Annotated in this window: 117 protein-coding genes and 1 pseudogene (2 of these 118 cut by a window edge); 34 read left to right on the top strand and 84 right to left on the bottom strand. The window is 64.0% G+C overall.

From position 1 onward, the window contains the following. The 7 genes from ACSQ89_RS42725 to ACSQ89_RS42695 form a co-directional block, all read left to right on the top strand. Positions 1-140 carry the final stretch of a hypothetical protein gene (locus ACSQ89_RS42725; RefSeq protein ID WP_436298207.1) on the top strand. 160 nt of this gene lie to the left of the window's left edge, so only the last 140 of its 300 coding nucleotides appear in the window; its start codon lies beyond the left edge, outside the window; its stop codon occupies positions 138-140. Between the two features lie 23 nt (positions 141-163). Then, complete coding sequence (locus ACSQ89_RS42720; protein WP_436298206.1) at positions 164-820, top strand: hypothetical protein; 657 nt, start codon at positions 164-166, stop codon at positions 818-820. 46 nt (positions 821-866) lie between these two features. Next, positions 867-1,184: a hypothetical protein gene (locus tag ACSQ89_RS42715; protein WP_436298205.1), complete on the top strand. Its 318-nt coding sequence runs from the start codon at positions 867-869 to the stop codon at positions 1,182-1,184. Continuing rightward, positions 1,181-1,786, top strand: coding sequence for a VRR-NUC domain-containing protein (locus tag ACSQ89_RS42710; protein ID WP_436298204.1), 606 nt, complete (start codon positions 1,181-1,183; stop codon positions 1,784-1,786). The genes ACSQ89_RS42715 and ACSQ89_RS42710 overlap by 4 nt, the downstream gene beginning before the upstream one ends. Continuing rightward, positions 1,783-2,169: a hypothetical protein gene (locus ACSQ89_RS42705; protein WP_436298203.1), complete on the top strand. Its 387-nt coding sequence runs from the start codon at positions 1,783-1,785 to the stop codon at positions 2,167-2,169. The genes ACSQ89_RS42710 and ACSQ89_RS42705 overlap by 4 nt, the downstream gene beginning before the upstream one ends. Positions 2,170-2,183: 14 nt before the next feature. Continuing rightward, a complete protein-coding gene (locus ACSQ89_RS42700; protein WP_436298202.1) occupies positions 2,184-3,296 on the top strand; it encodes an ATP-dependent DNA ligase in 1,113 nt (370 codons plus the stop codon). Between the two features lie 105 nt (positions 3,297-3,401). Continuing rightward, positions 3,402-4,055, top strand: a complete 654-nt coding sequence (locus tag ACSQ89_RS42695; protein ID WP_436298201.1) for a hypothetical protein — start codon at positions 3,402-3,404, stop codon at positions 4,053-4,055. Between the two features lie 22 nt (positions 4,056-4,077). Here ACSQ89_RS42695 and ACSQ89_RS42690 read toward each other — a convergent pair whose 3' ends face one another. Beyond that, positions 4,078-4,812 (bottom strand): hypothetical protein, encoded by a 735-nt coding sequence (locus ACSQ89_RS42690; RefSeq protein ID WP_436298200.1) that lies wholly within the window; start codon positions 4,810-4,812, stop codon positions 4,078-4,080. A 4-nt stretch (positions 4,813-4,816) separates the two neighbouring features. Next, positions 4,817-5,188, bottom strand: a complete 372-nt coding sequence (locus ACSQ89_RS42685) for a hypothetical protein (RefSeq protein ID WP_436298199.1) — start codon at positions 5,186-5,188, stop codon at positions 4,817-4,819. A gap of 359 nt (positions 5,189-5,547) precedes the next feature. Between ACSQ89_RS42685 and ACSQ89_RS42680 the strand changes: the two genes are divergently transcribed. From ACSQ89_RS42680 to ACSQ89_RS42665, 4 genes are all read left to right on the top strand, one after another. Then, the gene (locus ACSQ89_RS42680) at positions 5,548-6,003 is read left to right on the top strand and encodes a hypothetical protein (RefSeq protein ID WP_436298198.1); all 456 of its coding nucleotides are present in this window, start codon (positions 5,548-5,550) and stop codon (positions 6,001-6,003) included. Continuing rightward, positions 6,003-6,893, top strand: coding sequence for a metallophosphoesterase (locus tag ACSQ89_RS42675; RefSeq protein WP_436298196.1), 891 nt, complete (start codon positions 6,003-6,005; stop codon positions 6,891-6,893). Before ACSQ89_RS42680 ends, ACSQ89_RS42675 begins: the two co-directional genes overlap by 1 nt. Before the next feature lie 298 nt (positions 6,894-7,191). Further along, positions 7,192-8,361, top strand: coding sequence for a CAP domain-containing protein (locus tag ACSQ89_RS42670; protein WP_436298195.1), 1,170 nt, complete (start codon positions 7,192-7,194; stop codon positions 8,359-8,361). A gap of 88 nt (positions 8,362-8,449) precedes the next feature. Beyond that, complete coding sequence (locus ACSQ89_RS42665; protein WP_436298194.1) at positions 8,450-9,067, top strand: LuxR C-terminal-related transcriptional regulator; 618 nt, start codon at positions 8,450-8,452, stop codon at positions 9,065-9,067. Positions 9,068-9,128: 61 nt separating this feature from the next. On the opposite strand, the gene ACSQ89_RS42660 is transcribed toward ACSQ89_RS42665, so the two are convergent. Further along, a complete protein-coding gene (locus ACSQ89_RS42660) occupies positions 9,129-9,569 on the bottom strand; it encodes a hypothetical protein (RefSeq protein ID WP_436298193.1) in 441 nt (146 codons plus the stop codon). 430 nt (positions 9,570-9,999) lie between these two features. Here ACSQ89_RS42660 and ACSQ89_RS42655 point away from each other — a divergent pair, with 430 nt between their 5' ends. Then, positions 10,000-10,539, top strand: coding sequence for a 2'-5' RNA ligase family protein (locus tag ACSQ89_RS42655; RefSeq protein WP_436298192.1), 540 nt, complete (start codon positions 10,000-10,002; stop codon positions 10,537-10,539). A 141-nt stretch (positions 10,540-10,680) separates the two neighbouring features. On the opposite strand, the gene ACSQ89_RS42650 is transcribed toward ACSQ89_RS42655, so the two are convergent. The 3 genes from ACSQ89_RS42650 to ACSQ89_RS42640 form a co-directional block, all read right to left on the bottom strand. Further along, positions 10,681-12,021: an amidohydrolase family protein gene (locus ACSQ89_RS42650; RefSeq protein ID WP_436298191.1), complete on the bottom strand. Its 1,341-nt coding sequence runs from the start codon at positions 12,019-12,021 to the stop codon at positions 10,681-10,683. A 61-nt stretch (positions 12,022-12,082) separates the two neighbouring features. Continuing rightward, a complete protein-coding gene (locus tag ACSQ89_RS42645; RefSeq protein WP_436298190.1) occupies positions 12,083-12,865 on the bottom strand; it encodes an alpha/beta fold hydrolase in 783 nt (260 codons plus the stop codon). 11 nt (positions 12,866-12,876) lie between these two features. After that, positions 12,877-13,746, bottom strand: coding sequence for a fumarylacetoacetate hydrolase family protein (locus ACSQ89_RS42640; protein ID WP_436298189.1), 870 nt, complete (start codon positions 13,744-13,746; stop codon positions 12,877-12,879). A gap of 437 nt (positions 13,747-14,183) precedes the next feature. Here ACSQ89_RS42640 and ACSQ89_RS42635 point away from each other — a divergent pair, with 437 nt between their 5' ends. Beyond that, positions 14,184-14,831 (top strand): helix-turn-helix domain-containing protein, encoded by a 648-nt coding sequence (locus ACSQ89_RS42635; RefSeq protein WP_436298188.1) that lies wholly within the window; start codon positions 14,184-14,186, stop codon positions 14,829-14,831. A 588-nt stretch (positions 14,832-15,419) separates the two neighbouring features. On the opposite strand, the gene ACSQ89_RS42630 is transcribed toward ACSQ89_RS42635, so the two are convergent. After that, on the bottom strand, positions 15,420-15,881 hold the full coding sequence (locus ACSQ89_RS42630; protein ID WP_436298187.1) for a hypothetical protein: 462 nt from the start codon (positions 15,879-15,881) through the stop codon (positions 15,420-15,422). 315 nt (positions 15,882-16,196) lie between these two features. Between ACSQ89_RS42630 and ACSQ89_RS42625 the strand changes: the two genes are divergently transcribed. After that, a complete protein-coding gene (locus tag ACSQ89_RS42625) occupies positions 16,197-16,568 on the top strand; it encodes a transposase (protein WP_436298186.1) in 372 nt (123 codons plus the stop codon). Between the two features lie 783 nt (positions 16,569-17,351). Here ACSQ89_RS42625 and ACSQ89_RS42620 read toward each other — a convergent pair. Beyond that, positions 17,352-17,627 (bottom strand): hypothetical protein, encoded by a 276-nt coding sequence (locus ACSQ89_RS42620; protein ID WP_436298185.1) that lies wholly within the window; start codon positions 17,625-17,627, stop codon positions 17,352-17,354. Between the two features lie 289 nt (positions 17,628-17,916). On the opposite strand from ACSQ89_RS42620, the gene ACSQ89_RS42615 reads away from it, so the two are divergent. From ACSQ89_RS42615 to ACSQ89_RS42605, 3 genes are all read left to right on the top strand, one after another. After that, entirely contained in the window at positions 17,917-18,429 is a 513-nt protein-coding gene (locus ACSQ89_RS42615; protein ID WP_436298184.1) for a hypothetical protein, read from the top strand. Between the two features lie 99 nt (positions 18,430-18,528). Then, the gene (locus ACSQ89_RS42610; protein ID WP_436298183.1) at positions 18,529-18,957 is read left to right on the top strand and encodes a hypothetical protein; all 429 of its coding nucleotides are present in this window, start codon (positions 18,529-18,531) and stop codon (positions 18,955-18,957) included. Positions 18,958-19,322: 365 nt separating this feature from the next. Further along, positions 19,323-19,535, top strand: coding sequence for a hypothetical protein (locus ACSQ89_RS42605; protein ID WP_436298182.1), 213 nt, complete (start codon positions 19,323-19,325; stop codon positions 19,533-19,535). Between the two features lie 615 nt (positions 19,536-20,150). On the opposite strand, the gene ACSQ89_RS42600 is transcribed toward ACSQ89_RS42605, so the two are convergent. The 11 genes from ACSQ89_RS42600 to ACSQ89_RS42550 form a co-directional block, all read right to left on the bottom strand. Beyond that, positions 20,151-21,566, bottom strand: coding sequence for an alginate export family protein (locus ACSQ89_RS42600; protein ID WP_436298181.1), 1,416 nt, complete (start codon positions 21,564-21,566; stop codon positions 20,151-20,153). A gap of 144 nt (positions 21,567-21,710) precedes the next feature. Beyond that, entirely contained in the window at positions 21,711-22,148 is a 438-nt protein-coding gene (locus tag ACSQ89_RS42595) for a hypothetical protein (protein ID WP_436298180.1), read from the bottom strand. Then, positions 22,145-22,294: a hypothetical protein gene (locus ACSQ89_RS42590; protein WP_436298179.1), complete on the bottom strand. Its 150-nt coding sequence runs from the start codon at positions 22,292-22,294 to the stop codon at positions 22,145-22,147. The genes ACSQ89_RS42595 and ACSQ89_RS42590 overlap by 4 nt, the downstream gene beginning before the upstream one ends. A 164-nt stretch (positions 22,295-22,458) precedes the next feature. Continuing rightward, the gene (locus ACSQ89_RS42585) at positions 22,459-23,280 is read right to left on the bottom strand and encodes an alpha/beta fold hydrolase (RefSeq protein ID WP_436298178.1); all 822 of its coding nucleotides are present in this window, start codon (positions 23,278-23,280) and stop codon (positions 22,459-22,461) included. Between the two features lie 44 nt (positions 23,281-23,324). After that, on the bottom strand, positions 23,325-23,852 hold the full coding sequence (locus ACSQ89_RS42580) for a Dps family protein (RefSeq protein ID WP_436298176.1): 528 nt from the start codon (positions 23,850-23,852) through the stop codon (positions 23,325-23,327). A gap of 25 nt (positions 23,853-23,877) precedes the next feature. Beyond that, positions 23,878-25,473 carry an MFS transporter gene (locus tag ACSQ89_RS42575; RefSeq protein ID WP_436298175.1) on the bottom strand — a complete coding sequence of 532 codons (1,596 nt, stop codon included), beginning with the start codon at positions 25,471-25,473 and terminating at the stop codon, positions 23,878-23,880. Beyond that, a complete protein-coding gene (locus tag ACSQ89_RS42570; protein WP_436298174.1) occupies positions 25,470-25,883 on the bottom strand; it encodes a DoxX family protein in 414 nt (137 codons plus the stop codon). Before ACSQ89_RS42570 ends, ACSQ89_RS42575 begins: the two co-directional genes overlap by 4 nt. Next, positions 25,883-27,772: an amidohydrolase gene (locus ACSQ89_RS42565; RefSeq protein WP_436298234.1), complete on the bottom strand. Its 1,890-nt coding sequence runs from the start codon at positions 27,770-27,772 to the stop codon at positions 25,883-25,885. Before ACSQ89_RS42565 ends, ACSQ89_RS42570 begins: the two co-directional genes overlap by 1 nt. A gap of 100 nt (positions 27,773-27,872) precedes the next feature. Then, positions 27,873-28,178, bottom strand: coding sequence for a XapX domain-containing protein (locus ACSQ89_RS42560; RefSeq protein WP_436298173.1), 306 nt, complete (start codon positions 28,176-28,178; stop codon positions 27,873-27,875). Positions 28,179-28,189: 11 nt separating this feature from the next. Further along, entirely contained in the window at positions 28,190-28,843 is a 654-nt protein-coding gene (locus ACSQ89_RS42555) for a hydrolase (protein WP_436298172.1), read from the bottom strand. Positions 28,844-28,972: 129 nt separating this feature from the next. Further along, positions 28,973-29,692, bottom strand: a complete 720-nt coding sequence (locus ACSQ89_RS42550; RefSeq protein WP_436298171.1) for a pirin family protein — start codon at positions 29,690-29,692, stop codon at positions 28,973-28,975. Between the two features lie 161 nt (positions 29,693-29,853). On the opposite strand from ACSQ89_RS42550, the gene ACSQ89_RS42545 reads away from it, so the two are divergent. Next, positions 29,854-30,771 carry a LysR family transcriptional regulator gene (locus ACSQ89_RS42545; protein ID WP_436298233.1) on the top strand — a complete coding sequence of 306 codons (918 nt, stop codon included), beginning with the start codon at positions 29,854-29,856 and terminating at the stop codon, positions 30,769-30,771. Positions 30,772-30,792: 21 nt separating this feature from the next. Here ACSQ89_RS42545 and ACSQ89_RS42540 read toward each other — a convergent pair whose 3' ends face one another. Both ACSQ89_RS42540 and ACSQ89_RS42535 read right to left on the bottom strand, forming a co-directional pair. Next, on the bottom strand, positions 30,793-31,080 hold the full coding sequence (locus ACSQ89_RS42540; RefSeq protein WP_436298170.1) for an AraC family transcriptional regulator: 288 nt from the start codon (positions 31,078-31,080) through the stop codon (positions 30,793-30,795). 488 nt (positions 31,081-31,568) lie between these two features. Continuing rightward, positions 31,569-32,450: a LysR substrate-binding domain-containing protein gene (locus tag ACSQ89_RS42535; protein ID WP_436298169.1), complete on the bottom strand. Its 882-nt coding sequence runs from the start codon at positions 32,448-32,450 to the stop codon at positions 31,569-31,571. A gap of 103 nt (positions 32,451-32,553) precedes the next feature. On the opposite strand from ACSQ89_RS42535, the gene ACSQ89_RS42530 reads away from it, so the two are divergent. The 3 genes and pseudogenes from ACSQ89_RS42530 to ACSQ89_RS42520 all read left to right on the top strand — a co-directional run bounded on the left by ACSQ89_RS42530 (position 32,554) and on the right by ACSQ89_RS42520 (position 35,787). Continuing rightward, entirely contained in the window at positions 32,554-33,756 is a 1,203-nt protein-coding gene (locus ACSQ89_RS42530; RefSeq protein ID WP_436298168.1) for an MFS transporter, read from the top strand. 25 nt (positions 33,757-33,781) lie between these two features. Continuing rightward, a pseudogene (dkgB, locus tag ACSQ89_RS42525) lies at positions 33,782-34,596 on the top strand (2,5-didehydrogluconate reductase DkgB). A 246-nt stretch (positions 34,597-34,842) separates the two neighbouring features. Then, a complete protein-coding gene (locus ACSQ89_RS42520; protein WP_436298167.1) occupies positions 34,843-35,787 on the top strand; it encodes a helix-turn-helix transcriptional regulator in 945 nt (314 codons plus the stop codon). A gap of 532 nt (positions 35,788-36,319) precedes the next feature. Here the strand turns inward: ACSQ89_RS42520 and ACSQ89_RS42515 are convergent. From ACSQ89_RS42515 to ACSQ89_RS42470, 10 genes are all read right to left on the bottom strand, one after another. After that, positions 36,320-37,933, bottom strand: a complete 1,614-nt coding sequence (locus ACSQ89_RS42515) for a type II secretion system protein (protein WP_436298166.1) — start codon at positions 37,931-37,933, stop codon at positions 36,320-36,322. A 75-nt stretch (positions 37,934-38,008) separates the two neighbouring features. Then, positions 38,009-38,602: a type 4 pilus major pilin gene (locus ACSQ89_RS42510; RefSeq protein ID WP_436298165.1), complete on the bottom strand. Its 594-nt coding sequence runs from the start codon at positions 38,600-38,602 to the stop codon at positions 38,009-38,011. A 140-nt stretch (positions 38,603-38,742) separates the two neighbouring features. Further along, the gene (locus ACSQ89_RS42505; RefSeq protein WP_436298164.1) at positions 38,743-40,017 is read right to left on the bottom strand and encodes an RNA-guided endonuclease InsQ/TnpB family protein; all 1,275 of its coding nucleotides are present in this window, start codon (positions 40,015-40,017) and stop codon (positions 38,743-38,745) included. 97 nt (positions 40,018-40,114) lie between these two features. Next, positions 40,115-41,224, bottom strand: a complete 1,110-nt coding sequence (locus tag ACSQ89_RS42500) for a hypothetical protein (RefSeq protein WP_436298163.1) — start codon at positions 41,222-41,224, stop codon at positions 40,115-40,117. Continuing rightward, positions 41,225-43,078 carry an ATPase, T2SS/T4P/T4SS family gene (locus tag ACSQ89_RS42495; protein WP_436298162.1) on the bottom strand — a complete coding sequence of 618 codons (1,854 nt, stop codon included), beginning with the start codon at positions 43,076-43,078 and terminating at the stop codon, positions 41,225-41,227. Positions 43,079-43,306: 228 nt separating this feature from the next. Beyond that, positions 43,307-44,068, bottom strand: coding sequence for a hypothetical protein (locus ACSQ89_RS42490; RefSeq protein WP_436298161.1), 762 nt, complete (start codon positions 44,066-44,068; stop codon positions 43,307-43,309). Positions 44,069-44,177: 109 nt separating this feature from the next. Next, a complete protein-coding gene (locus ACSQ89_RS42485) occupies positions 44,178-45,467 on the bottom strand; it encodes an RNA-guided endonuclease InsQ/TnpB family protein (RefSeq protein ID WP_436298160.1) in 1,290 nt (429 codons plus the stop codon). A gap of 5 nt (positions 45,468-45,472) precedes the next feature. After that, entirely contained in the window at positions 45,473-46,810 is a 1,338-nt protein-coding gene (locus tag ACSQ89_RS42480) for a hypothetical protein (protein WP_436298159.1), read from the bottom strand. Positions 46,811-46,983: 173 nt separating this feature from the next. Next, the gene (locus tag ACSQ89_RS42475; protein ID WP_436298158.1) at positions 46,984-48,558 is read right to left on the bottom strand and encodes a type II secretion system protein GspD; all 1,575 of its coding nucleotides are present in this window, start codon (positions 48,556-48,558) and stop codon (positions 46,984-46,986) included. A 53-nt stretch (positions 48,559-48,611) separates the two neighbouring features. Then, on the bottom strand, positions 48,612-49,205 hold the full coding sequence (locus tag ACSQ89_RS42470; protein WP_436298156.1) for a TcpQ domain-containing protein: 594 nt from the start codon (positions 49,203-49,205) through the stop codon (positions 48,612-48,614). 373 nt (positions 49,206-49,578) lie between these two features. On the opposite strand from ACSQ89_RS42470, the gene ACSQ89_RS42465 reads away from it, so the two are divergent. Continuing rightward, complete coding sequence (locus ACSQ89_RS42465) at positions 49,579-50,292, top strand: hypothetical protein (RefSeq protein ID WP_436298155.1); 714 nt, start codon at positions 49,579-49,581, stop codon at positions 50,290-50,292. Positions 50,293-50,320: 28 nt separating this feature from the next. Here ACSQ89_RS42465 and ACSQ89_RS42460 read toward each other — a convergent pair whose 3' ends face one another. The 18 genes from ACSQ89_RS42460 to ACSQ89_RS42375 all read right to left on the bottom strand — a co-directional run bounded on the left by ACSQ89_RS42460 (position 50,321) and on the right by ACSQ89_RS42375 (position 69,484). Then, entirely contained in the window at positions 50,321-50,674 is a 354-nt protein-coding gene (locus ACSQ89_RS42460) for a hypothetical protein (RefSeq protein ID WP_436298154.1), read from the bottom strand. Continuing rightward, on the bottom strand, positions 50,667-51,950 hold the full coding sequence (locus ACSQ89_RS42455; protein WP_436298153.1) for an RNA-guided endonuclease InsQ/TnpB family protein: 1,284 nt from the start codon (positions 51,948-51,950) through the stop codon (positions 50,667-50,669). The genes ACSQ89_RS42460 and ACSQ89_RS42455 overlap by 8 nt, the downstream gene beginning before the upstream one ends. 14 nt (positions 51,951-51,964) lie before the next feature. Beyond that, positions 51,965-52,318, bottom strand: coding sequence for a hypothetical protein (locus tag ACSQ89_RS42450; protein ID WP_436298152.1), 354 nt, complete (start codon positions 52,316-52,318; stop codon positions 51,965-51,967). 131 nt (positions 52,319-52,449) lie between these two features. After that, a complete protein-coding gene (locus tag ACSQ89_RS42445) occupies positions 52,450-54,753 on the bottom strand; it encodes a DotA/TraY family protein (protein WP_436298151.1) in 2,304 nt (767 codons plus the stop codon). Between the two features lie 684 nt (positions 54,754-55,437). Further along, complete coding sequence (locus ACSQ89_RS42440) at positions 55,438-55,785, bottom strand: hypothetical protein (protein WP_436298150.1); 348 nt, start codon at positions 55,783-55,785, stop codon at positions 55,438-55,440. Between the two features lie 75 nt (positions 55,786-55,860). Continuing rightward, positions 55,861-56,160, bottom strand: coding sequence for a hypothetical protein (locus ACSQ89_RS42435; RefSeq protein WP_436298148.1), 300 nt, complete (start codon positions 56,158-56,160; stop codon positions 55,861-55,863). 625 nt (positions 56,161-56,785) lie between these two features. Continuing rightward, the gene (locus ACSQ89_RS42430) at positions 56,786-57,277 is read right to left on the bottom strand and encodes a hypothetical protein (RefSeq protein WP_436298146.1); all 492 of its coding nucleotides are present in this window, start codon (positions 57,275-57,277) and stop codon (positions 56,786-56,788) included. 15 nt (positions 57,278-57,292) lie between these two features. Then, on the bottom strand, positions 57,293-57,976 hold the full coding sequence (locus ACSQ89_RS42425; protein WP_436298145.1) for a hypothetical protein: 684 nt from the start codon (positions 57,974-57,976) through the stop codon (positions 57,293-57,295). Positions 57,977-57,987: 11 nt separating this feature from the next. Then, a complete protein-coding gene (locus ACSQ89_RS42420; protein WP_436298144.1) occupies positions 57,988-59,022 on the bottom strand; it encodes a hypothetical protein in 1,035 nt (344 codons plus the stop codon). Then, positions 58,991-60,151, bottom strand: a complete 1,161-nt coding sequence (locus tag ACSQ89_RS42415; RefSeq protein WP_436298143.1) for a hypothetical protein — start codon at positions 60,149-60,151, stop codon at positions 58,991-58,993. Before ACSQ89_RS42415 ends, ACSQ89_RS42420 begins: the two co-directional genes overlap by 32 nt. Before the next feature lie 179 nt (positions 60,152-60,330). Continuing rightward, positions 60,331-63,540 (bottom strand): TraM recognition domain-containing protein, encoded by a 3,210-nt coding sequence (locus ACSQ89_RS42410; protein ID WP_436298141.1) that lies wholly within the window; start codon positions 63,538-63,540, stop codon positions 60,331-60,333. Positions 63,541-63,611: 71 nt separating this feature from the next. After that, positions 63,612-64,364: a hypothetical protein gene (locus ACSQ89_RS42405; RefSeq protein WP_436298140.1), complete on the bottom strand. Its 753-nt coding sequence runs from the start codon at positions 64,362-64,364 to the stop codon at positions 63,612-63,614. 32 nt (positions 64,365-64,396) lie between these two features. Continuing rightward, complete coding sequence (locus ACSQ89_RS42400) at positions 64,397-65,566, bottom strand: thioredoxin fold domain-containing protein (RefSeq protein WP_436298139.1); 1,170 nt, start codon at positions 65,564-65,566, stop codon at positions 64,397-64,399. After that, positions 65,535-67,169 (bottom strand): secretion/conjugation apparatus DotM-related subunit, encoded by a 1,635-nt coding sequence (locus ACSQ89_RS42395; RefSeq protein WP_436298137.1) that lies wholly within the window; start codon positions 67,167-67,169, stop codon positions 65,535-65,537. The genes ACSQ89_RS42400 and ACSQ89_RS42395 overlap by 32 nt, the downstream gene beginning before the upstream one ends. Next, positions 67,058-67,555: a lytic transglycosylase domain-containing protein gene (locus ACSQ89_RS42390; protein ID WP_436298135.1), complete on the bottom strand. Its 498-nt coding sequence runs from the start codon at positions 67,553-67,555 to the stop codon at positions 67,058-67,060. The genes ACSQ89_RS42395 and ACSQ89_RS42390 overlap by 112 nt, the downstream gene beginning before the upstream one ends. After that, entirely contained in the window at positions 67,540-68,121 is a 582-nt protein-coding gene (locus ACSQ89_RS42385) for a hypothetical protein (protein WP_436298134.1), read from the bottom strand. The genes ACSQ89_RS42390 and ACSQ89_RS42385 overlap by 16 nt, the downstream gene beginning before the upstream one ends. A 3-nt stretch (positions 68,122-68,124) precedes the next feature. Next, entirely contained in the window at positions 68,125-68,529 is a 405-nt protein-coding gene (locus ACSQ89_RS42380; protein ID WP_436298132.1) for a hypothetical protein, read from the bottom strand. Positions 68,530-68,743: 214 nt separating this feature from the next. Further along, positions 68,744-69,484 (bottom strand): bactofilin family protein, encoded by a 741-nt coding sequence (locus tag ACSQ89_RS42375; protein ID WP_436298131.1) that lies wholly within the window; start codon positions 69,482-69,484, stop codon positions 68,744-68,746. A gap of 383 nt (positions 69,485-69,867) precedes the next feature. Here ACSQ89_RS42375 and ACSQ89_RS42370 point away from each other — a divergent pair, with 383 nt between their 5' ends. From ACSQ89_RS42370 to ACSQ89_RS42355, 4 genes are all read left to right on the top strand, one after another. Continuing rightward, positions 69,868-70,575, top strand: coding sequence for a hypothetical protein (locus ACSQ89_RS42370; protein WP_436298129.1), 708 nt, complete (start codon positions 69,868-69,870; stop codon positions 70,573-70,575). 18 nt (positions 70,576-70,593) lie between these two features. Then, positions 70,594-71,097, top strand: a complete 504-nt coding sequence (locus ACSQ89_RS42365) for a hypothetical protein (protein WP_436298127.1) — start codon at positions 70,594-70,596, stop codon at positions 71,095-71,097. A 230-nt stretch (positions 71,098-71,327) separates the two neighbouring features. Further along, positions 71,328-71,981, top strand: coding sequence for a hypothetical protein (locus ACSQ89_RS42360; RefSeq protein ID WP_436298126.1), 654 nt, complete (start codon positions 71,328-71,330; stop codon positions 71,979-71,981). A 364-nt stretch (positions 71,982-72,345) separates the two neighbouring features. After that, positions 72,346-72,918 (top strand): hypothetical protein, encoded by a 573-nt coding sequence (locus ACSQ89_RS42355; RefSeq protein ID WP_436298125.1) that lies wholly within the window; start codon positions 72,346-72,348, stop codon positions 72,916-72,918. Between the two features lie 567 nt (positions 72,919-73,485). Here ACSQ89_RS42355 and ACSQ89_RS42350 read toward each other — a convergent pair. The 14 genes from ACSQ89_RS42350 to ACSQ89_RS42285 all read right to left on the bottom strand — a co-directional run bounded on the left by ACSQ89_RS42350 (position 73,486) and on the right by ACSQ89_RS42285 (position 87,323). Further along, positions 73,486-76,584 carry a hypothetical protein gene (locus tag ACSQ89_RS42350; protein WP_436298124.1) on the bottom strand — a complete coding sequence of 1,033 codons (3,099 nt, stop codon included), beginning with the start codon at positions 76,582-76,584 and terminating at the stop codon, positions 73,486-73,488. Positions 76,585-76,647: 63 nt separating this feature from the next. Further along, positions 76,648-77,475, bottom strand: a complete 828-nt coding sequence (locus ACSQ89_RS42345) for a hypothetical protein (RefSeq protein ID WP_436298123.1) — start codon at positions 77,473-77,475, stop codon at positions 76,648-76,650. Next, the gene (locus ACSQ89_RS42340; RefSeq protein ID WP_436298122.1) at positions 77,472-78,734 is read right to left on the bottom strand and encodes a hypothetical protein; all 1,263 of its coding nucleotides are present in this window, start codon (positions 78,732-78,734) and stop codon (positions 77,472-77,474) included. Before ACSQ89_RS42340 ends, ACSQ89_RS42345 begins: the two co-directional genes overlap by 4 nt. 20 nt (positions 78,735-78,754) lie before the next feature. Next, the gene (locus ACSQ89_RS42335) at positions 78,755-79,303 is read right to left on the bottom strand and encodes a hypothetical protein (protein WP_436298121.1); all 549 of its coding nucleotides are present in this window, start codon (positions 79,301-79,303) and stop codon (positions 78,755-78,757) included. Positions 79,304-79,627: 324 nt separating this feature from the next. Then, the gene (locus ACSQ89_RS42330) at positions 79,628-80,035 is read right to left on the bottom strand and encodes a DUF6750 family protein (protein WP_436298120.1); all 408 of its coding nucleotides are present in this window, start codon (positions 80,033-80,035) and stop codon (positions 79,628-79,630) included. A 76-nt stretch (positions 80,036-80,111) separates the two neighbouring features. Then, the gene (locus ACSQ89_RS42325) at positions 80,112-80,606 is read right to left on the bottom strand and encodes a hypothetical protein (RefSeq protein ID WP_436298119.1); all 495 of its coding nucleotides are present in this window, start codon (positions 80,604-80,606) and stop codon (positions 80,112-80,114) included. Between the two features lie 11 nt (positions 80,607-80,617). Then, positions 80,618-81,688: a hypothetical protein gene (locus ACSQ89_RS42320; protein ID WP_436298118.1), complete on the bottom strand. Its 1,071-nt coding sequence runs from the start codon at positions 81,686-81,688 to the stop codon at positions 80,618-80,620. Positions 81,689-81,777: 89 nt separating this feature from the next. After that, the gene (locus ACSQ89_RS42315) at positions 81,778-83,184 is read right to left on the bottom strand and encodes a DotG/IcmE/VirB10 family protein (protein WP_436298117.1); all 1,407 of its coding nucleotides are present in this window, start codon (positions 83,182-83,184) and stop codon (positions 81,778-81,780) included. Then, positions 83,181-84,023 carry a DotH/IcmK family type IV secretion protein gene (locus ACSQ89_RS42310; protein WP_436298116.1) on the bottom strand — a complete coding sequence of 281 codons (843 nt, stop codon included), beginning with the start codon at positions 84,021-84,023 and terminating at the stop codon, positions 83,181-83,183. The genes ACSQ89_RS42315 and ACSQ89_RS42310 overlap by 4 nt, the downstream gene beginning before the upstream one ends. 399 nt (positions 84,024-84,422) lie before the next feature. Continuing rightward, the gene (locus ACSQ89_RS42305) at positions 84,423-84,686 is read right to left on the bottom strand and encodes a hypothetical protein (protein WP_436298115.1); all 264 of its coding nucleotides are present in this window, start codon (positions 84,684-84,686) and stop codon (positions 84,423-84,425) included. An 83-nt stretch (positions 84,687-84,769) separates the two neighbouring features. After that, positions 84,770-85,429, bottom strand: coding sequence for a DotI/IcmL family type IV secretion protein (locus ACSQ89_RS42300; RefSeq protein WP_436298114.1), 660 nt, complete (start codon positions 85,427-85,429; stop codon positions 84,770-84,772). Between the two features lie 11 nt (positions 85,430-85,440). Further along, positions 85,441-85,806 carry a hypothetical protein gene (locus ACSQ89_RS42295; RefSeq protein ID WP_436298113.1) on the bottom strand — a complete coding sequence of 122 codons (366 nt, stop codon included), beginning with the start codon at positions 85,804-85,806 and terminating at the stop codon, positions 85,441-85,443. A 27-nt stretch (positions 85,807-85,833) separates the two neighbouring features. Beyond that, the gene (locus tag ACSQ89_RS42290; RefSeq protein ID WP_436298112.1) at positions 85,834-86,439 is read right to left on the bottom strand and encodes a hypothetical protein; all 606 of its coding nucleotides are present in this window, start codon (positions 86,437-86,439) and stop codon (positions 85,834-85,836) included. Then, entirely contained in the window at positions 86,436-87,323 is an 888-nt protein-coding gene (locus ACSQ89_RS42285; RefSeq protein ID WP_436298111.1) for a hypothetical protein, read from the bottom strand. The genes ACSQ89_RS42290 and ACSQ89_RS42285 overlap by 4 nt, the downstream gene beginning before the upstream one ends. Positions 87,324-87,585: 262 nt before the next feature. Here ACSQ89_RS42285 and ACSQ89_RS42280 point away from each other — a divergent pair, with 262 nt between their 5' ends. The 6 genes from ACSQ89_RS42280 to ACSQ89_RS42255 all read left to right on the top strand — a co-directional run bounded on the left by ACSQ89_RS42280 (position 87,586) and on the right by ACSQ89_RS42255 (position 91,374). Continuing rightward, on the top strand, positions 87,586-88,944 hold the full coding sequence (locus ACSQ89_RS42280) for a replicative DNA helicase (protein ID WP_436298110.1): 1,359 nt from the start codon (positions 87,586-87,588) through the stop codon (positions 88,942-88,944). Beyond that, the gene (locus ACSQ89_RS42275; protein ID WP_436298109.1) at positions 88,941-89,333 is read left to right on the top strand and encodes an HU family DNA-binding protein; all 393 of its coding nucleotides are present in this window, start codon (positions 88,941-88,943) and stop codon (positions 89,331-89,333) included. The genes ACSQ89_RS42280 and ACSQ89_RS42275 overlap by 4 nt, the downstream gene beginning before the upstream one ends. Then, positions 89,330-89,635: a hypothetical protein gene (locus ACSQ89_RS42270; RefSeq protein ID WP_436298108.1), complete on the top strand. Its 306-nt coding sequence runs from the start codon at positions 89,330-89,332 to the stop codon at positions 89,633-89,635. The genes ACSQ89_RS42275 and ACSQ89_RS42270 overlap by 4 nt, the downstream gene beginning before the upstream one ends. Before the next feature lie 51 nt (positions 89,636-89,686). Continuing rightward, positions 89,687-90,358: a hypothetical protein gene (locus ACSQ89_RS42265; protein WP_436298107.1), complete on the top strand. Its 672-nt coding sequence runs from the start codon at positions 89,687-89,689 to the stop codon at positions 90,356-90,358. A 196-nt stretch (positions 90,359-90,554) separates the two neighbouring features. Then, a complete protein-coding gene (locus tag ACSQ89_RS42260) occupies positions 90,555-91,040 on the top strand; it encodes a hypothetical protein (protein ID WP_436298106.1) in 486 nt (161 codons plus the stop codon). Positions 91,041-91,125: 85 nt separating this feature from the next. Further along, positions 91,126-91,374 (top strand): hypothetical protein, encoded by a 249-nt coding sequence (locus ACSQ89_RS42255; protein ID WP_436298105.1) that lies wholly within the window; start codon positions 91,126-91,128, stop codon positions 91,372-91,374. Between the two features lie 42 nt (positions 91,375-91,416). On the opposite strand, the gene ACSQ89_RS42250 is transcribed toward ACSQ89_RS42255, so the two are convergent. From ACSQ89_RS42250 to ACSQ89_RS42220, 7 genes are all read right to left on the bottom strand, one after another. Continuing rightward, positions 91,417-91,920, bottom strand: a complete 504-nt coding sequence (locus tag ACSQ89_RS42250) for a hypothetical protein (protein WP_436298104.1) — start codon at positions 91,918-91,920, stop codon at positions 91,417-91,419. Continuing rightward, positions 91,917-92,207: a GIY-YIG nuclease family protein gene (locus ACSQ89_RS42245; protein WP_436298103.1), complete on the bottom strand. Its 291-nt coding sequence runs from the start codon at positions 92,205-92,207 to the stop codon at positions 91,917-91,919. The genes ACSQ89_RS42250 and ACSQ89_RS42245 overlap by 4 nt, the downstream gene beginning before the upstream one ends. 268 nt (positions 92,208-92,475) lie before the next feature. Then, on the bottom strand, positions 92,476-93,162 hold the full coding sequence (locus tag ACSQ89_RS42240; protein WP_436298102.1) for a DNA/RNA non-specific endonuclease: 687 nt from the start codon (positions 93,160-93,162) through the stop codon (positions 92,476-92,478). 686 nt (positions 93,163-93,848) lie between these two features. Next, complete coding sequence (locus tag ACSQ89_RS42235) at positions 93,849-94,226, bottom strand: hypothetical protein (protein WP_436298101.1); 378 nt, start codon at positions 94,224-94,226, stop codon at positions 93,849-93,851. Between the two features lie 62 nt (positions 94,227-94,288). Next, positions 94,289-94,543, bottom strand: a complete 255-nt coding sequence (locus tag ACSQ89_RS42230) for a hypothetical protein (protein WP_436298100.1) — start codon at positions 94,541-94,543, stop codon at positions 94,289-94,291. A 21-nt stretch (positions 94,544-94,564) separates the two neighbouring features. Beyond that, entirely contained in the window at positions 94,565-95,413 is an 849-nt protein-coding gene (locus tag ACSQ89_RS42225; protein ID WP_436298099.1) for a methyltransferase domain-containing protein, read from the bottom strand. After that, positions 95,410-95,649 (bottom strand): hypothetical protein, encoded by a 240-nt coding sequence (locus ACSQ89_RS42220; protein ID WP_436298098.1) that lies wholly within the window; start codon positions 95,647-95,649, stop codon positions 95,410-95,412. Before ACSQ89_RS42220 ends, ACSQ89_RS42225 begins: the two co-directional genes overlap by 4 nt. Before the next feature lie 168 nt (positions 95,650-95,817). Here ACSQ89_RS42220 and ACSQ89_RS42215 point away from each other — a divergent pair, with 168 nt between their 5' ends. Then, positions 95,818-96,804, top strand: coding sequence for a hypothetical protein (locus ACSQ89_RS42215; protein ID WP_436298097.1), 987 nt, complete (start codon positions 95,818-95,820; stop codon positions 96,802-96,804). Positions 96,805-96,843: 39 nt separating this feature from the next. On the opposite strand, the gene ACSQ89_RS42210 is transcribed toward ACSQ89_RS42215, so the two are convergent. The 8 genes from ACSQ89_RS42210 to ACSQ89_RS42175 all read right to left on the bottom strand — a co-directional run bounded on the left by ACSQ89_RS42210 (position 96,844) and on the right by ACSQ89_RS42175 (position 105,789). After that, positions 96,844-98,739: a hypothetical protein gene (locus ACSQ89_RS42210; RefSeq protein WP_436298096.1), complete on the bottom strand. Its 1,896-nt coding sequence runs from the start codon at positions 98,737-98,739 to the stop codon at positions 96,844-96,846. A 122-nt stretch (positions 98,740-98,861) separates the two neighbouring features. Next, positions 98,862-99,458 carry a hypothetical protein gene (locus ACSQ89_RS42205; protein ID WP_436298095.1) on the bottom strand — a complete coding sequence of 199 codons (597 nt, stop codon included), beginning with the start codon at positions 99,456-99,458 and terminating at the stop codon, positions 98,862-98,864. Between the two features lie 44 nt (positions 99,459-99,502). Continuing rightward, positions 99,503-102,106 (bottom strand): DEAD/DEAH box helicase, encoded by a 2,604-nt coding sequence (locus ACSQ89_RS42200; protein WP_436298094.1) that lies wholly within the window; start codon positions 102,104-102,106, stop codon positions 99,503-99,505. Between the two features lie 111 nt (positions 102,107-102,217). After that, positions 102,218-102,856 carry a hypothetical protein gene (locus ACSQ89_RS42195; protein WP_436298093.1) on the bottom strand — a complete coding sequence of 213 codons (639 nt, stop codon included), beginning with the start codon at positions 102,854-102,856 and terminating at the stop codon, positions 102,218-102,220. 261 nt (positions 102,857-103,117) lie between these two features. Further along, positions 103,118-104,008, bottom strand: a complete 891-nt coding sequence (locus tag ACSQ89_RS42190) for a DUF6884 domain-containing protein (RefSeq protein ID WP_436298092.1) — start codon at positions 104,006-104,008, stop codon at positions 103,118-103,120. A 2-nt stretch (positions 104,009-104,010) separates the two neighbouring features. Continuing rightward, positions 104,011-105,198: a recombination-associated protein RdgC gene (gene rdgC, locus ACSQ89_RS42185; protein ID WP_436298091.1), complete on the bottom strand. Its 1,188-nt coding sequence runs from the start codon at positions 105,196-105,198 to the stop codon at positions 104,011-104,013. After that, the gene (locus tag ACSQ89_RS42180) at positions 105,195-105,359 is read right to left on the bottom strand and encodes a DUF4326 domain-containing protein (protein ID WP_436298090.1); all 165 of its coding nucleotides are present in this window, start codon (positions 105,357-105,359) and stop codon (positions 105,195-105,197) included. The genes rdgC and ACSQ89_RS42180 overlap by 4 nt, the downstream gene beginning before the upstream one ends. 151 nt (positions 105,360-105,510) lie before the next feature. Then, positions 105,511-105,789: a hypothetical protein gene (locus ACSQ89_RS42175; RefSeq protein ID WP_436298089.1), complete on the bottom strand. Its 279-nt coding sequence runs from the start codon at positions 105,787-105,789 to the stop codon at positions 105,511-105,513. Positions 105,790-106,293: 504 nt separating this feature from the next. Here ACSQ89_RS42175 and ACSQ89_RS42170 point away from each other — a divergent pair. Beyond that, positions 106,294-106,662, top strand: a complete 369-nt coding sequence (locus ACSQ89_RS42170) for a M23 family metallopeptidase (RefSeq protein WP_436298088.1) — start codon at positions 106,294-106,296, stop codon at positions 106,660-106,662. A 251-nt stretch (positions 106,663-106,913) separates the two neighbouring features. Here the strand turns inward: ACSQ89_RS42170 and ACSQ89_RS42165 are convergent, their stop codons facing one another. From ACSQ89_RS42165 to ACSQ89_RS42140, 6 genes are all read right to left on the bottom strand, one after another. Then, positions 106,914-107,306 carry a hypothetical protein gene (locus tag ACSQ89_RS42165; RefSeq protein WP_436298087.1) on the bottom strand — a complete coding sequence of 131 codons (393 nt, stop codon included), beginning with the start codon at positions 107,304-107,306 and terminating at the stop codon, positions 106,914-106,916. 230 nt (positions 107,307-107,536) lie between these two features. Next, positions 107,537-107,785 carry a hypothetical protein gene (locus ACSQ89_RS42160; protein ID WP_436298086.1) on the bottom strand — a complete coding sequence of 83 codons (249 nt, stop codon included), beginning with the start codon at positions 107,783-107,785 and terminating at the stop codon, positions 107,537-107,539. A 7-nt stretch (positions 107,786-107,792) separates the two neighbouring features. Then, on the bottom strand, positions 107,793-108,224 hold the full coding sequence (locus ACSQ89_RS42155) for a hypothetical protein (RefSeq protein WP_436298085.1): 432 nt from the start codon (positions 108,222-108,224) through the stop codon (positions 107,793-107,795). Then, positions 108,221-108,448 (bottom strand): hypothetical protein, encoded by a 228-nt coding sequence (locus ACSQ89_RS42150; protein WP_436298084.1) that lies wholly within the window; start codon positions 108,446-108,448, stop codon positions 108,221-108,223. Before ACSQ89_RS42150 ends, ACSQ89_RS42155 begins: the two co-directional genes overlap by 4 nt. 790 nt (positions 108,449-109,238) lie before the next feature. Further along, complete coding sequence (locus tag ACSQ89_RS42145; protein ID WP_436298083.1) at positions 109,239-110,261, bottom strand: hypothetical protein; 1,023 nt, start codon at positions 110,259-110,261, stop codon at positions 109,239-109,241. 339 nt (positions 110,262-110,600) lie between these two features. Continuing rightward, positions 110,601-110,841, bottom strand: the 3' portion of a protein-coding gene (locus tag ACSQ89_RS42140) for a helix-turn-helix domain-containing protein (protein WP_436298082.1). 122 nt of this gene lie beyond the right edge of the window; only the last 241 of its 363 coding nucleotides appear in the window; its start codon lies off the right edge, out of view; its stop codon occupies positions 110,601-110,603.

Genomic DNA, 110,841 nt, shown 5'->3' with positions numbered 1-110,841 from the left:
CGGCCGCGCCCGTCTGGGGCGTTGTTGCACAGAACGCCTTCTTCTTCTGGACGAGCATCAAAGGCTACCTCGCCTGCCGCAAGGCGATGAGGGCCGACGGAGCGACTGCAGCCAACGCCGTCGCGACCGCCCTTAGTTGACCGTCCCCACCTTTCCGAATCGCATGACCTTGCTGAACCTGAACCTCCGTAGCCTTCCCACGCCGAAGATCGAGGCCCTTCGCGACGCGTTCGAGAGCCAACTGCGCACCAACCTGCTGCAGGGGCTGCCTGAAGAGACCAGTCGCCAGTTGCTCGAGCGCACCGGGTCCGGCTACGTCGAAGCTCACATCGACGCAGCCTGGAACGGCTTTCAGTGGGGCGGCGATCACGTGCGCGGCCTGGTGCAAGACGCGCTGCAGCACCTGGAGAGCCACCGCGAGGTCCGCAAGCCGGGCGACGCGCCAGCGGACCCTGCCCGCCCGAACGCCGAAGTCGTGGCCGCCTCATACGAGCCGACCAAGAAGAACGAGACCGTCGACTGGTCTCTTCCGCTCTTCGACAGCGACGGCTACCCCCATCGCCTCGTCGAGCTCGGATCGATCCAGGTTGTGACGAAATACTCGTTCGTGTTCGTCGTGTGGGACCGCAAGACGCTGGAGATGCAGAACAACCCCAGCCCGGACTCTCTGAAGATTGGCAACACGCCGATGCCCGAAGAAGAGCGCGAGCGCCGAAGCATGGTGGGCGCGGCCCTGCTGGGCGAACTTCACGCTCAGGCCGCTCAGCAGGCGGCCGAGGAAGACCAGGACGACGAGCGCAGCGAAGCGCCGCGCGGTTGAACCGGTGATTGACGTCCCCGTCATCGCCATGTTCACGGCAGCGGTCGTGAGCGGCTTCATCGGCGCACTTGTCGGTGGCGCGTTCGTCATCCGATCTTTGCGCACTGGCCGCATCGAGGTTCGCGCCGTCGAGTTGCCGCGCCGCGTCATCGCGCTGGACAGTCTCCAGGTCTCGGTGGAGTTCAATAGCAAAGGCGATCGCATCGTTGCGAAGACGGACCACACGGTTCGCATGAACTCGCTCGAGGCGTCGGTTGTCCAGGACTGGCTTGACGACAATGACTTGGTGGTCCAGTTCAAGGGGCCTGACAAGGACGTCAAGGTGCCGGCCAAGGCCCGCAGGCCATGGCAGGACACGCAGTGAGCGCCGGCACAGGCCGCGCATTCGAGCGGTGGAGTGTCGAACGCTACCGGGCGGAGATGGGCCTGACCCCCGCCGGGTCTACTGGGCACGCGCCAGCATCTCGCGCGAATCAGCGCGTTCAAGGAGGCGCTCTCGACGCGCTCACATCCGCGCTCGCAGCCAGCGCCAGCAAGATCTCGCCCGCCCAAGCGCCCGACTCCGCCAAGAAGCGCAGGAAGGTCTCCCTCGTCAGCGGCCAACCGAGCGAAGAGGACATCCATCGGGCGTGCGCTGACTGGGTGTTTGCGCATGAGGGGCGCTATCCGGTCCTGCGGTGGCTGATGCATGTGCCCAACGGTGGATTGAGAAAACGCGGAGAGGCCGGGAAGCTGCGCGCCATGGGCGTGCGGAAGGGCGTTTCGGACTGGATCCTCCCGTTTCCCAGTCCGACCGGTCGCTATCCCGGCCTGGCCATCGAGGTGAAGTCGCACCGCGGAACCGTGAGCGACGAGCAGCAAGAATTTCTGGATGACTCAGCCGAGGCCGGCTGGCTGACCGCGGTCGTCCGTTCCAGCGAAGAATTTGAAGCAGTGGTGATGAGATGGATCGCAAACAGAACGTGATCGACGAGCATGCGCGCAGGCGCATCGGCGAGGCAATGAACGAACCCCCTGACGTCGTCTGGCGCGTCATGGATCACGAGGAGACGCATTGCGCCAAGGAGTTCAACCGGACGAACTCCAAGCTGCCCGAGAAGGATTGCAAGGCCTGGGTCGCCGAGCGCAACAAGCTCCACCCGGAATACAAGCGCGGCGCCGGGCTCCACGCGAAGCCCGTCGAGGTTTTTCCAAACTACCTGGGATTGACCAGCGCCGGCGCACGCTTCATCAACTGGGGGCTGATGCAGCTGGACTGCTCCGGCCGCGAGAACCTCGAGACCCGAATGCTCGGTGGCGAAACCGTAGTGATCGCGCTCGCCGCCATCCTTTTCCCCGAACCAACCTGACACCCCGGTAAACGATGTCCACCCTCGAGCAAACCCCTCAATCCAGCTTCCTCTACTTCACGGGCAACGGCTCGGACAAGGTCTACCAGGCCCATCTTCGGCAGAAGGATGCTGGCTGGGTCGTCGACTATGGCAACGGCCCCCGCGGTGGCACGCTGCGCACCGGCACCAAGACCGCGTCGCCCGTCCAGTTCGAAGCCGCCAAGAAGCTCTACGAGAAGCTCGTGAAGGAGAAGACTCGGGATGGCTACACCACTGACCAGTCCGGGACCCTCTACACGTCGAGCGACCTGGCCGGCCGAAAGAGCGGCGAGCTGCCACAGCTCCCATCAGCGATCAGCGAGGAAGAAGCCGAGGCCCTATTCTGTGACCCTGCCTGGGGCCTGCAACGCAAGGAGGACGGCGAGAACCGTTTTGTCCTGTGCGAGGACGGTGCGGTGCGCGGCACGAACCGGCGCGGCCTCTTCGTCGACATTCCCCAGCACTGGGTCGGCCTGGCTTCGTCCGGCCGCACCGTCATCCCGGGCGAGCATGTAGGCGACCGCTTCATGGCGTTCGACCTGCTGGAGTGCATGGGTCAGGACTTCCGCGGCATGTCCTTCCTGGAGCGATTCGACCAGCTGCAGATGATGGCCCGCGACGTCCCCTGGATGGAAGTCATTGAGCTCGAGGTCACTACCGAGGGCAAGCGTCGGCGCGCCGCCGAAATCCTCGCGGCGAATGGCGAGGGTTTCGTGTTCAAGCGCCTTGACGCGAGTTTCGCCGCTGGGCGCAGCGCCGATTGCCTGAAGTTCAAGTTCACCGAGTCGGCCACATGCCAGGTCCTGCAGCAGAACGCCCAGCGCTCCGTCGCCGTCGGCCTGCGCGACGACACCGGCGCCCTGATCGAATTGGGTAACGTCACGATCCCGCCCAGTGCTGCCATGCCCATCGTGGGCAGCCTGGTCGAAGTGCGTTACCTCTATCGCTACGATGGCGGCAAGTTCGAGCAGCCGGTCTACAAGAGCCCGCGGCCGGACATGACCGAGGAGGCGGCCGTGCTATCGCAGGTCACTCGCATCAAGGTACGAGGGGAATCTGACGAAGCCGTCGAGCCCGAGGAGGAGGTCGTTAGGCCGCGCTGCTGAGCCTTGGTGCCTCGGCCTCAACTGGACGTCCGGCTCTTCAGGTGCAATGATGCGCGGGCGCCTGCCCGCCTGCTATCAGAAGGTGCTCGAACACTGGAGTAGCCGATGCCGTATCTTTACAGGGCCTTCTATCCGGATAGCTCCTCCGCTCCGCCGGGTCCACGCCTCAGCGATCGAATCGCCACTGCGGCAATCTTGGTCATTGTCCTCGCCGCCTTCCTCGGCTTGTTGGGCTACGGCCTGATCGTCGTACTTGGGATCGCGAAAGAGATGCTGGTCGCAGCTCTCACTTTGACGGGCGGGCTGGTCACGGCGGTCTTCACCTACTCGTTCCAGAGGAGCAAGGACCTTGAGCTGGCCGGCGTGCAAAGAGCTCGCGAACTCGAAGCTACCGAGCGCAAGACCAAGCAGGAAAACTACGTTGCAGTCGTCACCGCGCTTGCCCCGTATTTGTACAAGGCCGACTACGACAAAGACAAATCCGAGGACGCCTTCAAGACAGCCATTTTGAGGAGCTGGGTGGTCGGGTCGGAGGCGGTTGTACAGGCGATGCTGCGCTTTCATGCTGAATCGTCACCTGAGTCATTGGATCGCGTCCTATACGCGATGCGGGAGGACCTTATGGGCATGGGCCAAGCCGATAGGCTGATCGGAATGTCGCCAAGCGATCAGCTTTTTCCGCCTCGACCTCCGGCGGAGCCGCCCACAAGTCCGTTCCGCTCACGCGAGCAATCCGGGGCACCCCAAGCCAATCGGTAGCCACTGGGACGGAGTCGGGCCGCTACCGCCCTTCGCTGGGCCCGCCGATCATGTACTGGTGATAGCTCAGAACCACTTGGTGGTACCCCTCCCGCCGGTCTTTGGTGCACGCGGGGTGAAAAGCGTTGATGAAGATCCGGTCCCCCAACTTGTGAACTCGGCTCGACACCTTCTCGAGCCCCGGAAAGACGTGCTCTTTCACCATCGGGTATGTGCCACCAAGCACCACAATCTCTGGCTGGATGATCTCCACCTGCCGCCTCAGTTGCTCGGCATACCTGCCTGCGTGCACTCCCACTTCCTCGGTAGCAGTGCGCCCTCCTGAGGACTTCTTGAGATTGATAAACGCGCACGCCAGCATTGCAGACCTCCGCGCGCGATGGGCTTCCTCGTATCCAGGCACTTCGCCGGTGTACGTGAGCAGCCCATGGGCCCAGCGCCCGAGGTTGTGAAAGGTCGGCCGATCCCACAGCTTGCTTGTTGACCCTGGCTTGGCCGCGTCCCGTAAGAGCTTGTCCATTGGGCCCTTCTCTCCTTCGTAGCCATTCGTCTCTTTGAGCACAAACAGGATCCTGCGTTTCGATGCGCGCCACGCCTCCTCCAAAACAATACCGTCCCCGACGAAATGCCCCGCCTCGGCAAGGACCAGCGGGCGCCATTCATCGAACAGCGCGTTCATGGCTTCCGCCCTGTCTGCAGTGGCCCCCGGCTCGGAGTCAGTCGGCGCGGTACGGGGGTTCATCGCATCGACATGCATGGGGCTACTCCACCTTCCCGGCAACGCGGTCGAGCAGCCGGCGCATCTCCAGCAGCCCGGCCTCCTCCTCGAGCCCGTCGTCCGCGACCTCGCCGCCGATCCAGCTGCGCTCGAACATGACTTTCAGCCAGACCTCGCCGAAGCCCTTGTAGAGCGGGAGCATCCGCACGTTCGGGTGCGACAGCATCGTCGAGACGAACTCGCGTGGCGGCTGGCGCAGAAAGGGCCGCATGGTCAGGTGCCTGGGGAGATGCACGCCGGCAGGATGGGCAATGCCGGTCGTCAGATCCGTGCGCATCGTCCTTGCGACCAGATGGCCGAACTCAGGGAACGGGCAGACGGGCTTCGCGTCGAAGTTGAACGACAGGTAGGCCAAGTTCCAGGCTTCCAGGTCATGCTTGAGGGCGGGTATTGTGCTCGGCCCCCGGAACTCGCCATCGATGGTTCGGCCGTACGCTTCGATCGGCTTGGCTGAGTATCTCAATGGGGCGCCTCGTTCATGGGCGCGAATCTACCAAAGTCACCAAGGGGCCCCGCCGCGGGTGCAGTGTTCCTCCCACACAACAAATGAACGCGTTGACGCTCCGAGACGTCCCAGAGGGAGCGCCAAGATCTGCCGTCCCAGCGGCCCTTTATTTCGCTACAGTCTATTTGCGCGAACGTAAACGCACGCCCCCGCGAACGGATATTTGCCATCGTGCTGGACCGCCCAGCACTGCGTCCAAGGATTTCCTCATGACCTCAACGAGCCTCGACCTCTTCGGCGCGCCCGAAACGGCCGGCGCACCGGCCCCTGCCAGAGAAGGCCGGCCGTCTTCGATGACCCTGACCGGCACTGGGCAACCTCCCGAATGGGGTCCCTACACGCTGGACATCGTCTTTGCCAACCGCAAGGCCTATCGGAAGTCGCTGACGTCCGCTTCCAGCGCTGAGCTCGTGCGCGCCCTGTGGGACTATGCGATCGCGCGCCATGAATCCTTGATGGCCAGGCGCGCTGCCGGCGGCGCTCAGGCAGTCTTGTCGGGCCACCGCAACCTCAACGACAAGCTGGACCTGGCGCTGCGTCTGATCGAGAGCCACTGCATCGACGTCGGAGACATTCCGGCAGCCCGCGAGTTCGGCCCACAGATCGACCTGCGCCACCTGGCCGGCGAATCCCCCTTTCCTGTCAGCGACGGCGCTGCCCGCTGATGGAGCACCTCGAACCCGCCCAGCTGGCGCAGCTGCGCGTCGAACTCGCCACGATCGCTGCGGCCTCGCCGCGCTTCGTGCGCCTGGCGGAGAACCGGATCGGCCGTGATTTCGTCATCGGAGACGCGCACGGCGCTTTCGACCTGGTGTGGCGGGCCATGAAGCTCGCCGGCTTCGACCCTACCCGTGACCGCCTCGCCAGCGTCGGCGACCTGGTGGACCGCGGCGAGGGCTCTCACCGGGCCGGCCGTTTTCTGGCCCAGCCCTACGTCCATGCGGTGCGGGGCAACCACGAGGATGACCTAGTCGACCTGCACCTGAAGAGCGACGACCCGGACGAGATCCTGGAAGTTCTTACCCGCATCAACTTCAACGGGATGGGCTGGCTCGCCAAGCTGAGCGCGCTGGGCCGCGTCGAGTTGTTGAAGCGCTTCGCTGCCCTGCCCTATGCCATCGAAGTCCAGACCGCCCGCGGAACCGTCGGCATCCTTCACGGCGAAGTCCCCCGCGGCATGGATTGGGAGGAGTTCGTGTCAGGTCTGGAGGATCGCGAGCCGACGGTGCTCGAGTCTTGCCTTCGCGGGCGCAAGCGTCTGAAGCATGGAGACACGCGAGGCGTGCCGGGCATCGGACGGATCTTCGCGGGCCACACGCCCCAGTTCGGCGGCGCCGCGCGCCTGGGCAATGTGTACGCGATCGACACTGGCGCTGTATTCGCCGAGGTTGCGGACAGGCCTGGCGCCGCGCTCACCATCGCGAACATGGCGTTCCAGACGAGCACGCTGGCGAGCCCGCGCTCGCAGGGCATCGTGCGTCTGAACGATCAGGTCACTGATGCGCCGTTCGGGGCCTATGCCGAGGTCGAGCAAGCCAGCCCTCAACGAGGCTGAGCTGCTCCCTCTCTTTCCAGCCATCTAGACCTCAGGCCAAGGGCGCTCATACGGCCAGGCGCCGCCCGCGGTTCTACTGCAGCGATGCATGGGCGGGTCAATTTCGACTTCAAGCCGGCGTCGGGACGCAGCGCATCAACAACGAGAATTCGCTGCACCGGCAGGTGCCGACTACTACTAAGTGAATATGCGCGAGATGCAAACTACACGATCTGTGCAACTTTTTTGAGCTGTGACCTTTCGCGTTTTATGTCCGCACCGATACTATGAATCGTCATTAATTCTTTTGGATGGTTACATGAAGAAGAAGGTTCTCTCCCCCATCGTTCTGGCTCTGGCAACCCTCGCGCTGGTTGCTTGCGGCGGTGGTGGTGGTGGCGGTGATTTCGCCGGTGTTCCGATCGCAGCGACCCCGACAGCTCCAGCTGGTGACCCCGCTGGCACTCCCCAGCAGCCGCAGAATCCGAACGGCGAACAGCCGGCCGTCCCACCCGAGCCGACGTCCGGTGACTCCACGCTCGTAACGAGCATCAATGCCGCCAGCTACACCGGCGGTTCGGAAGAGCTGGCAGCTTTCACGCAGCTCAACGCCGAGCGTCAGAAGTGCGGCTTCGGTCTGCTGCAACAGAGCACGCAACTGGATACTGCCGCGACTGGTCATGCGAACTACCTGCTCCGCAACAACATGGCCGGTCATTTCCAGAACCCTGCCGACCCGTTCTTCACCGGCAACAACGCGCTCGACCGCGCCAATGCTGCTGGCTATTCGCCGGCACTCGTGCTGGACGACAATTCAGACACCACCGGCGCCGGCGCAAATGTGATCACGGGACGTGGCCTGGAAGCCCTCCGCGGCCTCTTGAGCGCTCCGTACCACTCGCTGAGCCTCCTGAGCCCGGAGCTTGACGTCGGCATCTCGATCATGAGCAGCGACACGACCGGCACGACCGGTACCCACGGTCCTCGCTCGATTTCACAGTTCAACCTGGCCCTCGCTGCGGGTTCGTCATCGCAGAAGCCCAACAGCGCGGCGGTGCAAACCTTCCCGTGCCAGGGTACGGTCGGCACCGCACACACGCTGCGTAACGAGAGCCCGAACCCGATTCCGGGTCGTGACTTGAACGCCCTTCCGATCGGACAGCCGATCATGGTGGCGGTGCGTCCGGGCCAGGGCATCGCAATCTCGAGCGCTTCACTGAAGGTGAAGTCGAGCGGCGCGGTCGTCGCACTCCGACCGGTCATGACGAAGCAGAACGACCCCAACGGCATGCTGAACCCCAGCCAGGCCGTGCTCATGCCTGACGCGCCGCTGGCGCCGAACACCGAGTACGAAGTCAGCCTGGTCGGCAACAACACCACGCTGACCTTTGACGGCACGAACTGGAACAGCACTGGCACGAACCCGGCGATCACCTCCAATTCGACTGGTGCCTTCAGCAAGACGTTCACGTTCACCACGGGAAGCTAAGCGGCCGCGCCGCCCTTCACCGTCTGTCGCCATCCCTGAGAAGGTCGAATACCTTCTCGCGGATGGCGTATTTCATTGGAGCAACGAAATGATCAATGTGGGGATCCTGGATGAACGGCCCATCGTTCGTGCGGGACTGGAACTCTTTCTGGGCGAAGATCGGGAACTGACGTTCGCCGGCCACACGGGCGATTCAGACGACATGCGCCGCCTTGTGCAGGCCCACGGGCTTCACGTACTTGTCTGCGCGCTTCAGAGCTCGGTGGACGCGATCATGTCGACGCGTGAAGAAGCGCCCGATCTCGCGATCCTCCTCCTCTCGGACGGCCCCGCGGACGAACTGGTTCTGAAGGCGATACGCATGGGCGCGAAGGGTCACCTCCAGACCGACGCCCGCCGCGCCGACTTCGTTGATGCCATCCGCACTGTCGCCAGCGGCCGCACCTACCTTTCCGCATCACTTGCCGCGGAGCTCATCGGCAAGGAACAGCCTGCGGCCAAGTCTCCGCATGAAACGCTCTCGGAACGAGAGTTCCAAGTGTTCATGAAGCTGGCTCAGGGGAGGAGCGCCGGCGAAATTGGCAAGGCACTGACCCTCAGCGTCAAAACCGTGGCGACCTACCGGAGCCGGGTCATGGAGAAGATGCAGCTGACCAGCAACAGTGACCTCACGTACTACGCCATGAAGAATCGGCTCATCGAGTGACCTGGCCGCACGAATAGAAAAAGCCGCCTCGAGGGCGGCTTTTTCGCAGGCCAGAATCGTCTTACCATGGACGCGGATTCACCGCTTGACAGAACCCCGTCCATTGGACTCCACCCATTGCCATGGCGCAGTCCGCGATAGCAAGGTTCCATGTGACATCGACCCGCCAGGCGACCGTGTTCGCAGTGGCCTGGGCATTGTTCGCTCGGTTCCAAGCGTCATTCGCGGTGCCTGCGGCCCAGTTGGCCGTGTTCTGAGCGTTGCTTCCCACCGCGACCGCATAGTTGGCCTGGTTGTTGGCCACCGTAGCGGTCCACTGCGCGTTGTTGATGCCGTTGTTCAGATTGGCAACGATCTGGTTGATCGGCGCGGCCGCCACCTGGCTGCCAGCTGTCGAATTGGCCACCTGGAAGCTCTGGGCTGCGGCGGGGAGCGCGGCGCAGAGAAGGGCGCCGGCGGCCAGCACCTGGAGCGTTCGAGCGACAATTTTCAACTTGAGCATTTCTATCCCTTCACCCTATCCTTGGTGGCGTGCAGCGTTTTTCATCGGATGTACTTTTCAGGGCCATTCCGTTGTGACGTACTCCATACACGAAGTGTAACGCTCATGATACTTAGTCGGCGTAAGTTTCCTAAAGTTGTGGTCATTTTTGCCTAAACCTCGTGTTGGGCTTTTTCTCAGCGACACGCCTTCCCCTCACCTCCAGACCCTCGCGCCGCCGCAGAAAGTTCCCGTACGGAGCGACTAGGCAGGCCGTGTTTTCTGCAGCCTCAATGACGTTGGAAGCATCGAGATGGGTTCGTACCGGCTCATCGCTGCAGATCCATATCCGCTCAGCACCACGATGTTGCGGCGATTCCCCGCTGCCTAGATGCTGCTGGTAGTCCAGGAGCCGGCCAGGAGCGGCGCGTTCGGCTGAAGTGCCCGTACGATGACGACCATGGCCATATCAGCCTTTATCGTGAAGGTTCCCAGCGCCGAATCCGTAGTGGCAGCATTGCGTGAGCGCTTCGATGCCACATCGAAGCTTGGTGTCCCTGCCCACATCACTGTGCTGGTTCCCTTCATGGACCCCGGCGACATCACCGCTGATGTGCTGGAGCAGGCGCAGCGCGCCCTGATGGGAACCACGGCCTTTGCCTTCTCGCTGCGCTCAGTCGGCCGGTTTCCGACGACGGCCTATCTCGAACCTGAGCCCACTGCGCCATTCATCGCCATGACGCAGGCTCTGGTCGAAGCCTTCCCCGGCTTTCGGCCGTATGCGGGCGAACACCAGCGCGTCATCCCACACCTCACCGTCGCGCATGGAAGCGCTGCCGACGCAGACGAGGCAGCGGAAGCGCTGCAGCTGGGGCTTGAACAAGGAGCCGAAGTGAGAGCGCAATGCAGTTCCGTCGCCCTGATTGAGAATTCGTCTGGGCGATGGAGGGAGCTGCATGTCTTCCATCTTTCGCGCGACGCTTCGGGGTGAATCGTGGGACGGTATGTTGAGGCAGCTCGCGGCCAGGAGCCGTCGTACTTGGCGTCAATTTCAGCGTCGGCTTACGTTTGCATTGCGGTCGAAGAAAAGCGAACAGGGGCATTGCCGCCGCCCCGTTCGCTCGTCTCTCGCTCAATGCATTTCAGCAAGCGCCTCCTTGACGCCTTCCTCACGAAGCGGGAAGTCGGCCCCTTCCAGATGCAGCGCAGCCTCCGCAGGCACGGGGGTCGCGCAATCTTTGTAGATCACGCCGTCCTTCATGACGAGCTGGATCTTCGCCGGATCGGTCAGGAGAGAAAGATCCTCCAGCGGATCGCCATCCACCAGCACGATGTCCGCCAGGAAGCCCGCTTGCAACTGGCCGAGTTCATCCGGGCGCAGCATGATCTGGCCGCCTAGCTTCGTCGCCGCCAGCAGTGCTTCCTTGGGCGTCATGCCGATGTAATCGACGAAGTACTGCAGGTCATTGGCGTTGGTGCCGTGCGGCATCCATGCGAAGCCGTAGTCGCCGCCCGGCAGGATGCGGATGCCGCGCTGGTGCATCTTGCGCAGTGATGCCGAGGCGATCTCCAGTTCGCGCTTGTAGCCCATCTGGGTCGCAACAGCCTCGGTGATGCCGTACTCGGCGGCGTTGAAGGTGGTGCGGATGAGCCAGCCGATGCCCGGCGCGACAAAGTGCTTATCCTTAGCCGCCTCAAGCATGTCGAGCGCTTCTTCGTCTGCAAAGCTCGCGTGGTAGACCATCTCGATGCCGTGGCGAACGCATTGCTTCACTGATTCGCTCGACCGCGCGTGAGCGGCCATGCGCTTGCCGTAGCGCTTGGCTTCCTGCGAAAGCATTGCCACTTCTTCCTCAGAGAATGGCGACATCTCGGCCGGCAGGCCGGCGATGTACTCGCCGGACAGGTTGATCTTGAGGTGATCGACACCGTACTTGATGAAGGTGCGCGCCGATCTGCGGATTTCCTCCGGTCCGCTGCAAACGCTGCCGAAGCTCAATTCCTCGAAGTTCATGTGCGGCAGCGTGTTGTCGCCCAGCGCGCCGATGGTGGTGATTTCCTGGCTGCCCGCGAGGTAGCGCGGGCCGGGGAATTCGCCGGCTTCGATCGCGTTGCGCAGCACCACGTCGAGGCGCGGCTTGGCGGCGGCGGCTCCGATGGCGGAGGTCCACCCCATGTCCAGATAGCGCTTGGCCACGCGCACGCACCACAGTGTGTGCTCCTCGGGCGGCATGAACTGGATGGCGGCCAGGCTCGGCTGGTCGTTCCACGAGAAATGCGTGTGGGCCTCGGTCATGCCGGGCAAGAGAAAGCGGCCCTTGCCGTCGATGACGCGGGCGTCGTCCGTGCTCACGCTCTGGGGCGCGCGGGTCACCTCGACGATGCGCTTGCCCTCGACGAGCACGTCGCCGGTGTAGGTGTCTTCGCCCGTGCCGTCGAAGATGCGGACGTTTGTGAATGCGATGCGGGTCATGGCTTGTCTCCTCCGGCCCGTGGTGCCGGAATGGGTTGATGAAAGATGCTGAGAAAAGAGATCAGCGCAGCGATGCGTAGAACTGCTCAAGTTCCTGCATGCAGCGTTGCGGCTTCTCGAAGGTCGTCCAGTGGCCACAGCCATCGAAGACCACTTGCCGCGATCCGGTGATGCGCGCCGCCATGGCGGCCACGTTGGCGGGGGGCGCGACGCCGTCCTGGTCCCCGGTGACGAGCAAGGTCGGCACGCCGATGCGCTCGATCTCCGCCGACTGTGCCTTGGCCAGTGCCTCGCAGCTTTGCGCATAGCCTTCGGACGGTTGGCGCATCACGCTTTCGCGCACCAGTGCCAGCACGGCGGGCTGCTCGGCCTTCGTCTCCGGGCTGGTGGCGCCCTTGACGATGGCGTCGGCAATCTCCTGCATGCCCGCCGCACCACCACGCGCCGCCGCTGCACGCGCCACAATGTTCGGCCGAGCCGCTTCGGGTGGTGCGACCAGCGGGCCGAACAGGGCCAGCGACTTGATCTTTCCGGGATTGCGTACGGCGAGATGCTGCGCAACGACGGTGCCGAGCGAATGCGCCATCACGTGCACCGATTCGACGCCCAAGTCGGCGAGCAGGACTTCGAGCGATGCGGCATAGCCTTCAATCGACAGCGGGTGCGCGAGCAGCGGCGAGCGTGCGCTTCCGGGCAGGTCCGGGCGAATCACCTTGAAGTCCAACAAGGCAGCCAGCAATGGCGTCCAGGTGTTCGACGAACCGCCGAGTCCGTGAATGCACAGAAGCGCTTCGCCGTTGCCGTCGATCTCGACGGCCAGCCCGTTGATAACTTGTGTCGTCATCGTGCTGCGCCTCAGACGAACTTGTTTTCGATTGCGCCCAGGCGGTCGATCTCGACACGCACCACGTCGCCCGCCTTCAAGTAGCGCGGCGGTGTCATGCCCATGCCGACGCCGGCTGGCGTTCCCGTGGCGATGACATCACCCGGATACAGCGTGATTCCGCGCGAGATGGTCTCGATCAGCGTGGGGATGTCGAAGATCATGTTCTCGGTCGGGCCGTCCTGCCGCAGTTCGCCATTGACCCAGCAGCGCACGCGCGTCTTGGTGCCGTCGAACTCGTCGGCCGTCACGATCCATGGGCCCATCGGGCAGAAGGTGTCGAAGGACTTGCCCATGTCCCACTGGCTGTGGCGCACCTGCACGTCTCGCGCCGTCACGTCGTTGACGACCGTGTAGCCGAACACGTGTTCCATCGCCGCGGCGCGCGTGATGTTCTTGCCGCCCTTGCCGATGACCACGGCGAGTTCGGCTTCGTAGTCGATCTGGGTCGAGATCTCGCTGGGGACCAGCACGTCGTCGTGCGGGCCGACCACGCATTCGGGCACCTTGGTGAAGACGATGGGCCATTCGTCGGTTTTCGCGCCGCTGTCCTTGAAGACGGAGGCCGAGAGTTCCTTGGCGTGTGCGTGGTAATTGCGGCCGACGCACCAGACGTTTCGGCGAGGTTTGGGCAGCGGCGCGTCGAGCGCGACATCTGCCACCTTGACGGCGGCGCCGGTCGCGATCGGCGCCGCTCCGCCTTCGGCCATGGATTCGATGATGCTCAGGGCACCGACGGCCGCTCGCTGCGGCGTCAGGTCGAGCGGTTGGATGGTCAGGCCGTCGTCGGAAACAAGTCCCACGCGGCGGGTGCCGTCGGCGATGTAAGTTGCGATGCGCATTTCAGTTTGCTCCTGTGTTTTCTCTCTGCAGTTTTGCGGTTCCGATCAAGGCACCGCGGGGATGAAGCAACTTTAAAAACGCAGCTCTTTTTGCGCTTATCGACGAATCCGACGACGTATCAGGGAGTCCGGTACAGTGCTAGGTACTTACCCGGGTGGCCGTCAAATCAGGGCTCGCCAACGCGAACAATCGCACCGTCAACCCACGTTGGAAGGAGCTGAAGATGGCGGAGGCGTACGCGCTGCACGAGGGGGCTTTTGGCACGGCGATCGTTCTCGAATCCCGCGCCAACCTGGTATCGCACGCCCATTCCGAATCGCAACTGGCGATGTGGCTCGGCGGCAGTCGCGCAGTCGCCAACGTGGGCGCTGAGGTCGTGCCCTACAGCGAGAACGTCGCGCTCGGCGTCAACGCCTTCGAGGCGCACGATATGGTGATGGAGGGCAGCGGCTCCTGCCTCTTCCTCGTCTTCATGATTTCCAAGCAGTGGCTGGACGCGCTGGGCAGCGCAACCGGACGCAGCTTCCGATTTCCTTCGCCGCGCGTTCCCATCAGTTCCGCCATGCGCCGCTCATGCTGGCGGGTGCTCGACCTGATCATCTCCGCCGACAAGTCGCGCCCGGCCATCGACGACGAAGTGGAGCGGCTTCTGGAGGCGGCCATTGCGGCTTCGACCACCGGCAGCGCCGAATCGCCTGCGAGTTCCGTGGGCGTGATGCTTGACCATCGGCTGCGCAGCGCCATTGCCCACATGCGTGAACACGTTTCCGAGATCACAACCATCGATGAGATCGCGGCGAAGGTCGGGTTGTCGCGCGCGCACTTCTTCGCTCTTTTTCGCGACCAGCTCAACACGACGCCTCAGGTGTTCTGGAGCGGCGTGCGGGTTGAGGAAGCCATGCGCCGCGTTGCCGAAGGCGGCGCGCTGACCGAGGTCGCGATGGATCTCGGTTTTTCGGCGCCAGGCAATTTCTCGCGCTTTTTCAAGGAGCACACCGGCGTTTCGCCGTCGATCTTCAAGCGGGCGGCGCGCGATCCGTCGCCTGTGACTGTTACCGGCGTCCCCAGGGAGCAGCAGCTCTAGGGCTGGCGGCTTCGATGCAGTCGGGGCGCAATCCCAAATCTTGTTTCGGTGCGAATCGGACCAACTGACGTGGCTGCTTTCGCCAGCATACCGGCCATACGACAGTCGATGGCGAGCGGCAGCAACGGGCCCTGAACAGTCCTTCCCGCCCTCCAGCAAGCTGACGCTTAGATCCACCCAGGCCGGCGCACAACTGACGTTGCCGATAGAGGCGGCTCTTGTAGTGGCTGCCCTACCATGTCGGCGTGAAGAGTCGCAGCATTTCTCCAGGCCATGCCTCACGCTCACCGTTCGCGTCGATGGAAAACTCTATGCCGCGTTTGAAAAGCTCTGCCACGCCCGATCGCTGGAGGTTCCCCATGTTGCACGAGCGCTGCTCGAGCAGGTGGTCCAGGACGGCCGACTCGTTGGTACGCCTTCTGCACACGGTTGATAGCGAGGGTACATGCCTTATGGCTTGATCAAGGACATGGTGCTAGGCATGCGATGGCAACCCACCAGGAAGGGCCGGCCGCCGAGATTGCCTACTTCGACGCGCCTGGTCGAGGTGCAGGCTGAAGCTTGGCTCGCCATTACTGGGGGCGCAAGTTAGTCCAAGTAGTCAAGAAACATCGGAGTCACTTGCTGGAGGAAGGCGACCTCCTCCGCATCAATTACGCGTGGCTCCAGATCGAAATGGATGAACGTGCCATAGGGCGCCCCGGAATCACGTGTCAGCAGCCGCCCGTAGTACGACTCAACCAAGCCAACAAAGGGGCGATAGCTGACCAAGGACCTATCCTTGGAGACGTGACTGGTCGCGAACTCGCCCTGCTCGATCGCGTGCTGGCAGAAACTCTTCTGCAAGGGGACTGCTTGCAACCAAGTGCGGTATTCAGAGGCACGGTCAAAAACGTGCTGCGCCTTCAATGAATCGCCGCTCAGTTTGTAAATGGCAGTGTATCGGTACTGAGTCCTGTCATTGAGCATCGCCAAAGCATGGCGAACTCCATGGGCAGCAAGCGCGCGGCGAACCGCAGCCGCCTGCACGGGCAAATCAAACTCAGACATCGGGGAATTTCGTTCTAGGCGGCGTGCGCAGGAGGCTCAACTCGAATCTTAGTGGCCGAGGAATAGTCGTGCTTGGGTGGGGATATCGAACGTGTGCCCGTAAGTCGGTCGCTTAGGAAAAGAAACGGGTCAGGCACATTCATTCACAAACACCGCCTCGAGAACGAAGCGGTGACGAGCTCGCAACTAGCCATTCGATCCACTTGGTGGCGCTGATCCGGCGCCAATACCTAGAGGGAGGTAAGCAGCCAGTGAAGTCATGTTGATCTGAGGCGTCAGGTTGGCGAGGATCGTGTCCAGGAAATCGGTGGACACGTGCACACTAACGAAGGAGCGATGCCGGCGCGGCGCCGCAGAACACGCGGCGCCGAGTTCAAGGCGCAGGCTGTGCAGGCCTGCAGGGAGCCCGGGATGTCGATGACAGCGGTGGCCATGGCACATGGGGTTAACGCCAATCTCCCGCGGCGCTGGGTGACGGAGCAAGACGACGCGGCTACGGCGGCCAAGCGGCAGCAAGTGTCGCCGCAGCCGGCGGGCGAGTTCGTCGCCCTGCAGTTGCCACCACCCGAGGCGCCGGCGCGCGACATCCACATCGAGCTACAACGCGGGGCGACGATGATCAAGATCGGCTGGCCCGTTCAGGCCGCAGGCGACTGCGCTGCCTGGCTTCGCGAGTGGCTCAGGTGAGCGGTTGATGATCCGCATCGACGCCACTTGGCTGGCCACAGAGCCGCTGGACATGAGCGCCGGCACGCCGGCACCGACTCGGCGCTGGCGAGGGTCGTCACGGCGTTCGGCGCTGCGCGGGCGCATCACGCCTACCTGTTTGCGAATCGACGCGCCAATATCGGGTGAAGGCCCTCATCCACGACGGGATCGGTCTCTGGCTGTGCGCGCGGCGCCTGCATGAAGGCCCGCTTCGCTTGGCCAGCAGCGAGCGCCACCACCCAGCTCACCCTCACGCGCGACCAATTCAACGCGCTGGTGCTCGCGGCCTGTCGTGGCAGCGCTGGCCTACGCCCGCGTGCCCCAAACTTCCTCCTGTGGACCCGATCTTGACCCGTGCAGGACTGGCCAGCAAAAGCGGTCAGATGGGTGAGGCCCAACCCTTCTGCAGTTCACGCCGTTCCCATTCTCTATGTAGCCGACCGATGGCTTCGGCGAAGGCCATGAGCTCATCCGAGATCGGCGCTCCCGGCGCCAGTACCCCAGCATCCTCTGCGAGCCCTTGATAGGTCTCACGCGAAAATTCGGGTGCTGTTGGCCGTTGAGTGCTTAAGTTTTGCATCTGAAATTAGGGGAGAAAGCCAAGTGGCTGAAGGTTCATCGCAGTAAGCGCCATTAGCTCAATGTTGTATGTAGGAACACGCGCACGGTCTCCGTGGCCTGCGATATCGTCGCCCAGCCGGCGCGCTGTCAGCGTCTCGTCGGTCCAGGATGCTGTGCCGACTAGGACGGCCATGGTTGCACTTAGTCGGGAATGCTCTGAAGCTCGGCAAGGGTCGTGCGAAGCTTGCCGAGCGCCAGCACCGCCGCTGCGAACTCGCCTGACTCGACGCCTTGCTGGCTTAAGGACTCCAAGACAAACCGCTCGAAAGCATTTCCCACCTCGCCTTCAAGCATCTCATGATCTTCCAGAACGGCATTCCCGAGCATCAAGAGCTCAGCCAAGGCTCGCGCTGGCCGGCGGTGTGATCGCTTGAAGTCAGCTCTCAGAGCCGTGATCTCATAACTCGTAATGGTCATGGTCGGCAGAACTCACTCTGGTGCTCAGGGAACTCATTCTGCAGGCTTCTCTACTCAGCGCAACCTGCGGCTTGAGCCACTCAATGGCCCTCCTCGGCTGGAGTCGGGTGATCTGAAGACTTTGGACTTCATGCCGTCATGCAGCCCTCCCAGCATGCGCGCTGACCATGGCCAATTTCGCCAGAAACGCACGTTTTCGTGTAGGACCGAACCCCAAATACAGATGCGCCGCCCATCACAACCGTACGATAAGACCTAAGTTCGAATGAGAACGCGGAGGGATTGAAGCATGAGCAAACGCAGCGAAGAGCTGGAGACGGTGCCCCACGACTTGGATGCCTACTCCTCGGGGCCTAGAGTCCAAACGGACGCGAGGACGTTCGCGAACACCGTGGCCAACTTCTTCCGCACGAACGGCAGCGCGGACACTCGCGAATCGATGGTCGCCACGGTCCTGCCATCTGGGCGGGCACCGGAGTTCGTCCAGCGCGAGCAAACAGTGTCGAAGTCGATCCTTTACAGGCACTGGGACGCGATCAACGCCGACGGCGTCACGGCCTCAGAGTTCATCGCGTTTTTGCAGCCCCTTGCCGATTTGGACGGCATCACGGTCTCGTACGCCTACAGCGACGAAGCTGGCAAGGAGCACGTCTACAACCACAGGCGCGAAGACTCCTCGTATGAGAATCCACTTTCGCGAGCCATCCGCGAAAACAAGCTCTCCAGAGAGAAGGCGCTCTCCTTCGCCTTGAATGAAGAAGGCAAGGTCTGGATCGAGAGCAATTTCATCGAGTTGGAGTAGGCACTGAAAGGGCGCTTCGCAAAATCCTGGGAGTACTAGCGGTTGCGGTGGACCCGATCAAGGGCTCACGATACCTTGACGAACAAGGGTAAGGAACTCATGGCTACATCCTCGAGCTCGTTGGATTTGTTGGAAAAGGCGGTAAATGCTATTGAGCAGGCGTCCCAAGATATTTTGGACAGCGAGCCCGATGTACCGTTCACTGCATCGACCGATCTGCTTTCTCTTAGCCCGAATGAAGGAGAGCGGATCCGCAGCAAGGAGGAGGCAAGCTATCGGACACGGCCCACGCTGTCGGCCATCCATTTCTGCCTGACATCGTCCATGGCAATGCTTGCCATTTGCCAGTCACTGATTGAGCAACCAACGACCCAGTCGCCGCGCGAACGCGAACGGCGGTGGAAGAAGCTGGCCTCCGATGCCAAGATAGCAGGTCGCACCGCCTACCGCGCGGCGCTCGTTCTTTCAGATCCTGCTGCGAATGAGGGCCCCGGAGGTCAAGACAGTGCGCCCCCGAGCGGTGCATAGGCTATGCCGACGTGAGGAAGATTGTTTTCACAATGCTCCTGCTGCCCATGCTCTGCGCGGCGGAGTCGAGCGTGAGAGCAGGTCGTGCAACAGGCCATCTCAGCTTTCAGGTGAATGTGCCACCGGCGTTCAGCGTCCTTCAAGCGGCGCCCATCGCGGGCGGCTACGAATACCGGGTATGGACGAACATGAAATCCATTGTGATTAACGGCAAAGAACATCGATTCAGCCGAGTCGGGGAGACGTCCCTATTCGTACCCACCTCGAATGACACCTTCGTTGTTCATGGCCTATAGTGGCAGCCCAGCGTTTGCGCCAAGCTTCTATGCGGCTAAGATTTGGACACCACCACATGGAGACATTGCATGACGCTCGATGAGTACACGGAAGCAGCGAAGAAAATCTATGCGGAGCAGCAGAGCCTCGCGCAGTCGATGTCCCAGCTGGCGCTCTCGGCCAGAGCTGTACCTGCCAACCCTGAATTCGTGGCTCTCATGACGAAGCAGTGGGGGCTGGTGCAGCAATTGGCCTCGCTCAATACGGAGCTGATGCTCGGCATCATGGTCCCCAAGAAATAGGTGCGGGCAACTACTGGCTGCGGCAACGCGAGCCTGCCCGTAATTTTTTGTGCGAGGCATGGCATGACGACCAGGAGCATGTATGCCGAGCAGGAAGACGACGAAGGCGGCAGCGGCCGCCGCGGCGGCGTTGCCGTCGATCCCCGAGGAGCTGATTGACCAGTTCGTGAAGGAGCCCAAGAGTGCTTGATCAAGGACATGGTGCTAGGCATGCGATGGCAACCCACCAGGAAGGGCCGGCCGCCGAGATTGCCTACTTCGACGCGCTCATGAGAGCGACGAGGTCCAGCGTGGGTTGTCCAGTTGCAAAGCGCCCGGGCCCTCCACCAGTTCCTTTGGCCAAACCTATGCGAACGCCCCTTCCGCCGCGGGCACGAGCACAACCCAGTTTTCTTAGTCAAAAATGACCAAAACTCATTTTTAATGTAAATCTGGGGGGTCTCACAGGGAGAAAATGACCACATCTTTAGGAAACCTACGGCGACCGTAGGTTTCCTAAAGATGTGGTCATTTTTGACTAAACCGGTGCACCCCGCCGTTGCGTTTCCGCAGGTGTTTGCCACGTGAGCCGCCGCTTGGGCCTTCGGTCGGGCCGTCACAACGCGCAGTGAGCGCTCAGAACCTGTACTGCACGTACGCCCCCACAAAGTCCCCGGAGCGACCACCGGCTTCCTTCAGCGGCTCCCCAGGCACGAAGTGGACATACGCCGCGGAGAGCGCAAGACGCGGCGTCGGCGACCACCCGATCGTGGCGATCCACTGGTGCCCGATGAAGCGTCCTCGCGTCCCCGAGGTTCCAGCCACCGGAGACAAGGGTGGCGCGTAGAACGCGTCGGCCTTCGACTGCTTCCACAGTGGATTCCAGCCGAGCGTCAGGCTCAAGGTGCGCGTCATCGACAAGGCGATGCTCGGCTGGATGTCAATGAGGTTTGCAGGCGCTGCAACATTCGCGTCGGAGAAGTAGGGAAGTTTCGGAAAGAGCGGATTGAAGGTGCCGAGCGTTCCGTCACGTAGGTTCTTGTCGCCGCTGATGACGTCCGCCTTCAGCCCCAGCCGGGGTGATAGAGACACATTCGCGAAGGTGTAGCCGGTGTCCGACGAGATGGTCCAGGCGCGAATGTCGGACCTGCCGAAAGACCCGAACTGAAAAGCCGCCTCTACATTCCAATCGAAGCCAGCTTGATGCCCGAACAAACGAGCGCCGATGGTGTGACGACGCTCCGTTGCGGTTCCCTGTGCAAAACGGGCATTCTTGCGATCGAGCCCGAGGTAGTAAAAGTCCGCCTTCAATCCAGGGACGGCGGGGATCGCCGTCGTGGCGTAGACACCTCCGAAGTCCTGATTCCGATCGCGGCGATCGTCGAATGTCCCGGATCGAGGCGCAACGGGTTGCACCGCGAAGGCGTCGACCCGGAAATCTTGGGACCCAACCCATGAGACACGCACCCCATCGAAGGAGCGCCTGATGTTCGGGCCCTCTCTGACAGAAACGAGCCGCGAAGATCCGAAGCTCATCTCCTGGCGCCCTGCTCTCAGCACAACCTGTGCTCCATCGAGTGGAAGCGTGAGCTCGCCAAATCCTTGCAGAAGGTCGAGATCGTCCTCCTGCGTGGGTGGCGGCGTGCCGGCCCACCCCGGTGCAGAACCGCTCGCGAGCTCAATGAAGTTTCGAAAGTTCGGGCCCAGGTGAAGGTCGGCGAACAGAAATGCCCGGTAAAGGAAGTAGCCATCGCGTGGCGGCGACTCGAGGCCGAAAACCGGGTTCCGCAAGTACTCGTACCCTGCGCGCAATTCTCCACCGAAGGTCGCATACCATGTTCCCTCGTGGTTCAAGGGCACCCACTTGAAGCGGTCGAGAACACCAGTGCGTCTGGCAGGATCGCGCATCGCGGTCCAATCCTCGTCGAACCGGGAGCTCGTGTAGGTTGGACGCGAGTCTGGATCCTGCGCCACTGCCGATGGGCCGAAGCCCATCGACAGCGCTGCCAGCAACAGCGCCACTCGCGCGGACGGTTTTACGTCAGAGGCCATCAATTTCTCGGAATCAGCTCACCCTCGACCGAGCCCCAACGGTGGGAATGGCGACCCAGAGCACCGAGTCGGATGCGAAGGCAAGCGCCAGCACGACAAGCCATGTCATCCCGATGGCGATCGTCGCGCGCCCGACGGGGATTTCTACTTACCGCCGTAGCCTTCACCATATGAGGGCAGTTGACTCGACTTATTCGCCTTCGCGACTTCGGCGCGGCGCGCCTGTCGCGCAGCCGTGCGTTCGGCGCGCGGCACCTTCGCCCTGGCCTCCGGCTCGGGGTTGCCCTCGCCGGGCTTGAACTCACGCGCAGCCTCCGCACCTTCCGGCTTCCTCGCCTGCCTTGCCGCGGCGCGCTCCGCACTAGAGACCTTGGCCCTCGGCTCGGGCTTTGGATTGCCCTCGCCCGGAGTGAACTCGCGTGCGGCTTGGGTGCCCTGGGCTTGGCGTTCTGCGCGCGCGGCTGCCTTGTCCGTTGGCACGGGCGCTACCGTTTGCGCATTGGCGCCGAACGCGGCCAGCTGCATGATCACGGTGCTAAATGCCCAGAAAAATGTTTTCATATCGAACTCCAGTAGTTTCAAAAAAAGACCTGCGCCATCGTTCCGGGACCAGCCTTCATGATGAAGAGATCGGCGCGGGCAACGTTGAGGACCGAAGCCGGAATGGACGTCATCCCGTTCGACCGGCGCACGCTCTTGGAGCCAAGCGTGGGGAGGCTGCGAACCATTGCGCAGCCCACCATCCGTCCAAGGCTGGGGACAACTCTGCTAGCCCCTTACGCGTACCTTCGCCAACAGTGAGACCTTCGACCTCCAGTGGGGGACGGCAAACCGAAGTACCGTCCCAGTCGCTCACCATAGGCGCGCTGCATACGTGCGGCCGGCGAAACGCCTACGCCTCGATGAACGCGAGCAGGTCAGCGTTCACCCGGTCCTTGTGGGTGGTGCAGGTGGCGTGCGGCGCGCCGGCGTAGACCTTGAGCTGGCTGCCCTTGATCATCTCGGCCGCAAGCTTGCCGGTGGCCTCGATGGGAACGACCTGGTCGTCGTCGCCGTGGATCACGAGCGTGGGCACGTCGATCCTGGCCATGTCGGGGCGGAAGTCGGTTTCCGAGAACGCGGTCACGCAGTCGAGGGTGGCCTTGATCGAGGCCTGCAGCGCAATCTGCAGCGTCTGCTTGAAGATGCCCTGCGACACCTTGGCGCCGGGGCGGTTGGTGCCGTAGAAGAGCGTGCTGAAGTCATCGAGGAACTGCGCACGATCGGCAGCCAGCCCGGCGCGGATGCCTGCGAACACTGATGCGTCGGGGCCCACGGGGTGGTCGGCCGTCTTCATGAACAGCGGCGTCACGGCACTGATGAGTGCGAGCTTGGCCACGCGGGCGCTGCCCTTGCGCGCGATGTAGCGCGTCACGTCGCCGCCGCCCATCGAGAAGCCCGCGAGGATCACTTCCTTCAGATCGAGCTTCTCGACCAGCTCGGCGATGTCGTCGGCGAAGGTGTCGTAGTCATAGCCTGTCCACGGCTGGCTCGACCGGCCGAACCCGCGGCGGTCGAACGCGATCACACGGTAGCCGCGTTCTGCGAAGAACAGCATCTGGGCGTCCCACATGTCCGCGCTGAGCGGCCAGCCGTGGCTGAAGAGGATGGGCTGGCCCGAACCCCAGTCCTTGTAGTAGAGCTCTGTTCCGTCGCGCAAGGTGAGTGTGGTCATGGTTTTTACAGTTGAATGAAGGGAAGGCAAAAAGGTGGATGGCATCAGCCCTGGCGCACCGACTCGAACAGGAACCAGGTGCGTCGCTCGGCCTCGTCGATCCAGTTCTCCAGCACGCTGGCGGTGGCGACGTCGCCGTACTCGTCGCACAGCGCATGAGTGGTGCGCATGAAGCCGGCCAGCCGCTGGTTGTCTTCGCGCAGCTCGGCCAGCATGCCGATCGGTGTCACGAAGTCCGCATCGTTGTCCGAGAGTCGCTGCAAGCGGGCGGCATGGCCGGTCGAGCGCAGCGTAGTGCCTCCCAGCTTGCGAACGCGTTCCGCAATGGGGTCGACGGTGGCGAAGATCTGGTCGGCCTGCTCGTCCAGCAGCAGGTGGTAGTCGCGAAACGACGGGCCCGACATGTGCCAGTGGAAGTTCTTCGTCTTGAAGTAGAGCGCGAAGGTGTCCGCGAGGAGCACGTTGAGTCCCGCGGAGATGTCGCGCGTGGCGTCCGCGCCCAGGTCGCTCGGGGTGTGCAGCGGGGCAAGGCGCCGCTTCTTGGGGGTGTTGACGGTCGTGGGGTCGGCCATGTTTTTCCTTTTGGATTGGCAGAGACTAGAGAGCGAGAAAGTGATGCACTTCGGGCTTGCCCGGCCCAATGTGGAAACGGATGGCTTCGGCTTGCAGATCCGCATCGGCGTGCGACACGCGGCGGTGCTGCCGCATGTGCTCGGCCCATGACTCCACCAGGAACCACTCCATCAGGCGTTCGGGGTCGCCCGTGTCCTCGGTGATGCCCCAGGCGTAGGCGCCGTCGCGCCGCCGCTCGAGCGACAGGCGCTGCATGGCCTGCACGAAGGCCGGCTGATCTTCCTTGCGCACGCGGTACTCGACTTGCACCATCACCGGTCCGCGGTCGTGCGCCACCGGTTCGGCGAGCAGCGGTTCGGGCCAGTGATTGGAGGGCTGCAGGTCCGCCTCGCCCGCCGGCAGCTTGATCCGATGGAAGACGATGGCCACCGCCACCAGCCCGATCGCGCCGACGCCGAGCGCCATCGGCACGCCGATCTGCTGCGCCACCAGGCCCCAGCCCAGGCTGCCGGCGGCCATGGCGCCGTTGAACACGGTGAGGTAGACCGCCAGCCCGCGGCCGCGCACCCAGTTCGGCAGGATGCCCTGCGCCACGCCGTTGAGGGTGGTGAGCGCGATGATCCAGCCCACGCCGAGCAGCAACAGCAGCCCCACGGCCACCCATTGGGGCGGGGCAAGGACCAGGGCGCCCATGACCGCAGCGGCGATCAGCGAGGCCAGCAGCACCAGGCCGTCGGCATCCAGGCGCGCACGCAGGCGCGGCAGCAGCACCGCGCCCAGGATGGCGCCGGCGCCCACGGCGCCGAGCAGGAGCCCGTAGAAGCCGGCCGAGCCGCCCAGCATCTGCCGCGCCACCAGCGGCAGCAGGGCCCACACGGCGCTCGCGAACAGGAAGAACACCGCCGCGCGCAGCAGCACCACGTGCAGCTCGCGGCTGGCACGCGTGTAGCGCAGGCCGGCCTTGAAGGCCCCGAGGAAATGCTCGGACAGCCCGTTCGCTTCAGTGGCGGCGGGCCGGCGCCACCACAGCAGCGCTGCGATGACGAACACGTAGCTCAGCACATCGACGCCATAGGTCAGCGCCGCGCCGAAGCTCGCGAGCAGCAGGCCGCCGGCGGCCGGGCCGATGGCGCGCGAGACATTGATGCCGAGCGAGTTCAGCGCCACGGCGCTCTTTAGTTCGGCGCGCGGGACCAGCTCCGGCACGATGGACTGCCAGGTCGGCCCCATGAGCGCGGCGCCGATGCCGCCGACGAAGGTCAGGCCGATCAGGTAGCCGACCGTGAGGGTGCCGGTCTGCGCCAGCACCAGCAGCGTGCCGCTGACCGCGGCCAGCACCAACTGCACGAAGATCAGGAAGCGCCGGCGGTCGAGGATGTCCGACAGCACGCCCGCGGGGATCGCGAGCAGGAAGATCGGCAGCGTCGCGGCGGTCTGAATCAGCGCGACGGCGGTCGGGCTGGGCGACAGCTCGGTCACCATCCAGGCGCTGGCGACATCGCGCATGAAGCTGCCGATGTTGCCGAGCACCGTGGCCGCCCACAGCACGGCGAACACGGGCTGGCGCAAGGGCGCGAAGCTGCCTGGGGGCTTGGCGGCGGCGGACGCGGGCGAGCTCATGCGCGCCCCTCGTGCCGCTGCTGCAGGTCATGCCATGCAACGAGCACGAAGCCGCCGACCAGCCCCAGGTGTTCGAAGAAGGAGTTCGCGGCCATGAAGCGTTCCGGCGGCGCCATCTCCCAGAAACGCAGCGCTACGAAGGTTGCGAACAGCGTGAAGCCGGCCAACGCCAACGCGCCCAGCCAGCGATAGAAGCCCGTGAGGATCAGCACCGACGCGCCGAGCTCGAGCACGATGACAGCGATGGCGAGCGGCGCCGCGGGCGACAGGCCGAAGTGATTCATCTCGGCGATCGCCGCCGGGAAATCGATCGCCTTGTTCAAGCCCCCTTGCAGGTAGGCCGCACACAGGCCCAGCAACGCGAGCCATCGCACCCAGGGCGCGGTGAAGAGATTGCGCATCGCAGCCATCACACCGCCCAGCAGGCGCAGCCGAGCGCGCCCCAGAAGCTCTTGAGGTCGGCGATAGGCAGCTTGCTGCTCCACGCCGTCGCGTGCCGGTGGCCGTGGACATTGCAGTCGTTGGCGCAGCCGCAGGACATCGCGGCCTGGCGCAAGGTCTTCTGCAACGGCGCGCCCTCCTTGTCGCCCCAGCCCGCGTAGCCGCCGAAGGCGCGCACCGGCGACCAGTCGGGCATGGCCGGCGGCGGCCTGCCCTCGTCGTGCGCCGCGAACGCGCCCGCGCCATAGACCACCTTGCCGCCCACCATCGTGAGCAGCGCGGTGGTGTCGGCGATCTCCGACTCGGGGCAGGCGAAGAAATCGCGGTCCGGCACGATGAGATCGGCGAACTGCCCAACCTCGATGCGCCCTTTCTTGCCCACCTCGTTGGAGAACCATGTGGCGTTCTCGGTCCACAGGCGCAGCGCGGTCTCGCGATCCAGGCAGTTGCGCTGCGGATAGAGCTGCATGCCGCCCACCGTCCTGCCGGTGACGAGCCAGGAGAGCGAGACCCACGGGTTGTAGGAAGCCACGCGCGTGGCGTCGGTGCCGGCCGAGACCTTGACGCCCTTCTCCAGCATGCGCTTGACCGGCGGCGTGGCCTCGGCAGCGCCGGGCCCGTAGCGCTCGACGAAGTACTCGCCCTGGTAGGCCATGCGGTGCTGCACCGCGATGCCGCCGCCCAAGGCGGCGATGCGGTCGATGGATTGCTCGGAAATGGTCTCGGCGTGGTCGAAGAACCAGTTGAGGCCTTGAAGCGGGATGTCGCGATTCACCTTCTCGAACACGTCGAGCGCGCGCGTGATGGTCTCGTCGTAGGTCGCGTGCATGCGCCAGGGCCACTTGTTCTCGGCCAGGATGCGCACCACCTCCTCGAGCTCGCCTTCCATCTCCGGCACCATGTCCGGCCGCGGCTGGCGGAAGTCCTCGAAGTCGGCGGCCGAGAACACCAGCATCTCGCCGGCGCCGTTGTGGCGGAAGTAGTCGTCGCCCTGCTTGTACTTCGATGTCGCGGTCCAGTTCAGGAAATCCTGCTTCTCCTGCTTGGCCTTCTGCGTGAAGAGGTTGTAGGCCAGGCGGATCGTCAGCTGGCCGGCATCGGCGAGCTGCTGGACGACCTGGTAGTCCTCGGGATAGTTCTGGAAACCGCCGCCGGCGTCGATGGCGCCCGTGACGCCGAGCCGGTTGAGCTCGCGCATGAAGTGGCGCGTCGAATTGAACTGGTACTCGATCGGCAGCTTCGGTCCCTTGGCGAGCGTCGCATAGAGGATGGCCGCATTGGGCTTGGCCAGCAGCAGCCCGGTCGGGTTGCCGCTGGCGTCGCGCACGATCTCGCCGCCCGGCGGGGCCGGCGTGTCCCGGGTGTAGCCCACCGCGCGCAGCGCCGCCCCGTTGAGCAGCGCGCGATCGTAGAGATGGAGGATGAACACCGGCGTATCGGGCGCGACGGCGTTGAGCTCCTCGAGGGTCGGCAGCCGCTTCTCGGCGAACTGGTGCTCGGTGAAGCCGCCCACCACGCGCACCCACTGCGGCGCCGGCGTCACGGCCACTTGGCGCTTGAGCATGCCCATCGCATCGGCCAGGCTCCTGACGCCCTCCCAGCGCAGCTCGAGGTTGTAATTGAGGCCGCCGCGAATGATGTGGGTGTGGCTGTCGATCAGGCCCGGCAGCACGCGCTTGCCCAGCAGGTCGATGACCTTGGTCGCGGGGCCGGCCATGGGCAGGATGTCCTCGTCCCGCCCCACATGGGTGAAGCGGCCGCCGCTGATCGCGACCGCGCTGGCGGTGGGATTGGCGCGGTCGAGGGTGGTGATGAGCCCGTGGTGCAGGATGAATTCGGGCGGCTGGGCATCGGCCATGTGGGATGTCCTTGAGGTATGGGGTTGCTGCGCCATCGCCGGCCCGGCGATGGCGGCGCCGAGCGTGCCGAGGCACAGCTGGCGGCGTTGCAGATCGACGTCAGGCGGCGTCATGAGGTGAGGCGCGGGTGGGCGCCACCGGCTTGGCTGCCGCGAGCTCGGTCGGCTTCGCGCATTGCGGCAGCTCGCCGAACATGTGCGGCTTGACCTGGTGGTGCAGCCACGAGGTGGTCGCGGGGTTGCGGTCGAACATCCGCTTGACCAGCGGCGGCAGCTGTTCACCCGCAAGGATGCCGAGCAGCCCGACGAGCGCAATGATCGGCGGCGCCGGCGAGCGCACGCTGAAGAGCGCATAGATCGCGCCGACCAGCAGGCCGACCGCCAGGGAAACGATGTAAGGCTTCATCGCGCGGGCCCTCAGCCCTCGTGGGCGCCGAACATGGTCTTGGCATAGATGATGCCCAGGCCATAGGCGCCGCCGAACTTCTTGGCGATGCCGGTGGTCATGTCGTAGCTTTCGGTGCGGGCCCAGTCGCGCTGCAGCTCGAGCAGGTATTGCAGCGAGGTCATGGGACGGGCGCCGGCCTGCACCATGCGGTCCATGGCGCGGTTGTGGGCCTCGGCGGAGACGTCGCCGCAGGCATCGGCGATCACGTAGACCTCGAAGCCCTGGTCGAGCGCCGAGAGGGCCGGGCCGACGATGCACACGCCGGTCCAGAGGCCGGCCAGCACGATGCGGCTCTTGCCGATCCGGTTGACCTCCTTGATCACGGCGGCGTCCTCCCAGGTGTTCATGGAGGTGCGGTCGATCATCTTCTGCTCGGGGAAGGCGGCCGTGATCTCCTCGAACATGGGGCCCGAGAAGCTCTTCTCGGCCACCGTGGTGAGGATGGTCGAGGCGCCGAAGCCGGCGGCCGCATGCGCCACCAGCGCAGCGTTGTTGCGCAGCGAGACCGCGTCGATCGAGTGGGTGGCAAAGGCCATCTGCGACTGGAAGTCGATCATGACCAGCGTGTGGTCAGTGGGCGTGAGCAGTTTGGCGCCGGCGGTCGGGGTGGCTTTGAGGGACATGAAGTACTCCGTGTTGACGATGGAAAAAAGGGGGAGCCGCGACGTGTATCTTCGCTTCGGGGCAGATGCACGTCTTGTCGATTTTTGAGGTCGTTTGGACATTTGCCGCCTGCGTCGGCGGCGCATGATTCAAAACGAGGGCAGTTCGTTCGGGCGCAGGTCGAATACCAGCACCTCGGCACCGTCGCCGCGCGCCAGGTCGAGGCGCTGTTCGTTGCGCACGCGCGCACCGTCGCCCGCGGTCAGGCGCTGTCCGTTGACTTCGACGCTGCCGCGCGCCACGTGCACGTAGGCGTGGCGCTTGGCTCCGAGCTTCAGCGACGCGGCCTCTTCGCCGTCGAACAGGCCGGCGTAGACGCGGGCGTCCTGGTGCACGGCGAGCGAGCCCTCGGTACCTTCGGGCGAAATGATCAGCCGCAGGCGCCCGCGCTTTTCTTCGGTGGCGAAGTGCACTTGCTGGTAGCGGGGCGCGACGCCCTTTGCATTCGGCACGATCCAGATCTGCAGGAAGTGCAGCGCTTCGGTGGACGACGCGTTGAACTCGCTGTGCCGCACGCCGGTGCCCGCGCTCATCATCTGCACATCACCCGGGCGGATCACGGAGCCCGTGCCCATCGAGTCCTTGTGTTCGAGCGCGCCGTCGAGCACGTACGAGAAGATTTCCATGTCGCGGTGCGGGTGGGTGCCGAAGCCGCGGCCGGGATGCACGCGGTCGTCGTTGATCACCAGCAGGTCCGAAAAGCCCTCTTGCGCGGAATCGCGGTAGTGGCCGAAGGAAAAGGTGTGGCGAGACTTCAGCCAGCCGAAATCTGCGTTTCCCCGGTCGTTGGCACTGCGAACTTCCAACATGATTCATTCCTTTCTGGTTCGGTGATTCGATGGGATTCATGATGGCTTCGAAGCGAGATCCCGAGCCATGGCTGAATCTTCTTTCTTTTCGCGACACCGGATGGCGAACCTTTTCGCAGTCTATGATCGAAGTTTTCGATCATCAGCTTTCGAGGTATCGCGTGCTGAAGCTCAGCCTGGAAGCCATCGAGGTCGTGGACGCCATCGCGCGCCACGGCTCCTTCGCCGCCGCCGCCGCGCGCCTGAACAAGGTGCCCTCCACGATCTCGTACGCCGTGGGCAAGCTGGAGGAGCAACTGGGCATGCTGCTGTTCGAGCGCAACGGGCCGCGCGTGACCCTCACCGCGGCCGGCGAGGAAATGCTCAAGGAGGGACGCTGGCTGCTCGGCGCCGCCAGCGATCTGGAATCGCGCATGCGGCAGATCGCCACCGGCTTCGAATCGGAATTGCGGCTGGTGCACGACTCGCTGATCCCGACGCAGGCGCTCATCGACGACGTGCGAGCCTTCGAGGACCTTCGCTGCGGCACGCGGCTGCGCATCTTCTGCGAGGCGCTCACCGGAAGCTGGGAGGCACTGCGCGAGGGGCGAGCCGACGTGGTCATCGCCGCGGGCGAAGGACCTGCCGGCGGTGGCTACCAGTGCGTCATGGTAGGCAGCCTCGAGTTCGCGTTCTGCGTCGCCCCGACGCATCCGCTGACCCGGCTCGACCGCCCGCTGCACCGCGGCGACTTGCTGGAGCACAACGCGATCGTGGTGAGTGATAGCGCGCGCACCCTGTCCGACCGCACGGTGGGACTGCTCTCCGGCCAACAGCGCATCGCGGTGCCGTCGATGGCCGCGAAAATCGCCTGCCAGATGGCCGGCCTGGGACACGGCTTTCTGCCTCGCGCTTGCATCCAGGGCGAACTGGCGCGCGGCACACTGGTGGAACTCGCCACGGAAGAGCCCCGCGCGCCCGAGGCTTTCTGGCTCGCCTGGAGGACAGGCGCCAAGGGCCAGGCGCTGCAATGGTGGGTGAAGCAGCTGAACCGCCCGCTGGTGCCCGCGCTGCTTCCACGGTCCGGCTGGATCTCCTGACGCCGCGGCGCGGCGGGTGGATCAATCGGCTCGGCTGCGGCGCCAGCGTGCCGGCGATGTGCCGGTGCGCGCCGAGAACACCCGCGTCAGGTGGCTCTGGTCGGCAAAGCCGCAAGCCGAGGCCACCTGCGCAATGGACAGTTCGGGGTTGCGCAGCAGGCGCTGCGCCGCCTCGACGCGCTGGCCCACTAACCACGCATGCGGCGTCTGCCCGGTGGTCTGCTTGAAGGCCTTACTGAAGTGGCTGCGTGACAGCGTGCATTCGCGCGCGACATCGGCCAGCGATACATCGGCTGCGAGGTGCTCCATCAGGAAGGCCTACGAATGAATCGAGCGTTGCGCGCGGCAGGTGAAAGAACATCCAGTGGAAGGGGCCGCAGATATACGCCGAGGCGCGCTGCGACAGATCCGCGATGTGGAAGGAGCCCTCCTGCTGCAGACCCAACTGGAACGATCTGCCATCTCTGACAATGCGCCGGGTGCCGCCCGCGGTGATCTCCACGCTGAGCAGGAACGCATCTTCGGTCGGAAGCGGTGCCAGCACGAGCAGATGCGGAAGCTCGTAGTGCATTCGCGCAACACCGAGTTCGGAACCCCAGCGCGACGTGCTTACGAGTGACTGGACAACACTGAGTCCGGACTGAGATTCCAGCCGTCGGCCGAGCCAGCAGTCGGAGCGAAGGGCGGTTGAAATGTGCGGGAAGTATGCAATGCGGGGCTGGCAACCCCGCAAGAGCGGCATGGCAACGCGCTGAGGCGCATGCCATCGGTCGCCGCGGTCGCGCTGACTCCGGCCCTCATACACGCGCAGCCAGAAAGTCCAGAAAGCACGCGATGCGCGCCGCCAGCTTCGTATTTCGGTAGTACACCGCATTGATCCCCTGGCGCACGTCCGCGGTGTCGTTCACGAGCAATTGCATCAGGTCGCCGCGCTTGCGGTCGCCGGCGGTCATGAAGTCGGAGAGGCACACAACGCCTGCACCCTCGAGTGCCAGCTGCCTGAGCGTCTCGCCGCTCGACGCCCTGATGCTCGGTGCGATCTGCCACTCGTCGCCATGCTCCCCGCGTAGCGGCCAGCGGTTGAGCGAATCCGGCTGCGTGAAGCCCAGCAGCGTGTGCTTGGCCAGCGCCACCACGCTGCGGGGCCGGCCATGCTTTTCCAGGTAGCCGGGGCTGGCGAGCACGCGCATGCGGCTGGTGCCGAGCGGGCGCGCATGAAGCGTCGAATCGCGCAGCTCGCCGATGCGGATGGCGACATCGGTGCGGCGCTCCAGCAGGTCGATGTTGAGCTCGTCGGTGTCCAGCTCCAGCGTGATGAGGGGATAGCTGCGCCGGAACTCCGGCACCAGCGGCACGATGACGTGCAGCATGAACGGCGTGGCGGCGTTCACCCGCAACTGGCCCGCGGGCTGCTGGCGGCGCGCGGCCATCTGCTCCTCGGCGTTGTCGATCGACGCGAGGATCGCGCGCGCATGCGCGAGGAATGCAGCGCCCTCTTCCGTGAGCTCGATGCGGCGCGTCGTGCGGCGCAGCAGCGTGGTCTCGAGTTTCTTCTCGAGCCGGCCGAGCGCACGGCTCACGCCCGAGACGGTCTGCTCCAGTTGCTCCGCCGCGGCCGTGATGGAGCCGGCATGGACGACAGCAACGAAGGCTTGCAGTTCCTCGAGGGTGGTCTTCATGGCATTCTTGATTTCGATTCAATAGTGTAGTGATGACTATGCGCTGTTTCTGCAAGAAGAGCTGACTCACACTCGAGCCCTGCCTCAACAGGAAACCTCCCACATGCCCATCGCCCTCCTGGCGCTGACGCTCAGCGCCTTTGCCATCGGCACGACCGAATTCGTGATCGTCGGCCTGCTCCCCACCGTCGCGGCCGACCTCGGCATCGGCCTGCCCTCGGCCGGCCTGCTGGTCAGCCTCTACGCGGTCGGCGTCGCCGTCGGCGCGCCGGTGCTCACCGCCCTCACGGGCAAGGTGCCGCGCAAGGCGCTGCTGCTCGGCCTCATGGCGCTCTTCACCGCCGGCAACCTGCTGGCGTGGCAGGCGCCGAGCTATGAAACGCTGGTCGCCGCGCGCGTGCTCACCGGCCTCGCGCATGGCGTGTTCTTCTCGATCGGCTCGACCATCGCCACCGGCCTGGTGCCGAAGGAAAAGGCGGCGAGCGCGATCGCCATCATGTTCACCGGCCTCACGGTTGCGCTGGTGACCGGCGTGCCGATCGGCACCTTCATCGGCCAGCACTTCGGCTGGCGCGAGACCTTCCTCGCCGTATCGGCGCTGGGCGTGGTCGCCTTCGTCGGCAGCTGGCTCTTCGTGCCCGCCAGCATCCGCCACACGCCGCCCGCTTCGCTCGCGCAGCAGGCCAAGGTGCTGGCCGAGCCGCGGCTGCTGCTGGTCTACGCCAAGACGGCGATCGGCTACGGCGGCTCGTTCATTCCGTTCACCTTCCTCGCGCCGATCCTCACCGAGGTGTCCGGCTTCAGCGCCGGCGCCGTGGGCTGGGTCATGCTGGTCTATGGCCTCTCCGTCGCGGCCGGCAACATCTGGGGCGGCAAGCTGGCCGACCGCATGGGCCCTATTCCCGCGCTCAGGATCATCTTCGCGCTGCTGGCCGCCGTGCTGCTGGTCTTCAATTTCGCCGCGCCGCACAAGTGGCTCGCGCTCACCACGGTGCTCGCCTGGGGCGCGGTCGCCTTCGGCAACGTGCCGGGCCTGCAGGTCTATGTGGTGAAGCAGGCCGAACGCTTCACGCCGCAGGCGGTGGACGTGGCCTCGGGCCTCAACATCGCGGCCTTCAACCTCGGCATCGCCGGTGCGGCCTGGGCTGGCGGCCTGATCGTCACGCACCTGGGCCTGATGCACACGCCGTGGATCGGTGCGCTCGTGGTGCTGGTCTCGCTGGCACTCACGCAGTGGAGCGGCGTGCTGGACCGGCGCAGCGGCATCCCCGTACGCGCCGACGGGCCCATTCCGATCGGCCACTGAACAACTCACTGGCTAGGACCTTCACATGACTACGCACAACATTCCGCTTTTCGGCCTCGGCACTTTCCGCCTCAAGGGCCAAACCGTCATCGACTCCGTCAAGAACGCGCTCGACCTCGGATACCGCCTCATCGACACCGCGCAGATCTATGGCAACGAGGCCGAGGTCGGCCAGGCCATCGCCGAAAGCGGCGTGCCGCGCGATGCGCTCTTCATCACCACCAAGATCTGGACGGCGAACTACGCGCGCGACAAGCTCATTCCCAGCCTGGAGGAGAGCCTGGCGAAGCTGCGCACCCCTCACGTCGATCTCACGCTGATCCACTGGCCCTCGCCGGGCGATGCGGTGCCGGTCGCCGAACTCATGGGCGCGCTCGCCGAAGCGAAGGCGCAAGGCCTGACCCGGCAGATCGGCGTGTCGAACTTCACCGTCGCGCTGATGAAGGAGGCGATCGCAGCCGCCGGCGCCGGAGCGATCGCGACCAACCAGATCGAGCTGCACCCCTACCTCCAGAACCGCAAGGTGGCCGACTTCGCAAGAAGCCAGGGCATCGCGATCAGCTCATACATGACGCTCGCCTACGGCAAGGTGTTGAAGGATCCGGTGATCGTGGCGATCGCCGCCGCGCGCAAAGCCACGCCGGCACAGGTGGTGCTGGCCTGGGCGATGCAACTCGGCTACGCGGTCATCCCGTCGTCGACGAAGCGCGCCAACCTCGCGAGCAACCTCGAGGCGCAGCGCCTGAAGCTGGGCGATGCCGAGATGGCGCAGATCGCCGCGCTCGATACCGCGGCGAGCGGCTCACCAGCCCCGAAGGCCTTGCACCGCAGTGGGACTGATGCAGGCCTTCCCTTTCCTTCATCTGGCGCCAGCGTGCAGGCCCCGCACGATTGCACCGATGGCCGCGTCGACGAAACGCTCCGGGCGCTGCGGATGCAGCATTGCCGTGATCTTGGGGGAGCCGGTGCCAACGGTGAGCCCGAGCAGGTGGCCGTCGGCGCCGATGAAGATGCCGTACTCCCCGGATCCCGATAACCGTGGCTCCTGCCCCGACAATCCCCATGCGCGCCGAAAGCAGCCTCCCCATGAAGAAGAGTAACGCCCTTCAGCCACTCGAGGATCCACTTGCCTGCCGTGTTCTCTCGCCCGCGGCGAAGGACACGCTGGGCTGCGTGTCCAGCCAACTTCAAAAGAACCAGGGGCTCAGTGCAAACGGGGTCAAGATCTACCGCAAAACCTCCGACTGCGCGCAGATCGATCACGTGGCGACTGAAGCGACCGGACGCGGCATGCTGCTCGGCATCTCGATGCGCGACGGCCACCGGCGGCGGATCCTGCATGCGCACCATGCGTCATGCCATGACTTCGCCGAAGGTTCGATCTACATCCGCGATTTCTCCGACAGCTATCGAGCGGACATGAAGAGCCCGTTCGATTTCGTGCTCCTCGAGATACCGCATCATGTCCTTAAGCGCACCATCAAAGAAAAGGCGGGCAGGCAAGTCGGCGGCCTCGACCCTGTCACAGGCGTTAGCGACAAGGTGCTCTCCCATCTTGCGTGCGCGCTGGCCCCGGCGCTCGAACGTCTGGGCGAAACCAGCATGCTTTTTGTCGATCAGGTGTGCGCCGCCGTCGAAACCCATCTCGTCGAGAACTATGGCCAAGCCGTGCGGACAGAGCCCAGGAAGCAGCGGATTCTTTCGCGCTCGCAAGAGGCGCGGGCGAAGGAGCTGCTGCGCAGCAGGATCGACGGCAGCATCTCCATCCTCGACATCGCCGACGCCTGCCACCTGTCGCGAAGCTATTTCATCCATGCCTTTCGCGAAACTACCGGCCAGACACCCCACCAATGGCTGATCGCGCAACGGCTGGAGCGCGCGCGCGCGCTGCTCAGGGACTTAGAACGGCCATTGGCGGAGATCGCGGCCGATTGCGGGTTCGCGGACCAGAGCCACTTCACGCGCGTTTTCACCCGCCACGTTGGCATGCCGCCGGGCCATTGGCGCAGAGCGATACGGCTCGGCGAATAGAAGGAACGGCAGTCGGAGCGTGGTGCCGGCTACGTCTTCAACACGCAAGTCGACGTTCTGAGCTGAGCATCGTCCCGAATGCTGCCGTCGGCGCGCCGAGTCGTCAGCGGTACAGCCAGCCGGGCGCGGCGCGTGACCCGGGGTATCAGGACATAGGTCATTAGCGCCACCACGATGGCCCCTTGTTGCTTGCTTGTTGTTGCTCCCACGGAGCGACCCAGCATTAGCGAGCGTCTTAGCAATGATGGGCCTGACCTGGTTCGCGAAGTAGCTACGGCATCACAGCAGGCGCTTGGTTACCTGAGGCCCGCTTTTAATTTATGGCAGTCCGAGCGTTCCACGCGTGTTGCCCCGGAGCCAACTCCGACTTGGTTTTGCTTGAGCGGACGACCCTTTCCTTGGCGGAACGAGCACAACCCAGTTCTCTTAGTCAAAAATGACCACAACTCATTTTTTTAGTAAATCTGGGGGGCCTCACAGGGAGAAATTGACCACAACTTTAGGAAACCTACGGTCATTTTTGTGTGGCCTTTCAGGGGAAGTAGCAGAACACGTGCGCGATTGCGGCCGATCCGGCCGGCATCGGCCCAGATGCTCCCGTCAGCAGCCTCACTTGCCAGACGGCTCCCAGATCATTGGCGAAGCGGGCCAGGCCACCGTCGCTCGTGGATTCGGTCTTCGGGATGAGCTGAATAATCGGAGTCGCGGTCGGGTTCCCCGGATTCGCGCAGGTCGGCTTAGGGACGTTTTGCGTGTCGACTACTTCAACCGACCGAACAAATACCAGGTTCGTCGTGATGTCCTCCATCCGCTTCCACACCGCACCACCGCCCTGCGGGTTCACGCGGCATAGCATCGCCTTCTTGAAGCCGGCAATCAGTGCCGAGAAGCCGACCTGACCAGGGGTCGTGCACGCCGTGTTGTCGACCGCCGGCGCGAGATACTGCTTCATCGAAGTCCAACGTCCGCCAGTGCAGTAGAGGGTGAGGCCATCGGGATCGGATGCGCCCTGACCCTCCAGTGCACACGCGCCGCCATCGACGGCTGCCGTGGTGAGCGGCGTCCATCGCCCGGACGAACACACCACGAGCGACCCGGAAGCCTCCGTTGCCGACAGGCCCAGCGCGCCGGCTTCGACACACGCTGTCCCCTTCGTGTAGCTGCCGGTCGGAATCAGGCGCCGGCCCGACATACGGCCTGAGGTCACGACGGCCGCCTCACCACCACTGTTTGTGGTCATCGCCACGAAATTGCCGTTATTGCCAGTGAATCCAGCGCCGAGGTCGGTGGCCACAATGTTTCCGCTGGCGACCATATCCGACGTGTTGACGCCCGTCAGACCCGCGGGCACGGCCACCGGATCTGCGCCCCCAAACCCGCCGCTGCCGGCCACACTGACATTTCCGGCCGCAGCGACGTTGCCAGTCAGGGTGGACTGCCCCGTGATTGCGAGGTTGCCCACCGCACTCAGGTCACCCCGCAGGTCGGGATTGCGGGTATCGCGGACCCGCACGAACTGCTGGAACATCGCAGTATTGAGAGTGGCGCTGGCGCAGACCGTGCCCGGCACCGCCCCGTTCGGGTTCGCCACGTTCAGCGAGGGGCCTCGAATCACGGCGGGGGTCGTGTACGAGGACTGCCCGCCCGTACCACCCTGCTGGTCGACCATCACCTGTGCCAGGTCGTAGCGAACGTTCGGGCCGCCAAGCGTCACGCCGGTCGTCGTGCAGACCCGTGTGACGATGTTGCAGCCGGCACCAGGACAGTTTGTCTTCTCGACATCGATGCGCAGGCTCTGACGTGTCGGCATCGCGCCGGCCGTAGTGGGGAACCCGCTCGGCAGCTTCTGATCCGTCACCAGCTCCGCGATGGTGGGAGCGATGTCGTTTGCCACGCCAGGAATGTCGACGCCGTTGCCCAGATCGTCGAAATGGCTGAGCGCGTACTGCTCGGCGGCACCGGCAACCTGCTTGAGATAGCTCCCTGCGGACACCCCGATCTGCTCTTCGGAAAGCTTCGCGAGTTGGGCCTGGGCATAGATCGAGAGGATCGCGGCGATGCTGATCGCGACAATCAGCTCGACGAGGGTGAAGCCCTGCTGCGCGCGGCGCGCACGCCCGGTCAGCGGCGAAGTGCGATGGGTCATGGTTCGAGAGAGGGTTGGGCAGGACTGGTCGGCTTCCGCCGCCGCGCCAGGCTCCGGGGAGCCCGGCCAAGCAGATCAGCGGAACGTGAAGATGAAGGTGTTCGTGTCACCTTCCGTGCACGCGTTCTGCGCGATTCCGCCGTTGTAGGTGCCGCCGACGGCCTTCGCTGCCGCGCCGTTGATCGAGATCACTTCTGCAACGCGCGACAACTGCGCGGCCAGGCCGGGGCAGGCCGCGTTGTTCACGGTCGGCAGGGTGACAGTGAAAGAGTCGCCAGGCGTGGTGATCGTGGCGGCCGCGACGGTGATCTGCGACCCTGTCTCGCCAAGATCGTGTTGCACGGTGGCAGCTGCGCCATTGCCAGCTACGGTCAGCGCCGACGAAAGGCCGCGCGCGGTGTTCGCGAAGATCGCGGTGGCGGCGGCGCCGACGCCCAGGTTGTTGTAGGGGGTGACGCCCTGGCCGGCGAAGTTGCCACGGATGGACGTCACGGTCTTGTTGATGTCGTTCGCCGTGGGCTCGACCTTGCCGTTGATGATCACGCCGCGGGCGTAGGGCACCGCGAACAGCGCAAGCAGCGCGCCGATGGCAATCACAACGATCAGCTCCACCAGGGTGAATCCCTTGGCCTTCTTCAGGGAAACGGTGCGGTTGGTGCGAGTTTGCATTTCGGATGGTTCCTTCAGGTTGGAATCGGGTTTGGATTGGGTTTGTTCTGGTCGAGGTCGAGCAGAACGGCTACTTGGTGCTGTATTGAAATCCTCCCCGCCCTTGAAGGACGAGGATTCCTGCTGAGGCGCGCTGCGCGTTACGCACCGCCTGCCTCTTCGGTGGGTTCCTGCTTCGCCGGGGCTGCGTGCTTCGTCCTTGCGAACGCCGCGCGTCTGACCACCCCTCCACAGGCATCGGGCTTCGATGAAGAAGCCCAGACCGCGTGCCCCGCGGCCAGAATGTTCTTTGCGGCATTGATGTCCGCATGGTCTGTGTGGCCGCAGGCCGCGCAGGCGAAGAGCGCCTGGCTCTTCCTGTTCTCCGCCGCTTCGTGGCCGCAAGCAGCGCACGTGCGGCTGGTGTAGGCCGGGTTCACCGCGACAAGCGCACCGCCATTGGCAACAAGCTTGTATTCGAGCTGGCGCCTGAACTCGCCCCAAGCAGCATCAAGGATGCCCCTATTGAGGCCGGCTTTCTGACGGACATTCGTGCCCGGCCTCTGCGCGCTCCCGCGCGCCGAGGCGCACATCGCAGCCACGCGCAGGTCCTCGATCGCGACCACCGAATGCTTCGCCGCCAGCCCGCTCGTGAGCTTATGAAGCCAGTCGTTGCGCTGCTGCGCGATGCGGTTGTGCAGCACTCGCAGCTTTACGACCGCCTTCTCGCGGTTATTCGAGCCCTTGACCTTCCTGCTAACGCTGCGCTGGTAGCGTCGCAGACGTCGCTGCTGCGCCTTCATCGCACCGAGCGGCTCGATGAGTCGTCCATCCGACAACCCGGCAAAGTTCGTGACGCCCAGATCAATGCCGAGCGTCGGTGCGACCCCAGTCTCCTTCAACACCCCAGGCTGCAGCGTCTGAATCGCCACATACCAGCGGTCACCCTCGCAGGTGACGGTCGCATTGCGCACCTCGCCTGCGATCTGCCGGCTATTGCGCATTCGCACCCAGCCAAGCTTTGGAAGATGGATGCGGCCATTGAGCTCGTCCAGCTTGAATTGCTTGCGTTCCGGGAAGCGAATGCCAGGCTCCTCGCCTCGCTTCTTAAAGCGGGGGTAGCCCGGGTTTTTTCCCGCCTTCACGTTCGCGAAGAACGCCTGAAATGCCGCATCTAGTCGCTTCAGCACCTGCTGCTGTGCGTGCGCGGGGCCTTCGCTCAGCCATGACGTCTCTGGCGCGTTACGCCACTCCGTGAGCCAAGCGCACATGCTGACGTATCGTGCGTGCTTTTCGCCGCGCTCGCGACGAGCCTCCTGTTCGGCAAGCGAGCGGTTCCAGAGCCAGCGCATCATGCCCGTGTAGCGGGCAAGAAGCCGCTCCTGCGCTTTGCGCGGGCGGAGCTGGAAGCGATAAGCTCGAAGGATGTCGGGCATGTGAAAACTAGTATGTAGAAGCAGGGACTCATTGCGCTAGGTCGCCATGAGAAATTCACGCTTGCCTTCGCCGCCTAAAAGACGATGTATGACGCGGTCACTTCGTGCTGTAGTAGGCAGACATGACGCCTTTCATCTCGTAGATGACGCCGAACTGAGTCGCCATCACGCCGATCACGATGCAGACGGCGGAGATCAGCAGCACCCAGCGATAGATGGCCATGCGCTTCAGGATCTTCTCCAGCATCGTTTTTTCGACGTAGCGGCCTGTCTCCTCGAAGCCCTCGGAGAAGCCTCGTGCCTCCTGCATGTCCTGCAGGAAGTAGTACATCTCCATCGAGAGCAAATTCGTCCGGAACGCCTCGGTACCAACTGCACCCGTAGCGTCAACACCCTCGGCGATCTGCTCGACGCGCCAACGCAGCCAGGGCGATCGAACGGAGCGCGCGAAGGTGCTGAGCGACTCACTCAACGTGAACATCGTGTTGCCCCGTTTGCGGGTCAGCGTCGCCATCGTGGCCAGAAAGAGAGCGCCCTTGACATCGCGCACCACCCTGTAGAGCGCCACGTGCTCATCGAGCCAATCGCGCACCTGGCCGGTCAGGTTGTTCACCGTCCAGTGGATCGTCACGATCGCGATGACGAGCAGCAGGACCAGGTACAGCCCATAGCCCTGGACGTTGGCAGCCCAGTTGTTGAAGAACGTGCCCTTGGGGCCCCACTGATCCAGCGGGATGAACGAATAGATCTCCTGCAGCTTGTGTGCTGAGAACCACGGGAAGATCGTCAGCATCCCGATTGCAATCGTCAGGCCCACGGCGGCGGCGGCCAGCGTCCCCACGGACTCATTGCGCACCTGGTCCGAGAGCCGCGCGATGCGCGAGACGTCGCGCAACGCGGCCAGCAGAGCCCCTGCTCCGGCGTCCTGGGCCACGTCGATAATCGCGACCTCGTCGTCCGGGAGCGTCCCGCGCCATGCGGCCGACAGGTTTGCCCCGTTGGTCGAGTACTGCTCGGCCCAATAGGTGGAGAGCTTTGCGCGCGCAGTCGAGCCGTAGCGATCGGCATCCTTCTCGAAGATGCCGAGGAGCTTGATGTCACCCTTTCCACCCTCGAGCTTGTCGGCGATGTAGGTGTAGTAGTCCGCGCGCTGGCGCCCGAACTTCGCCGCCGCCTGGCGAATACCGAACGGAACCTTGACGGTCATTTACGCACCCTCCCTTACGGCCGCGGCAGTGTGAAGCGGGACCACAGCGGCCGAGGGCGCACGCAGGAGCGAAGCAGCCGAAGGCGAATCTGCGACGTAGTTCTCCGGCACGGAGATATGGCTCGTGTTACGGCGCGCGGCGACAGCTCGTTCATGGTCGCGCCGGCCTTCCACCGTCTCGAAGCTCATGAATCGCGGCTCGATCTCGCGAGGGTCGATCAAGCCGACGGACTTTCCGTCCTCGGTGGTGCCCCGGACTCCCTTGTAGATCGCGCACTCCATCGTGTTCTTGCCCACCAGGTTGGGGTCGTCGAACCTGTCCGATGCCATCGAGCGCCAGTACTTGTAGAGCTTCAGCGCGCCATCGGCCGCTCCGATGTATTCGAGCATCTGCTCGTCGGGCTCGACCAGTTCGCTGACCACCGTGCGGCCGGAGAAGCCGTTCAGTTCGGGCAGTTCTTCCTTGATGCAGAACTTGCAGCCGCGCGAGCTGCGCAGGCGATACACGTCGCGGGAGATGTGGTAGAGGCGCTCCAACCGATCGAAGTAGCGGTTGTGTTCCTCGAGCTTCTCTGCATTGAGCGTGAAGGCGTGCGCATAGTCATTCGGTGACAGCGCGCAATGCGGGCAATTCGTGGGCAGGAGGGCTTGGTAGACCAACAGCTTCAGGATGCCCGGCGTGGCCAGTACCTCGCGGTTGATTGCGATCGCCGGCGACGCGAAACGCTCGGCGATACCGAGGCTGGAGCGGGCGTGGGTCGTCGTATAGACGCTGTGGCCCGACTCGACCACTTGGCGGGCAACCAGGCCCGTCTCGCGGTCACGGATCTCACCGAGATAGAGCGCGTCGAGCGCCGAGCGATACAGAGCCCGCGTGGCCGACAGGAAGGACTTGTCGTCGCCTGCCTGCGCCAGATCGCGCGTGATGGTCTTCTGGTAGGCGTTCTTCAGCTCCAATTCGACGGGATCTTCGAACGACTGGATCTTGATGTCCGTGGGCAGCATGTTGATCATCTGCACCAGGGATGTCGACTTGCCCGAGCCCACCACGCCGGCGAGCACGACCATTCCGCCTTCGGAGTTGATCACTCGGCGGATGATGTCCAGCTGGCTGTCCAGGTAGCCGGCGGCGTCCAGAGAGCGGATCGCAGCCGACTCGCCCAGGCGCTGAATCCGGGTGGTGACCACAACACCCTTGTCGATGGCCATGCCGCTCCAGCGCAGGCGCACGCGGGCGCCGTCGGGGATGGCTGGGCTGCGCGGCAGATTGATCTTCACCAGGGCCTGCTGCTCGACCTTCATGTCGAACTGCGGCGACGCGCCGCCGCCCGACTTCTGCCAAGCAATGCCGAGCATGGCGATCACCGTGTCAGTCGGCAGTAGGAACCGTTCCGGGCGAATGTACCGGCCGCCGATCTTGAAGCAAATCTGGCTCTTCGCGGCTTCGCGGTCCACGGCGAAGTCGATGTCGTCCGCCTTGTTCGCGTAGGCCCAGGACACAACGTCGGTGAACGCGGACATGAGCGCGTTCTTCGTTGGATCGCGCGATACGTCGCGCTCGAACTGGAGGCTCGACTGCGTGATGTCGCCCTGCGACAGTGCCATCACCAGGCCTGAGCTGGCGAAGTGCCCCTGCACGGGGGTCTCGGTCAGGCGGTAGTCGCGCTTGGCGAGCTGCTGGACAACCGCCTCGACCTCCTCGCGTTTCGCCTTTTCCTTGTCGACGAAGAGCATGACGATCTTGTCCGTGGCGCGCACCTTGGCGACCGCGATGGAGGCGTACAGGTGAGGCGCGAGCTTCACCTCCTCGTTCACGACCTTCTCGAAAACGATCTTCGCCAGGTCGTCTGCCATGGCGATTGGCGTGCGGCTGAAGCGAACGCCACCCCAGTTGGCGACGTCAGGACCTTCCGTCACGGCCGCAGGACCCGCCGGCTGTCCAGGCGTAGCGATGCGACGAGGAGCGCCGCCGGCCGGCGCCGGCTTTGCCACCGACCGGGTGCCCGCGACGGTACGCGCTGCTGGCGCAGCCTTTTGCTTCGATTTGCCGAGTCCGAACATCTGATGTGGGTCCGATCCTGGTCAGTTGGTAGCGGGGGGCGTTTGCAGACGTTCGTCCAGCACCGGCTCGAGCTGGCGGGGGATCAAGGGGATGGAGGTCTGGCCAGGCGCCAGCGGTCCGCCCGGAATGAGCTGCACTGTCGGCTGGTTCACCCTCAGTGGGGCCGGACCACGAGCGCTGGCTTGCAGGGGCAAGGTCGGGCTACCGACCGAGCTGAAGGGCGTCGGGAGGGCGGGCGACGGCATAGCGCCCAAAGTGGCCCTAACCCTATCTGCCATCTGTTCGCCGGTGGGAACCGGGGTGACTCCGGTCCACTTGCCGCTGGGGCATGCTGCGGCTGGTACGCCCTTGCGGGCGGCTTTCAGAACAACCGAGCGGCCGTTGATCGCGGTGATCACACAGCTTCCAAGCCGAGCGCCGGCGCGCACTCGCTCATACGATTCGCCGTTGAAGTTGATGTTCGCCCGCAAATCGTTCTCGATGCCATAGATCGATACGACGCTGATGCTGCCCGGCGGTGGTCCCGCCGGCGCCGCTGCTTTCGGCGCCGGCTGGGTCAGGCCAGCAGCGATTGACTGCTCTTTGGAATGAGCGAGTGCCAACCGGTTCTCACTCGTGATCAGCGAATCCACGGTGATCACGCTGTCGCGCATCGCTGGGGTCTGCGGCGCCTTGTCCAGCGCGGCGGGGCCATCGGCAGCATGTGCGACGTGAGTAAGCGCCAGGCCGGCGAGCGCGGTTGCGGCCAGCGCTGCAACGTGACGAAGACGAAGGATTTGCATGGAAGAGGTGCCTTTGAGAGATTGAGGTCGGGGGCTGATCACTGCTTGGCGTAGTTGGCATCCTCCCCGGCCTATAAGGTCGAGGATTCCTGCTGAGGTGGGCTGGGCGTTACGCACGGGCCACTCCCTCGGTGGGTTCCTGCTTCGCAGGGGCTGCGCGTTTTGTCCTTGCGAACGCCGCGCGTCTGACCACCCCTCCACAGGCATAGGATCGGGGACTTGCGTCCGAGGTCCAGGCCGCGTGCCCCGCGGCCAGAATGTTCTTACTCGCATGCACGTCGGCATGCTCCGCATGGCCGCAGACCACGCAGGCGAAAACGCTTTGCGTCTTCCGGTTGTCGGCCGCCTCATGCCCGCAGACTCGGCACGTGCGGCTCGTGTATGCCGGATCGACCCGTACGACAGCGCCGCCCACGGCAGCGAGCTTGTACTCGAGTTGGCGCGCGAACTCGCCCCAAGCCTGATCCAGAATCGAACGATTCAATCCCGCCTTCTGGCGCACCTTGTTGCCGGTCCGCGCGGCGCTGCCGCGCGCCGAGGCGCTCATTGCCGCGACTCGCAGGTCCTCGATCGCGATGATGGGATGCTCGGCTGCCAGGCCGCTCGTGAGCTTGTGCAGCCAGTCACTGCGCTGCTGCGCAATGCGCTTGTGCAGCGCGCGCAGCTTTTCGACGGCTTTCTTTCTGTTGCACGAACCCTTCGTCTTTCGGCTCACGTTTCGCTGATAGCGCCGAAGCCGTCGTTGCTGCGTCTTCATCGCCGCGAGCGGTGCGATGAGGCGTCCGTCCGACAGGCCCGCGAAAGTCGCGACGCCCAGGTCGATCCCGAGAGTCGGTGCGACGCCGCCCTTCGGTAGGACGCCAGGCTGCAGCGTTTGGATCGCTACAAACCAGCGGTGCCCTTCTCGGATGACGGTGGCGTTGCGCAGATCGCCCTCGATCGCTCGGCTCATGCGCATGCGCACCCAGCCAAGCTTGGGCAGCTGGATGCGAGCGTTGCTCGCATCCAGCTTGAATCGCTTGTTGTCAGGAAATCGGATGCCTGGCTCGTCTCCCCGCTTCTTGAATCGCGGGTAGCCAGGTTTCTTCCCCGCCTTGACATTGGCGAAGAACCTCTGGAATGCCGTGTCGAGGCGTTTCAGAACCTGTTGCTGGGGATGCACGGGGCCTTGGGCCAACCACTGGGTCTGCGACGACGCCGTGCGCCAAGCCGTTAGCCACTTGGCCATGGCCACGTAGTTCGCGTAGGGCTCGCCGCGTTCGCACCTGGCCTGTTGCTCGCTCAAAGCTCGGTTCCAGATCCAGCGCAGCATGCCAACATAGCCGGCCAACTGTTTCTCTTGCGCCGGGCGAGGGCGAAGCTGAAAACGGTAGGCTCGGAGGGACGGTTCGACGGTCATTCTGGTCACCGCGCATTGGCGTAGATCACGGCCTTGATGTCCGCGGTCAAAGCAGAGGACTTGAGATCCACCTTCTCGCCGTCAGCCCGCTTGAAGTACATGCTGATCTGTTGCCAGTCCGCCTCGACACCCGCATCGATGAGGGCGTCGACGCTCCGTAGCGGGGCCTTCAACGTGAACGTGGCGGCGCGCAACTGGGGCACCGATGGAACCATGGGCACCGCGGTGCCATCGCCCTTGCGAGGCGGCGTGATCTCGACCGGCACGAACGTCAGGTCGCCGACCTGGCCGAAAGCGGGTTGAAGCCTTTGTAGGCGGCTGACCGTCTCCACCATGTGGGTCTCGATCGAGCGCAGCGCCTCGTACTTGAAGGGTTGCGACGCCTGCGAGGCGTTCCAACTCGCGACGATGGTGTCCAGGCCCCGGTACTGCACCGTCCAGCCAGCGGGAATGTTCTCCTTCATCTCGCGATTCAGGTGACCGACCTGGCTCCGGGTGTAGGTCGCAGCGCAACCCCAGCGCTGATCCCCCTGGGCAGCCGCGCCGGGCTGCGGCACCACCGGCGGAGCTGCATTGCAGGTGGCGCTCTGCAGGTCCCATCCGCCCCAAACCAGCGGCACGGAGCCGAGCGACACCCGCACGGCGGCGAGCCCTTGCGGATCGGCGGCACGGTGCGCATCGGCCCATGCCTTGGTAGCGCGCGCCCAGGCTTGCTCAGGCGGCTCCTCTGCGCTCTGGCTGAGGCGCGCAAGGCGTTGGCGTTCCTTCTCTTTGTAGAGGCTCGAACCCTTGTTGCCGAAGGCGACCAGGACGGCCACGCCGACGACTGCGATCACCGGCGTCGGGATCTGCCCACTCTTCTTGGGCAGCGGCTGGAGTACGTCCTCCTCCCCTGTCGCGGCGAGCAGGAGATCGGCGGCAGTCAGGCTGCGGGCCTTATCGCTCAGGTCGTGATCTTCAAGGTTCGTGAAGATCGTGTAGGCGACGTTGTCTTCAACGCCGTTCTCGATCTCCTGCCGAGCAGCCTCGATCAGCTCCATGTCGTTGTCGGACATGATGATGCGATCGATCGAGGACGGCTGTCCGCCCCGGATCACTGCGAACCAGTATTCGTTGCTGTCGGAGAAGAGCTTGAGAGCGTAGATCGCATCGCCGCCGTGCTGGCGCGCGGCGACGCGAGCTGCTGCGAAAACCGTGGTTCCTTCCGGCGCAGCGCTCGCCGGCACCAAGCCGTAGCCGAACTGTTGCAGCGTGGAGATCAGGTGGGTCGCACCACCCCCGCGCGCGATCTTGATTGCGTCCTGACGACCGGAAGAACGGGACGCGACCGCGCGCCAGCTCACACCGAAGGCGATCGCCTTCGGTTCGTTTTCGTCAACCGCAACCACCAGCGGTGCACGGCCGCTGTCCTGATTCGATCTCGTCTTCTTCTTGAAAAAGTCCACAGAGGATTCCTGGTTCGCTGGAGGTCTGGTCAGTCAGGCGAGGCGGCGACAAACGTCGCGCTCACATGCGTTCAGATGCCTTCCTCCGCGATCGCTGTCACGAGCAGAACCATCCGGCTCTTGGTGTGGCGGCCTTGATCAGAGCCACCCATGATCAGCGGCAGGTTTGCGCCGAGGCGGCGGCTCGTGACCGAGTTGGAGTTGGATTCGATGCCGCCGATGACGACGGTCTGGCCCGAGCGCACCGGCACTTCCTGAATCACGCCCTGGCCGTCGATGGTCTTCTGCTGAACGGTCACAGCGGAATCGCCCGAGCCCACGGTGAAGGCCTTCAGCGGCTGCGCACTCGTCACGTCGAAGCTCACCGACAGGAAGATCGTTCCGTCAGCCTTGGCTGTCGGCACGAGGGTCACGAACGTGCCCACCGTCTCTTCCTTTTGGGTCACCGTCGGCGCCTGGGCGCTCGTGCTGATGATCGACGAGCTCACGGCCGTCGCCTGCACCTGGTCGACGTAGTTGAAGGTCGTGCGGATGGCCTGGGTCACAGGGCGGCCCGAAGTGGTCGTGAAAGGGAACGAGCGACGGTTCACCACGGTGCCGACCTCGTTCAGAGCTTGGACCACCGCGTCACTTCCCGTGAGTGAACCGGTCGTGCGGGCCCAGCCGGTGGTCCCGACCTGGGATGCGACAAGGGATGCCGGCGAGGTGACCGAGATCGCGCTGTTCGCCGCCTTGTAGATCAGGTTCCAGTCCATCCCGTAGTCGTTGTCATCCTTCGTGGTCACTTCGATGGACTCGATCAGGACCCGCACGCGACGCGACATCAGCTTGTTCTGGTCCTCGACGTACTTCCCGACGCGCACGAGCGCCGGCGCGGTATCGGTGACCACGAGGGTCTGGCTTTCCTGGCTGATCACGGCCTTGCCGCTGGCGCTGAGCAGCGCGTCGATCGTGTCCTTCATGCCCGTGATCAGGTTTTGATCCTTGGTCGTGAAGCCGGTCTTGCTCTGCGACTCGAACACATTGTTCGAGCCACCGTTGCGACCGAGCGTCGCGGACGTGGTCGCCACCTGCGGAATGGCTGCGAGATGGAAGATCTTGGTCTCGACTCGATAGAACTCGGCTCCGGTGGTCACCGGACGCCAGGAGACGTCGGCCTGGCGAGCGATGTCGTCGAGCAACTGCCACAAGGGCACGTTCGACGCCTGGAGCTGCACACGCGACGGACCGAGGATCGGCGCATCCTTGGCGGCCATCTTTGGCGCGAACATGCTGGGCGGGAGCAGCGCATCAGGCGTTGCCGTGATGATCAGGCCTGAGGCCTCGGCGACCTGGTTCAGCGCGGTCTGCAGGTCGACCGAGCCGCGCTGGAAATTGGCCGTGATCGGCACCGAGCGGCGCAGCGCCGCAGGCATCTTGATCTCGCGCGCAAGGGGCTCCTGATTGCCAGCGATGAAGGGACGCTGCACGTCCTGGGCAGCGATTCGCACACGCTCTGAATCACGGATCTGGTCAACCAAAGGATTGCGCTTGGCGGCAATGTCCTTGTCGGCCACGCCGGCGTCGACCTGAACGCTCTTCTGATACGCGCAGCCTGCAAGGACGGCGACAGCCAAAGGAAGAAGTGTGAGGCGAATGGAGATCATGTTCTGTAAGTCCTGAGCGATCGTTGTGCGGGATGGGCGGCTTCGCGCGCGAATCAGTTGCTCATCCGATCGCAGAGCTCGGCCCTGGGAACGACGCGCAGCACCTTGTTCGAATAGAAGCAGGGCTGAAGGGGCATGTTTGTCAGGTCCGTGCTGGACAGCAGCGCGCGGACGGCGCCTTTGAAGTCGACGCCGAGATCGGCGGAGGAGAGAACCGGCAGATCGAAGGGGACGGTCCAGTGCTCGGCGTCATGCGTCCAGCCAGCACGCTTGGACCAGCTAACCAGCGCCTCACGAATCGTCCTGTCGCTTCGAGAGATGGTGAAGGGTTGCGCCACCGCAGCTGCTGGTGCCGCCGGTACGGCGCCTCCCACCGGAGTTGCCACCGCACCCTCCCCCGCGGCGGCGCCCTTGGGGGCGACAGGGGCCGGCGCTGGCCGGTTGTCCACGAAGCCAGCAAGCGCGCTTCCCGTCGAGGCCGCCAGGACGAGTGCGAGAAGAATCGCGCGATGTGCGCTGGTCGTTGCCCGCGCCGAGGCGCGTCGAGGTGCGGTCATGAACATTGCTTGAGGAGGAAGGAGGCCGATCGGCTGCGGGTGGATGGGGGAACGACGGAAGCGGAGATGGCCCGAGAACATGGAGAACATGGCTGCGACTGGACGGCCTTGCGGCTGTGTCATCTGTCTCGCGAGCATTTTTGATCCGTTTTTTGTTCCCCGTAAGAAGGTCGCTACAAAAGAATGTGCACGGATTAAAACATGGTCATTCTTTGCGTTGCAAGGATACGATCGATGTTGGCGATGCAATTTTGCAAATCCGCGCCCGACTTCCGTTACGAACGTATTGAGTCGGCCGATCCCCCACAGAGGGCCATCTGCGCATGACAACCTCTCAGGGACGCTGAGCTCGGAGTGCCGCACATCCCGGCCGCCTTAGGCCTTCCCCCGAGATCGAGGCGCTGACCTGGGCGCAAGCGGACGATCCACGTCCCTGCGCAATCCGGAAGAGCAGTTTCTGGTGATGGCGACCGACGAGATCTACGAGCGCTATGGCTATCGCGTCCTGGGCTCCGGGCCCAGCGAAGCCCATGCTGCGGCGTCGGCAGAGATCGCCTTGCGCTATCACTCCCAACAACCGACTGACTTCTATCCCGACCTGGTTGGGCACGCCTTCAAGGTGAGCTCGAGCAGGTCAGGCGCGATCGCTGTGTGGTACTGCGTCGATCCGCAAGGAAAGGTCGTTGGCCAGGCCGATGGCAAGCGCGAGGCGGCTAAGGACGCCCGGTTCGCGCTCCTGTCGGCGCGGCCGGTCAGCGAGATGAGCAAAGAGGAGTTCGCCTTCCTGGCAACACCTGTCCGGGTGCAAGCCGGATTCGGGCGACGGGACAAGCCGACACTTCTGGACGACGACTCGACCGAGTTCCGCCGATTCATCGCCCGGATTTACCGGCACGCTCCGGAGATGGCCGCCGTGGGCGAGAGCCTCGACGCCTTCGTCCAACGAGTGCGCTCGGGCCTGCAGGACTTCCGCATTGGCGACAGCCCCATGGTCTATCTGCCGATCCGCGACCTGGCCGGTACCTCACCGATGACCTTCCACCTGGTCTTTCACACCGGAGATCTGTCCGCAGAGGAGGCGGTCATAGCGAGCTACGAGATCGAGCGCCACTCGCAACTCGAGCAGCTCGAACTGGAACAGCAGCCCGAGGAAGCCGCGGCGGCGCCGCGCGGCTGACGCGGTCGGCCTGGTCGAACCAGGACGCTTAGGCGCTCGCGGTGGCCGTGCCCAGTTTGGTGGGCAGGCCTTGGATATGCTCCCGCGCGATCGCGTCATTCGGCGCCATCGCCGCAAGGTTGGGACGACGGCTCGAGTCGGGCGGCGAATTGCCTGTGCTGTGCGCGAATGCCTCGAAGCCAAGGTAGTCGCAAACCTCGGCGATGGACAGGCCGGCCTCGCCATCCAGCGTCAGGTACTTATGCCGAATCAGGGCGATGAAACCCGCCTGGGAAGGTCTGTTCGCCCTGCCGTTCAATGCGAGAAAAGGAAGCTTCCCTTGACATCCTCCCCGCCCTTGAAGGACGAGGATTCCTGCTGAGGCAGACTGCGCTTTACGCACATGCCACTCCTTCGGAGGGTTCCTGCTTCGCCGGGGCTGCGCGCTTCGTCCTTGCGGAAGCTGCGCGTCTGACCACCCCTCCACAGGCATCGGGCTTCGTCAAAGAAGCCCAGGCCGCGTGCCCCGCGGCCAGAATGTTCTTGCTCGCATGCACGTCGGCATGCTCAACGTGCCCGCAGGCCACGCAGGCGAAGATGCTTTGCGTCTTCCTGTTCTCGGCCGCTTCGTGGGCGCATATACGGCACGTGCGGCTGGTGTAAGCGGGCGCGACCTTGACGACAGCGCCGCCGGCGGCCGCCGTCTTGAAGTCGAGCTGTCTCCCGAATTCGCCCCAGGCCTGGTCGAGGATCGAGCGATTCAAACCCGCCTTCTGGCGCACCTTGCTGCCCGGCTGCGTTGCGTTGCCACGCGCCGAGGCGCTCATCACGGCGATATGAAGGTCCTCGATCACGATGACGGGATGTTCGGCCGCCAGGCCGCTCGTGAGCTTGTGCAGCCAGTCGTTGCGCTGCTGCGCGATACGCCTGTGCAGTTTCCGCAGCTTGACCGCCGCCTTCTTGCGATTGCACGAGCCTTTCACCTTGCGGCTGACGCTGCGCTGATAGCGCCGCAGGCGCCGCTGCTGCGCGGCCAGGGCCGCGAGCGGTGCGATCAGCCGTCCATCCGAGAGGCCCGCAAAGTTCGCGACGCCAAGGTCGATGCCGAGCGTCGGCGCGACGCCAGCACCAGGCAGCACGCCCGGCCGCAGCGTCTGGATGGCCACATACCAGCGCTCCCCCTCACGGGTGACGCTGGCATTGCGCAGCTCGCCCTCGACTTGCCGACTCATGCGCATGCGCACCCAGCCGAGCTTGGGCAGCTGGATGCGAGCGTTGCTCGCGTCCAGTTTGAATTTCTGGTTGTCCGGAAACCGGATGCCCGACTCATCGCCCCGCTTCTTGAAGCGGGGATAGCCGGGCGCCTTCCCCGTCTTCCTCGCCCTCGCATTGTCGAAGAACCTCTGGAACGCCGCTTCCAATCGCTTCAAGACATGCTGCTGGGGATGCACGGGGCCTTCGGCCAGCCACCGCGTTTCTGGGGCGTTGCGCCAGGCCGTGAGCCACTTGGCCATGGCCACGTAGTTGGCATAGGGCTCACCGCGTTCCCGCCTCGCCTGCTGTTCTACCAACGCACGATTCCAGAGCCAGCGCAGCATGCCTGCATAGCGGGCCAGCTGCTTCTCCTGCGCTGGGCGCGGGCGAAGCTGGAAGCGATACGCTCGGAGGGTGTCGGGCATCTGAGAACGGCAAATTAGGAACGGCGGGGCATGGTGAACGTCGCGCCAAGTTCTCGGACAGCGTCCCAGTTTCCGTTGGTCGCCCTGATCGTGTCTTTTGCGTGGCGAACGATACGGTCTCGCAAGGCGGCGTCCCTGACCAAGGGGTGATCGGGCACATACTTTGCCAGTTCGGCCGCATACGAATACCGAAGTGCTAAGTTGCCCGCATTCTGACCAATGAGGGTGTCGTAATCCTTCTGAATCTCGTCGCGCTCGGCCGCTATCTGGTTGACTGCCTGTTGATACCTGGCCGCCGTCTCGATTTGGTCTGCCGCGTTGCGGTTTCGCTCGATCCCGCGGTGCATATCTGCGTAAAAGTCATCCATTCCAGCCACGGTGATCGTCCTTCTATCTTGTAAGCGTAGCCGCCCCGAACCGGGTGCTCAGAGCAATTACTTGTCAGTATGCCGAAAGCAACAGTTTCCGCGCTAGGTTCATCTAGACCGCCTCGGATGAACTACTCCTGCTCCGGCTTCGGCCTTCGTGGTTTCTTACCGACTGATCCCACCTGTGGCAGCTGAGGGCCGTCCGCCGCAGCTCCCCGCTTCGGCCCCATCGCACCAGACATACCGTTTTGCCCGAACCGACCGAACGCCATGAACTGGCCGCGGGTGTTCTGTTCCGCCTCGCGTCCGAGCTGCGCCCCGATCGCCTTGCCGGCCCAGGCCAAGGCCTGGTCGGGCAACATCACCGACAAGTTGCTCAGGGTGGTAACTAGCGTATGCATCAGGATCCAGAAGATGAACAGAAACCCGATGACCGAGAAAATGCCCGTGATCGAGTTGCCCTGCACATTCGACATCACTGAGGGATACAACCAGAAAAGGAAGCTGCCCATGACCATGATGAGCGCGGCCGCGGCGACGAACCCTAGCAGCATTAGGAACGGGCGAAAGAGCATATTGATGATGAACAAGTAGCCGGTCTCCGTCCGCTGGCCCATCCCCTCCCCGTTGGCATCCAAGTGCACGAAGGCCCAGATCGGGCCCGCTGCGACGCCTTCGAAGAAGATCGTCAGATATTGGACCAGGCCGCCCCACCAGTTTACGAACGGAATCATCGGGATCCACAGGCTCATGATCATGCCGACGATGAAGAGGCCACCCACGATCGCGGGCAGCAGCGGACCAAGCGCCTTGAGGGGGGCGAGGACCTTGCCGATGGTGCTCCCGCCGATCTTCATCACCGTGCTGGAGATGATGTTGGTGCCGGTGCTGCTGTCCGTGAGCTCGTTGACGTACGAGTACACGGTGAAGAGGGACTCGGCTGCGACCATCAGGTAGTCCCCTATGTTCTTCATGGCAATGATCGGATCGATCATCCGAAGCTCGCCGTTGGTGCTCATGCCGCCATTTGCCGTCGACGTCGCGCCACCAGCACCCGCGGTGGACATATCGATCAGATCCATGGCGAAGGTCTGCCCCAGGCTGCAGTTGCCGGTCGGGCGATAGCCGGGCGGCGTGATAGCGCCAGCGACAATCCGGCACAGCCCCTGCCAGGACGACTCGCCGGCGGCAGAGTTTGCGTTGGACGCATCGGATGACGCCGCGGCGCTCGACGTGTTGAGCCCCGTGAGAACGGCTTCCAGCGCCGTGTTAAATCCCCCGTCGGTGTTCTTCATGCCCATGGGGATCGGCGCGAAGCTCACCGACTGAGCTGCCTGAGCAACTGCAGCATTGACCTCGGCAAGGGTCGCGTACCAGGCGCCGGCGCCGAACCAACCGAACTTCTTCATTGACTCAACCGCCTGGGAAGAGAGTGCTTTGGCTCCCTGCTGTGCTTCCCCTGCTTGAGGCTGGATCGCGGTGTAGTAGGTCGTCGCGATGCCTTCCAGTTGAAGGACGGGCACCACAGGCCGCGCGCCACCGGTGGTCTGATATGTCTTGTAGTCGCGATACCACTGATCTGCCAGCGTCGCGATCTGGTTCACGTAGTTGCCAAAGTTCCCTGTCGCCCGCGCCTGCATCGCCTGCGCGATTCCGTCGTAGTCGACCGAGGCAACACGGTAGCCGACCGCGGAACTCCCCGAGCGGCTGCCGTCACTGACTGTGGCGGTCACCTTGACGCCACCGCAGAAGTCGCGCGCATCGGGCTTGCCATACTGGACACCCGTGATCCCGCCCGGTGTGGTCGCGGTCACTCGCTCAGCCGTCATATCCAGCCCGTTCGCCTCCTGGGCGGCCGCGTAGTCGTTCTGGGCGTTCATGCAGATGCGCGCGCGGAAAACGGCGAACGCAGCTTCTTCCAACGATGCGCCGCCCTGAGCCTTGGGACTGACGAACGACGGCGACACGAGCGTCGTCATGTTGTTGGTACCGTTCACCATGGCATCGAAGCCAAGATTGGCAGCGCCAATTCCGAGCGTGGTCGCGAACACCAGGACAGCCTGGGAGAGCGAGAAGCCGCCGAAGGCGGGAATCAGGCTGGCCACGCCCGTCACCATCCGGATCGGCAGCCACACCTGGGAGAGTTTTTTGCCCATCAGCTGGCCCTCGTGAGCCGTCTGGACGATCGCCACGCCGATTCCGTAGGTAGCCCAGATGGTGCCCGCCACCAGGATGAACGTGTTGAACACCAGGAACATGGATCCCAACAGCGTCGACGCGCTACCGATCGCCGCGAAGGGGTTCGTGAAGAAGGTGCCCAGGAGCGCCGTGAATGCCTGCGTCGACATGTCCGACGATTTGGTCGCGTCCAAGTAAGGCTGAGTCAGCTGGCCGGTACCGCTACTCTGCGCCGCGGCGATGCCGGCGAAGAGCATGGAGCCCAGGACCGCGAGAAACCCTCCGAGGACTTGCGCCACCGATCGCGATCGAACGCGCCGGTGCATCATCCGGCCGGCCCGGCTTGATTTCGGACCTGCAGATACTGGGATGGCAGCGTGGGCGAAACGCATAGAGGATCCTGACTCAACCGTTGTTCTTGCCGACTCACGTCGGGATTCGGCATCTTCGGCGCGACTGGTGATCTACCTCGGACGTCGATTGCCTGCCGTTTTAATCCGTACAGCACTACTGTCACGGACGAACGGGCTCTTGCCGATGGTATCAGTGGGTTTTACGAAGAGACCGGATTTTTAGAACTCGGTGCTGGGGCCGCGCAACAGCCAACGGTTGGGTACCCGGAGGCGCAGGTCCTCCGCCTGTGGCATTCTTTCGTCCGCAGCAACTCGAGTACCGCCTATGAAGCCTTCCACCGTCGACACACCCCGGTCGAGTCCTCATCGAGCTATCGGCAAGCTGAGATCGCAGCGCATCTGTCAGAGCGCGTCCACCTTCTGAGAGAGAACGCCAGGCTGTGGAAGATCATCAATCGGCTCTGGGTCACAGCCTTTGTGTTGTTCTGCGCTCTCGTTGTTTCACTTGCCTTCCTACTGCGGACGCCGCCCTCGGCCACCGATGAGCTGGTCGAGCCTCCCCAAGTCGAGCGCCTCTAAGGCAAGGGATCAGCCCGGCCGGCAGCCGCCGCAGCCTTCAAGGAAGGCCGCAAAACGCTTCATCCAAGCGAGGTGCTTCTCCGCGGCGAGCTTCTCCTCTTTCGGCGTGCCCACGGCATCCAAGAGCGCCTGTTCCTCAAAGTGCCGCTCGCAAGTGCCGTCAGCCAGCGCGCCATGGATGGCGGTGGCCAAGATCTCTGCATCCCTCGCGTCGATGAGCGGATAGAAGGGAAGGTCGGGGTACACGTCGGATGTGATGCATTCGTGCAGGGCGACCCATATATCGCTGCTCGGAAAGCGGATCTCCTTGCCGGCCTCGCTTGTCGGCGCGTCGCCCGTAAAGACTGTTTCATCCATCCGAGCCATTTGAACAGTGAGCGAGGTGCAACACAACCGCGGGGGCTGTCGTTTTCGGGAGAGCCCAGCCCAGACTCACCACTGCGTCCACCATTGCTTCAGGCGGCGCAGCAAGCGCATGGGACCCTCCTCCTCCTTGATGCGGTCGAGCCGCTCACGATAGAGCGCGCGCTGCGTGGCCACTGCGCCCCGCAGCGCGCCGAGATTGTGTTCCGTGTACGCCCATACACCTTGCACGACGAAGTTGCCTGGCATGCTCACGTCGGGCTTCGGTCGCGCATGCACATTAGTGGCACCGATGCTCCTGAGCAGTTCGGTTCGCGGAAATCGTGACGTCAGGAACATCGTGACTTCGACCAGCAGGAGGGGACCCAAGATGCGATTGAGCCTCCCGAATGAAGGCGATGGTCGAAAGCGACTGATGCGAACTTCCGACCCATCCGAGGTCACTTCGACCGGATCCAGGATGCCAAGAAGGCGACCTCGTCGTAGACGAGCATGAGCTCGCCCAGTTCGTATTCTGATAGGTCCTGCCCCGCGAGGTGCAGCTGTTCAAAGGTCACAGTATGGGGTCAAATTCCAGTCATTCGACAGCCGACGCGGCGGTGAAGAAGGACTGACGTCTCATGCGTTTCGTTCGTCCTCGTAGCCGACGCTTCGCTCAGACGAAGGCCGAGAACGTTATAAAGCATAAGCACCCATTGCCCTGTCAGACCAGGGGGACACCACCATGCCAGACGAGAAGACTGTTGACGGCCAGCACCAACTGCGCATCAAGTGCGGCAGATGTCGGGGGTCGGGGTGGGTCTGCGAAGAACACCCAGGCCGGCCATCCGCGCTTGTGTCCGATGGCGGGTGCGATTGCGGAGGCGCTGCCGCGCCCTGCGCATGCAACCCTTGCGCCGTCTACGCCTTCACGGAGGTGTACGCGTCAGTCGACGATCCGCCACCCGCGCCGCTGACCAGACATTGAATGCAGGAGGTAGGCGGCGTGGGGAGATCAGGCGATCCGCTCGCCCTGATTCGCGCTGGCGCGAGCCTCGTACGCTGCAAGCGCCTGGCTGTTGAACGGCTGGCCAGCCTTTTGCGCCGATCGAATCGCCTGCTCATGGGCCAGTGCAACCAGGAAGTCGGCGCCGACAGACGGGAGACGCGCCTCGTCGGCAAACAGCGCCATGCATACGTCGCCCAGCCGCATGATCCAGTGCGCGCCGGGCGAACTGCAGACACCTGCGGCCTGCGCCTCTTCGATCAAGGCGCGCGCCGCGGTGTTGAGGTAGACGTCGATCATCGATGGCGAGGAGAGCTCCACTCGGCCCATGTTTTCCACGTGCGCGAGGAGACAGTCGCGAAGCCGCTCGAGATCTTCGTTCGACAGCGAGATTTCGCGCGCGGGCGGCGCGCCCAGCCGACGCACCTCCTTGGCCTTGGCGGCCAGCACCAAGGTCTGTCCCAGCGCCTCGTCGGCGCTCATCATGGCGAAGTCCAGCATCATCTCTCTCGCAGCCTAAAACGTGATTTTGATCTCATTGTCTTGCCGCACAGCAGCTTCGACGATTTTCTTGGGGTCGGGACGGAAGGTGATGACGTTCAGCTTCGCAACCACCGCCTCCCGCTTGTTCGTCTTTGGCGCAACCCGAACCATCGCATAGTGGACGAAGGCCTTGACATAGGGGCGCTCGCGCATGAACCGCCACACCGCGGACGGGTACTTCATGAGTAGCCACTCCAGGCTCAGCTCTGTCGCCGCCTTGTACTCCTTCGAAGTCACGCGACCTTCCAGGTACGAGAGCACGATGTCCTTCACTTCCTTTTCGTAGTCAGCGCGCATGCGGCCCGACGAAAGAATTCCCGAGCTACGAACGAGTTCCTCGGTCACGGAGGTCGTGGACTCCTTCAGGTTGTCGAAGAACATCCAAAGGTCCAGCTCGTACAGGAGCTTGCCCTCGTCGATCGAGGCCTTGGAGAAATAGATGCTCGCATCGGCAATCGATCGCGTCCCGTGAATTCCCCAGGAGAACTCGTCGGGCAGCTCCTTCGGGTTGGTGCCTTCGATGTGCACCAACGTATCACGGTAGTCGACAACAGTCGGACGCTGGTCAGCCAGATAGAAGGACCGGAAGAAGGTCGCGCCTTGCGCGCGCCCGATGCGCTTCTCCATCTTCGACGGGAGGACAAATGGATGCTTCATTTCGGCGCAGATCAGAGTGTCAAGGGACGGATTACTTGTGGCATTGCAGCTCCACGAGCGGCCGTGCGCGACGCGCCAGGAACGCGGCCGCGACGGTTGTGCTGCATGCCTGGCACAGGCACGGGAGCGCGCTTCTCGAAATCGCCGCCGCGAACCTGGTGAACGATCGCGGACACGCGCTCGAGGGTTTCTCTCGGGTGCGGCATCGACATCACCTTTCGCAACAGGAGGGCCACCACCATGCGCGAACCTCCTTCGGTCTTGTCCATCCAGCGGTAGGCGGTAGACGAAGAGCGATCAAGCGCGGCGGTGAAGCGGACCGAGTAGTGCGTTTCCGCAAAGGCACGATCGGTCTCGCTCGTGCCGAACTTCTTGATCAACGGCTCGTACAACGTCTTGAAGACCTCGTCCGCGGTGTACGGGCGCCACGGCGCCGGCGAGGGGCTGATCTCATACAGCCGGGCGAGCAGCTCGACGTCAAAGGGCACGACCTTCGAGGAGCGCAGTAGCACGGTGAATGCGAAGCGGTTCTGCAGGCCAAGCGCAGACGCGAACTCCGCGGCGTTCAGGCCGAAGCGCTTGCCCAGGATGTCCAGGTCGCGCCCGGTGAAAGGCCGATCCGTCCACGGCTTCAGGAGCTCGGAATGATCGATCTCCATGTCTTTCTTGATCGTGGGAAGGCCCGGCCGCTTTGGTCGACCGCGCAATGCTTTCGCCTGGGCCTTGGCTTCCTTCTTGGCCTGGCGCTCGGCATCCCTCGCGGCTTCGCGAGCCTTCTTCTTCTCCGCTCGCTCCAGATTTCGAGCCGCGCGCTCTTCTTCCTGCTCGCGGAGTCGCTCGGCGCGCTGCTGCGCCCTTTCCTGTTCCCGTTGCTCGCGCGCTTGTGTGCGAGCGAGCAACTTCATCTCGGACAGGGTACGAGGCTTCCGGAGGCCCTTCTTCGCTGGAGCGCCCCGGGATTTCTTGACCGCCGCCTTTGCCCGAGGCTTCACAGCGGACTTGGCGGGGGCCTTTTTAGCCGCGAGGGCGGTCTTGTTCATGCTCATCGTTCGAATTCTTTGAAATCAGTGCGGCCTTCAGTCGGGCGATGCGCTCCGGCGAGGGGCTCGGTAGGTCAATGCCGGAATCGGGCTCAACCTCGATGGCAAGTGCATGGCGCTCGGCCGCAGTCGGCGCTGGGGGTTCCGCCGTCGCCACGCGATCAAGCCTGGCAGGCCAGTCGGGCAATGCGTCAACAACCTGCGCGCGAGCGGCGATGCTGGCGACGTCCATGCCTTGCTGCTTGAGGTGCAGGAGAGAGTTCTCGATTTCTCCTCGCAGCGCGGCGGCATTCAGCGCGAGGGCGCCGCGCTCCACATGGAGTCGGCGAATCTCGGCGCCCGGCAAACCGCCCGCATCGGGACTTGCAAGGACCTGGTCGAGCAGCTGATCGGCGGGCTTGTCACCCACCGCAGCCAACGCGACCAGCTGGGTCTGAATCTGTTCGTCAATGACGCGTGCTTTTGCTTCGGACTCGGCCACCTTGGAGACGAGGTTCTTGAGGAGGGAAACCGCCATCGTAGTAGGCGCCTCGTGAAGATCCATATCCTCAGGGTCCGGAAACTCGTTGGAGACGTCCTGCATCACGCTCCGGACGGTGTCGGCGTCCAGCGGGAGCTGGCCACCATCCGTCTTCGGGCCGACGTAGGACTTCGGGAAGCCAAAAGGCCCTTTCAGCTTCACCGGCGAGGGGCCGCCTTCTTCAGGTGACGAGGGCACCCTGTCGTCGTCGTCAAGACCACTGCCGGATGCGTCCACAGGCTCGATAGGCGATCCGTGGGCCGGCGACATCACGTTGTTGCGATCGAGAACTGCTGACTTCGGACCATTCGAATCTGAATGTGTGGTGCCGTCCGCAGGCGCATTTCCGGAAAGGCCAACCCGAAACGGGCGCGTAATCCACCTGAAGAAGTTCAGCAGCATGTCGATCAGCGACTGCACTGAAGCGGTTGAACCGCGCCAGAGCTTCTCCGCCGTCTCCCGAATGAGGCGCGCGGCATCCTCGAGCGAGATTGAGTTTTTGGGCTGCAGGCCGTGCGCCAGCTCCGGGTCGCCAGCGTGCGCCTGGCCGCCAGCGGCTGCGGCCACGGCGCTCTTTGCGAAGGACAGATTCGAAGCGGTTTTCAGTGCGGTCATGGCGCGTGGATTATTGTCATTCCAAAGACCGCATCAGAAATCCAACGCGGCTCCCTCCAATTTTCCACGAAATAAGTGCTGCACAAACGAATATATGCACTACGCCAGATTTTATCAACTAGGGATTTCTGTCGTATCGCCAGGAAGCGACAGAACTTACAGCACGAATCAAGCCATGCCTACATGCCGTCACCCAGACTGGCCAGGAACTCATCGACGCTCTGATCCTTGCCATCGGTCGGCAGCTCGTCCTCCTCGACCGGCGTCACCTGCGCGGCAACAATACGCTCGGTGATCTGCGCTGCGGCGACGGGGTCTGGCCCGCCAAGTGCCGCCTCGACCGAAACCACAAGGTTACGAGTGCGATCGTCGAACCCGATCGCATCGGGCCCCACCTTCTTGAGCGTCGTCTCCGCGCCCGCCAAGGCGTTGGAGACCCAACCTTGATTCTGCCCCAGGGTAGCTGAGGCTGGGACCTTCGGAGGTGCTCCTTCGCCGGCGGCGCCATTATGCGTGGGATGGGGCGATTTTCCGCTACCAGCGCCATGGTTTTGTTCGTGCACGACCTTCCCCGTGGACAACATCGCCACGATCGTTGCCTTCACGGCTGACGACAAAATGTCCGGGGCAAAGATGTCGCCAGCCGACACCCGCTGCTCAGCGTTGGTCGGGCGCGGCGTCGGCGCGACGGAGGAGGTCTGTCCGTCGAGCTCCGCGAAGAGGGCCAAAGGATCGACCGGCGTTGATTGCGGCTCGGGCACTGGCGGCACGGCTCCCGAAGGCTCCATGGCGCCGTCGATGAATGCGTCGACATCGAGGCCCACGGGCTGCGGACGAACCGGTGCTGACGCGGCCACAGGTGCAGCGGCCTTCGCAGGCGCAACCGGGAAGGCGGGCACCGCGGGCGGCGGGCGGCGAACTGGCGAAGCTACCTCCTCCACCGGCCTGCGTTCGAAGATCGCATCGTCCAGGTAGGAGAAGGGGTCGTCATTCACCTCGGCAGCGGCCGCCGGTGGCGCCGGGGGCCCCGCGGGCGGCGGCGCGGCGCTGTCGGCCGAGGCCGGCGGCGCTGCTGGCGCCCCGGCCGGCCGGCTGAACGATGCGAATTCGCCCGAAGACGGAAGGCCGACGCTCTCCTCAGGATCACCGGATGCCGCCGCCTGGCCGCCGGGCAGGCCGGCGCCTGGCTGAGCGGTGTTGCCGACGCCCGCGTCCGTAAGGGGGCGGTCGCCGCCGCCGAGCGAGCCGCCAGCACCTGCTGCTCCGCCGACGATGATGCCCAGGTCCTCTGCGGCCCTGCGAGCGGCGACGTACAGTGCAGCGCCGCGCTCAGCGCCAGTGATGCTCGCAGGCAGGCCCTGGGCCACCATGGACACCCGGCCGATCAACATGTCGTCTTCGACCTGCAGGTTGGGGCTCGTCTTGTAGGTCAGGATGTCGATGAGCTTCAACCCGCGCGATACCTTGTCGTCTAGCGCGTCCGCCTTGATTGCATTTGCCTCGACCTCCGCCATCGAAACGGGGCGCACCTGAAGGAACCGGTTCAGCCGGAACGTCTTCATCTTGTACTTGTCGAGGTAGTCGCCCACATAGAAGCCGGCGATACCGAAGGACTTGCCCCGCGTGTTGATCAGGCCCTGCCCGGTCTTCATGCTCTGCATGTCGTCGATCGTCACGCGCTCGACGGTCTCGACCGACACAGCCTTGTCGCGTCGGAATCCGCCGGCGTTGAGCTCGTACTGGTTGTAAACGGCCACGCGCGCTTTGCCCACGTAGTCGGAGATGAGCTTCTGGGTCTTCTGCGCATCGTCGATCCGCATGAAGTACTTGGCCACTGCGTTGGCCAGCATCGCGCCGGCTTCCGCCGCCCTGCTGCCTTCGGTGAGCTTCTCGATGTCCTGGGCCGCAGCGATCATCGACATGCCGAGCGAACGGGCCTGCGCAAACATCACCGCGATGCCGTCCGAGAAGTAGTAGCCCAGCTCGTCCAGTGCGACCAGGTACGGGTAGTTCGCCTCGGTGGCCTTCGAGTCGAGCACCAGGGACCGGTCACCTTCGATATCGGCGCCGAGGTTACGTCCCATCATCACCCGCAGACACGCGATCGCGAGCTTGCCCAGGTTCTCGGCTTCGGAGGCCGACTTCTCCAGCGACGGGATCATCATCACCAGCACGCGGTTGTTCAGCGCCACGTCGACCATGTCGATCTCGGAGTACTTCGCGCGGAAGATGTGGCCGTAGGTCTTGTCCAGCAGGTTGAGCGCCGGCATGAGCTGGCCGATGCGGTAGCCGTGCTGGTCGTAGGTCGCCTGGTCCTGCTCGGTCTTCTGGGCAGGCTTGCCGGCCGCCGCCGTCGGCGCTCCACGCCCCCCCACGCCACGATCACTCGGGAGACCGGTGCGGCTTGCCGAGTTCGGATCGGGCGGCAGGTTGTACTTGGCAATCACGCGATCGACCATGAAGCCCGGGCAGCCGCCTGACTCGCAGTAGCTCTTGATGCCAACGAAGCCGTAGGACCACTCGCCTTTGGCGATGTATTCCTTGTAGCCTTCCGCGTAAAGCTCCTCGACCTTGGGCAAGCCCATGTAGTCGATGTAGGTGCCGACGGAGATCTCGAAGCCTTGGGTGTCGCGCTTGTAGCAGAGGGCAGCCACCAGGGACCGCCAGAAGTTCAGCGCCTTCTCCTGCCAGCTCTTGCCATCCCCTTCCGCCTTCGGCAGCAGGTTGGCACCCATCTGGATCTGCGTGTCCGCGTCCGAGTCCGAGAACGTGTTGATCATGTTCGTCCGCCGGCGCCGCGACGCGCGGATCTTCTCCGGCGAGCTGCCGCCGATCAGGAAGTTGAGCGCGAGAAAGTCATCGTCAGCACCCAGCATGCGGCACATGGCCATGAGGTCCAGCGGCATCTTGTTATCGGCCTTGCCGTCGGCCAGGAAGAAGCCAGAGCCCCAGCAGAGGGCGTTGTAGAACATGCCCTTGAGGGTCTCGGACTTCCCCGAACCGGTTGAGCCCAGGATCAAGAAGTGGGTGCGCAGGTCCGAGTCCGCCATCCACACCTCGCGGAAGTTCTCGTATGGGTTGGTCGACCGCACATGCCCGACGTACATGATCCCGTCGCCCTCCTTGCCCTTCTCGTCCTGGCCGTCCGGCGGGTACCGCAGCGGCAGGATCACGCGATAGCTCAGGTGCGTGAAGAAGAGGAAAAGAAAAGCCACCACCCAGATGATCCAGAGAGGCTTGAGAGCGATCATCGCCAGAAGGAGGAATCCGACATTGACCGCCAGGAACGAGGGCTTGGAAAGCTTCTCAGCGTACTTCTCGCCCCACGAGCGGACGTCCGCAATGTTGCGTGAGAGCTTTACTTCCTGGTGCTGTTCGATGAGAGCCATGTGCGGTCCGATTCAGCGCGCGCGCTGGACGTGAAGGTGAAGAGGAGGCGTCTGTCGCAGCAACGCGGCGGCTACACCGCGGCGCCGGCCTTGCCGGGATCCTCGGGGTCGGCGGTGCTCGAGGCGAACTCAAACCCCGCCACTTGCAGGCCGAGCACCGAGGGCGGCGTTTCCTGGAGCTTCTGCGTGATCTGCAGCGCAACCCCCAGCGGCCCGACCATGCCCACCCGAACCATGGCAGCTACTTGCTCGTCGCTCCCCTTGAGGATGTCAGCTGCGATGCTGCAGAGAACGTCGTTCGCGTCCTCCAGTTCTTTCGCATCCGCCGTACCAGAACCTGGTTTCTGACGGTGGAGCGGATGGGCGATCCAGTTGCGGGTGCGCTCGAGCAGCGCGCCGGCCTGGAGTGTTCCAGCCTGGTGAGCCTTCTCGACGTCCACGATCGCCGCCATGACAGCACCCATCACCCCGCGCACGAACTGCTCGCGCATGACGTTGTTCGTGGACGTGTGAACAGCGACGGCAGACACCGCGTTGTCAGGCGCGGCGATCTCCACGATCAGCGACGCGATCGAAAGCGTCTCGCGCGACTCCAACGCCTCGAGGACGCGCTCGACCCGACGTGGGTTGACCTTCGGAAGCAAAGCGCCGCTCGCCCAGGCCTTGGCCGCAGCGCGCAGGCCGTCGTCGAATGCGGTCACGCAATCAGCCACCTCCGGCGACAGCTCTGATGGCACATCGCCCTGAGCGGGCTCCGGTGCGGGCGAGCGATTCACCAAGCCGCGCATGCGCGCGAGAAAGCCGCTGAAGGGGTTTGCTGACATGGGCGGATCCAGTGGCGACGGTTGCGCGATGCTCAGCGGACGGGCGTCAGGGGAGCGTCAGCCTTTAAGCCGCCATTCGCCACGAGCCACTTGTTGATGTCGTCGAGCGAGCCGGAGCCGGCGATCACCCTGCCGGTCGCCGACACGAGGGTCGGGGTACCGGAGAAATTCAGTGCCACGAAGGCGCCGTTCGCCTTCAAGGCCTTGTCAGACGCGCCGGGGCAATTGCCGTCGCTCACCGCGTCGCCCACCGGCGCATAGCCACCGATGGCTGCGGACCAGGCAGAGACGGTGTCCTTGGCGCACAGCACGCGCTTGACGGTCTCTTCCGAGCCGTCCTTGAACGACACGGGCACGATCACTGGCACGAAGCGCGGATCGACCTGCGAAAGTTTCAGCTCAAGGTCCTTGCACGATGGGCAGTTCGGGTCGCTAAAGATGACGAAGGGCTGGCCCGACGGACGCATCTGGATGCCCATCTCGCGCGTCGCGTTAGCCACGACTTGCATTTCCGTGGGGGACAAGGCCTCGCCAAGGGTGCGGTCGCGCAGCTCGGGAGGAAGCGAGGAGTCAGGTGACGCCTGCCACTTCGCGGCCCTTTCGCTTGGGGAAGCTGTGTCTGCATGCCAGTTGCTCGTCGTCTGCGCGACTCCGGCGTTTCTTGCCTTGCACTGCGTCAGCATCGTTACGCATAGCACAGCGCCCATGAACATTAGGAACGCCCGAAGCAACTTGCCAGCACTGCGCAGCAATGCGCGCGGCGTGTTGACCTGGGCGATCAGACGCTCCGCAGCGCGCCCGAGGATACTCGGCTGCGACGCGCCAGCGCCCGGCACCATGCGTGCCGGGTCCACGAACTGACTGATGATTGCCCGATAGGCAACCAGGTCCCGCAGCGGCTCCCCATCAGGTTCGACGTGCGACGACCAAACGAGCGAGTCGTTGCAGTGCAGTTCCAACAGGGAGGCCGGGCCGTTCCACCAAATCTTCCAGACTTCACCAGCCCGGATCGCAGTCCAGATGGGTAGACGCGCCGTGCCGCGCGCCGCTACAGAAGGCTCGTCGAGTGCAACGAAGCTGAATGGAACCCCGACCAAGGAGAGCGTCGGGTACGGGCTCGTGTCGATGGGCTTTGCGTTTTGTTCGTGCATTTGTTCGTCGGGTTGTAATTCAGAAATCGAGGCCACCAGCAGCTGAGCCACCACGAGCGCCAGCACCGCCAGCCGCGGCCGCCAGGGCCGCGAAATCCGCCATGGACTCGCCGGTACCCATCAGGGACTGGGCGCCATCGCGGGCCTTGCTATTGAATCGGCGAGACGACTCCTCGCGTTCGCCGCGGGCCTCGTCGTCGAAGCGGGTGTCCGCGTTGGCGACGTGTAGCGCTTCCGCCGGCGGCAGCGGAGGAGCCTGGAGCTTCACGTTGTTCGCGCGGAGCCAGATCTGACCATCAGCCCACCACTTATCTTCGTCATCTTCGGTACCGTTCACGTGGTGGTTCCAGGTCTCGACCATCGCCTCCTCGGCCGGCTGCACGACGATCTGCGGGTGACCCTGGGGGCTGATCGGCACGAGACCCGCTTTCGCGGCCTTGCGCTCGAAATCGAACTGGCACCACACGGCTGCCGATTCGGTGTGCGGCACCTTCCGGAGCACCGTGTTCAGCACGTAGAACAGGATGCGGTCCTGTGGCTTGAGCCAGATCCATTGACGGTGAGTGACCTTGCCTTGGCGCTTCGCCATGAAGAAGAGCGCGTACAGGTAGGTGTACTCCCAGTGATGGACAGCGAAGAGGTTCGCGGCCCGCTCATGCAGCCGGTACTTGTCGAAGATCCACTGCGCGACTTTGAGATTGGGCAGGCCCTCCGCGTGGTTCATGCACGAGTAGTTGAGGTCGTTCATTGCGCGCTCGTAGTCCTTCTTGCCGTCCTTCCCACCGAAAGCGTGCGCAACCAGCAGCGCGTACATCACCTTGCCCGCCGGGCTCATGCGATCCGGATAGACGACCTTCCTGCCGCGATCGTGGAGGATCGAGACGAGCTGAATGCCCAGCATGTTGCTCTTGAGGCGGTTGGTGCCCTTGATCAGCTTGGGCTCGCCCTGGAAGTACAGGCGGACCTGATCGAGGTTGACCTTGTTGTCCGTCAGCATCGGCTTGCCGTTGATCTTCTGCTTCATGAGGACCTCTTCAGGCCAGACCTGACGCCGCCACTTGGGTAGCTTGTCCATGATCAGCTGCGATCCCAGGTGCATCACCGGCACGACGCCCGAGAAGCGACGCGACAGGATCTGGGTCAGCGTTTCCGGGGTCGGCCTGCGCGCAAGCTTGTTCGCACTGCGCGTGAAGGTCCAGGCGACCGCGCTGGCCATGGCGATCGCCGTCAACACAACCAGCGGGAAAAGCGCCAGGTCGGCGAACCGAAGGAACTCGATCAGCGGCACGTCCTTCGGCCGCGCGCGGAAGGCGTCGTAGAGGTAGCTCACGCGGCCCCACGCCTCCCCGCCGCCAGGGACCAGGTTGTAGAGCCATCCGCATGCCTTGAAGATCGGAGACCAGTAGTAGACGATCCGGTTGGAGCCCGTGAACCAGAGCGCCCCACCCAGGATCAGGACCACCAGGGCCATGCCGAGGACCATCTGAATGGCCTGGCTCTCCGCATTGGCGGCATTCGAGCTCGCGCTGTTTCCTCTTGCCATCAGAAGGCCCCTCGCTGCAAGATGCCAACGTGTGCGTCCCACACCTTGGCGATGTACTTTTGTTGAAGCTCGGCCGAGTTGGGCGAGTGGTAGCGGGCAGCCGCGCACCACAGGTCACCCTTGCACTGGGCGGCGCGAGATTCCTTGCGCAGGATGTACGACTGAGCCATCAGGGCCTGGCAGTTGTCATTCAGGAGGCGCTCCGGCACGATGCCGTAGTTCTTCATCAGATGCGGCGCCCACCACTTCGTGTTGATCTGCGCGATACCCAAATCGCAGCCGCCCCCAGCGTTATTGCAGTTCACCGCTTGCTTGCCCCGCGATTCCCACTTCACGATAGCCAGGAGCAGCATCGCCGGAACGCTGTATCGGTCCGCCGCCGCTTGGACGCAGTTTGCTGGCAGCTGCGCGGGGAGGGAAACCTTGACCTGGCTGGTCTGGGCCGGCTGACCCATCCCGAGCGACCCGGCCACGACGGTGATCAGCAGAAAATCCATCGGAAGAAGTCAGGCTGGACGAGGAACGTCTTGAAGTTGATCAAGGAGCGCTTCGTGTACTGGAGCTCGACCAGCGCCCATCGAAAGGTGGTGGCCGCACCGACGGCCAGGACAGTGAGGCTCGTGGGGATCAGGATGAACGCGATCCACATCGGCACGACGAAAATCATGAAACAGACCAAGGCGAACGAGAGTGCCGTCATGACGATCGAGCCGAACTTGGCGCGGCGCGCGGCACGGATCTGGCTCATATGGTGTTGGGGGTCCCAGTCCATCACCTGGTAGAGGAACTCGAAGCGCTCTGACGGATCGGCAGGCAGTTCGTGCTCCGACCCGTCCTTGAGGATCACCGTCTTGATCGGGAGCTTCGAATCGGCAAGCAAGCGCCGACGCGTCTCGCGCGCCGCTTCCAGTGCCTCCCCGAGGTTCTGCTTGGACTTGCCGAACTGCCCCAGCGCCAGGCCGACTCCCTGGGGCACCAGGACCGTGTTGGCCACTTTGGCAGCACGGCGCAACTTCCCGCGAGGTTGCTCACCGGCGATCTTGCCGTTCTCAGGTGCGTCCATTCCTCAGCTTCCCTTCGTGGCGGTCGCACCGCTCTGGTTGTCCATCTCGAGCGCGAGGCGGAACCGCAGGAGCGGCCCGGGCTGGTATAGGGCGTTGTAGCCAACAGCCCGCACCATGGCTTCCGTGTACCGAGTCACCTTCGGCATCAGGCGTCCGACGGCCGGCGCGTTCTCGGCGAACCACTGAACCACCACCCGAAGATGAGCGCCGTGCAGCTTCGATACCCATTGGCGATCGATGGAATGAGCATGCTTGGCAATAAGGAGCACCGGGGTGTTGTTGAGCCAAAGCAAGAGCTTGTCCGAGCAGTCCTTCTGCTCCGCATCTGTCATCGGGCCGCGCTGTCGCGTGACGTCGTCGCCGAACACCAACTTCGCGAGTTCGCGCTCGAAGGTGCCCTTGGGCATGTTCGTGATCGTTGAATGCATCGGCGGCCGTCGAATCTCTTGAAGTCGTGTTAAGGCAGCGTTCCCGCCGCAGGAAGATGCCTATTGCGCGAGCACCCCAGCCGATCCCGCATGGGCAAAGGCTTGGGCGCGAATTGGGGAGCACTTGTCCCCTGCGACTGTGGACAACTGCTCCCAGCCTTCGCTAACAGTTTGGTGGCAAAGGTGCAGACGCTCAGCCGGCGTAGGCGCGCGCCGGCTCCTGCGCTTCAGCAGATTCGTCGGTCTCGACGATCGACGGCACGAGAGCGATCGCCGGGCGCGCCGCGGGCGCGGCAACGGGTGCGTGGGCAGCGGGAGCCTGAGCTGCAGCCGACTCCGACACGACCGCTTGGTCAGCGACCTCCGCGACGACAGATGCTGCGGCGGCTGGAGCCGTGTCAGGTGCGGCTGCACGTGCTGCACGGAGATCGCGCGCCGAATTGCGGGTTTGCTCGATGGCCACTCGGCGCTCTAGTGCGCGGTTGAGTTCTCCCTGAAGCAGCGTCTCGATGCGCGTATTCACCTCCGACTCCGACAGCATGCCCATTTGGGCGCTCATGTAGCCGCCGCGCTCGTAGTTCATGCAGCCAGCGGTAACGGTCACTTCGCTTGCAGTGACGCGCGAGGTGCCGTGCACCACCAGGTTCGCAGCCAGGATCTCGCCTTCGGGCGCGTCGACGACGCCGTGGATTTCCAGATGCGCCGCGAAGATCGACCCGATCACGATGCCGGAATCGGCAACGACGACCTTTCCACCGTGGAAAACATTACCCACGACGCACCCTTCGATGTGCAGGTCCTGGCCCGCACGGATGCTGATGTCGCCCATAAAGTTGGATTCCGCACCGATCACGGTCCGGGTGGTCTCGCCCTTCGACAGAAATGCCGGGATGGCTCCGATGTCGTTCGAATGCGAGTTGCTGCTGCCGTTCATGCTCAAACCCTCGTTGAATTTATTTACACCGTACTATGATATGGGCGCGAACTATAAACCGTCAACGTTACCCGCTACTTCTACACGCATGTGAGGCGCACCCGATACGACTCGCTGCGAACGATCAACCGACCTGGCCGGATCAGATGGACAGTCACAAGCCCTCCTCAAGCCCTTCCCTCAAAGATGCACTGAAGCTGGGACGCGGAAGCTCCGCCGCGGGAGCCGCCTCAACTGGCGGAAGCTCGGCCTCCGGCGGGGGCTCCGGCGCATCCGGTACCGCAGGCGCGACGGGCGCCGAGGACGCAGCCGCGGGTCTCGGTGTTGACGAGTACGTTGACCCCCTCGCTGGCGCTGGACGGGACGGAAGCCTTCATGCGGACATGAAGCACCTACCCGGCAACGGCCTCAACATGATCGAGCTGGTTCAGCTGCGCGAGCGCAACCATGTGATGGTTCAGCAGTCAGCTCGTCGAAGCGGAGACCGCCGAAGCGTTCGCCTCGACGCGGTGGGCCTTGAGCTGCTCCAACAGATGCAGCGCGAGGTGGAGCGGGCGCACTTCAGCCAGGCCGCCGTCTCCACCAGAGGCAAGCTTAAGGACGCCTCCGAAGAACCTTTCGCAGGCACGCGCCCGGCAGACATCCAGCAGCGCCGCGACGACCCTCCCGTCGAGGTCTGGCAGGCAGACACCCCCTTGCCAGAAGAGGGCAATGCGCCGCTGGACTCAGATCCCGATCGGCCCATGACCAGCGTGGCCCGGGATCGCGCAGCCGCCCAACGTGAAGAACTGCTCGACCTGTGTGCGGAGGCGCATGGAGAGGCGATGGGAGCCTTGGCTCGACTGAACGAGGCCGAGGGCCAGAGCACCGAGGTCCGTAGTCGCCAGGCCAAGGATCGGGACGATGGCACGCTGCAGCGGGACAGCGTCGAGGAACTGAAGGCGGACGGCGCCGAGCAGTTCGCCGCGGCCGCGCGCCAACAGTTCGAGGCCTCGAACGCCCGTGCTGTTCAGCTTGCCGGCTCGGTTCAGGGGCGGCGAATCGGCCTCAACAACATGCTCGGGGATAGGCCCCCCAAGGCCCCCCGCTGAGGAAGGAAGGAGTAAACCTTGGGAACACCTCACACTCGCAGCGCCACGCGCGTCGCTTGCGCTCATTACTCGCCCTACGCGAACGACTTCACCCTGCCGATCGAGCAGCAGCTGCTTCAGGTGGATTGCATCTTCTCGGTCATCAACGTCGACGGCGTGGATCTGGGATGGATCGACGGGATCGACCAGGACGACCCGATCCTGGTACCGGTGCGTTCGATGGAAGGCCATGGCGACCTCGGGACCGTTGAGGAATACCTCTGCGAAGAGTTTCACACCACCATCGGACCCGAGCTGCAGAACCTCTTCAAGATTGCACGGGAGGAGGAGCTGACCGCCACGGTGCTTGTGCGCGCGCTGGCGATCATGCACAACGATGGCTCGATCGGCGCGGCCGACGCCGTGCAGCAATCCTTTGAGTGGGGCTTTACGCTCCTGCGCGCCGGCGTCCTCGACCGCTACACGTTCGGATTGAGCGAGATGCTTCGGCGCCAGCGCCCCGCCCCGGATCTTCCGCGCTAGCCAAACGCGGCCGCCGCAGGCTCGCTTCAGGCCCGCTGTGACCTAGCGCAATCCCACCTCAGCTCCGCATACTTCAGCAAACGCACCGCTATCCGTCGATCATCCTCGCCCTGGCCACCGCTGCTCTGCTGTCCGGCTGCGACAGCCAAGAGGCGAGGAACGCCATCACAGCGGCCGCCATCGACAAGGCGATCGCAGCTGCCAAGGCCAGCGCGGATCCGTGGTCAGCCATGGACGTTCTCACGAACGAGACGCGCGCCGCGCTGGATGCCAACGACGGATGCCTCCGTGGCGCCTGTCTTTCAGCGCCCACGGTACTGCGCTTTGAGAACGCACGCTGGTCTCTCTTGGAAGCTGCCTTGGACCAGGCGCAGCCTGGGGCGCTTACGAAGGTCTTCGCAAGCAACGCCATCCCCAATCCTCCGGCGATCGCAGAGACCAACCCACATGGGTTCGGTCCCGAGAAGGTCGCGAAATGGGCCGAGTCGTTGCTGGCACTCGCCGACGCTACCGGCGGGGCCGATCCCGCCCAACGCGCGGTCATCGTCACTGCGGGCCAGATCTTGGAGTTCGGACGCTACGTGCAGCGCGACACGTACCGCGCGACGGGCCTCTATGCCCGGGCCTGGCTCGCCGGGTACACCCCTGCCGCCGGCGCCGCGGCCCGCGCCTATTTCGGAGTGGGCGACATGCGCAACGCTTACCTGTGGAGCGTTCGCTGCATCAATGACTGCGACCTCGACCCGTGCCGCCGTGTTTCTCTCCCCAGTTCAGGGGATCAAAAATGCTTGGCGTGGTGGCGAGGCTGCTGCATCATGGCGAAGTTGCACTCCTCGCTAACGAGCTGCTGGAGGCCAAATGTCAACGAACAATCCGGTCCCTGAGCAGGGGAAACGTCCGCTATTGCCGCGCGCACTGGTCGTTCGCCTACTAGTCGCCGGGTCCTTTTTTGCGGCTTGGCTTGGCGTGAAGCTCCTAACCAGTGGCCGTCACGCCTCGGCATCACCCGCCCCAGACGAGACAGAGTCGACGCCTTCCTTTCTCGCTACACACGAGCCGCCGTCAATACCCGAAGCCGGAAAGCTTCGACTCGAACACGAACTCCTGGTTCGTCGAATCTGGCTAGACCGCTGCCTAATTGGTCTCCTGCTCGTTCTTGCTGGGCTTGGGGCCAACTGGATCGTGGAGAGCTACAAGGCTAGAGCGGCTGAGAACCAGTTCTATTTGACGAAGCGTCTGGAGACCGCGATGGCTATCAACGCGAGCTTCGCCGCGGTGACAGTCCCGTTGTATCGCATCGCTGAGGCTGCCTGCCATCGCTTGGAGGAGCCTCCGCTACTGCAGTCTCAAGCAGAAACTGCGCTTAAGGCGGTCGTCAACAAAATCAACGAGTCGGGATTGTTGCTCGACGCGAAGTACAACCTGCTTGCCGAGCGCGTGGTGCGCACCTTCCACGGCGCTGCCGTCAGCGACTGCTACGCAAGCTGTAGCGTCAGCTTGTATATCTCGCAGCTTAGCCAGTTCGTGACCGACACCACCCGAGAGCAAATACTGCCTGGCGAATCCGCTTCAAGAATTGCTCAACCAGGCGAAACGTTGGCACCCCTGCCATGGACCATGAAGGCCATCACCGAGAGCGGCACCAAGGCGTATTTTCGCGAAAATTTCATCACATGGGTGCGTGTTGACGCGGCGCCACCGAAGACTCATTCGTATCGGTCGTCATCTATCGACAAGAGGGGCGCGCTACCCCAAAAGGACAAAGTAACGCCGCAGCCCGTTGACGGGCAGCAGATCTGCCGAAGAAAGGCCCCCGCCTGAAAGACCTGGAGGAATCGATGTCCAAACTGCTAGTTTCATCTGCCATCGCCATCGTCGTCTCGGTGGTCACATCCACCGCGGCTCAGAACATACCGAATCCTCCCAGGGCACTCAGGCCACTGGCCCCACTCGTAGTCCCTGCGGGTCCGACAGGGCTGACCAATCCCATTCCCGCTCCTCGCATACCAGGCCCGATCGATCACGGGACCGGTGATCCACCACCTCGGCCGTCAATCCAAGATTCCTTGGATGGAACGGTGGTGCCCGGCTTCGTTCACCGACCAGACCAAATCGATATCGGGACAGGGAATCCGCAACCACCCCCGCCGGGCAACCCGGCTGTGCCGGTTGCGCCACTCCGGTAGGTCCGTTCTTAGGCGTCACCGATATGAAACCCCTATGAAGGTACCTGTGCTCGCCGCCTGAAAGCGCGGCCCTTGCGGGAGCTTCCGCGCCGTGATCCACACAAAGGGACGGAGCTGCCGGGTGCCCTAGATCGTGGGCGTGCTGGGTTGCCGGTGAAAGACCGCGGCCCGCCAGTAGGCGCGACTCACCGCGCTGCGTCGGCTATGCAGCAGCCACTTCAGTCTCGACGTCCGCCGCATCACCCACTCCATCGCTCGAAAGCAGCCCCTCGTTCTGCGCACGCGCGATGAGCCGCGCGGCCACGTCCATCGACACCGACTCCTCGTTCACGTCGAACTCGCCCTTCTCCGCCATCAGCGCGGCGATCATCGGCTTGGCCGTGCCGGCCGGCAGCATCTTGGCCAGCAGCTGCAGCGCCTGCCAGTAGCTGTCGTCGGTACCGCCGAGCCTGAGGGCGAGCGCGGCGCGCACCGGGGCATCCGCGGCGTTGGTCGTGAAAGCCCACTTGTCCAGCGGGCTGGCGGTGGTCTTCAGTACCTGGGCCAGTACGCCCTCGGTGGTTGCGAAGCGCGCGAAGAGCGTGCCAGGCCGGCGACAATGCGTGCTGATCGCCTGCATCTCCGCATCGCTCAGCTTGAACGCGGCCTTCACCTGGTCGGCCATGCTGCCGTCGCCCAGGCCGAAGACGTAGAAGTTAGTCGAGTTGGCCATGATCGCCTCCGGGAAGTCGGAGATGAGCTGGCTCATCATCATCGTGACCATGTTGAACTTGCGGCCCACGCGCAAGTCCTGCTGCAGCAGCATCTGGAACGACTCGGCGCCGGATGCGTAGTGCACCTCGTCGTACTCCAGGAACTTCATCTGCTCCCACATCTTCTCGACGCGATCTTTCTGGTACCGACGGAAAAGATCGGGGCAGAGCGGAGCGATCTCCTCCCAGCGCGCGAAGAAGTTCTTGGCGCCCAGGCGGCGGGCGAAGAGGAACATCAGCGCGGAGCGTCGGCGGCCCTCCTCCGAGGTCGTCGAGCCCACAACCTCCTCGAGGTCGATCGATATGGCGCGCGCCGAGCCCAGGTTCGCCTGGGTATAGCTGCTCAACAGGGTGTAGGTGCCGGTCGAGGCCGCGCTCAGATTGCGCTGGAACACCTTGATCATGGTCTCAACGCCATTGGCAGCGAGGGCCTCGCCGTACATCAGCATGATTTCCGGCTGCGACACGACCTTGGAAAGGTCCTTCAGGATAGGCATGGCGTAGCGCTGCGCGCGCTCGGCCATGACGGTGTGGCCAGCCTTGAACAAGGCATCGACCACGTCCCAAACGCGGGTGCGACCGTCGATGATCTCGTTGCCCAGCTGCTGATAGAGAGCGCCGACCTCGGGATCCATCGCGTTCTGCCAGGGCTTCGCGTCTGCCGACGCGCGCGAGAAGCGCTCGTAGGCCGCGGCGATCAGCTTCTGGAAGAACTTGTCGGCCTCTGCACCGAGCCCGGGGGAGATGGTGCCCAGGACCGCGACGATGAAGTCCCGGTCCTGCTCGGTGCACTGGTCGAGCCCGAGGAACGTGTCGAACGGGTTAACCGTGTACTCGGGAGAGTTCTTGATCCGGATGGACACCACCTGGTCGCGCTTGCTCGCCGGCAGCATGGCGCGGTAGAGATCCATGATCAGCTTCGAGCTCGGCCCCACGTCGACCACCGTCACATACGGCACGTCCTGCGCGCCTGGCGCCATGAGCAGCCCCGAATTGAGCAGGTTCATGAAGAACGACTTGCCCGAGCCGGTCGGCGCGAAGCCCACCGTCGCCCAGGAGGTCTGCAGGCCGGAGCCCAGTGCGATCGGGTACGGCCGGCCCTCGAGGGTCGAGGCGATCATCTGGCCAGTCTTCCAGATCGACGCCGCGCGCACGACCGGCGACATGCGGGTGATCTCGCCGATCGGCGCCGGCAGGTAGGGGGCAGAGCTGGCGCGCGAGAAGCCGGCCGCCGTGGAGATGGCCGCGAGCGCAGGCTCGCCCGTCTCGTTGGAACACACGGTCGAGCCCCAAGCCTCGATGGAGCTGCGAAGGTATTCGACCTGGAACTGCAGTTGCTCCTCCGTCTTCGCCCAGGTGGTCATCGTCATGCGCGTCGCCGCGACGTAGCCGCCTTCCTTTTCGAGGCTCTTCAGCTGATCCCACCCACGCTTGATGCCCTTGTTGAAGTCGCCCATGGCGGCCATGAAGCTGCCGAAGAACTGGTCGGACTTGCGAAACTCGAGGCCCGACGGCAGCACGTCCTGTGCATAGGCGAGCGGGATCGTGCGTCCTAGCTTTTCCATGAGCTTGTTGAAGGGCTGAGAGCCCTCCTCGGGCAGCACCTCCACTACGACACTGGCCGTCAGGTTCGAGCCCTGGCGCGCGAACTCGAACGCCTTGAACTCTTCCTTGAAACTTGCGGGGATCATCTGGCGCGACAGTGCGACGGGCATTACAGTGGCTTCGTCCGCGCGCTTGATCGGGCTAGCCCCCATGGCGCCTTTGTCGCCAAGGAACCGCGGCGCCCAGGTCGACGGAAAGTCCGTGTGATCGAACACGCGGCGCACCATGTTCGCGGCCTCGCGCACGGTCATCGTGCTGGCGAGCAGGTAGGTGCCGCCGGTGTTGATCTCCACCGAGAGATCCTTCACCAGGTTCTCGACCATCGACTTGTGGCGGGTCACGAGGAGATTGGACGGCTGCGCGAGCGACTGGGAGAACGTGTCGTTGTACGCAACGGTGACCTTGCGGTTGCGGAGCTCGGCAGCCGACTTTTTCTGGCGCTCGACCAGGTTGGACTGCTCGTTCGCGTTCATGCCCGCGCGGTGCGTGAACACGGCCAGGTACACCGCTTCGTCGGTGCAGGCCCGCGCCAGCTCGTCCACCCGCGCATCGAAGAAGGCCGTCTCCGTCATGCCGAGGCGCTTGGCGGTCGTGGACATGGGAGCCATCAGCTCTCGCGCCAGGCGGACTGACCCGGCGGGATCGCTGCGGAAGCAGAACGTCATGCTGTGGTTGCGGCCGTTGCCGGCCTTCATCCGGTTCGAGAGGATAGTGGCCAGATTCTCAGCCAGCGTCTCGAACTCCTTCGCGCCGACGTACCGGCGGATGCCTTTGATCTCAATGAACGAGACCACGCTGCCGCTCTTGAGGGCCATGATCTCGGCCGGCGCATCCGCTTCGGTTTGGATCGGCGCGCGCCAGTCGCAAGCCAGGTCGGTATCGCCGATGGTGAGCTGGGAACCCGCCCAGTAGATGAACGACTCGATTGCGTTGATGAGCGACATGGTGTCCTGACGTTTGGTGCGCTTGATGCGCGTGGAAAGTTGGCACTGCTCGGGTCAGGCCCGTCAGCCAGCGGGCCGGCGGAAGCCGAACCCGAACGGTCGCTCAGCAGCAGACTGGCTCGCGCTCGTCGCCGCTGCGTCGCTGGGTTGCTGTTCGTCCGGGCTGGTCGGGGCCCCGCGGAATGCGAGGTGGCCCGGCCGCTCCGTGGGGAGCGCGATCGCCTGGTCGTTAGCCCGCTCCCGGCTCGATCCGGCGGTGCTGGAGGACGCCGTGGAGGATGCGCCTCCGCGCAGCTGCTTCTCAGCCGCCTGCCGCCGCGTGTACTCCTTTCGCAGCCAGGTGCCCGCCGCCGCGCTGAACGCCTCTTCGGAGGCCGATCCCGCAATCCCGAGCAGGTCCTGCATCACCCGCTCCCGCGCGATCGCGCGCAGGCGCGTGATCTCCTGTTCAGCCTCGTCGGAATCCTCGATGTCGAATCCACGCATCACCTCGTTGATGTGCAGAGGGCTCACGTAGGCCGTCACAGATCCTTCGTCGCTCGCGTTCGTCACCGAGGGTCGATCGGACTGCGCCTTCAGGTACTCGATTAGCGCGCGCAAGCGCAGGAACGCCGACGGCTGCCGGCAGATCTCGGCGAACGCCATGGGAGCACCTGGATGATGTGACAGCATCCTGCGCATGGGGTGCGTGTTGTCCTCGTCCAGGATGTCGCGCTTCTGGCGCTCCTTGAACGGAACGAACGCGAAGGGCTTCCTCGGACCGCCCTCCTCGCGCACGCCACTCTGAGACCACATCGTCAGCCAGTTGATGAAGTCAGGGCCAGCCGCGGCGGGCGATTTGGCAAAGGTGTCTGCGAGTCGCGACTCGCGGTTGGTCATCTTGTGGTTCATGTGTCCCCCCTCTCCCGCCCCACGATCTCCGAAGCCAGGCACGGGTGACTGGCTCCGACTGCATCGGACACTTCGAGTAGTTGCTGTACAGAAAGATTTTCGAGGCGCACTTGCACGCCACCCGAGCCATAGCCGGTGACGTTGCCACCCAGCTCCTTGGCCGCAAGGGCCATCTGGAACGAGATTGCGCGATCCATGGCGCGGTACCAGACGGATGTCGCAGTGATCTCGGAAAGTCGCTTCGCCCGGTTGTAGACGGGCCGGGCCAAACCGGCCCAGTGCGCCTCCGCGACAAGCCCGTGTGGAATGGAAAGCTGGTAGACCGGGTCGCCGGCGATAACATTCGGCAACTGAAGCTGGGGCGGAAGCTGCGCGGCCGCGTTCGCCGCGTAGGCGGACAGGACAGTGATGCGGGCGTACTGCAATAGCCACGTCAGCTCGATCTGCGAGACCCACCGGCGGATCAAGGTGTTGGACGCGTCTGCGCCGAACGCAATGAGCGACACCAGGTCGGCGTCCGCGTGGCGCCATTCGATGGCGACTTCGGCCAAGGTCGGCTGCCCAGGGTCCAACAGGCTGTCGAGCGAGGTCGACGCGATAGACCAGCCGTTCGCCGGAAGCGGCGTGCGCAGGATGTCCAATGCGTGCTGGAGACGATTGCGGCGGAAGTAGACCATCCGAGATCCACGGTCGTACATCATCTTTTGCTGCATCTGCGGGCTGCTCCAAGACTGGTAGGCCCCGCGCAGCGCGACCTCGATTTGGGGCACCGGGCGCTCCACCGAGGGCAGCAGCTCGGAAATGCACTCGCTCAGACGCGGCTTGTTCCACTCGCGATCAGGAGCCTTCCACGGATAGGCCGCGACGACCAGGTCGCGGGTGTGGTTCAGCACGCGGGCGACGTCCACCATCCCGCCCTTGTCGACGCCGTTCACCTGCTTGAAGCCGGTGAGCTCGACTCCGAGATCCTCGGCGAGCGTCGTGAGCTTGGTCTGAAGGAACTTGTTCGAGCGCAGGCTCGGCAGTTGCTTCGGCACCATGTCCAGGTTCGTCACCCAGATCAGATTCATGAGGTCGCCACCAGACTGGAAGCGCCGGAAGCCGCCCTTGGTCGAGTAGCACACGCCGCCCGAGGTCACGTCCTGAAGGTCGAAGTGAGCGACGCCGAAGTCCGGCGCGGTGCCCACGGCCGTCGGCAGCTCCTCCTCCGTGGGGGTGGAGGTCCGGTACGAACCCGGGCGGGAAGTGATGATTGCCATTTCGAGCTTACCAATGCGCCTCAGACCTGGGCAGCCAGCGCTTCGTCCACCAGGTCGCCGTAGGAAGCGGCCCAGGAGCTCGGCTTCATTGATGGGTGGTCCTCGAGCATGTCGGCGCCGGCCTTTTTTAGGACGTCGGCCTTCCACACGAGGCGAAGGTCGAACACCGCGTCGCCGCGGTTCGCATAGTCGATCGAGTTCAGCTTCGACATCGCGCCAGCGAAGTCCAGCGCCTGCGACGTGCCGAACGCTGCGCGCACGGGCCGAACACGCTCACAGAGCATCTCGTAGATCTGCTTGGCAGCCGCTGCCTCGTTCGGGTCGGACATCGCTGCGCCGATCGCACGCAGCAGGTTGTTCAGGTCGGCCGCCGACAACTCGGGGATCGCAGCGAGCTGCGCTTCGGACGCGAGGCCTCCACCGCCGCCGGTCGAGGTAGTCTTGCAACCGAGGTGCGGATAGCCGTGGCAGAGGCCACAGATGGGCGCAAGGTTGCTGTCGTCATTGTTGTGGTGGTCATCGTCCTGGTGATGCACCTGCAGCTTCGTCGGCTTCTTCAGGGTCTGCATCGAACGGTACAGGCATCCCTGGCACGTATACCGGGACTTCTCAAGCACCTGGGGACGGCGCGCGACAAAGACCGCGTCGGCTTGCGTAGCGCGCGGGTCGTTGTCTCGAAAGACGCTGCGTTTGATTCCAGGGATCAGCTTGAACATGTTCTAGGTTGCCACTTCGGGCACAAAAATGGCCGACCGCCAGGAGAGCGGATGCCCTCCCCGACGTCGACCAGCATGGATGCACTCCGAAGAGTGCGGAAAACCCGCTCGCTTCGCGCTACTACAGTTTATCTTTGTACTAGTAGTTTTATGCGAATACTTAAAGCCAGGTCCAGACTAGAACGAGTTCGTGCGTCCAATGTCGGAGGTATTGCCGCCGGCCGCGGTCACCGCGAACTCGACGATCGCCCAGATGCAGATCATCGCGGCGCCTGCGGCGATGGGCATCCAGATCTGGCGGGCCTCGACCTGGTCGCCGCCGTTGTCCTGGCCCTTCTTCTTCCACTTCAGCAATCCGTAGCAGATCGAGGCCATGCCGGACAAGACCATCGCCCACTGGAACAGTTGAATGCCGAGCTTGAACAGGTTGATCAGGCCATTCACCGATGTGTTGGCGTCGAGAGCGAAGGCATGGCTCGCGAGCACCGACGCTGCGAGCGCGACAACCGCATTGCGGCCGATGGTATTGGTGTTGGCAAGGCCCATGGCGATGCGGACGTTCAGGTTTGAAATCAGCTTTTTCAAGATAGCTCCTCGGGACTGGTGATGAGTAGTGGTAACGAACGGGTTGGAGGGAAAGCAAACAACTGAAGGCGGGCGCTCAATGGGTGGCGATGTTCAGAAGAATCGCGCCGCCCAATATGTGCCAGAACCCGCGCCAGAAGCCGTCGCCTTCTTGGGCATCGCCCTGGGCGGCGCGGTTGAAGAGGAGAAAAGCGCGAAAGATCGCGCAAACGCCGAGCAGGAAGAGCCAGGCGTAGATTGCGTCCCACAAGGGCTTCAACGAGCCCGAGCTCCCGTCTCGCATGTATGCCATCTGCGAGGCCACGCCCTCGCCAAGACCGCCGAAGTCTTTGGTGAACGAATCCACCCACGCCGACAGCATCGTGCAGCCGACGGTCACGAGCAGGTTGCCACCAATGCCGGCCCAGGTTGGGGGCTTGCCACCAGGCGAGTCGTGCCCCATCTTGGCGATCTTGAGCAGAGCGGAACCGGTGAAAAAGACCCCGACAAGAAGCGCGCCCCAATAGACGAGCGGAACGAACGCTTTGCCGAGCGCGGCGAACTCATTCAGGAATGCGGCGAAGTCTGGCATGGCTCAGCGGCTCAGGGAAGTATCTGGCCGGCGGTGGTTTGCACCAGTTCACCGCGTTTGCCGATCGACACGACCCGCGCGCCAGAAACGCGCGTGCCCACGGATACTGTCGCGAGACGGCCGTTCTCGTCCGCGATCCAGGCGAGCTGGCTCGGGCCATGGGTCGGCCAGGTTCCTCGCAGCTTCCAGCCGGCCAGCACTTCCGTCGACTCGGGCGTCGGGTCCTTGTCCACCTGGCTGACGCGCTTGCCCTTTGAAGGCTTCCGAACCTCGGCAATGCGAACTGGTCTTGCCGCCACACTGCGCGGAGCTGCGACCTTCGTTGCTGGAACTGCCTTGCGCGCGGCCGCGGTTTGCGTGGGCCTGGCGGCCTTGCTGGGCGCTGCTTTGGCCGCTACCGCGGCGGCTTCGCTCGGTTCGGTGCGTGGAGGCCGCGCCGGAGCCGCAGCCGCAGCCGCAGCCGCAGCGGCGACGGCCTCGGCCTTGGCCTTGGCATCTTCGACTCGCGACGCGCCGGGCGCCTGCTTTTCCACGACGGCAGGAGCAGCTGGCACCGGAGCAAGCGCTGGCGCTGGCGCAGCGGCAACCTGGACGACCGGCTCCACCAGCGGTGACGCTTTCGCGGGCTCTGACACTGCCACGACGGGACCCACGGAGGCTGTTGGTGCCGACGCTGAGGCGGGACCCTTTCCCGACAGAAGGTCTGCCTCGGCGTCGAAGTCCGAACGCGGCTTTGCATCACCTCTGAGCAGATCGGGGCTCGCGCCAGTGCTGGCTCCAGCCGCGCCCATCAGCGAGTCCGTCTTCTGCGGGGTTTCGGCCATGGCCGACGCAACCGTCGGCTCGATGGGCTTGCGCGCCGGGCCACCGATCAAACCCAACTTGTAGCCGAGCAAGCCCAAAGCAACGACCGCGAACGCACCGACGGCACCGTAGAAGGGCATGCTCGACTTCTTCGTCGGAGCCGACTCGCCCTCGAGCCCCTCCTTCGGGTCCACATCGATCGGGTCATCGAGCGACTCGCTCAAGGTATCTCGCGCTTCACGGTTGTCGAAGCCCGGCTCGTCGGCGTCGTGGACCAACGATTCGCCGCCACCCTCGGCGCCCCACAACGCGTCTTCGAGGGAAGGCTCGCCCACGCGTTCGTCGCGCTCGTGTTCGTGATTGCTCATCAGTAGCGCACCTGCACTTGATTCATGGGGGTCACGGTCGGGGCGAACGTGCCGTAGTTCATGCCAGTACTCAAGTTCACCGAGGGCACTTGCTGAGGCTGCGCGTAGACCACCTGCTGCGGGGTGCGCTGCTGCTGCTGCTGCGTCTGCTGCTGGGCGCCACCTGCGGAGGAGGTCGGCGTCTGCACCGTGTTGAAGAGGATCCCGATGGTGGTGTTCGCAGCCAGTGTCACCGTGTTCGGCTGCTGCGCAAGGCTCTGCACTACCTGTTGACCGATCTGGGTGGCCGAGGACAGGCCCGCCGCGGCGGCTTGACGATTCGTGGCTTCAGGCACCACCACTGACGAGGTCAGCCCGTTGGTTACGACCTGCGAACTGCGTTGAGCAATCGCACCGGCCGCGCCGCTCACCGTGGCAAACGTGATCGGCAGCACGTACTTCGAGAGGATGTGGCGGTCGATATTGCCGGCCAGCGCGTCGGCCGAGGTTTGTTCGTCCAGCGCAACGGCATTGATCTTCGCGACCTTTCCGTTGAAGCGGATGTCCGTGAAGGTGACCTGGAGACCCTCGCCCTGATTCAGTACAGCCGTCCCCTTCAGAAACGCACCTGCGAACTTGCCGCCCACAATCTCAGCGGACACGTAGGGGGATTTCGCGGTATCGATCGGCGACGTAGTGCGCGCGACCTGGATGGTCAGCGGGCCTGGAAGATCCAGGTCCTCGGAGGCAATATTCGTGGCGGCCACCCCGCCTGCGGCGCCGCCTTGCTGGCCCTGGGCTGCAGGCGGCTTGTTCGGGTCCTGGTACGCCTGGACGCGGGTAATGGCTGCGCCGGTAGGCGCGTCAGCCAAGAGTTGGGTGAGCTGGCGATTCAGACCCTCCTGGATGGCCTGCTGACGCGCTGGATCCTGATAAGAGCCGGGATGGCCAACCTGAGGCGCGGTCACATATGTCTGGTAAGAGCCCGCGCCAGGGCCGAGATTGGGATCGATGCTCGCAAGCTTGTCCTGCGACATGGGTGCGCCGGCCGGTGGCGGCACGTACACGCCACCCTTGCTCTTGCTCTCCTCTGCCTTCTGGCGCTGAAGCTCCGCCACGCGGCCCTTCTCGTAGTCGGTTTGCACGACATCCGCTTGCGTTCCGGTGGTGCGCGCCGGCAGAGCGACGTTGGCGCTCTGGTCCTTCTTGCCAGTCGCCATGAAAACGAGGCCTACGACGGCCACGAACGCAACGCCGAAGGCGACCGCGACCCACTTGATCACTCGCTTGGCGCCCGGATCCAGGCGGGCACCCTTGCCGCCCTCAGCGGGCTCGGCCGCAATCTCTTGGCTGTCCGTTCCGTCGAATTCGGGCCCATTGGGGTCGTGTTGCTGCTGCTCGTTGTTCATCTGCGCTTCTGCCGTCACTTGATGGATCCTTGAAGCCGCGCGCTCGACAACATGGCTCCTGAAACTGAGGTCGCGTTCGAACCGGCCGGCTCGACGCTGATGCCGCCGAGCGCCACATTGCGCAGTTCGCCGCCTTGCGAGATCACGACCACCGGGGTGATCGGCAGCTGATAGACGAAGACGCCGTCAGACGAGCCTTGGCGGCGCATCCATGCGGGCGAAAGAATCTGGGCGGACGTGCGAACGGCCATGCTCGTGGGCGAGATCTGCCACGCCATGATCTCGTCAGTACCACTGCCACCGATGGTGAGGCGACGCGCCTCGCGCGGCGGCGTGCGGTACAGATAGGCCATGAGCTCATCGGACATGTGCGACGGCGCCGGTGCGGCGCTTGCCATGGCCGTTGGCGGCACGCCCCCCACGAATTTGGGCACCACCAGGTCAAGGTTGTAATCCGTGGAATCCTGCGCCGGCATGACGGTCACGGTGACTGGACGCGCAATGTCCTTGAGCTTGAAAGCGATGTTGCCGATCTGCGGCTGCTTCATGCCCACCGAGAAGACATGCTCCGCCATCTGTGAGACCGCATAGCCGGCATCGTTGAAGTTGTCTGCCGCTTCGACTGGCCAGGGACGGCCAGCCGCGTCCACGAACATGATCGTCGCGCCTTGGCGCATTGACACGCGCAGCATCGGCGGGGTGCCACCTGGCGAGAGGTCAATCGTGGTCTGCGTACTGGTGGGGCGCGCTGGCGGACGGCCGGTGATGTTCTCCGTGAAGGCGTCCTTGCGCTGATCGATCTGCTTGCGCAGATTCACGATCTCGTTGGGCGTGAGCGGGGCCACCTTGTCGAGCACCGCCTGCGAAGTCGCAACGTACGGTGTCGGCATGGCGGCGGCGCTGGCCTGCGTGGGCGGCGTGGCCGGGGACGGCAACGCGGCTGCACCAGGCGCTCCCAGCGGAGACGGGCCGTTCTGAGGCAATGCGCCAGCGGGCGCGGGGCTTTGGGCCTGCTGCGACATCGCTGGGCCGGCTGGAGCCGCCGGATTCGAGACACGGGCTACGCCTTGCGCATGCACCGCGCCGACCGCAACGAAACCGAGCAGCGCCATGGCGACCGCAGCCGGTCTGATCCGAAGACAGAGGGCCGCTCGCGTGTTCGACCGCGCGGCGAGATCGCTTTTTTCGTTCATATCAGTATTGTGCTGCAAACTAATACTCGAATCATTCGCAGCATCAGAACGGCGTGGCGCGAATTAGACGAATGGGATGCCCGTGTGCGCGGCGATCTCCAGACGCATGGCGAACTTGCCGTAGATGAGGCCTTGGGCGAATGGGGTCGGAGCCGTCGCCCACAGCTCCGAAAGCTCGGCACGGGTGGCCAGAGAGTCGGGAAGCACTTCGTTGTAGGTCGCCATCCAGTCGGGATACTTCGCCTCCAGGGCGTCCATTTCGACGGTGGCAACGGCCATTCCGATCGACTCCGGGTCGAGGTTCATTTGGTGTTCGTTCGCGCTCATGATGCTTCTCGCCTCTTGCTCTTGCTTGAAAAATTGGGTTGGTTGTTGGGTTCGGCGGTTCGGCCCATTGCCGATCGACCCTGCTAGCTTCTGGATGCGTCCGGGACGAGCTGCAGGCTGTCGATAGCTATGCCTCGCGGGTTCTGATCCAGTCCGACTCGACGCACCACCACATGCAGCAGGAATGGCCGCGGCACGTCGGCGACCTTCGTCCCTCGACGAAAGAGCGAGATCGGAGCCTGGACGCGCCATGCGAATGCGCCGTTGAACTCGCCTCGCTTGGCAATCACAGGCGTGTCAGCCAGACTCACGGACATCGTCAGTTCACGGTCCACGATGTCCTTCACCCACGGCGCCAGCGCCTCTTCCACGGCATCCCCGCCCTTCTCGGTGAAGCAGGTCTTCGAGCCTTGTAGCGTGGTGCGCCAGTGCAGGAAGTCATGGCTGAAGACCATACGGGCGCACTCGTCGACATAGCCGAGCACCCGCGCATCGCTCACGTAGGGCTTGTCGAGTGGGATCACCGGGACGACGCGCCCATCGTTCGTCGCGGCAATGACCTCGCGATGGGTGCGTGTGATGAAAACGATGGCGATAACTATGGCGATCGCAAGCGCGACCACCGAGATGCCGAGCCAGACCACCAGGCGCGTGAGCTTGGCGACTTGCGCCGCAGCGCTTCCGCCCGAGCTGGCAGACGCTCCGGTCACTGCCGCTGCCTTTGTGGCCACGGCCTTCTTCAATGTTGCTGTACTCATTCGTGGGTCGATCGTTTGGGGGTCGTTGCGTTTGGGGAAGCGTTACCGGGGCTCGGGCTTGACGTCCCTGTTCTGGCTGCGCCGGCCGCCTCGGGACTAGCCTGGGCGGCCGGCGCATTTGCCGCGAGAAGTGCCCGCTGCGCCAGTTCGTTCTTCTTGTCGAGCTGGATCAGCGGAACCATGGCCCCGCCTGGCGTGACGGCGGCCACCTCGTAGTCGAGTTGCACCGCCCAAACGACAGCGACGAGGACGGCAACCGACATTCCGGCGACGGCGATTCCGACCCGTTCGGCGATCCTTGTGAGCGTCGCGGTCATCTGCGGGGCGATCACGTCGGCCAGCGCGAGCGCGTCCGAGCCCATAGGGTTCAGGGTCCTAACGTCCATCACTCAGCCTCGTGGCGCAGTGCCATCCGTGAGGAGAAGGTCGCCATCGGTATGCGCGGACCTCACGCTGATCTGGTGGATCCCCTTGGGCGACGGCAGCGCGGTGCGGCGGTCGGGGGGCAACAGCGAGTCTTGGAACTCCTGGGTGCGGGCCGTCCCGAAAGCGGTCGCAAACCTGTCGGCGAACGCGCTCCAGGCGAAACGATCTCCACGGTCCGGCATGATCTCGTTCACGCGAGCCCATCCACCCATGTTCTCGATCGCGCGGCAGAGCATCGGGCCCGTCGCATCCAGATTCGGGGCGTCGTACGGTCCAACGCGGGACACCAGGAGATAGAGGCGCTCCAGGGCCGTCTCCTCCTCGACGAACGTGGGGTCGAGCGCCTTGCGCAGATCCGCGACAGTCGGCGCCTTGCGGCTGTTGGTCGAGACCCAGTTCAGCAAGAACTTCGTGGTCGCGGTCGGTCCAAACGCCTCGATAGCGGCAAGCCACGCAGTGACCTCCAGGTCGTTGAGCTCGTGACGGCACGCGGCGCAAGCCTGAACGGCCGTTTCGAGGACGCTGGCAATCTCCTCCTGGGCGGTCATCTCGGCTTGTGGTCCGCTCATGCTGCAGCTCCCGGCGCGCCGGCGCCGCGGCTGAATCCGAACCCGCGAGGAGGAAAGCCGCCTGGCGCCGGCCGTGTGACCGGCTTTGCCTCCGCGTCCTGCACCTCGTTCTGAGTACCGAACCTCTTCGCGAGCACGCGGTCCACGGAGGACTTGCTTCCGTTCAGCGCTGCAGATTCGAACGACTGCGGACCGGAGCGCACCGGTGCCCGCTCGCCCTGGGCAGGCGTGAGGCGCGCGCGACTGTCCCGCGGCCAGTATCCGAAGCAGGTCAAGAAGTCACGCTGAGTGATCGAGCTCGAGAAGAAGTTTCTCGCCGTCGCGTCCCAGTTCGAATAGAGGCGCGTGCTCGAAGTGGCGAAGTCCTTGAACTTCTCCAGCAGCCAAGCCTTGTGTTCGTCGGTGATATAGCCCGCAGCCTCCGCCTTCTTGAGGAGCGCGTCGTTGAACTGGAAGTCCTTGGCAAGTGCGCGCTTCCCCTTGCTTCGACCCGCCGGTTTGATCTCTCCGACGAGGGGGAACTCTTCCACAGCCAGGCTCGCCAGAACCGATGATCCAACGAGCTCCTGGATCTGGCCGCCGAACCGGTCGTTCACGGCATCGAACAACTCGGCCATCGCGCGGTGGCGCCAAGCGCCGCCCTCCACCTCGTCGAAGCCCTGGAGCACGGAACGCCCCTTCTCAGTCCAAACATTTGCGCTCAACCCGCTCAAACGCGAGAGGATCAGCGGGTCACCCGGGAGCGTCGCCGGCTGTGTCGATCGAAACGCTGCCTCGAGAAGGAGCACTCCAGCCCGGACCACCGAAGCATCGTCCGAGTGGAACCACGTGGCCTCTGTCATCCATCGGATATCGAGCGCTGAGTGTGTGAGCGAGTTGATCATATTTTTTCGTCCGCGATGTTAGTCCGTTCCGGTGCAATCCGAGAATCTTTTTGTTTTTACATTGACGGTTGCTGCAAGTTTTCTCCAGAATATCAACACGAAACGCGATCCGTAAGGTCAGTTTTTCGAAAAACAGAATCTTTAGGTTTCGGTTTCAAAAAGTTGAGGAAGAAAACTTTCGATGTCAGCAATAAACGCACCTTTTGGCTTCCCACGCGCGCAACACCAACAGACCTCCAATGAGGCAGCCAATGAGGCCGCAGTGGCTCCGGCGGCCGCGAATGACCCGCTCGTATCGCAGATCAGCGAACGCACCGTGCTGTGCTCCGTCATGCAGGACGGGCGCGACGACCTCTCTGGGCAGATCTCGGCCATCCTGAACGCGCAGGACTTCGGTGAGGAAATCCACGTCAACCTGTTTCGCCTTTGGCAGACCCTCGGCCAGGCCGGCCACGCTCGCGACCTTGCCGCCTTGGTGGACGCCTCGCGCACGCACAACCTGTTCACCGGCGGCGAGGACTACCTGATAAATCTCGCGACCAATCCGACCTACCTGACTGCGAGCGTCGAAGCCATTCAGGCCGCCGCGACGCGCATCAAGGAGCTGAGCGTGACGCGCACGGTTCTCGCATCGGCCAAGCTGGTGGTAGAGAAGGCCGCACTCGGACAGACTTCTGTCGAGGCGCTCACGACCATGCTGGAAGACGCAGCGGGGAACGCGCGCACGTCGTCAAAGTCCTCGCGGTCCGGCCCTGAACACGTGGCTGGCTACATCTCTGTCCTTCTCGAGCAGATCGAGCGTCGACTCGACGGGCACGAAGTGGAATCCGCTGTGACCACCAGCTTCCCGCGCCTGGACAATCTGCTGGGCAGTGGGTTCGTTGACGAAGATCTGATCGTCCTGGCCGCGCGCCCCTCGATGGGCAAGACCGCGATCGAGGTCAACTTCATGCTGGGCGCAGCGGATGCGGGCCGCGCCGCCCTCCTCTTCTCGATGGAAATGCGCGGCACCTCGATGGCCAAGCGCATGATCTCGCGTGCAGGCCGCATACCTGGTTCCGTCTTCACGAGCGCCGAGCAACTGGGCGAGCGTCTTGACTCGATCTACGAGGCAGCCCAAAAACTGGGCAACCAAGCCCTCTTCATTGACGAGTCTCCAGGCCTATCGCTGGCGGAGATCCGCACACGCGCCCGCCTCTTCAAGGCACAGAATTCAGGCAAGAAACTGATCATCGGCGTCGACTACCTGCAGTTGATCGCCGCCGGCGCCGCGGCCAAGCCCGGCACCGACGCCCGCGTGATCGTGGGCGAGGCCTCGAAGGGCCTGAAGCTGCTGGCTCGCGAACTGAAATGCCCCGTGATCGCCCTCGCGCAGCTCAGCCGGACAGTCGAGCAGCGCGCGAACAAGCGGCCCATGATGTCGGACCTGAAGGAATCCGGTCAGATCGAGCAGGACGCTGATGTGATCATGTTTCTGTACCGCGACGAGGTCTACAACCCCGAAACACCCGAGCCCGGCATTACCGAAGTGATCGTGGCCAAGCAGCGCGAAGGCGCGACGGGTACCGTCAAGCTTGCGCACCAGCTGGCATCGTCGCTTTACGAGGACCACCTGCAATGACCGCGCCGACGCCTCGCAAACGACGCTTGCGATACAGCGCGAACGCCGTGGTCCGGAAGGAAGCCGAGCTGCTCAACATTTCGCCTGAGTTCAGCGTCGCGTTCTTCTTCAACCTCATGAACCGCGTCGTCAGCAGCGCGATGGTCAACGGAGAGTGCTGGGTGCAGGGAATCGGAACGTTCAAGCGAACCGAGTACGCCGCACGCCGGCGGCACAACCCTCGCACTGGCAGCATCGATCTGATCCCGGGCGGCGAAAAGGTCACGTTCCACCCCATCAAGCCCCGGAAGCCGAAGGCCCCGGTCAAAACTGGCGATGAAGCGCCGCCCCCACGCGCGCGCAAGCGCGCCCAGCCCTCCGCGACCTCAGTGCACAGGATGAAGCCATGACCCTCGGAACCATCAAGACACGCACGGAGCTGCTGCTGATCGGCGCCGGCTGGCTCTGGACGTTCTCCCTGGCCGGGATCAACAGGCCAGCTGACGCAACGAGGATGGCCGTTGCGGCCAGCCTGGGCCTGGCGCTGTCGCTCGGGTTCCGGCGGTCGGTCATGAACTTCTTCCGAACAGATCTCGACGACCTCGGCGACCGGCTCACCGACGCCTACCTCTGGACGATAGTCGCGGCTGTGGTCGGGCTGGTCGTGGCGGGCTATGTGCTCGCGGGTGGGCCAACTCCCTTCGGACGCTAAATCTGCGCGCGCACCTTGCGCGGCGCCCTGCTGCCTCCGTATCGTAGAGCGATGAAAAGCGAACAACAGTTCTGGCAAGACGTCGCAAGCGGAGTGAACCCTGGCTGGACCGTTAGGGTGGATCCGCTGTCGGCCGGTCCCACCCCAAACTTTACGCGCAACGACGCCTTCATCTACGTCGTCGATGTGGCGAGCGGCTGGCTCGGCGCCGGCGCGACGACCACGGAGGATGCCGCGAAGATCCTCGCATCGAGTCGGACCCTTCTGGCGGATCAGGACAACGTCCTCACCCTCGGATCGGTCAACACGGCAGACGTCGCCGGCAAAGCGATCGCACTGTGCGGCGCCGCTCACGCTGACGCTGCAGCACCAGAAGTGGCAGCAGCTGTCAGCATGACCGTGGCGGCACTTCACGAGACCCAGACCTACGCCCGCGCCGTGCATGCCAACCGCCAATCCGGGCAAGCTGACATGGCAGGGCACTGGATCTATATCGCCTACCGCACGAAGAACGGCGAAGGCATCATCACCCGGCCCGTCTGGGTGAGCTCCATTCATCCCGGAATTGGCCAGACCGGTCGCTTCCTCGACCCGGACCGGCTGCTCGAGATCGTGCGATCGGTCATCCATGGTGACACCAGCTCGACACAGACATCCGTGGGCGATGCGATCGCAGCGGATGGCGGCGCCATGGTCTCGCCAAAGCTCCTGCTTCCGTCCTGAGGCCGCGCGCGAGAGCACCCTCTAAACTCGCGAGCTCCCAAGCTGCAGCTCGGCCGCTGACCCGATGCCTTTCTTCCTCGCATTCCTGACCCTGATTGGTTGCGTCGCCTACCTTTCGCTGTCCCCGACCGGGCCATCATGGCAAAGGCGAAGCGCCTCCTTCCTGGTCCTGCCCGTCCTACTTTTCGGAATCAGCATGTTCGGCTTCGTCGACCATATGTGGGGCGTCGCGGGAACCGCGACGAATTGGCTTCCGATCCTTGCGTTCGCGGTTGGCTTGGCCTTCGCCGCCCTTTGCGGCCTGATCCTCCTCGACAGCTTTCGCGCTCGCGCAACGCATTCGCTTGGGCTTCGCGCCGGCTTGGCTGTATGGGGGCTGGTGGCGGGTCTCTACCTCGTCTTCACGGCGCTGGATCACTGGTGGTTCTACCGCGGGACCAGCGAGTACCACGGCCACGCAGCGGTCGCCTTCCTGGATGTGCGGGAAGTGCAATGCGATGTGGCCCTCACACGTCATGAAGAGGGCAGTGACGCCGTTGAGTACCGGTGCCCAACCTTGCTCATGTTCAAGCAGCTGTACTCAGCGCCGTTCGTGCCCTGGCCATCGTATGTAAGCGGATCGAGCGTCGAACTGAAAGCCAAGATCGACAAGCTCATCCGGAGCGCAGAGAAGGTGCAGTAGGCCCGAGATCCTCGTCGGCCTTGCCAGGCGAAGACTTCCGCCGTACCGTGGCGCGGGCTTCAAGACAGAAGCCGAGGAGAACCTCATGAGCTCGACCCGCACGACCAATGTGTTCTTGGCCATCATCGCCGCATGCCTTGTGGTGATCGCTGCGAAGGAAGTCGTCCCTGCTCTCTTGCCGGCAGCGCTCGCGCAAAGCAGCCCCTTCACTTCGAACAGAGTCAATGCACACCTGCATGCATGCAAGGTGACCAGCAGCGGAGGTTGCGATTGGCACCCCATCGTTCGGCAGCAGAACGGTGCGCTGGCTGTCTCGCCATTCCCAGCAAGATAGGGCAGCCGCCGCGCTTCATAGAAGCGCTCCCGCGCGCGGAAGCTAGCGTCGAATCTCGGCTGCCTTGCCGGTCTCCGCAGCGCGGAGAAATGCCCCGGCTGCCTCCTCGTCAGCGCCCGCCGCCACGATCTGGGCCTGCAGCTCCCTGAGCGCGAATGCCGCCGAGACTTCCCGAGCCTCTGCTTGCGCCAGAAACGCACCCTTCTCGTCGCGGGAGAACCGCTGCCCGAAGTAGGCCCCGCCAGATGAACGGCCGACGGCCAACCAGGCACCAGGTTCGCTAGCCTCGGGCTTGGTCCAGAGCAGGGTGGCCGCGGCGCCGTCCAAATGGCGCAAGGTCCCATCCGACATGGCCAACACCGTCTTCGACGCTCTAAACGCCTTGACGAGCTCGGCGGCAGAAGCCGATTGCTCGAGCTTGGCGCGCTCTCGCGCGATCTCGGTACCGCGCTGGTTCGCCAGGAAGACGACCGCGCCCGCAGCAACCAGAAGCGCGACACCAAGCGCCCCGCCAGCAATTTGGAATGTTCTACTGCGCTTGGTCATTCAACGGCCTGGTCGGTAGATGGGCAAGTAGCCAGGAAGGCGAGCTTGCGACTGCGCGGCAGCCTCTTGATGGCGTACTCGGCCTTGGAAGCCTCCGAGCGATCGGGGAATGGCTTCGCACCCAGAATCCGCAGCGGAGGGTTGGCCCGCGTGAACTTGGCGCCCTTCCCCGCTTGGTGCGCAGCAAAACGCTCGGCGAGTCGGTTTGTAATCCCGGCGTACATTGCGCCGCCCCTGCACTCGAGTAGGTAGAGGCACCAGCTTCCCGGCCCGATGTCGATGCTCATGTCTTCGTCGCTGTTCAGAACAATGCAGCCTGCGGCGCGGGCTGGGGCGCTCGCTTCTTGGGAACATAGTTCCGTGCGAACTCCTGCGCCTCGCGCGCCACAACGAGGTATGCCTCGCTCGGCGTCTTGGTGATCTCTTGGCCAGCCACGTACGCCGCCCAGATCCGGTCCCGCATTTCCTTCGGCAGGGTGAACCAGTGTCCCGGGCACCCCCACATCTTTGGTAGGCAGTGCTTCTGGCAGCCTGGCCAATGGCAGGTGTGGGCGCTCATTGAGAAGCCGCGCTCAGGAGCTTCCAGCCCGTCGCCTTCACGAACGCCTGGTAGTCCATGGGGGCCTCGATGCGTGCGTCCGCCGTGTTCGGCAGGATGTACGCCCACGAGCGGCCCCCGGCCTCGTCATAGACCAGCTTGAACATGGCCGAAGGCACCCACACGCGGTTTGCGCCGATCGTGCGGCGAGGCCCGTTGAACATCGGTCCTGAGAAGACATAGACGGCACCGTGCGCGCGCCGCGCAAACTTGCGCACGTCCTTCTCCACCTTCGACCAGATCTTCCGATTGTTGGTTGGATCCTGGGGGATCATGTTCGACAAGGCGAACGACTGCGCCATCGATTGCTGATCCGGTTGATCGCCAGCTGGCGCCATGTGCCCCCGGTCCAGGCCGGAGCCCACATAGTCGGACAGCTCGGCCCGAGCGCCAGCGGGAAGCCTCGGATCAGGAAAGAACTGCTCGGTGCGCTGCTCGTCCTTTGCGTCTTCGATCTGGGCACGGCTCAGCCGTTCGACGACGACCAGCGGTGTCTTGCTGAGACCCGAATACAGGACGGCGAAATTTGTCGAACAGAGGGCGATCGGCTTCCATTCCGCATTGACCGAAGCGACATTCAGCGGGGCCTGCTGCGGGAAGAGGTTGGGGCACGAGTTGAAGTTTCGGCCGCCGGGCAGCGCCACGGGGGCGGCCGCGTGATCTCCGAAGGCGCCGGCCACGTGCTTGGCGACGACCGGGCCCAGGTTCCAGGCCGAAGCCGTGCCCGCAAGGGAGAAGAGTCCCCCAGCCAAAATGAAGGCGGCCAGGAGCTTTGATGCGGAGCCGAAATGATTGCGTTTGTGCACGGGTATCGATGCAAAGGATTCTGGTCCCGCAACGATACAGGTCAGGGCATCAAACGCGCTAGGTTATTGCCGCGCGTGCCCCTCGCTACACTTCAGCCAGCTACTCGGCGTGGACGGAGGCTCTAGCGCACGCTCGTGCCACATCCATCCTTGCGTCGATGCCATCACCGCGCCGACGGGCGTCGTAGACGTAGTCCAGGATGATCGCAATGAACTGACCAGCGGGAGTGCCGCGGATTGGACGAACGAACTGTCGCTCGATGGACGCACGCGACCGCCCGCTTTCCTTTAAGGTCACCGCACTTTCAGCCGCACTCGCCCAGTGACCACACGCCTCCGCACCGTAGGGGCCGGTTCCCTTAACAGCCCTGAAGCTCTGGCTGATCGGCGAATGCCGGAAGGCTTAGGAATGCGCTCAGACACAGGGCGAGACGTTTCATGGCGCGATGGTAGCGGGGCTCGCGAGCTACGCCCGACACGCGGCCCAGGGCCTCTGGGGGATTGCCTGGCCTCCGTCGCCCAGCTCAATCCTTGCCGTCGTCGGGCTTGGCGTTCACCAAGGCGCCCACCTGCGCCCCGAACCTGTCCAGGACGCTGGCACGATCCGCGACGCGCGGTGGCTGCTGCTCGAACAGGTAGTACCGGATCGCCTCTTCCACTACGGCCTTGGTCGACGTCCCCGCCTCGAACACAGTGCCATGCACCTGCGCCTTTTCCGTGAGCGCCGGCCAGGCCTCGACTGGGACCTCCCCCGGCGCAGCAAGCGCGCCTGCCAGGACGCGGAGCGCTGCGGCCACGTTCGCCGGCACGCCCTCGTCCTGCAGGTGGGCGACTGCTGCCTGAGCAGCCGCACGCCAGGCGCCACCGGCGGCTGTTTGATCGTTCGAAGGCTGCTGTTCCATCAGCGGGATTGTCGGGGGTTTCGCCTGGTGCCGCGAGGGGGCGAAGGAACCGGCAAACAGCCTCATTGAGTCGCCCCAGTGGCGGCTTCGCCCACGACCGGGATGCAATGACTCACGCAGACGCAACCCGCCTTGCCCTCAAGCCAGACCACAGCCGTGTGGCCGCTCAGGATCTGCGCTGGGGTGCGGGTCTTGAATCTCTCGAGGGGTGCGCCCTCGTAGCTGAAATAGTCGACGGTTCCGCCGAGGGGCACCCTGGCGTTGAACGAGTCGACCTCGATCTGAAGCTTCTTCTGGGATGGTTGGTTTCTGCTCATGGTGTTGGTCCTGGTCGCCGCTCAGGCAGCGACGATGTCCCGTAGTTGATATTGGCCTGGGGCGGTACGCTCGAACGCGCTTGCGTGACGCTGGAGCACCTGGCGCACCTTGGCGCGCCAGTGAGGATTCGAGGTCGGCCGCATTGCCTGGATCGAATCGTAGATCTGGTCGAGCTCTGCCGATCCGCCGAGCGCACGAAGAATCTCCCGCACCACGGGGAACCATACGCCTCGACAGTCGCGGCCCGCGGCCACCGCCTGCTTCCAGCGCTTATCGATCGCTGCGATCTCCTGCGCCTCGCGGTACAGCATGAAGCCGAAAAGCCGGCGCTCCCGCTCCTTGGTGAAGGTGGCGAAGCAAAGCGGCAAGGACAGGCCCGGGAACAGGTTGCGCGGGATCAGGGACTGCTTGATGCTGAACAACGAGTGGAGCTGCTCCACGCGGCTGCTTGTTTGCAAGATGTAGGCGGGCAGAATGAAGCCGGCTTGGCCCCCCTCTTCGAGGATCTCATGCGATCTGCGCAGGAACGCCGCGACCATGTCCGATTGGAAGGGCGGGTTGCCGATGACGGCCTGCACGCGGCCCAGGTCCTGGGCCGGCACTTCAAGGAAGTCGCCAACGATCACCCGGCGCCCTGATGCGCGGCGCGCGCGCTCGGCCTGAATGGGATCAATCTCGACGCCGACGACATCCAGCGAGCCAGGCAGCGCACAGAGGAATGCACCGTCGCCGCACGAAGGCTCGGCAACGCGATCGCCGGGCTGGAGCCAGCCAAATGCCTCCTCGACGATGCCCTCCGCTGCCCAGGCAGGCGTGAACCATTGGTGCAGCCGCTGCTGCGTCGATTGTTCTGCCATCAGCGCGCTCACATCGAAAGCGGGTAGCGATGGTCGAGGTAGCAGGCTTGCTCACGGGTGAGCTTGACGATGATGGGATCGATCGTCACCTCGAGACCGGCCCTGCGCAATCGGCGGGCAATGCGGGCGGCCGGGGTTCGAGGCAACAGCCGGCACTTGTGTCCGACCTGCGCGCCAAAGGTGTGGCCCGGGCGGTGTATGCGGACCTGGAAGAGTTTTCGGGTTTTGTACTTGGAAGCGGCGGTCATTTCAGAGCGGTCTGATTCGTCTCAGACCAAGGTACAGGATGGACGCTCAGTTCGTAAGGTCGATACCTTGAAAAAATCCACAGGATGGCGGCCGTTGGCGCGCGACGGCGCCCCTCTAGGAGGTCTCTCACGACTTGCAATGAGCCAGAAAACGCCGAAACTGTCCCAATGATGCAGTTTCTGGCTCCGCTCGCGCGACTTCTGCGACGCCCAACAGACGCGGCGACCCCAACCAGTGCCACCCCGAGCCCGGACCCGCGTCGCGAAGCACTTCTCAAGGAATATGGAGAGGTCTCCGCAAACTTTCGCGCATTGACTGACATTCGCTTCAGACTTCTGATGCTATTGCCGCTTTCTGCGGGTGCTACAGCAGCTTTCGGAAGCTCTCAATCAGGGCCGGTCAACATCGTGCTTGCGTCTTTCGGATTGCTCGCGACGATTGGCTTGGCTACCTACAACAGCCGAAACGATCAGCTTTACGACGAGCTCGTCGGGCGAGCGGCCGCTATCGAGCGGATCGTTGGCCTTCCAGATGGCGCCTTCGCTCACCGCCCGCGTGCGTGGCTCACCCTTCGCGACTTCGGCGTGCGATGGAAGGTCGACCACCGAAAGGCTGTCGCCTTGATCTACTCCACGACCATCGGAGTTTGGCTCACCCTCCTCCTGGTCTCCGTGATCGAGATGTGCCGCAAGCTCTACATGAGCCGCGTGCCGCCGAAATCAGATTGGTACCTCGAAGTACCTGATCCTCTGGCGCTGGTACAGCTTGTGTCCGTTGTGGTCGCCGCAGTCGTAACTTACTCGGGCACGATCCGAATCCAGAAGCAAGTTGAAAAGCGTCGACAGCTATTGCGAGTACTCGCCAGACGAGCAGTGAAGAGCATGCAGGCGATTGCGACCGACTTTCCTGCGACGCAGATTGACACTCGGACGATCACCCACTGCGCGTCCTTGTCCGAAGGGGGGCGAGCCACACTTCGAGCAGAAAGGAAGATCCGGCTACGAGTCCGCTTCTATGCGCGTCTGAGCCCTTCTGATCTCCAGCGCTACATGCCGTCTAGCCCGGCGGCAGATCGCGCCGCGCATCTGGTCGCACTGCTTACCGACTACCCGCCGCGTTGGCTGCTCGATTGCTTCACAGGCCGCAGGGTCTGACCTGTTGCCCCAGGTAGGCCAGATCGCCCAGCGCGGCCCTCAGCCCATCGGCGCGGGCGCGCGATCCCCCTCATCCTCTTCCTCGTAGGCGAATTCCGTCCCGTCGTCCAACTGCACCAGCTCATCCTCGTCGAAGAGTGCAACCTGAGCCGGTGCGGGAACAGGTTGCCCCATTCCTTGGCTCCGCTGTTCCTCGAGCATCTCCAAAAGCCGTTCGCGCTGCACCTCGCCGACGAGGCCATGGCGCTGCATCCACTGCGTGCGCTGGGCGATGGCATGCCACCGGCCGATGCTCGCGTGAGCCGGTGCCACGATCCCCATGCTCAAGTAAGTGCTCATGGCCTGGGTGCGGTCAGCGCCATCGTGGTGATACCGATCGATGTACTCCTCGCCCATGAGCACGACGAAGTCGGCCGCGCTCTCCTCGTCCACCTCGAACGAATCCTCGGTGTCCCAGGCCGTCGTGAACTCGCCGCTGGACAGCTGCTTCACGTCGAACCCACAGGACTCGTGGAACATCTCATGCGCGTGCGAGCGGATGCCGCCGGACAGCATGCGATCGCGCTTCGGATCGCCTGTACGCCGGTCGTCCTCCCATGCGCGGCCCACGTGCACCTTGCCGTACTTGGGAACAGGAGTTCGCGGCAGCGGGCCGGTAATCGGCGGATCGCTGAGCTTGCCGTCCATGACCTCGAAGAAGATCTTGAGCGCGTGGAAAGGCTTGTGAATGCCGTACATGCTCCACTGGGCATCGATCGCGACGAGCTCGCGAAACCCCATGATCGTGAAGCGCGGGGGAATGCCGAGCTGACGCGCGGCGGCCTGTTCCCTAACCTGGGCAGTGAGCGTATAACGTAGTAGGCGGTCGAGCATCGTTGGCGAATACACATCGGCACCGACTGCCACATTGCCGTCTGCGTCGATGGTCCTGCCCAGGAAATTGCGCGAGTCAAAATCGTACTGTGTGTTCGCGATGAAGTTCCGAAGTCGGTTCAAAGATCGCATGAAACCGTACCTCTCAGGGTCCGATTCGATCATCTGCTCAGCGCTCTTATCTTTCCCAACGGCCACGCAAGCCCAGCAACCCGAGCGAGCACCGCATCCACCTTTTTGCTCTGAAGCCGCTTCAGCCATGCGCATATCGCCAACGACAGCGCAACTCGATCCGCCGGCGTCCCTGTAGAACTGAAGGGTCTCCGAGAAATCGGAGTACGTTTCGATCATCCCCGCTGACGCGTAGCCAAGGTACTCGAACACGTCATCAGCTGACCAATGAATGATAGGGCTCAAGCCGAGGCGCCCCTTCGCGTTCGTCCAGATCTCGGAGGCACTCTCGCCGCGCGCGCGAATGTTCGCTTCGCGCGCTGCGGATTCGTCCAGCCGCACGCCGGTCATGACCACCGGTTGCGCAGCCGTCTTGTCCTTGCGCAGTTCTGCGAACACCTCGTCCATCAGACGATTGCCACTGTCTACCTTCCAGTCTTTCGAGCAGTCCCGATTTCCGGTGGGGAATGAGGGCAGCGCGCGGCCGCCGATCACGCGCACGGGCCAGGACGTGTAGAGGCTAGGTTTCCCGACGCGGATCTGCAACGGCAGGCCATTTGCGCGCGCGTAGTCGGCCATCTTCGCCAATTCACCATCGGCCAACAAACGAACGGCCGGAGATTCCACGCCGGTGTCTGTGTGCACGACAAGCATGGGTGGCACCGCCAGCCCCGACTTCCTGCGCTCGACCGCGACGGTCAGCACCAGGCTCACCAGGACGGAGGAGTCCTTGCCCGAGCTCCACCCTATCACCGCGGGCGATCCCGAATCCATCAGGCCGCTGATCACGCGCATGGCCTCGGCGGCCAACGGGTGGAACTCCCCGATCGTGGTGAAGCGTTCCACAAGCGGGGAGGTGGGCGGCGCTGGCTGCGTGACGGTGTGGTTCATCTCGAATCGGTCGTAGTGCCGATTCAAGATATCCAGCGAGTCTCAGATCGCCCAGGATGAATTAAGTGTCGCGATCCTGCGCTTTTGTGGTTGCGAGCGAGAGATGGGCAGTCCTTGCGCGATCAGCCTGCGACCTCGAGGACCGCAGCGTCTTGGGCCGCCTGCGCTGCGGGCCATCGTGCTTTGAACGCTGCGAGCCGGGCGGCGTTTTCGTCCTGCGAGAGTTTGCTCGACCAGACCACCTCCTCGCCGAGTTCGATGCGCGCGAGCCGCGGGAACAGCGTTTCGCCGTCTACCTTCTCCTCTTTGCGCCACTCATCCGGGACGTCCGCCCATTGGGACTTGTGGCTCTGGGGCTTCGTGAGGTTGTACTTCCGGGCCTCCTCGGTCTCGACCACGGGACGCTGGAAGACACGGGACAGGATCTCGATCACAAGTGAGCTCTCCGCCGTCACGCTGTACGACTCGGCCGCGCGCCGCGCATCGTTATCGAGTCCCTGGGCCGCGGTAAGGTAGCCGTAGAAGTCGTTGTGGGTCGACTCGTGCCTCAACTCCTCGCCGCCATGGACGAATCGAAGTACGGCCTCCGACTCCTGCAGCCAAAGGATCTCGCGTTCGAACTCGAAACGGCGGCGCTCGCCGCCGATCGTGGACCACTCCACGAAGGTCTCGCTGGAGCGGCGCACCATGGGGCAGGAACTGTAGAAGAGGTTTTGCATGAAAGGCCTTGTCGGTGGCGCCCGCCTCGGCGGGCCGGAATGTCCTACCCGCGTGGTGGGAACGATCTTCGAGGAGGGAAGCCCGGCACAGCCGCAGGATCGAGCTTGGCCGCTGGCGCAGGCCGAGGTTCAGCCGAGGAGAAGTCAAAGCCTGCTTGCATGCGCTCGATCGCACCGGGCGGAAGCGGGGGCGGGGTGGCTGGTATGCGAGCCACCGACGCAGGAAACCGAGCGACAACTGGCGGCACGTTCGCCGGCGGACGGACAACTGGCCGTGCCGGCAACACGCGGAAGCCCAACTGCTGGCCCGGTGCCCCAGCTTGTGGATGGCGAGCAGGAGCTACCACAGGTGCTGACGCTGGTGCCGCGGCCGGCGATCGCGGCTTGAACGATCCGGGAGGCGCAGGCAGTTTGGAAGGTGCCAATGGAGTGGCCGCCTTGACCGTGCGCACGCCAGCCGCCACGGCCTGGCGCAGCTTCTCAACTTCCTTACGCACGCGTCGCATCAACACGTCTGCCTCGTTGGCATCCGCCACGTCGGCGGCCCCTGGCTCGCCGGCGGCAGCCGTCGCGGTCGCGATGCCAAGGAAGTCCGCTGGCGCAATCTTGGTGAGCCGGAACACGCCTTGTGAGGAGCCGGTCTGGCTGTCATCCACGTACGAACCGAAGCCCCGCTGCTTCATGTCGATCTCGGCCAGGCGGAAACCATTCGTGGTGAGCTTGCAGGCCATCAGCCGCTCGAGGGCCGGGTCTTCCAGTGCCTCGATCGATTCGACCATCATGAAGAAGTCGGCAGCGCCGCCGTTGCGCACCAGGCGCCCACGCAGCTGGTGAAGCTGCGACAGGCCCAGCCGATCGGCATCCCGGATGACGACCAGGCCGATGTCCGGAATGTCGATGCCGGTCTCCACCACCACGGATGCCACCGCGAGTGGCTTCTCGAGGCTGTGGATCTGCTGGATCGCGCTCTCCTTCTCGTCGTCGGAAAGCAGACCATGGAGTGCCACGACCTTTCCAGGGAACGCTTGTTCGAACGTCTCCGCCGCGGCGACGACGCCCTGCGCCGTGCGAGTCGTGTCTTCCGTGACCGCTCCCAAGTCGAGCTGCGCGCCCTCCTTCGAGGCCTTGGCCTTCTTCGTGACCTCGACGCTGTCGACCCGCGGATAGATCACCAGCACGCGCCGGCCCGCCGCGATCGTGTCGCGAATCGACCGGGTCACGACGCCGCGACTGCCAACATCGACGATGTGGCTCGTGATCGAGCGCTCCACCGGCGCCTGGCGCAGCGTGAACACCTGCATACCGTCGAAGAACACCGTCGCGAGGGATCGCGGAATCGGTGTCGCCGTCGCCTCGATGACATGGGTGGCCGGACCAACCAGCGCGCCGCGCGTCTGCACCGAGAGCTTGTGCTGCTCGTCCATCACCAGGACGTTGGGCACGATGCCCGCCTTGGCGCATGCGCTCGTCAGGCCACTCGTGCCGACCAGGATGTGATCCTTGTTCCGGATCTTCTTGCCGGCCTCGACGCGCTCGACGCCGCGGATCTCGCCGGCGAAACGGCGAGTGATCTGTTTGGCGATCTGGTTGGCCAGGATGATGGTGGGCGCCATGATCGCCACGCTCGCGCCGTTTTGGTGGGCCACGACCGCCGGCAGAAGGAACGTGAGCGTCTTTCCTGTGCCCACATCGCCAGGGATCAGTCCGTTCATGGGAACCGGAGAACGCAGCGCGCTGGCGATTCCCAGGATTGCCGCGCGCTGATCGTCGGTCAGGGTCTCGGACTGCTTGGCAGCCAGGTCGAGCACCTGCTGGTCAGGAACGATGAGGGGCGCGTCTCGATGAGGCTGGCGCTTGCTCTGGGTGCGGGCCGCCGTCCGAATCGAAGCCGCGTCGATGCGCTGCGCGAGCTGCAGGGCACGCTCACCTGCTTCGACTGACGCAGGTCGATGCAAGGCAAGGAGCAGCTCCCGCAGGTTCGCGAAAGTCGGGACGCCGTCCGGCAGATCGGCCTGGTCGTACTGCACGCAGGCGAGCACGCCCGCTTCGTCTAGTTGCATCGCGGAGACGATGTGCCGCTCGCATTTCAGATATGCGCCTTCCTTGCCGACGACCGCGTGCACGGCGCCGGTGACCGCCTCGCCCGTCACTCGACCTGGCATGCCCAGGTATCGCGCCCAGATGCCGCCGATCGCGCCGCTGTGCGGCTGCTCCGCACCGGGCTCGACGTAGAGGTTGTCGCCGAATCGCTTCACGGTGCCCAAGAAGTGGACCTTCGACCCCACTTCGGTCGAGCGCCAGCCCCAGGGGGCGAACGAGTTGAGATATGCGATGCGTCCCGTCCCGTCCGCAACTTCGATCTGCAAACGACCGATGTTCTTCCAGAATGGGTACTGCTTTTCTTGGAGCTCCGCCATGGAGGTGATGACCCTCCCGCCCCAGCTCGCCGCCGACTTGTCCTTGTTGACCGCCTTGACGCGATCGGTGACCACGAGACTCAGCAAGTGGGACGTCTTGCCCGTGTGATCAGCCTCGTCCAGGTCCGTGATCGAGCTCCTGCAGTCGACATACCCGGACGGCACGCAAAAGAGCGCCAGGTCGGGGTCGACAAGCTTGAGACGTGACAGGAAGGTCGGGGTGGAGGCCATGTGCGCGCCGCGGCACACGGCGAATCTTGATTCTTTCGCACAAGAATATCGGCACAGACGCCGAATGCGCAAGGTTGCTCGGCCGGTTTATCGACGGAGCCGCGTGCTCAACTACGCCCGGCGCCGCCCCACAGAGCGAGCAACCGCCAGCACGGTGCCTTCGATGCCTGAGGGGAAGGGCACGCCATGCTTCACTTCGTCGTCCAGGTACACCAGCGCGTGCTGGGGTGTCTCAGGGATCCAGACGGCAAACTTAGCGAGCCAAAGCTGTACATGCGCCTCCAGGGCGCGCAATTGCTCACCGAGCTCCTGCATGACTGGATCCTTGGCACTCGTGATCTTGAAATCGGTGTCCTCGCGCAGCCATGCAAGCGCCGCCTCGTTGATCGGCTTCAAGCCCGCAACTGTGTAGCCGCGAATGACGGCGTGCATCTCGCGTTCTTGGACGGTGAGCGATTGGAATGCGTGCGAGAAAACTGCCTCAAAGCCAACGTGGCTGGCGGCGAGCGTCGGGTCACGCGCCGCGATGGACTCCTGCAATCGATCTCGAATGTCGGCCTGGACCTTGAAAACAGATCTGCCGACCAGCAACAGGGAAAGAAGGGTCAAGAGCCGGGCTTCTCTCGCCCGGCGCTCCGCAGCCAGCGCTTTGATCCAATCGTAGATTTGCTTAGCGATGAAGCTGACCCCGGACACGATCGCGACGACCAGAGCCGAGGCCAGCTCGACGCGAATGGCTGTCAGATCCATCGCCTGTCCTCCAGGTCCTGCAAGCGCCTCGTCTCGCGGCGGGTGGGCGAGTCGCTGGTGCCTTTCTGCATCTCAGCGCTCGCGCCCTTTTTTCGATTGGCCTTGCGGCCGCAATTGCCATTGCTGAGGGCGGATTCTGCGCGCGACGCTGCATTGCGGCAAGCGCCCGCGCACCAAGTGCTCGTCGAGGCTGTGTTGAACGTAGCACTTACGCCGCACGCGAAGCTATCAAACGGCTTCTGGACGTCCTTGCCGACCTAGTCAGCTCCTCGGCGCCAACGATTCGCTCTCGCCCTCCTCCTCCGTCAGAAGATCCAGCGGCGCGTCACCACCGCCCGTCATTTGTCTGAGCCCGGGGTTGGGCTGCCAGATCTCATCGGGATCGAGATAGTGCTCGGACTCGGCCACCGCCGATTGCACGCATCCAGCTCGCTCGAGATTTTCGACACCGATCCACGCGGCGCGGTAGGCCTGCGCCGGCCGCGACTTCCCGTTCGCAAGTGGCGGCCGGTCGTCCTCGAACTCAACGCTCGCCGTCGGGCCCCCTGGCCCGTCGAAGATCTCTTCGACGCGCGCGAACTTCGGTCCGGCCTTGCCCACATACCTTCCGGACGTGCGGACACGATCGCCAACTCGTAGGCCCCATGCTTCCCTCAGACAGGGGGTGCCGTTCTGGTGATAGCCGGCGTAGGGGCTCGGAATCGAAGACGGGTCGCGCGCAAACTGGCCGAGCTGGGAACGCTGCGTCCCGATGCCACCCGACACCTCGGAGATCTGGAGATGCCGAGCTAGCTTGCCGTTGTGGATCAGCGCGCCGACCATCGCCCTCATCATGTGTCGGTAGTGGCCACCCCCTGCGATCAGGATCCTTGTCGCATGCTTCGGCCAAGGAATCCCATTCACGAACTGATCCAGTTCGCAGTACAGCTCCCGCGCGCGGGCTTCCGTCAACTTCCGGTCGTAGGGCTCGATGACGGCTGCCCCTTCAACGAATCCATAGAGGGCCGACAGGACGACGATGTGCGGCATCCTGTCCGGGTCGACGTTGGCACGCAACGACTGCCACATCACGCCCTGGTAGAAGTCCTGGGCCGGAGCGGGGTAGTCAAGTTTCGTACCCGAACAAGGCATGAGGATGAGGGGCCGCTCCATCGTCAGCCCACCTTGAGAACGCGGCGTGAGCCGTCGCCGGCCATCGGGGAAACAACCTGGCGCGACTCGAGCTTCTCCAGCAACCGGGCCGCCTGGTTGTAGCCGAGCTTGAGGTGGCGCTGGATCAAGGAAATGCTGGCGCGGTCCTGCGCTCGGACGACGAGCACAGCTTGGTCGTACAGATCGTCGTTGCCGGGCGCGGCCTCACCCTCCCCCAACGCGACCGATGGCCGGGCCCGTGGCTGGGGCTGGGGCTGGGGCTGGGGCTGGGGCTGGGGCTGGGGCTGAGGCTGGCCAAGGGTCATCTCGCCGCCGAGCACTTCGACGAGGTCGGCGATCAGGCCCGAAAGCTCGCCAGTGCCGATGGCCACGTCGGCATCGAAGTCGTCCGCCTTGGGGCCGGTCTTCTCGTTCACGCCTTCCAGAAACTTGATCTTGCGGATCGCGAAGCCCTCGGTGAGCTGAATCGACACCCGGTCTTTCCAGGTCAATGCGAGGCGTGTGGGCATCTTGCCGGCCTGGACGTGAGCGCGAACCTCTTCAATGTCGAGAGGGTGGTTCCCGTATCGCACCACGGCCTTCGATTCGTCGGTGGAGCGCAGCTCGACCTCGCGATCGACGGTGAATCCCTCCGGCGGTTCCTGGGTGATGAGCCAAGCGGCCATGGCGTCCGATGGAGTCGTTGCCGTGTTGATCAGGGTGAAGGCCAGCCCTTCCACGCCCTTGACCAGTGCGGTGACCACACTGTCGGCGCGGCTCATGCTTGCGGTGTCGAGCACCATCAGGCCCTTGGACGGGTCGATCCAGACGGTAGTGGCACCCTGCTTCGGGAAGGCAAGCGGCAGCAGTTCGTGCACCACGTCCTCCTTCAGCTCCTTCTTCTCCTTGCGTCCAGGCTTGCGGCCGGTTGTCTCCTCGATCTGCTTGACGCGCTGGTCGACTGCGCGCTTCACGGCGGCTGCCGGTACCGACCTTGTCTCGGTCACGAGTTTGGCGATCCACTGCCCACCCACCGACTCGAGCATGGGCCCATGGGCTTCGCCGCGCGGTGGCGTCCAGCCGGACGATTCTTCTTGGGTGGGGCTGCACTCGATGAAGGGAAGTTTCTGCAGGGCCTCGTTGATCAAGGCGGCGGTGTGTACGGACGGATCGATGCTGATGCGAAAAATGATCGCGTTGGAGATGGTCATGGGAAGTCTGCGAGTCGGGAGGTTGGTTGGATGCGGGATTGCAGTGGCGGCGCGGGGTCTTCGTTGGCGATGCGCAGCAGAACGTCCGCGTGGCATGCCTCTGGTGCCCACCAGCACACCAGGTCCTTGCCGCGCAACTCGGCTTTCGCGGCGGCAAGCAACTCAGGGTTGGCCCGCAGGAAGGCTTCGAACCGTGCCAGCGGTTGCCGTGGCGGCCGATCACGAATGGATTGCCAAAACGGCTCGGCCGTCCGACGTAAACGGCATCATTCGGCATGCCACCACGCTTGCTGAGGACGCGGGGTCGTTCGCTCACAACTTCGGCGCCTCACGCACGAAGACGTAGCCGTCCTTCTTGCCGTTGAAGCGATCGCTCCGTGCATGCGAGACGCGCCCGGTGGCCATGTTCTTGATGCCGATGTCCTGGACGACTGCAACCTTGTTGCGGGCGAATAGATGCTTGCGCGGCGCGCTCATCTCTACGACCTCGATCCGCGGAGCGGTCGGGATCCGTGGATCGGCCTGCGCCCAGACCTGGCCGATCGCGATGGGGCGGATGGGCGCCTTGATGATCTCTTTGGGTTGATTCATGATGCGTGCCTTATTTTCTCCGCATTAGAGTATCAAACTGCGTGCAAATAATGCAATGTTCTTCGCGGACGTTTTTCCTCTCACATGCTGGTATCGGCGCTCAGGTACCTCTTTCGACATACAGTGACGCCCATGAGTGATGAGAATCCACCGCCCGAGGCGTGGCGGCCAGCCGTCCTGGCCCGACTCGCCAGTGGCATTGCGCTGCTGATCCTCTTCGGCTGTGCGACCCAACCCGCCCCGACACGTGCATCAAAGGCCGCACCGTCCACGGCCGCCGAGGCCAATGCGCCATCCGCAGCTGCGCGAGCTGCGCCACCCTCAAGCGCTTCGAAGGTGCGGCCAACTACCGGCCCGCCGAGGAAGGGCGCTCGCGCCAAGCCTCAAGGCTCAGAGCGCCAGGCTCGCGCCGACACCGCGACGCAAAAGCCTCGAGCCAGCTCGAGCGGTGATGCGCCCGTAGACCCTTCCCAGCGAAGCTTTCTCCGCCCCGCCGCCGGCCCGGTGCTGACACGATTCGACGGGAGGGCAAACAAGGGCGTGGACTTCGCGGGGGCAATGGGCGATCCCGTGTACGCGGCACGCGGTGGGCAGGTTGTTTTTGCGGCGCAGGGCCCGCGCGGATACGGGCAGCTGGTCATGATCAAGCACGACGGAGCCTTCATGACCGCCTATGCCCACAACAGCCAGGTGCTGGTCAAGGATGGCCAGAAGGTTCAGCGCGGCCAGGTGATCTCGCGGATGGGGAGCACCGACGCAGACCGGGTGAAGCTGCACTTCGAGCTGCGACGCGGTGGCGCGGCGGTGGACCCGCTGCGCTACTTGACAGCCCAAGAGTCGCCAAGGGCCTCCGCACCGCAAGAGAGCCCGTAGCTGCAGGGGCGCCTGGCTAGCCGCTTTGCGTCCGGATGATCAACCGAGGCGCATCGCCTCCATCTCGGATGAAAGCGACCCTGGCGGTTCAGCTGAGACGTAGCGTCGACGTATCGCCGACTCGCGCTTACACAGCTGCCCTATGGCGCTGTGCACTTGGCTTGCTCAGCTATCTCATTGAGGAACTTGCCGTAGTTCTTCTTAACATCCCGAAATCGCTCGCATAGAACTTTGCTTTGCTGGAAGGCCGTTCAAAAGGGCACCTTCCAGCCGTCGATCTGTCCAAGGCCTCCCTGCATGTATGCGTAGGTCAAGATTGCGTCCATTGCCTCGAGGCGGGCGTCTCCGAATGCAAGTACCGCTTGGGCATCTTCTTCCCCTTGAGGTAGCGCAACGTTCGAGGTGAAGTACGGGCGCAGCTTCGGCCGATCGATCAGCAGGCCTACGTGGTCGCTCCAAACAGAGGAGATCTTCTGGTAGACGCCTTGGAGAGCATTCCTGTTGGCGACTTCGAGTTGGTCACTTTGGTTTTGCCACTGTAAACCGGCGAAGCCGATGGCGAAAATGCCGAGAATGGAGACGGCGAATTTCCATTTCTCCAAGCGCAGCTTGATCTCTTCGCGCACTTCCGAGCGGTCAGTCATTTAGCCTCCAGGTGGTCCGGGACAGTTGTCTTCGCAGAGCATAAGGGTGTCGGACGCATCGTGGAAGACCGGTAGCACTTACTCGATTGGCTCCGGCAGGTCGGCGCTGCACTCCTCCTCCTGGGATTCCGTGCTGGTCACGGCGAGCTATCGCTGTGTCTAGGCTTCGACATATGCAGACGGGTGGGTGGCGGTCAATCGCGCCCCTCCACGCGCCGCGCGCCGGCGGTTCACCAGGTCTTGGCCGGCGTGCGCCTCTCGTACTTGCCGCCCGTCATCACCGCATCACCCGCCCGGCGACACTCCTCCCTCTCGGCCTGGCTGAGCTTCTCGTTGGACTTCAGCCGCTCCTTGCAGGCGTCGAACATGGCCTTGGCCTGCTCGGGATGGGCCTTGTACCACTCGAACGTGTTCGCAGCAGCGCCGTGCACGCCAGCTAGTAGCGCCAGGCCCAGCATCGCAATCGTCTTCTTCAACATGAGATCCTCAGTCGGGTTTCGTAAAGGTCGGTGAGTTTGAAGGCTCAGCGCCCCGGGCTCGAACGGTACGCGGCACGCGCCGGTACTTGGGCTTTGGCTCGTACTTGGTGTCAGCGACCTTGTACGCGATGAGCACGTCCCAGCACTCGGCGTTGCTCGGGACAACAGGACCTGCGTCCCCATCTATCGCTCCGGGCGCCGGCGCGATCGCGAGCTGCTCGACGATCTTGCAGGGCACCGCGATGTTGTCGCCGCTGTTGTAGTGGTCGAGGTGAGACAAGACCGTCGCGCGGTCATATCGGCCGGCCCACGACAAGGGGTACGCGTATCCCGCATGGTTGGGACGCCAGAAGGCGATGTACCGGTGCTCCTTGATGCCGTGACTGAGGTTGGCCACGTAGAAGTGCGTTGCCGTGGCCACGATGTCCTGCGCCTTCATGCCGGCCGCTCCTGCCCTGAACGATCGGCGCCTCCAACGTCCTGCGGATAAGCATCCTCGCGGTCCTCGTGGGCGACGCCCTCCTCCGGGGTGTCGGCCCAGACCTGCGCCGCCTCGATGGTGCCAATGCCTGTGTGCCAGGCCACCTGGGCGTGGTCCACCGCCCAGGCCTGCAGAGGATCGGCGCCGTCGATCTGTTCGTTGCGCACCCACTGCTCGCACATATCTCGCGAAAGCGTTCCATCCAGGTCGTCGGCACTGGCTCGCCCGCGTAGCCTGGCTTGCGATCAAAGTACGGCTTCCCCAGCGCGCGCGCCGCCGCCGCCGCCGCCACCGTCATGGGATTCGCTTCAATAGCTGAGGCCAGGCGAACGGTTCGCAGCGTCAGGTCGCGGGTGGTCCGGGCAGACCTCGAGGCGAAGTTCTCGCACTCAAGGATCTGCTCATCAGTCAGTGGCGCTCCGGGCGACCGCGCCTGGGCAGAGAGCCTGCGTGCCGCGGCGACCAGATGGTCGTTGCCGCTCGCGGCCGAGCTCGGGAGGCAGTTGAGCTCGACGGCCAACTTCCAGACCAGGTCCCGCCAGGGGTTCTCGCTGACAGGTTCGTCCAGGGGCTCTTCGCCACCGGCGGTGGGGGTCAGACGTCCTCCTTCGCTTTCAGGGTTTCCGCCAACAGGCCGGGGAATTCCGAGGACGAGCGCCTGGAACTGCGCTCTGCGCGCTGCGGCCACTCTCTTCACATCGGCGTCCAGATCTCCGAAGGGGAGGTCAGCCCTGCTGCGCTGCAAGGTCCAGCCGCGTCGAGCGAGGAAGGTGAGGAAACGGTCCACCACGTAAGCGTGCCCCGCCACCGGCGTAACCTCGAAGAGCTGCTCGACCCGATTCTGCGCACCACCCGGGTCGCCCGTGCCCTGGAGCGTGTGCATCGCGCCAAACACTTCCTTCTGATCGTGGAAGTCGCGCAGGGCGGGCGGCAGGTGCTTTCCTGCCTTGAGCCATGCATCCAGATCTCCGCTCATCGTGGCGCCTCAGTCGGTACTGGCCACACTGCGCCCGACACGAGCAAGGCAAACGCCTCCAGCTGCTCGAACGTCAGGCTTACCCCGCGCACCGCGCGCAATGGCACTGGCGAATACGCCACAGCGCCGCAGTGGCCGGCCATGGCTCGCAGCTCGCTGCGCACCGTCTCAGGCAAGTTGAGCGCATCGGCGTCGGCCAGAGGCTCACGCTTTCGCGTACGCCACTCGACCTCGAATGTGCGAAGGGCTTCTGCGGGGATGAGCTCGCGCATCAGCACCAGCCGCTGCACGGCGCGGTCGAGCGATTCCTTGTAATGCGAAGCCTCGCGTCCTTGTGCCACGCGCAGCAGCACGTCATGAAGGTGCGTCAGGCGGTCGGCCTTGTCGCCGAAGCCGCTGCTTCGAACCATGTCCTCGACGTAGAGGAGTGCCTCCAGGTCCTCCTGAGTAACCACCGCGGGATCAGGAGCCTGCGGGTTGTGCGACAAAACTCCGGACTCGGCGGGCGCCAGCTCCTCTGCCAGAACGGTAGAGCTGGCGGGGCCGGCATAGAGGCATGTGCCATCGGGCAAGCCTTCGGCGGCATGCGTCCATTGGAGTGTGCGAGCACCCAGTTTGTTGACGACCTTCGCTACTACTGGAAAGGGCGAACGAAGGCGCTTCAGTTCATGCAGCACCAGTGCGAGCGATTCCCCTTCTGATGGATACAGCGGCTCTGCGGTCGCTCGCGCATTCAGTGCCTCGAGCTCAGCGACGGATGCATCCAGTGCCGTCCGCTCGACAAGACGCAGAACCTCGCCTTCGGCCAGGCAAGGGTAGCCATCCAGGTTGTTGGCGATCTCATCGAGCAGTTCGGCCAGCGCGAGATTGGGGCGGAGGCCTGCATCCGAGTCGCTGTCACGTGCCGACCGTGCGTCCTCGCGGATCCACGCGGCAGCGACTGCCCTGTTCTTCGCGTCGGTTCGCGTTAGAGCGTCCGCCAAGCGGATCGATATTGTTGCCGGGGTCGAAGCCGTCATAGTGCTGTTTGGGCGGTGGTGGAGTTTGTGTCTGGAAATAGCTCTCCAGTTCAAGATATCAGTCGACCATGGGTTTGCGATAGGTGGTGGATCAGTTCCACGCTGGAGTCTTTGGCTACCCCGTTCCCTGTGTCGGACCGTAGGAGATGGCACCGTCCGCCTAAGGCGCAGCACGCCTTTTCGCCCAGCTCACATGAAGTCGGTGGAGCCGAACGCGACCCTCCTCCGAGCGCATGGTGACCAGCACCATGCATTCGCTGGGTACGGCGCGCGCGGCAGCCTCTTCGAGGCTCGTGGATACTGTATCGGCCCCGTTCATGAGGTGAGGCGCTTGCGTGCTCACCTTGAAACGGGACCCATGGCCTTCATGATTGCAGCGTACGCGTGCGCGAACGCAGCCGGGTGCTCCAAGAGCAGTTCCCGGCGGTCTGGCGTGAAGTTCAACATCGTCGTGGGCCTAGGTACGCGCCCAGGCATGCACGCGAAGTCCGCGCCAAGAACACCTGCCAGATGGGTGATCATGCGTCGGTTCGTGGAATCGCCGCGTTCCACCGCAATGACGGTGGACTGCGACACGTTG

This window comes from Variovorax sp. LjRoot175 (assembly GCF_964253805.1).
Classification (GTDB): domain Bacteria; phylum Pseudomonadota; class Gammaproteobacteria; order Burkholderiales; family Burkholderiaceae_C; genus Variovorax.
This window is presented reverse-complemented; position numbering and strand designations above follow the sequence as displayed.

Excerpts from the sequence above, each read along its gene's own strand:
- ACSQ89_RS42720 (WP_436298206.1), top strand. The coding sequence starts at position 164 with ATGACCTTGCTGAACCTGAACCTCCGTAGCCTTCCCACGCCGAAGATC.
- ACSQ89_RS42700 (WP_436298202.1), top strand. The coding sequence starts at position 2,184 with ATGTCCACCCTCGAGCAAACCCCTCAATCCAGCTTCCTCTACTTCACG.
- ACSQ89_RS42695 (WP_436298201.1), top strand. The coding sequence starts at position 3,402 with ATGCCGTATCTTTACAGGGCCTTCTATCCGGATAGCTCCTCCGCTCCG.
- ACSQ89_RS42690 (WP_436298200.1), bottom strand. The coding sequence starts at position 4,812 with ATGCATGTCGATGCGATGAACCCCCGTACCGCGCCGACTGACTCCGAG.
- ACSQ89_RS42680 (WP_436298198.1), top strand. The coding sequence starts at position 5,548 with ATGACCTCAACGAGCCTCGACCTCTTCGGCGCGCCCGAAACGGCCGGC.
- ACSQ89_RS42675 (WP_436298196.1), top strand. The coding sequence starts at position 6,003 with ATGGAGCACCTCGAACCCGCCCAGCTGGCGCAGCTGCGCGTCGAACTC.
- ACSQ89_RS42670 (WP_436298195.1), top strand. The coding sequence starts at position 7,192 with ATGAAGAAGAAGGTTCTCTCCCCCATCGTTCTGGCTCTGGCAACCCTC.
- ACSQ89_RS42665 (WP_436298194.1), top strand. The coding sequence starts at position 8,450 with ATGATCAATGTGGGGATCCTGGATGAACGGCCCATCGTTCGTGCGGGA.
- ACSQ89_RS42660 (WP_436298193.1), bottom strand. The coding sequence starts at position 9,569 with ATGCTCAAGTTGAAAATTGTCGCTCGAACGCTCCAGGTGCTGGCCGCC.
- ACSQ89_RS42655 (WP_436298192.1), top strand. The coding sequence starts at position 10,000 with ATGACGACCATGGCCATATCAGCCTTTATCGTGAAGGTTCCCAGCGCC.
- ACSQ89_RS42650 (WP_436298191.1), bottom strand. The coding sequence starts at position 12,021 with ATGACCCGCATCGCATTCACAAACGTCCGCATCTTCGACGGCACGGGC.
- ACSQ89_RS42645 (WP_436298190.1), bottom strand. The coding sequence starts at position 12,865 with ATGACGACACAAGTTATCAACGGGCTGGCCGTCGAGATCGACGGCAAC.
- ACSQ89_RS42640 (WP_436298189.1), bottom strand. The coding sequence starts at position 13,746 with ATGCGCATCGCAACTTACATCGCCGACGGCACCCGCCGCGTGGGACTT.
- ACSQ89_RS42635 (WP_436298188.1), top strand. The coding sequence starts at position 14,184 with ATGGAGGGCAGCGGCTCCTGCCTCTTCCTCGTCTTCATGATTTCCAAG.
- ACSQ89_RS42630 (WP_436298187.1), bottom strand. The coding sequence starts at position 15,881 with ATGTCTGAGTTTGATTTGCCCGTGCAGGCGGCTGCGGTTCGCCGCGCG.
- ACSQ89_RS42620 (WP_436298185.1), bottom strand. The coding sequence starts at position 17,627 with ATGACCATTACGAGTTATGAGATCACGGCTCTGAGAGCTGACTTCAAG.
- ACSQ89_RS42615 (WP_436298184.1), top strand. The coding sequence starts at position 17,917 with ATGAGCAAACGCAGCGAAGAGCTGGAGACGGTGCCCCACGACTTGGAT.
- ACSQ89_RS42610 (WP_436298183.1), top strand. The coding sequence starts at position 18,529 with ATGGCTACATCCTCGAGCTCGTTGGATTTGTTGGAAAAGGCGGTAAAT.
- ACSQ89_RS42605 (WP_436298182.1), top strand. The coding sequence starts at position 19,323 with ATGACGCTCGATGAGTACACGGAAGCAGCGAAGAAAATCTATGCGGAG.
- ACSQ89_RS42600 (WP_436298181.1), bottom strand. The coding sequence starts at position 21,566 with ATGGCCTCTGACGTAAAACCGTCCGCGCGAGTGGCGCTGTTGCTGGCA.
- ACSQ89_RS42590 (WP_436298179.1), bottom strand. The coding sequence starts at position 22,294 with ATGGTTCGCAGCCTCCCCACGCTTGGCTCCAAGAGCGTGCGCCGGTCG.
- ACSQ89_RS42585 (WP_436298178.1), bottom strand. The coding sequence starts at position 23,280 with ATGACCACACTCACCTTGCGCGACGGAACAGAGCTCTACTACAAGGAC.
- ACSQ89_RS42580 (WP_436298176.1), bottom strand. The coding sequence starts at position 23,852 with ATGGCCGACCCCACGACCGTCAACACCCCCAAGAAGCGGCGCCTTGCC.
- ACSQ89_RS42575 (WP_436298175.1), bottom strand. The coding sequence starts at position 25,473 with ATGAGCTCGCCCGCGTCCGCCGCCGCCAAGCCCCCAGGCAGCTTCGCG.
- ACSQ89_RS42570 (WP_436298174.1), bottom strand. The coding sequence starts at position 25,883 with ATGGCTGCGATGCGCAATCTCTTCACCGCGCCCTGGGTGCGATGGCTC.
- ACSQ89_RS42565 (WP_436298234.1), bottom strand. The coding sequence starts at position 27,772 with ATGGCCGATGCCCAGCCGCCCGAATTCATCCTGCACCACGGGCTCATC.
- ACSQ89_RS42560 (WP_436298173.1), bottom strand. The coding sequence starts at position 28,178 with ATGAAGCCTTACATCGTTTCCCTGGCGGTCGGCCTGCTGGTCGGCGCG.
- ACSQ89_RS42555 (WP_436298172.1), bottom strand. The coding sequence starts at position 28,843 with ATGTCCCTCAAAGCCACCCCGACCGCCGGCGCCAAACTGCTCACGCCC.
- ACSQ89_RS42550 (WP_436298171.1), bottom strand. The coding sequence starts at position 29,692 with ATGTTGGAAGTTCGCAGTGCCAACGACCGGGGAAACGCAGATTTCGGC.
- ACSQ89_RS42540 (WP_436298170.1), bottom strand. The coding sequence starts at position 31,080 with ATGGAGCACCTCGCAGCCGATGTATCGCTGGCCGATGTCGCGCGCGAA.
- ACSQ89_RS42535 (WP_436298169.1), bottom strand. The coding sequence starts at position 32,450 with ATGAAGACCACCCTCGAGGAACTGCAAGCCTTCGTTGCTGTCGTCCAT.
- ACSQ89_RS42530 (WP_436298168.1), top strand. The coding sequence starts at position 32,554 with ATGCCCATCGCCCTCCTGGCGCTGACGCTCAGCGCCTTTGCCATCGGC.
- ACSQ89_RS42520 (WP_436298167.1), top strand. The coding sequence starts at position 34,843 with ATGAAGAAGAGTAACGCCCTTCAGCCACTCGAGGATCCACTTGCCTGC.
- ACSQ89_RS42515 (WP_436298166.1), bottom strand. The coding sequence starts at position 37,933 with ATGACCCATCGCACTTCGCCGCTGACCGGGCGTGCGCGCCGCGCGCAG.
- ACSQ89_RS42510 (WP_436298165.1), bottom strand. The coding sequence starts at position 38,602 with ATGCAAACTCGCACCAACCGCACCGTTTCCCTGAAGAAGGCCAAGGGA.
- ACSQ89_RS42505 (WP_436298164.1), bottom strand. The coding sequence starts at position 40,017 with ATGCCCGACATCCTTCGAGCTTATCGCTTCCAGCTCCGCCCGCGCAAA.
- ACSQ89_RS42500 (WP_436298163.1), bottom strand. The coding sequence starts at position 41,224 with ATGACCGTCAAGGTTCCGTTCGGTATTCGCCAGGCGGCGGCGAAGTTC.
- ACSQ89_RS42495 (WP_436298162.1), bottom strand. The coding sequence starts at position 43,078 with ATGGCAGACGACCTGGCGAAGATCGTTTTCGAGAAGGTCGTGAACGAG.
- ACSQ89_RS42490 (WP_436298161.1), bottom strand. The coding sequence starts at position 44,068 with ATGCAAATCCTTCGTCTTCGTCACGTTGCAGCGCTGGCCGCAACCGCG.
- ACSQ89_RS42485 (WP_436298160.1), bottom strand. The coding sequence starts at position 45,467 with ATGACCGTCGAACCGTCCCTCCGAGCCTACCGTTTTCAGCTTCGCCCT.
- ACSQ89_RS42475 (WP_436298158.1), bottom strand. The coding sequence starts at position 48,558 with ATGATCTCCATTCGCCTCACACTTCTTCCTTTGGCTGTCGCCGTCCTT.
- ACSQ89_RS42470 (WP_436298156.1), bottom strand. The coding sequence starts at position 49,205 with ATGTTCTCCATGTTCTCGGGCCATCTCCGCTTCCGTCGTTCCCCCATC.
- ACSQ89_RS42465 (WP_436298155.1), top strand. The coding sequence starts at position 49,579 with ATGGCGACCGACGAGATCTACGAGCGCTATGGCTATCGCGTCCTGGGC.
- ACSQ89_RS42455 (WP_436298153.1), bottom strand. The coding sequence starts at position 51,950 with ATGCCCGACACCCTCCGAGCGTATCGCTTCCAGCTTCGCCCGCGCCCA.
- ACSQ89_RS42450 (WP_436298152.1), bottom strand. The coding sequence starts at position 52,318 with ATGGATGACTTTTACGCAGATATGCACCGCGGGATCGAGCGAAACCGC.
- ACSQ89_RS42445 (WP_436298151.1), bottom strand. The coding sequence starts at position 54,753 with ATGCTCTTCGCCGGCATCGCCGCGGCGCAGAGTAGCGGTACCGGCCAG.
- ACSQ89_RS42440 (WP_436298150.1), bottom strand. The coding sequence starts at position 55,785 with ATGGATGAAACAGTCTTTACGGGCGACGCGCCGACAAGCGAGGCCGGC.
- ACSQ89_RS42430 (WP_436298146.1), bottom strand. The coding sequence starts at position 57,277 with ATGCTGGACTTCGCCATGATGAGCGCCGACGAGGCGCTGGGACAGACC.
- ACSQ89_RS42425 (WP_436298145.1), bottom strand. The coding sequence starts at position 57,976 with ATGAAGCATCCATTTGTCCTCCCGTCGAAGATGGAGAAGCGCATCGGG.
- ACSQ89_RS42420 (WP_436298144.1), bottom strand. The coding sequence starts at position 59,022 with ATGAGCATGAACAAGACCGCCCTCGCGGCTAAAAAGGCCCCCGCCAAG.
- ACSQ89_RS42415 (WP_436298143.1), bottom strand. The coding sequence starts at position 60,151 with ATGACCGCACTGAAAACCGCTTCGAATCTGTCCTTCGCAAAGAGCGCC.
- ACSQ89_RS42410 (WP_436298141.1), bottom strand. The coding sequence starts at position 63,540 with ATGGCTCTCATCGAACAGCACCAGGAAGTAAAGCTCTCACGCAACATT.
- ACSQ89_RS42405 (WP_436298140.1), bottom strand. The coding sequence starts at position 64,364 with ATGTCAGCAAACCCCTTCAGCGGCTTTCTCGCGCGCATGCGCGGCTTG.
- ACSQ89_RS42390 (WP_436298135.1), bottom strand. The coding sequence starts at position 67,555 with ATGGATTTTCTGCTGATCACCGTCGTGGCCGGGTCGCTCGGGATGGGT.
- ACSQ89_RS42385 (WP_436298134.1), bottom strand. The coding sequence starts at position 68,121 with ATGGACGCACCTGAGAACGGCAAGATCGCCGGTGAGCAACCTCGCGGG.
- ACSQ89_RS42380 (WP_436298132.1), bottom strand. The coding sequence starts at position 68,529 with ATGCCCAAGGGCACCTTCGAGCGCGAACTCGCGAAGTTGGTGTTCGGC.
- ACSQ89_RS42375 (WP_436298131.1), bottom strand. The coding sequence starts at position 69,484 with ATGAACGGCAGCAGCAACTCGCATTCGAACGACATCGGAGCCATCCCG.
- ACSQ89_RS42370 (WP_436298129.1), top strand. The coding sequence starts at position 69,868 with ATGAAGCACCTACCCGGCAACGGCCTCAACATGATCGAGCTGGTTCAG.
- ACSQ89_RS42360 (WP_436298126.1), top strand. The coding sequence starts at position 71,328 with ATGGACGTTCTCACGAACGAGACGCGCGCCGCGCTGGATGCCAACGAC.
- ACSQ89_RS42355 (WP_436298125.1), top strand. The coding sequence starts at position 72,346 with ATGGCTATCAACGCGAGCTTCGCCGCGGTGACAGTCCCGTTGTATCGC.
- ACSQ89_RS42350 (WP_436298124.1), bottom strand. The coding sequence starts at position 76,584 with ATGTCGCTCATCAACGCAATCGAGTCGTTCATCTACTGGGCGGGTTCC.
- ACSQ89_RS42345 (WP_436298123.1), bottom strand. The coding sequence starts at position 77,475 with ATGAACCACAAGATGACCAACCGCGAGTCGCGACTCGCAGACACCTTT.
- ACSQ89_RS42340 (WP_436298122.1), bottom strand. The coding sequence starts at position 78,734 with ATGGCAATCATCACTTCCCGCCCGGGTTCGTACCGGACCTCCACCCCC.
- ACSQ89_RS42335 (WP_436298121.1), bottom strand. The coding sequence starts at position 79,303 with ATGCAGACCCTGAAGAAGCCGACGAAGCTGCAGGTGCATCACCAGGAC.
- ACSQ89_RS42325 (WP_436298119.1), bottom strand. The coding sequence starts at position 80,606 with ATGCCAGACTTCGCCGCATTCCTGAATGAGTTCGCCGCGCTCGGCAAA.
- ACSQ89_RS42305 (WP_436298115.1), bottom strand. The coding sequence starts at position 84,686 with ATGAGCGCGAACGAACACCAAATGAACCTCGACCCGGAGTCGATCGGA.
- ACSQ89_RS42295 (WP_436298113.1), bottom strand. The coding sequence starts at position 85,806 with ATGGGCTCGGACGCGCTCGCGCTGGCCGACGTGATCGCCCCGCAGATG.
- ACSQ89_RS42290 (WP_436298112.1), bottom strand. The coding sequence starts at position 86,439 with ATGAGCGGACCACAAGCCGAGATGACCGCCCAGGAGGAGATTGCCAGC.
- ACSQ89_RS42285 (WP_436298111.1), bottom strand. The coding sequence starts at position 87,323 with ATGATCAACTCGCTCACACACTCAGCGCTCGATATCCGATGGATGACA.
- ACSQ89_RS42275 (WP_436298109.1), top strand. The coding sequence starts at position 88,941 with ATGACCGCGCCGACGCCTCGCAAACGACGCTTGCGATACAGCGCGAAC.
- ACSQ89_RS42270 (WP_436298108.1), top strand. The coding sequence starts at position 89,330 with ATGACCCTCGGAACCATCAAGACACGCACGGAGCTGCTGCTGATCGGC.
- ACSQ89_RS42265 (WP_436298107.1), top strand. The coding sequence starts at position 89,687 with ATGAAAAGCGAACAACAGTTCTGGCAAGACGTCGCAAGCGGAGTGAAC.
- ACSQ89_RS42260 (WP_436298106.1), top strand. The coding sequence starts at position 90,555 with ATGTTCGGCTTCGTCGACCATATGTGGGGCGTCGCGGGAACCGCGACG.
- ACSQ89_RS42255 (WP_436298105.1), top strand. The coding sequence starts at position 91,126 with ATGAGCTCGACCCGCACGACCAATGTGTTCTTGGCCATCATCGCCGCA.
- ACSQ89_RS42250 (WP_436298104.1), bottom strand. The coding sequence starts at position 91,920 with ATGACCAAGCGCAGTAGAACATTCCAAATTGCTGGCGGGGCGCTTGGT.
- ACSQ89_RS42245 (WP_436298103.1), bottom strand. The coding sequence starts at position 92,207 with ATGAGCATCGACATCGGGCCGGGAAGCTGGTGCCTCTACCTACTCGAG.
- ACSQ89_RS42235 (WP_436298101.1), bottom strand. The coding sequence starts at position 94,226 with ATGGAACAGCAGCCTTCGAACGATCAAACAGCCGCCGGTGGCGCCTGG.
- ACSQ89_RS42230 (WP_436298100.1), bottom strand. The coding sequence starts at position 94,543 with ATGAGCAGAAACCAACCATCCCAGAAGAAGCTTCAGATCGAGGTCGAC.
- ACSQ89_RS42220 (WP_436298098.1), bottom strand. The coding sequence starts at position 95,649 with ATGACCGCCGCTTCCAAGTACAAAACCCGAAAACTCTTCCAGGTCCGC.
- ACSQ89_RS42215 (WP_436298097.1), top strand. The coding sequence starts at position 95,818 with ATGATGCAGTTTCTGGCTCCGCTCGCGCGACTTCTGCGACGCCCAACA.
- ACSQ89_RS42210 (WP_436298096.1), bottom strand. The coding sequence starts at position 98,739 with ATGAACCACACCGTCACGCAGCCAGCGCCGCCCACCTCCCCGCTTGTG.
- ACSQ89_RS42205 (WP_436298095.1), bottom strand. The coding sequence starts at position 99,458 with ATGCAAAACCTCTTCTACAGTTCCTGCCCCATGGTGCGCCGCTCCAGC.
- ACSQ89_RS42200 (WP_436298094.1), bottom strand. The coding sequence starts at position 102,106 with ATGGCCTCCACCCCGACCTTCCTGTCACGTCTCAAGCTTGTCGACCCC.
- ACSQ89_RS42195 (WP_436298093.1), bottom strand. The coding sequence starts at position 102,856 with ATGGATCTGACAGCCATTCGCGTCGAGCTGGCCTCGGCTCTGGTCGTC.
- ACSQ89_RS42190 (WP_436298092.1), bottom strand. The coding sequence starts at position 104,008 with ATGGAGCGGCCCCTCATCCTCATGCCTTGTTCGGGTACGAAACTTGAC.
- rdgC (WP_436298091.1), bottom strand. The coding sequence starts at position 105,198 with ATGACCATCTCCAACGCGATCATTTTTCGCATCAGCATCGATCCGTCC.
- ACSQ89_RS42175 (WP_436298089.1), bottom strand. The coding sequence starts at position 105,789 with ATGAATCAACCCAAAGAGATCATCAAGGCGCCCATCCGCCCCATCGCG.
- ACSQ89_RS42165 (WP_436298087.1), bottom strand. The coding sequence starts at position 107,306 with ATGACTGACCGCTCGGAAGTGCGCGAAGAGATCAAGCTGCGCTTGGAG.
- ACSQ89_RS42160 (WP_436298086.1), bottom strand. The coding sequence starts at position 107,785 with ATGTTGAAGAAGACGATTGCGATGCTGGGCCTGGCGCTACTAGCTGGC.
- ACSQ89_RS42155 (WP_436298085.1), bottom strand. The coding sequence starts at position 108,224 with ATGAAGGCGCAGGACATCGTGGCCACGGCAACGCACTTCTACGTGGCC.
- ACSQ89_RS42150 (WP_436298084.1), bottom strand. The coding sequence starts at position 108,448 with ATGTGCGAGCAGTGGGTGCGCAACGAACAGATCGACGGCGCCGATCCT.
- ACSQ89_RS42145 (WP_436298083.1), bottom strand. The coding sequence starts at position 110,261 with ATGACGGCTTCGACCCCGGCAACAATATCGATCCGCTTGGCGGACGCT.